Genomic DNA, 115,343 nt, shown 5'->3' with positions numbered 1-115,343 from the left:
TTAGAAGCCAGTATCTGATATTGTGTTTCATTCACTAAGGTATGGCGCAGCTCTTTGATAAAGCTGTCTTTGAGCTCTGCACCTTCAATATTTAGCAAGATATCACTAATCACATGCTCAAGAATGGCGTCTTGGGCAACACTATTAACCACTCGCTGAACATTTGGCTCATTAAAACGGATGATGTCAAAACTGTAATGAATATAACCTTGCGCGGTATAACTGACATCATCACCTGCCTTGATAACAAAATTCAGCAGCGTCTCATTATCAGCACTGTCATGAGCGTTGTTCGCACTTTCAAATTCAAAATCAATAATATTTTCATATAACAATGCTTGTAGCAATTGCTTGATCACTCGTTGCTCAGCGCGTGCCATAATTTTAGAATCGACAGGCACTTGCCACGGTTTAGTCGCATAAGTTATATTTGCACTATTATTATTTTTGGTAGAGTTTGCTAGATTATTGGACATAGATATAAGCTTCCTGTCTGAAAATTGGATCAAATAAAAGTATGAATTTAGATACGTTTAAAGCGAATAATAATTATTTACGTTAATAAGTTAAAGTAAACCCCTATACGGGGTATTTATTTATGGGGATCGTGGTAATTTGCACGCTGAAGGAATCGTGAATAATAAAATCACCGCGATGACCACCAGTATTTCTTGGATCGCGCTTGCCATGCCGTCACTACTACCTGCTGCTAATAACTGCGCACTTCGACTGCCTATATAAAGGGTGGACAGCGTGATAAATATGGTAGAGATGATGCGGCGACTGATGTTATTAAGTGCGGCTCCCTCAGTGACTGCGTCTTTGGGTAAGCTGCTAAACCCAACGGTCGTGGTTGGCAGGTATGCTAGACCCACTCCGACACCGCGCATACTCATAATTAGCATTAATAGCCAAAGTGTGGGCTGATACAAGCACCATGCCAGCATCAAGGTAGACAGCGCACTAATCGCAATTCCTACGATGCCAATCCCTCTGGCACCTTGCTTATCTACCATCTTGCCAGCGTAATGCGTGGTGATACTGGCCACGAGGGTCGCGACCATTAGGACAACCCCTGTCCATAAAGCACTCTCGCCCATCACGTCTTGTATCAACACGGGTAATAACAAGAGACACAGCATCAAACCGACTGTTTGGCTAATGCTAATGATATTACTGTGCAAATAGGTCTTATTATTGAACAAGCGCACGTTCAATAACGGATAACGCTGACGCCGCTCGTATGCCCACCAAGCCATCGCGGACAGTAAAAATCCGACAGATAATAAACCCAACGTGGCTATCTTTAATAAGCCCTCACTGCTGAATAATCCACTAGTAAAATCTATTTTCAGCGTGCTCAGCCAAACCATCATAGCCATCAGCCAAATGAGCAAACTGACAAACCCGATGGTATCGAAAGGGCTCTTTTTTTCATATGAGCGCATGTCAGGTATTAACCACCACACCATCGCCATGACCGCCATACTAAGTGGTAACGTAATGGCAAACAGTGTCCACCACGCAAACTGCTCAACCAAGTAAGCACCGACCAAAGGGCCAAACGCTAATGACATCATAATAACAATGCCCCATAGCGCCATTACTCTACCGTGCTGCTTCTGCGGATAAATCTGATACAGCATACCAATAGACAGTGGGATAATCAGACCGCCACTCAGTCCTTGTATGGCTCTGGCAATGATGACAAAGCTCATACTAGACGCCAGCATGCCAATGACTGAGCCCAGCATAAATCCAAAAATTGCCGCCAAATAAACATGCTTAAAAGGAAACTTTTTGTTTAAGTAGCCACTCAGCATCAGCCCTACACTCATGGCCAAGACATAAGCATTTAGTACCCAGCCGCCCATCACAATGTCGACATCAAACACCGACATAAAAACAGGAATTGCTGGATTGAGCGCACTATTACTAAAACTCACCACCGTACCGCCGAGTAATAGTGTCAGTAATACCCGCTGTACCTGTTTGTCACTCAAGCCATTACTACTCTTAGAAGCTTCGTTTATAGGCGACTCATTGGTAAATGCCCTATTTATAGGAGCGTTGCTCATTAAGCAGTGGCACCATAGAAATTCAGATAACCTCTAGATTCGAGAAATTCATCGCGATTGCAAAAATATAATGAGGCGGTTTTTTCTGGCATCTCAATCAGACGTTGTACGCGATAAGCGAAGCTATCAGCAATCCATTGATACACTTCAACCTTACTATCCGGCTCGACCACGATTTTTTTGGCTTCAGTATGCTCAAATATAAACTTGCTGATCATCATGCCTGTTGGCTTTAGATAGCCCTTACCAACCACCGCTGGATCGCCAAGCAAAATATGCCAGCCCATGTCCGTCTCTTTGGCTTTGTAATAATGAGATAACCGGTCACGAGCTGTCTCATAAATCTCTGTATAACCAATCGGCTTATCATCACAAATTATAAGGTAGAGACGCTGATGATCATCGGCCAGCATTTTTTCAAAATGGGTTTTTAGCTGCGGCATTGGAAGATGGAGCTGCCACTGATCGACCACATGCTCGGCATGCATCCATTTATACAGCAATGGCATATCATCTGGGTATCTGACAGGTCGCAATGCAAACGTCTTTTGATAAGCTTCAATACTAAAAGTGTCAGGTAGGTTTTGGGTAATGGTCGGCATGACTTGCTCCTAATTATTATTTTTTTAGATGATTAATATTCTCTAATATCGTTTCTGTTAAATATGAGTCTTATAAAGCACTACGCGCCAAAATTTTGAAATACTTTTAAGGCATCGGTATCGTAAGTCTGCTCACCTGTTAGCTGATTGACGATACACCCTGCTCGATAGGCACCCAGCCCCAAGTCTGGTGCGCCAACGCCATGGGTGTGCACCTCTTGGTTTTGTACAAAAATCTTGCCATCAGTCGCGTTATATTTTTGATGTGTCAGTACATATTTCAGCACATAGTCTCGATCAATGATTGGCTGCTCAAACTCATCATGTGCGATGCTAGGCAGTATCGTGTTTAAACACTCAGGCAGACCGTAACGATAGCCTGTACCAGCAATCACACAGTCATATTCAGCAGTAAACGATTGATTCTGTTCACGCTGTCTACCTACCAGTTTTATAGTGTCTGTCGGCTCTGGCACTTCTAGCATTGTTGTCAGTGTCGCTTCAATTACTTCACAGTTAGACAGCAACGTCGAATGCAGATCTTGATTGGTAATACTGCGCTCATAGAGACGATGATATATACCCTTTATGGTCTCAAAGCCCATACCTTTATAGAGCAGATCTTGCTTGGCAGTGACTTGCGGTTTGGTTGCTGAGTCTAAATGATAAAAGTAATCTGTATAAGCTGGGCTAAAATGCTCCAAGCCTAATGGTGAGTATTCCATTGGAAAGAAGCCTGCCGAGCGAGTCATCCAATCTAACTGAAACTTAGGATCGTCATCAGTACTATCATCGCCATCAAACTGCTGATCAAACAGCGTTCGATACACCTCTGCTGAGGACTGCCCAGATCCCAATACCAACACTTTAGTCAGCTTGTTGTCTGTCTTGGTGCTATTCAGATCAAGGCTACTAGCATTGAGGCTATCCAAGTCAAAATTGTCTGCAAAATGGGCGGTATGCATACAGCGGTTAGGCGCTTGTTTGGCAATGTCTTGCAGCGATGGTGGTAGCGTGGCCTGTGTGCCCGTTCCTATAACTAAATTTTTAGCATGATAGGTGTTTTGCATGCCCTGCTCACAGACGGTCACCACAAATCCATCATTATTGTCGTCAAACGCCACGTCTATCACTGCCGCATCAAAATTCAGACTATCCAGCTGCTCTGCTACCCATTGGCAATAATGATTGTATTCTTTACGATAAATTTTAAACTCTTCTAAAAAGTAAAACTTGAGCAATCGGTGCTGAGTATGCAAATAATTCAAAAAGGAATACGGACTGGTTGGGTCTATCATCGTCACCAAGTCTGCCATAAAGGGCACTTGTAGTGTGGTGTTTGGCAATATCATACCTTTATGCCAGTTAAACTCAGCTTTTTGCTCAAAAAACTTGGCGGTTACGTCGGTCTTTGTCAGTAATGCCGCCAAACTTAAGTTAAACGGCCCTACGCCAATTCCAATAATATCTAACACGGTCGCCCCTTAGTGATCTGGTGGTCACGTTAATTCTGGTGCTAGGGTGTGTCCTCACTTTAAAAATGGTGATAAAAATGAGATAAATCGCAGTCAAACAAGGAAAATAGCGCAGATAATATCGAGATATTAGTCAGCTATTTGACGCCATTTGGCAAGATTTAGCCATTTTTAACCCATTTAGATAACTATCGATTGAATTGAGGACATGCCCTAATTCTTGTTGAACCCTAACTTCTATCGTGTGCTTATCTTTGCTGCCTCAATATGATGTGCTACGTCATCATAGGGTTTGGGATATCGACATAAATAGACTGGGTCTCAACAGGTGCGGTCAGCTCATCGAGTGCATAGAGTCTGGTGAGTAGATTGCCCTTGAACGGCAATGTAGGGCTACGCAACAACAAGTCAAATAACGAACGATGCGGGTATTGCTGCTCTAGCGCCATTAGACAGGCTTTAAACGTCGTGATTAATGCTTCCTCACTCACAAGCTGGGTACGAGCAATAGCAGTGATAAGACCAAATATACTGTTACCAACTAAATAATAAGCAAATCTTGAGTCGGCAAAGTCTTCTGGAATGACGCACTCTCCTTCGCTAATCAGCTCGGGATAAGCGTCAATGAGCGGCGTGGCATACTCTGCAATATAACCAAACCCTTGATTGTCTCTGGCCCAAAACTTAGTAGGATAGCCGTCTTTTAGCTCGATCAGACTGTTTTGCTGATGTACCTCAAAACCAATACCATGCTGATAATACATATGAATAAGCGGTATAAAACCAACTTGTAAATAAGTGTCAAACCATTGGACAGCCACCTGTTCTAAAGGTTCATCTGTCCGTTTATGGATAGACTTAAACAGTGTCTCTAAACGATTGGTGAGACGGGTTGGATGGTCTTGGCTTAAGCTGGCAAGATTGGTGACTTGCGTATCCTCTGTAAAAGGGTTGTCACGTAAGATACAAATAGTCTCATCAATGATTTTTCCGTCGACACGTAAGGCAATCCAAGCAGGATCATTCAATACCGCAATTGTAGGGTACTCGGTTTTGAGCTGAGTACCATAGTCGCTACGCCAGATTCGGCAGGCATGCATACCGCGTTTGCATTCTTTGGGCAGGTTAATCCGCACAGAATTGGTAATCGCTACAGACAACGACAGTTTAAACATCCAAGGCGCATCAAAGGCCGCTAGCGTGCGTACTGATGTCGTTGGGTGCAGATACCAACCGAGCTCGCCCAAGTCGAACAATTGACCTTGTTCTAGCAGCTTTTGATACCACGGCTGCTGCTGCAAAAACCTTGCTTGCCAAGGGTGCAGTGGCAACAGCTTATAGTCTGGATGCTCATCGACAAGTTGCTGTTGATAGCCACTCATATCAGCTTGTAGCTTTGATTTGAGCGCTGTGGTAATACTCTCGCCATCTACGAATTCTTCTGTAATGCAGCTGGGGTGCACTAGCCAATAATGCAGCTGGGTTTTGCTACTGGTCTCGGGCGCATACTTCGCCCATTCGGCACCATAAAAACCAGCACGGCCTTTAGGTGTAGGGTGCATAGCATGACCGTAAATAAGGTTTTGTTCGGTCTGAATAAAGTCTTGCTGATAGTCAACGATGTCATCAATCTCATCATTGCGATGCTCTAAAATAATCTGTAGCCCCTCATAACTCTCAATCCAGCGCTTTAATACGCCATTGGCATCTAGCGTCGCTTTGTCTTTATAACGATGTACAATGTCTTCAATAATCAAAGACGCCAGGCTCATAGCAGAGGACTTTATCCATCGGCTGTTTTGCAAAGGGTCGTCCAGTTGCGTGTCTAGTTTCGAGTCTGATCGTATGCTTACCTGCTTATTCAATATAAGCGGCGTGCCCGCCAAACGATGCTGACCCAATTGGCTCACTCTATCGACAGGTACGACCATTACCGTGTTCGAAGGTAATAGCATTAGCACTAATAGAGGCTTGTTTTGTGAGGCCTGCTTCTGTATATCATCCTGCTGCTCTACGGCAATAATATCGCCGTGCCCAGTCTCAAAACAGTAAGCATTGATTAGATTTTGTAGTGTAAGTCGATCAAGCGTTTTATGCTGCATCATGTTATTTCTTCCCATCAACGTTCAGGTTGTCAGAATTAAGTCGGTTAAGACCAGCAATAGCCATCTGCTCAATGATGTCTGCAATATCATTGATTTGGGTATTGGGATTTAGAATGGTGAATTTAAGGCAAAGGCGCTGCTCAAACTGGGTGGTGGCCACATTGGCAATATTATTGATCAATAACGCTTGTGCAATGTGGCGATTGAGCTGTGCGAGTTGGTCATCAGATAGCTCGGTATCTTTAGGTATAAAGTAAAACAAAACACTGCTGATAATAGGCTCATGTACCAGTACAAAATTTTCATTTGCATCAATCAGCTGTGCCGCCTGATTGGCGGTATCCAGACAGCTATCAATCAAGGCTGCATAGTCATCCGTTCCCAGTAAGTCCAGCGCCATCCACAGTTTCAATGCATCGAAACGGCGTGTGGTCTGTAAAGAGTACGTGACCAAGTTTGGGATATTGTCTTGTTCGTCATCAGCAGAGTTTAGATACTCACTATGATGGCGAATGCTCTCGAAATTTCGATTGTCTCGTAAGAGAAAAGCACCGCAGCTGATCGGTAAGAAGAAATGTTTGTGAAAGTCCAAGGTGATAGAGTCAGCTTGATTCAGCCCCTTAATCAAGTGTCGATAGCGCTGTGATAGTAGCAATGCCCCGCCCCATGCTGCATCGACATGTAGCCATATGTTTTCATCACGGCAAATTTTGCCAATAGCAGTTAGAGGGTCAATCGCACCTAAGTCGGTGGTGCCAGCCGTTGCAATGATAGCCATCACATTGCAAGCGCCTAGCTTATCTATCTGATGTTGTAAGTCAGATATCAGCATGGCACCTGATGCATCAGTCGCTACTTTGATGACGGATTTCTGACCCAAACCCAATAGTGCCGCGTTTTTTTCAATAGAAAAGTGCGCCTGGTCTGAGCACAAAATTTTGCCAACAGACTGACCCACCAGGCCGTCCTTTTGCACATCAACGCCCTTAGCCTTATAGAATTGATTGCGTGCCAGCAGTAAACCCATCAGATTACTTTGCGTACCACCACTGGTAAAGACACCACCAGCGTTACTGCCTGTTTGGGTATCAATAGTATTGTCGAACCCACAACGTTCACATAACCAATGAATGAGATCTTTTTCGATATAGGTCGCGGCTGGGCTTTGATTCCACGAGTCCATACTTTGGTTAGTAGCCGCGATAATCATCTCAGCAATCTGACCGATGACCAGTGTGGGCGGATGCAAATGAGCTAAGCAATTCGCATTGGCCGTCGACACACAACTGGGCAAAAACTTACTTTGAATATCAGCGAGTATCGTGTCGATGTCTCGGCCTTGCTCACGGATGCTAAAGGCATTGGTCGCTTGCACTTGTTGCGGTGTGCCGCCCAAATACACGTTATTGTCGTCTAGCCACTGTTTTATGACAGCGCTGGTTTTTTGCATATGCGTGACATATTGCTCACTGGTTTGCTGGTTTAATAAATGCAAAATATCCTCACTTGTTTATTCTACGATGGTATAAATCGCAAATAAGTGACTTATTATTAGAGTCGTTATTAGAGTTGTTATCAGATTTTTTTATAAACGTGTGAATCATACTAAGGCGCTGGCAAGACTATTGATTGTCTTCTAGCGCCATATCAAGCCTTTGCAAGACTTGCTGCAGCTCATCTTTGGTTATATTGAGGGGCGGCAATAATCGCAGTACTGTGCCACCGCGCCCGCCCTTTTCAATCACCAATCCATGTTTGAAACACGCTTGTTGGATTTTGGCAGCCACCTCACTGTCTGCTGGATAGCTACCGTCATTTTGCTTAGGTAGGCTGGGATTGATAATTTCTATACCAATCATGAGACCACGTCCTCTGACTTGGCCCATTTGTGGATAGCGCTGTTGGCGTATTTTTAGCTGCGCCATAAACCACGTGCCTATTTCTAAAACATAGTCAGCAACGTTGTTGTCTTTTAAGTAATTGAGGGTAGCAAGGCCAGTCGCCATCGCCAATTGATTGCCTCTAAATGTGCCAGAATGATTGCCTGCCTGCCATACATCGTATTGTTTTTTGATACCCAATACCGCAAGTGGCAGCCCACCACCGATTGCTTTTGACATCACAATCATGTCGGGATCGATATCCGCATATTGATAAGCGAACCAACGTCCTGTACGGCAGAATCCTGTTTGCACTTCATCGATAATCAGCATAATGCCAAGCTCTTTTGTCACTCGGCGCACATGCTTCAGCCACTCTATCGGCGCAGGGTTAACGCCGCCTTCCCCTTGTATAACTTCTAAAATGACCGCTGCTGGTTTCACCACACCGCTCTCTACATCTTTTAAGAAGTTTTCAAAGTAGCTCATATGGGCATGGATGCTTTGCTCAAAAGGCAAGCCAAATGCGCAGCGATACATATTGGGATAAGGCAAGAACTGTACCGAGCCCATCAGTCCTTCGATGCCTTGTTTAGGTGCCAAGTTTCCTGTCACCGCCAGCGCGCCATGCGTCATGCCATGATAGCCACCGCTAAAGCTGACAACACCTGAACGACCAGTGACTTGCTTGGCCAGTTTAATAGCCGCTTCTACCGCATCAGCGCCTGTCGGCCCGCAAAACTGCAAGCAATACTCATCGCTATTGGTCGCGAGTAGCTTGTACATGAACTCGCTAAATTTGTCTTTTAACGGAGTGGTAATATCCAATGTATGCATCGGTAGGTTGCTGTCCAATAGCGCTTTGATGCTTTCTATGACTACGGGATGATTGTGTCCAAGTGCCAGCGTGCCAGCACCTGATAGGCAGTCGATATACTCATTACCTTCCACATCAGTAATCCACGCCCCTTTGGCTGATTGAATCGCAAAAGGTAGCTTACGTGGATAACTACGAACCTTTGATTCAAATTGTTCTTGACGATTTAAGTAGCATTCGTTATCACGTGATTCGTCTAATAAGATCGTGTCCATAGCTTCAGCCTTGTTATTGTCAGTAGTCTTGGATAAACATTCGAAAGTAAGGTTTGACGCTTACTTCTTAAAATAACGCTCATTATATTGAATGATAATGTAAATGATAATCATTATTATTAATGAGGCGTAGTATCTACTACCAATAACTGACTGTCAACCCAGTTTGCGAATTTTCTGTTGATAAAAATGACAAAGATAGCAGCTAGTGTGAATCTAAGAACGACAAATCAAGAGCTATTAATTAGGAACAATGCAGGCTACTACAAACTGTCGACTAATCAATGACACACAGCTCCCAAGTACAGATAGTTCTAGACTATCTGTGTTCACTTTTATCGTTAGTTAAGAACTATCTAAAAACAGCGGCTATCTACTGGCCGAGGCTGGCACCTTACGAATGAGCCATAAGAAATATCCACCACCGATAATGGCAGCAATCGTACCAGCAGGCAGCTCGTAAGGAAAAATAACATAACGGCCAATCCAATCCGCTATCACCATTACCCCTGCCCCTAAAAGTGCAGCTAGTGGCAATTGCCGTTCAAGCTTCACAGCTCCCAGTGAAGTAGCCAAATGTGGCACCATCAAACCAATAAAGCTCAACGGGCCAACGGCAAGCGTGCTAGCCGTACTAAGCGCTGCTACTAATGCCAATAATGACAAAGTCACTGGCGTAACTGCCACACCTAGATTACGCGCCACACCTGTACCTAGTCCAAGAACGCGCAAAGGCTTAATCAGCAGTAGGCTGAGCACAAATAAGATAGCAGCGATGCCAATGAGATACCATACCGTACTGGGCTGGGCGCTATAAGTTGTCCCTGACAGCCAGCTGAGCATCGCTTCTAGACGCGGATCTCCTGAGAGCTTGACCATATGCATCACCCCATCCATCATGGCGGCAATGCCTATGCCTACCAGTAATAAATAACCTGAGCTGACCCTGCGTGCTAGCCAAATAATCAATAGCAGCACAGCCATCGCACCTGACAATCCTGAGATTAATAGCGTCCCTGCTCCAGCGGATAGCCCTAAACTTGGTAATAATAAAAACCCTAAAATGACCCCAAGTGCGGCACCCGAACTGACACCCAATACCTCAGGACTGGCCATGGGGTTACGCGTTAAAGTTTGCAGTAGCACGCCTGCAACTGCCAACATCAAGCCTGTGGCCGCAGCGCTCAAACTACGAGGCAAGCGGTACTGCTGCGTGAGCGCCCAATCTGTACTAAGCCCCCAACCATTGATATCTTGTACAAAAAGACAAGCCAGCAGGATAAGGGCGAGCACCCCAACACCCCATCGCCAAAATGCAATGGATGTATGCTTACCCGCAAGCATAGGCGTCACTGTCTCTATCCGCTCGCGACGCTGACGCAAAATCAGCCAAATAATCAACGGTGCACCCAAGATACCTGTCATGGCACCAGCTGGAATCTGCATATCAAGTATCGGCTCAAGCAGTAACGCGACATTGCTAGTCAACAACAACAGCAGCGCCCCCAACCCAAAAGCAGTAGCCAAACGCTTACCAATAGCAGAGATGCCCAGCGCATTGACCAAACTTGCTGCACCAAGACCAATAAAACCAATCAAGCCAACTTCACTAATCACTAAAGCGGTCACAACGGCTACCACCAATACAACCAGTGCATGAATCCCATTAATAGGTACACCCAGACGTTTTGCCTGCGTGTCATCTAGACTCATAAGCGTTAATGGTTTTAGTAATGGCAGACATACGACCGCCATCAAAATGGCAGTGATGACTAGCGTGATACTGGTATGCCAGCTGCTTTGTACCAAAAATCCAGCCGCCCATGACAGCATGCCATTACTACGCTCAGCAAAAAACAGCACCAGTACATTGGCCACTGCGGCCAGCAAAATATTGACTACCAAACCGGCCAGTATCAAAATCAATGGATTAAATCGACTGGGTGCTGATAAGGCAAAGACCAGACCCATACTGATGATAGCCCCCACAAAGGCCACATAAATACCGCCATAAATAGCCAAGCTTGGCAAAAACAACGTGACGATAAGCATGGCCAACTGTGCACCCACGCCCACCCCTAGCGTCGTATCGGATGCTAAGGGGTTTTTTACCAATTGTTGTAGCAAAATACTGACCACACCTAATAGCCCGCCAGCCAACAACGCCACTACGCTGGTCGCCACGATATGTAGCTGTATCGCCATATTGGCAATATCCAATTGCGAGCTTGGTATAAGCAAATCACTCAGTGGGCGCGTCCACTGTTGATCTAGCAGCGCCCAACTACTCCATAACGACAAAGCCGCTAATCCGATTAGCATGGCCCATAGTCGCCAAGACATACTGGCAAACAAAGAAGTCTGGGAATTGGGTTGATTGGGTGGCTGACTCAGTGGTGATGACTGTTTTGATGACGTCAATGAAGATGGCAACGATAATGGTTTTGGAGTCGTTACGGTTTCAGAAGCTGATGTCATCGTATGAGCACTATCGGTGTTGTTATTGATATGATTGTTGTGAGTATTTATATTGGCGCTCATAGTAGATCCCCGCCTTTTAATGAAACGTCTGACAAGTTATTTGCTAGGCTGACCAATGACGACATACCGCCATAAATCCATACTGGAGGTAGCTCACCCACACAGCGGGTATTGCCATAACCTAAACGCTGCCAAATAAGGCTGTCATCAATTTCAGCTCTAGTGATTGGACTGAGTGGGTCAATAATTAATAAACAAGTCTCATCATCTAATTGCGCCAAATCTCCCATCCGTATCGGCACAAATCCCCAATTATTGCCTTTGCCCAATACCACAAGCTCTCTACCCATCTGCTCTAACGCAGGTTGAAATAAGCTGTTTGCCACATACATACGCATGTTATTAGCATCCGCAAACTGCACCACCGCAAACTTTTTGACTCTTGGATAACGCTGCTGCAATTGCTGACTGGCCAGCTGTATGTCTTTCTGACTTTGTACAATATAGTCTTCAGCCATCTTTGGGTTATCGATCAGCATGCCAAGCTTCCGCGTTGGTTCGGTATAGTCCGCCCACGTTGCCGTCTCTCCTTTTGCCGCTGACATCACAGACTCAGCAGGGACATCACCGTATAAATTACGCGCATGCTCATAAAAGTAATTGTCTATCACCATATCAACAGGCAATTGGGCGATTAGCTCAGCATTGGGCTGATAGCGGATGCCCAAATCTACGGTTGATGAGGGCAATTTAGGGCTTCCAACCCACCTATCCCAAACCCTTATATCACCTGTCGCAATTGGTGCATGCCCCATCGCTGTCAAAGTCGCCGCATTGCCCCAGTCAGGAGAGGCGATATTCATCCTATCGCTATCACTTTTTTCTGCTGCTGAGGTAATGCTTGATGGTAATTCATCGAGCTGATCGGTACTGTTTTGTGTGGACGTCTGGTTATTACAGGCCGTCAATATTAAGCACAATGAGAGCGCGAACCATTTCAGTGTTGTCATTACTGATACTGACGTAACTAGTGGACGTTTCGATAATTTATCTGTATAAAAAACGGGAGGCATAGAAGCGTATCTTTGTAGGCGAATTAAAAAGAAGGAGCAAAAACCAGACGTTAAGCGACTGCGACAGGCTGTCCAGTAATGGGGTGACTGAGCAGCTGCATATCGACATTAAAGATATTGCGTAGCACGGTAGGTTGCATGGTACTGGCGATATCGCCGTTGTGACATACCTGACCATTTTTCAGTGCTATGATTCGATCGGCATACTGCGCGGCCAAATTGATATCATGGATAATAATCACCACGCTCAAGCCTTGTTCATCCACCAAACGACGAATAAGCTGAATGACCTCAATTTGATAATGCATATCAAGCGCAGCAAGTGGTTCATCGAGCAACAAATACCGCGTATCTTGTGCCAGACACATGGCGAGCCAAGCACGAGCGCGCTCACCACCTGATAGCGTGGCAGTAATTCGATCAGCAAACGCTTCGGTTTGAGTCAATTTTAATGCTTGCGCGACTTTATCTTTATCTATTTGAGTTGGCTTTTGTAGCCATTTTTGATGTGGATAGCGCCCTAGCATGACCAGCTCGCGCACCGTAAATCCAGCCGCTTCTGGCAATTGCTGCGGTAGATATGCCATTTGCCGCGCCAACTCCTTGCTGCCGTAGTCATTGATGCTGCGCTCGTCTAATGTGACATCACCACTACTACTTGCCATCTCGCCTGCCAATGCTTTAATCAAAGTTGATTTGCCAGAGCCATTATGCCCAACCAGAGCCACCAGTTGATTGGTATCAATCTCACAAGTCACGTTGTCTAATAGAGTATTTCCTTGACGGCTGATAGTCAGCTGGTTTGCACGTAGCATATAAGCACTCATTGTTGATAAAAGTAATATGTCATAAGAATTATGGTGTATCGATCATTGGTTATAGACCAATTTTTGGAGACCAAACCACAATAAGAATTGATTTTACTCGTAAATGATAACAAAAACAATTATCATTAACTAAAAACTCATTCACTTTAATTTCAACGCTTCGTTGATTGCGAGTATTTATATGACTAACCAGCTTTTAGCTACTACAGAAAACACCAACAACCAAAACAGCCAATACACCTCATTAAATGACCATGAAATAGCAAGTGTGGTCGCTCATATTAATGAAGAGCACCTCGACGAACTACTTGGATTCTTGAGTGTGTTTACCTCATTATCTACCGCCGAATTGGATCTGGTCGACGCACAGATAACCGATATTTACGCTGAAGGCATTACAATACAAACTCGTCAAAAAAACTCAAAGTATCAACCGACTAACGCTAAAGACAACCTACTCCATGACCAGATTTTTTTTATTAATTTTGCCACGCCTATCTCGCAGCTTGATGATTTACAAGCCCAATATATTTTGTTGAAACAAAGAGCAGATAAAAAACTGGGCAAAAAAACCATCAAACTGACCAAGCAAGTATTTGATGTGCAAAACAGTTATAACGTCAGCAAAAACATGCTGCGTCTTGAATTGAGCATGCCGTCATTAAGTGATTCTAAAGGCGAAAAAAACTCGACGTCAGTACCTATCAACGAAGCAGGTTACGCGTACTTGTTTGATTTAGAGCACAATGTAACAACGAATGCATTGATGACTGACAGCATTGATGGCAATGAAGCTGATGACAATGCGGTTAATGACAGTGAAAAAAATAACGTATGCCCTACTCGTCCTCACTGCTATTACACTTTAAGAAAAGCATGGCAAGCTGATGATGAGATAAGAGTTTGGGTCGATGTTTTTTTGCATGGGGATACGCCGGGCGGCAACTGGGCAGCAGCACTAAAAACAGGCGAGACCGTTGTCACAAAACGAGAGTTTCCAGAAAAGGTAGAGCACTTGCGAGATGGTCAAGCGGTATTGATTGTTGATGAAACATCGATGCCAACGGCAGCACGACTGCTGGAGTTATGGAGCAACCCTAAGCCACCATTAATCATTTGTGTGACGCAAGATGCAGGCGATCAAAGTTATTTTGATACGGTAAAAATGCGCAGCAGCCTTGATAGCACTGGTAATGACAACAGTAGCATTAGCATTGATAATAAAATTGATTGCGACACTGAAACCCACGGCAATGACCACTTTACCGTATTGCCTATAGTAACCAATCAACCAAACTCAGGATCAGATTTAGCAACGCTGATTGACAGTACACTAGGTGATTATTTAACTGACAATCCTCTACAGATTGATAAAGTTTGGGGCGCACTAGAAGCGAATACTACCAAAGCACTGCGCCCATTGTTGAGAGAGCGACTAGAACTCAGTCGTACCGATGTTGTGGTAAAAGTATATTGGCGTCACGATTAGTTTGCATAAATGACGTTATGTCTCTGACAATACCGGAGCGCTTTATTTTGATAGAAGGGGTCATAATAACTTTGTGCTATTACTCTGTGCTTTGCACCATCAAAAAGTGTTTCAGATTAGAGAGTCACTTATTAGAAAAGCATTTATTAGAGAGTCATTTAGTGGTCTTTTAAATATCTCTTGTTCCCACTGAGCTATTTAAATCTAACGCATTGAATTTGATGCCGTCCAAATTTGCACAGAACAGTACTATGACCCTGATTAAGTGATTCTGTGCAAGTACAGGAGCATGCGTTTTTACCTAAAGGCCCTCAAATCCTCTTTTATCGAATGCAAACCTTGATAGGCTTCTCCATATTTATGGTGCTCACCACTCACTAATCGCCCGCACGCCAATTGAGATATAGCTTAGTCACTCTATCTCCACTATACTAGATTCATCCCCAAGTGAACCTTGGGGATAATTAAGACTTAAGTTACTAGAATAAATGTATTTATTCAGATATCTGACGATAATTAGTGTCCACACCAGTGTCCAATGATCTTTGTAATTTATACATAGCAGGACTTTCAGTAGTCATCATTGTTTTAGAAACTATACTCTCAAGCTATCTACAAATATTTTGGACACATTCCACCTGCAACATTTACGGATATACATAATGGCTGTCAATACTATAAACGATATTAATAAACTTGAATGCCGAGATAAAGATTATTCAATCAGTATTTCAGGCACTTCTGGTCTAAGTGTTCGTATTTACCCAAATGGCAAAAAAGAATATTACCTTCGTTATTCGCATCCACATATCGACGGCAAACGACCTAGAATGATGCTTGGTAAGGTTGATGATATTAGCTTGTATGAGGTTAAGCATAAAGCCGAGTCCATACTCAATCTAGTCTCAAAAGGCTCTGACCCCAAGGCCATACAGCAACAAGAACAAGTTAATAAGTATGCTCATCTAAAAAACGCCACGTTTGCTGAGGTTGCACAGGCTTGGAGAGACCACAAGATAGGGAGTCGTCATCATAGTAAGGCTAAAAAGCCCTCGTTTAGTGAGTCGACCCTCAAGTTTTGGGATTTGTGTCTAGGATATATGTGTCGTGAGATTGGCGACCTAAAAATGAATGATATCACTAGCGAGATTATTTTGGGTGTATGCGAGGCCATTCAAAACAATGAAAACCAAGCCACCTTTGTTGGTGCAAGTACCCGACTTTATACTGAAAAAGTATTTTCGTTCGCAGTAGCGCGAGGATTATGTGACAAAAATGTGGCGATGGACACGCGCGGCGAGCTTGCCCCAGCCAATTCAGGCAATCATTTACCAGCCATTACTAAGCCTGATAAGTTTGCAATATTGTTACGAGACATGGGTTCATTCAAAGGCGCAAGTGCCATTACGATAGAGGCAATGAATCTGCTGCCTTATGTGTTTGTGCGTAGTATCGATTTGCGATCTATGCGCTGGCAGGATATAGACTGGGACAATAAGCTATGGGCGTTCTCCCCTACCAAGGGCGAAGGTCGTGAGGACATGGTGTCGCACTTAGTTGTACCATTAGCGACACAAGTAATTGCACGTCTAAAAAACATACGGTCAATCACAGGTCATAAAGAGTACGTATTTGCATCGATGCGCGCCTCAAGCAATTCATATATTAGCAAAGCAACCCTAGTACAGATATTTCATCGGCTTGGATATAAAGATGTGCAATGCGCTCATGGGTTTCGGGCATCAGCCAAAACCTTACTGATGGAGCAACCCGAACTGCGCTATTCGGACATTGTGACAGAGTTGCAGCTGGGCCATAGAATCAAAGACACGCATGGCGGTGCTTATAACCGGCTTGATGAGATCGATACCAGAGTGCAAATGATGCAGGATTGGGCCAATTATATAGATGGGCTGCGGAATCATAAATCAAGTATAAACTTTAGCAAAACATGACAGAACGTATCTGTACGACCTATATGCACACTTAAAAAGCATTGAATAATCTCGATAATCACCGCATCCTCCTCAATACCTTACTAACGAATTTTTATGGCAAACTGACCACCAAAAAATGGGCGACGATAACTAAGTGTTCGGCTGATACCGTATTAAAAGACATTAATGACTTGGTAGAAAAAGGCATGTTAAAAAAATCTGATGCCTCAGGACGTAGTACGAGTTATGAAGTCATGTTGTGAATTCAGGATTTTAATAAACAATTTTCTAAGGACGCTTCACAATTTGAGAAACGTTCAATTAGGGAGGGTCTAGAGTATCAAGGCTCGTGCCATCACTCAAGAAGGCGACAATCTTCATTCAATGGTGGCCAAGTGAATTCTTTATCATCACAGTGCAGTAAGATAGTATCGTTAGTGATTCCATTTATTGTGCCATTTAATCCCTGTAGGCGTATTTTCAAAGAAGTCAGACTACAGTGGGCATTTTGGTAGCTCTCCGCCTCTAGGCTAGCTAACGTTTGCTCTACATACTTATTGATACCATCAATCATCTCGTTGGCATCTTCTTGCCATTCAAAATTGTAATCTGCATCAAGAGAATCTAGATCTTCAATTTTTTTTAGATTAATTAAGACATCCATGAGTTTGCGTAGATTATTAAAGTCTAGGCTCGATATTGTTGTCTGCTTTTTAATGTTTTGCATCGAGAAAACTCCTACGTCTATTAGAATTTTTTAAGTGGTTCCATTATACCAGTCTGTTTTGAGTAGTCTGTTAATAGGTTTGAAAACTGAAGCAGCTGGTTCCCTAGGTGTATACTCGAAAAAACTATTGTATTATTTTTTATCAGACAGGAGAAGACACTTAGAATAAACACTCATATGAAAGCTAAAATAGCTCTTCAAATTACCTATAAATTTAACCCATATACATGAAAAATGCATAAAAACCTCCAGCAGTTTGAAGTATGCCTAAGTGCTCATAAGGACCGTCTATATAAGTGATGTACTGCTTCGCAGTAGAAAAATCTATTTCAATGGACTTTAAATCTTTTATAAAGTAATCAGAGCGCTGCATAGAGACATTAGACACTCTTTTCGAAAAGTCGATATCAACTTCCTGTACAATATTTATCGACGATAAGTACTCATTTACGTCTTCTTCAAAAGTATCTTCATGATAAAAATTATTTACAATCCACTCCTTTAAACATGATAGAAAAAAATCATCGATATCAAGACTAGTGCTACGATATATACAATTTATAAGGGATTCACCATAATTCTCTTCAAGCCGAATAACTGGCAATGCTGCATTGATTTTTTTAAAATTTTCATAATTAAGGTTATGCTTATTCATTGAAGTTACTCCCTATTTAGGTTGTTTATCAAAATAATTATTTGGAATGAACACTGCTGTCAATTCCATAGGAATTAACTTTGGATATCTTAGGCATGTAGCTTGATAAAATCATCCTGTGCAGTGGATTCTATAATTGTTGAGAACATAGCCGACGGTTCGATGCCTGTATAGCGCACCGAACCAGTGAAAGCGCCTGATTAGTTCGCCATAGGTATACATTAGTATGACCAACCTCTTACGGCGTCCAATCGTATCTAAACAGGAAATTACTCTAGGTATGGAATATAGTTATCAAACTCCCAATGAAAATATTTTGATAAGTTAGTCGACTGTTCATCTGAATTTTTATTAGAAGTGTTCTCTTCTACTAAAGTTTTAACGAAATTAAGTAAACTATACTTATCAAATACCTTTGTTACGAATACACCCTTTTCTCTAAAATAAATAGCACTCTGCTCGATAACTGTTCTATCAGAATTTTCTCTATAATCATTTACTAAATTGAAATAGTATATGTCACTCCCAATTTCATTACCTAATAGTAGATTAACTGTTAAGTTGAAATAATCGTCACCTTGTAGTTCAAAATTATCAAAATCTTGATGATCTTCAAACGATATATGTTGTACTGTGAGCATTTCTTAATCCCTCACTTTAAATGGCCGTTTACGATAAGAATCTTTTATTCAGATGAAGTAGAAAACACATAAAATAGTATTAGAACTAGTGACAAAGGCTACGGTTCGATGCCTATATAGCGCACTAATCACGAGTAGAGTATATATGGTAAGTACACCATGAAGTACACCGCGACTATTTCATCGAGTTAAAACGTTGATATTGTTAGCATACAACCTAAGATTCAAGTCCTCACTAGGGTACCGCCCTTGTTTCCATGAGATAAGTTATCGGCAATACCCTTCTTTGTTATCTACCACTCCTCTCATTTTAACCTTCCTCACCCTTACTTCATAATCACAACACGGTTCAGTAGTAATTTTTTGAAAGTATTATAGAAATACGCTTGACCTTACCATGATGTCAACCTATATGCTATCACTATAGATTTGAAAATAAGATTAAAAATATAGTTAAAAACGACAGAGGTTGTTATGAAAACAAAAAATACTAAAGCCCCTACTTATCATGAAGTGCTGAGCATTGAAGGCATGAGTTGCGCCTCTTGTGTTGGGCGTATCGAAAAACAGTTAAAAAACATTGAGCACGTTGAAAACGCCGAGGTAAATCTTGCTACTGAACAGGCGACTGTTTACTCATCTCAGCCTTTAGATGTCGCCCAATTAAACAAAGCAGTAGAGCGCGCAGGCTATAAGGTGACTGAAACCAAGCCTATCGAGCTATCTATAGAAGGCATGAGCTGTGCTTCGTGTGTTGGGCGAGTAGAAAAATCCTTGGCCAAAGTCGCTGGCGTGCAACAAGCTACGGTAAACCTTGCGACTGAACGCGCTTGGATTAAAGGCGATGCGCAAATACAGACTAATGACTTAATTGAGGCCGTCAAAAAAGCGGGCTACGAGGCCAAACTGGTAGAACAAGACCAAAGTGATCGACAAGATAAAAAAGCCTCGGAGCAAAATCAGCTTAAACGAGATTTAGGGCTTTCTGCGCTGTTGTCACTGCCCGTATTCATTCTAGCAATGGGCTCGCATATGATTCCAGCCTTTCATATGTGGGTGGTGAATAACCTCGGCACTCAGCAAAGTTGGTTGATACAGTTTGTTTTGACCACATTGGTACTACTCTTTCCAGGCCGACGCTTTTATCAAAAAGGCGTGCCAGCCTTATTGCGTTTTTCGCCAGATATGAATTCGCTAGTGGCGATTGGTACCGTCGCAGCATATGGCTTTTCTCTAATAGCGACCTTTATCCCGCAAGCGTTACCTGAAGGCACGGTGCACGTCTATTACGAAGCCGCTGCCATGATTGTGAGCTTGATATTATTAGGACGCTATTTTGAAGCAAAGGCTAAAGGACGTACTTCTCAAGCCATTCAGCATTTAGTGGGCATGCAGGCAAAGACCGCCCGTGTACACCAAGATGGCAAAGTCATTGAAGTCCCTGTAGAAAACGTCACCGCACAAATGATGGTTGAGATTCGTCCAGGCGAGCGTGTGCCTATCGATGGCGAAGTCGTTGACGGTCACAGTTATATTGATGAATCTATGATTACTGGTGAACCTGTCCCTGTGAAAAAACAAGCAGGCGATCAAGTGGTCGGCGGTACTATCAATCAAAACGGTACCGTGAATATTCGAGCAACGGCCATTGGTGAAGATTCTGTATTAGCGCAAATTATCCGTATGGTAGAACAAGCCCAAGGCTCTAAATTACCAATTCAAGCATTGGTGGATAAAGTCACCATGTGGTTTGTACCAGCGGTGATGTTTTTATCAGCATTGACCTTTATAGTTTGGTTGATTTTTGGCCCTGACCCTGCCTTAACCTTTGGTTTAATCAATGCGGTTGCCGTGCTCATTGTGGCCTGCCCTTGTGCAATGGGATTGGCTACCCCGACCTCTATTATGGTCGGTACGGGTCGCGGTGCAGAATTGGGTGTGCTATTCCGTAAAGGCGAAGCGCTACAAATGCTTCAAGACGTGAGCGTGGTTGCCGTTGATAAAACAGGCACATTGACTGAAGGCAAACCTACGTTAACGGATTTCCAAGTCCAACAAGGATTTGAGAAAGAACAAGTCTTACGTGTGGTGGCATCGGTTGAAGCAAAATCTGAGCATCCCATTGCCTTAGCCATTGTACAAGCCGCAGAAGAACAGAGTATTCAACTGCTCCCTATCACTGACTTTGAGGCGATGACAGGTTTGGGCATTCAAGCAAACGTGGCAGGACAAGTGATTCACATTGGGGCGGATCGTTATATGCAACAATTGGGGCTTGATGTTGCGCCTTTTGAACAAGATGCGCTACGTTTGGGTCAAGAAGGTAAAACCCCACTCTATGTATCGATTGACCAGCAGTTGGCCGCTATCATCGCCGTTGCCGATCCTATTAAAGAGACGACTCATGCCGCCATCGCCGCACTACATCAGTTAGGCTTAAAAGTGGCCATGATTACAGGTGATAATCGCCATACTGCCCAAGCGATTGCCGCAAAATTAAATATTGATCAGGTAGTAGCAGAAGTATTACCCGAAGGCAAGGTAGATGCAATACGCCAGTTGCAAGAACAATATGGCCGAGTGGCATTTGTTGGTGACGGTATCAACGATGCCCCTGCATTGGCCCAATCCGATGTTGGCTTAGCGATTGGTACAGGCACAGACGTGGCGATTGAGGCGGCTGAAGTGGTGCTAATGTCAGGTAGTCTGCAAGGTGTGCCTACCGCGATTGCCTTGAGTAAAGCAACTATCAGTAATATCAGACAAAATCTGGCTTGGGCATTTATTTATAATGTTGCTTTGATTCCGATTGCCGCAGGTGTCTTGTATCCCGCATTTGGTATCCTGATCTCACCTATTTTTGCGGCAGGCGCTATGGCACTCTCTTCTGTTTTCGTATTGGGTAATGCGTTACGCCTCAAGTACTTTAGAGTATAGTCAGCGAACTACTAAACCGCTACAGAGTGAATGTAGAATCGTAAAGGTTATCCATATAGGGTTTAGACATTAATGTTTAAACCCTTTTTAGGCTAGGATGATAAATATGAATATTGGTCAAGCATCAAAACAATCAGGTATCTCTACCAAAATGATTCGCTACTATGAGCAGATTGGCTTGCTAGAAACAGTAAATCGCTCGAACTCAGGTTATCGCTTGTATTCTAAAGACGATATCGACGACTTATGCTTTTTGAGACATTCTCGTGACTTAGGATTCTCATCCAAGCAAATGAAAGAGTTACTGTATCTGCGCAAAAATGCCAATCGTCAGAGTGCAGATGTGAAGCAACTGACACAAGAGCATATTGAAACGTTAAACCAAAAAATCACTCAATTGCAAGAAATGGTTAATTCGCTACAGAATTCTTTTGATCATTGTGCAGGTGATGATAATGCAGATTGCGCTATCTTAGAGGATCTTGGGCAAGCTAAATGAAGCGGATGCTAGCACTAGTGATCGCTTTCAAGCGCTCTTTCACCTCAGACTGGCCAATATGATGCATAAAATCAGTAGCATCAATCCCTGCTTTAGACAGAACGTCGGCGATAACTTCTTGTGATTGCATATTCAGTTTTTCCGCCCATATACCATTGAATACCGCTGTTAGAAGCGCCGCGCATCAGCTGCATTGTATTTAACGGAAAAAAAGATTAAAGCAAAACGGCACGTTATACATTTAGAAAGTTTCTAACCATGGGCGTAGATCAAGCTCGTGTGTCCAGCAATCTTTTGGTTGACAATGCAATTGCCAATATTGCTCAGCGATGTGCTCTGGATTTAATATACCGTCTTGATCTTTTAAGGCATAGCGCTCAGGAAAGTTGTCACGGATAAAGGCGGTATCAATCACACCATCAATAATAGTATGTGCCACGTGTATGCCTGTTGGTCCTAACTCTCGAGCCATGCTTTGCGCCAAAGCCCGTAACGCAAATTTAGCGCTAGCAAAAGCAGAAAAACCTTTAGCACCTCGCACAGAAGCCGTCGCACCAGTGAATATAATGGTTCCTTTTTCACGCGGAATCATGACTTTCGCCGCCTCTCTACCTGTCAAAAACCCAGATAACGCTCCCATTTCCCACACTTTTCTATAAACTCTTTCTGTGGTCTCTAAGAGGGAGAAATGCACGTTTCCACCTATGTTAAATACCACCACTTCAATCGGTCCAATGTCTTTTTCAATATGAGCAAACAGCTCAACCATCTCTTGCTCGACACGCGCATCACAACCAAATGGTTTGACGACTCCCCCAGCCGCTTCAATATCACTGACTAAAGCGCTCAGTTTTTCGACACTCCTTCTGGTCACGCATAAGGTAAAACCCTCTTTCGCGAAACGTCTTGCAACAGCGCTGCCAGTGGCATCGCCTGCGCCAATGACAACTGCAACGGGTGCTCTATACATATCTATTTCCTTATACGTTTATCATAGGTTCATTATCGATTTTTATTTTCTCAACTAAAAAGTCCACAGCAGCTTTTACTTTTGGGACTAAGTAGCGCTGTTTTTGGTACAACAAATACACCGCCATATCAGCATGTTGGGTAATCGTTAATCTATGCTCAAAGTTTAGTTCTATCAGTTGTCCTGACTCAAGATATGACGCTAATGCCCATTGAGTTGACATCAAAACACCGTCACCATCACAAGCTTTTTTTGCCAGCCACGGCCCGTTATTTGAAATCGCTACCGCAGGCCCTGAGACATCATGCCACTGATCATCCACATGACATAGCCAAGGCGTTGGCCCTGTTGGTGCTTTAAAATAAAGGCCTTTATGATCTTTTAATTCCATCACATGGATAGGTATACCGTATTTTTCCAGATAACTAGGGGACGCAACCGGAATAAAGCCATTGTCCATGAGTCTTATTGCGAGCACGCGCTCATTGGGCGCGTAGCCACCGCGAATCGCAATATCGACATCATCACGCCCAAGCGTTGACAGCTCATCACTTAAACTGACATCCAATATAATCTGAGGGTATAGCGCACTGAACTCATCTAGTAACGGTAGCAGTATTTTTTCACCAAAACCCACCATCGAGCTAATGCGTAGCCGTCCCATAGGTGTCGTCTGGTAGCTTCTCACCGTTTCTTTGCTTTGTTCTAATTGGTTCAATATCTGCTGCACGTCGTTGTAATAGACTTGTCCCACTTCGGTCAGCTTAACGATGCGGGTCGAACGCTTTAATAATGTCGCGCCCAAACTCTTTTCTAAATCAGAAACACGTCTCGACAATGATGATGGCGGCACATTAAAGGCACTTGCCGCTTTGGTAAAACTACCCATTTCGACGACTTTACTAAAATACCGTATTGCACGTAGTTGATCCAACCTATTTCTCCATTCAATAAATATTTGAGTATTTTCGCTCTACTATTGTCTTAATAACAATAGTGATTCACGTTTTCCCTTATATATAACCATATTAAAACCAGTAATAATGTGTTTAACTTAAAAATTACAACTTTTATATCAACAATGGAAAATGGACTTATGATTACTTTGCATGGTTTTGCTGCGAGCAACTATTACAATATCGTGAAACACACCCTTTTATTCAAAGAACTGTCATTCCAAGAAAACCTTGTCTACGGTAGTAGTGACGAGTTAATGAAAGTCAGCCCAGTTGGCAAAGTACCTGCCATCACAACCCCTGACGGCTTTGATTTGTCAGAGTCGAGCGTTATTTGTGATTTTCTAGAAGAAACTTACCCAGAAAAGCCGTTATATCCTAAAAATTCGGCAGAACGCGCAACTGTGCGTCAAATTATGAAGATATCAGAGCTTTATTTTGAGCTGCCAAGCCGCAGGCTAATCCCTTATGTTTTTTCAGGCACTGATGCCCCTGATGCCATCAAGGATGAGGTCCGTCAAGTAATAAGCCGCGGTATTATTGCCTTGAATCGCTTGTGTCAATTCTCGCCTTGGATTGCAGGTGACGAATTCACGATGGCTGACATCTATGTTTATTATGTGAATACTATTGTCAGCGCATTTGCCTCTACCCAACTTAACTGGGATGTGCTGGCAGAAATCCCAGGTATGAAAGAGTGGAATGCTGCTGTGAAAGAGTCTGATACTGCCAAACAAGTAGAAGAAGGTCGTCTAGCAAACATGCCAGAGTTTATGCAGCATGTGACAGCCCAAATTAAAGCCGCAAACGCTGGCTAGTTTGATATTAAAAAGTACTTAACTACAGAACAACCTTTGTATTCAATAACCAAAAAATAGGGCCAATACAATACCGTCATTGGTTCAATAACTATAACGATTTGCAGGAGCAAACCCTATGACTGATAAAAACATCCAACTGACTTCAACCATCAGCGAAGACAACAAATTGACATTGGCATTACAAGAGATTGATATGCCGCAGCCTGGTGCTGATGAAGTCGTTGTGCGCATTGAAGCGGCACCATTGAACCCATCTGATTTGGGGGTTATGTTCAGCGCCGCCAATATGGCAACCGCTGTACAATCAGGCACCGACCAAAACCCAGTCATCACAGCTGATGTCCCCGCCCAGTTTATGCCATCGCTAAAAACACGTGTGGGTAAAGCCACGCCTGTGGGCAATGAAGGCGCAGGGACTGTGGTCGCAGCGGGCTCATCAGATGCCGCACAAGCATTGATGGGTAAGACGGTAGCTGTGATTGGCGGTGGGACTTATCGTCAATACCACTGTGTCAATGTACAAAGCTGCCTAGAACTAAAAGAAGGCACCACGGCTAAAGAAGGCGCGTCTTCTTTTGTGAACCCGCTTACTGCGTTGGCGATGGTTGAAACCATGCGTGCTGAAGGGCATAAAGCCATCATTCATGCAGCGGCAGCCTCTAGCCTTGGTCAAATGTTAAACCGTATTTGTATGGCTGATGGCATTGATTTGATCAATATTGTACGTAGAGATGAGCAAGAAACGCTATTGCGTGATATGGGCGCAAAATATGTGGTCAACTCAAGCAGTGATAATTTCATTGCTGATTTAACGGCAGCGATTATCGAAACAGGTGCCACTATCTCGTTTGACCCTATCGGTGGCGGTCAGTTAAGCAGCGATATTCTTAACTGTATGGAAACTGCTATCACTCGTGATGTAGAAGAATACAGCGTTTATGGGTCTGATACTTTCAAACAAGCTTATATTTATGGCGCACTAAACCGCGGCCCTATTACATTGAACCGTAACTTTGGTTTTGCTTGGGGTGTTAATGGATTCTTATTGTTCAATGCGCTAGGCAAACTGGGCACCAAGACAGTCATGTCGATGCGCAAACGTGTTGCAGAAGAAATCACCACGACATTTGCCAGCAGCTATACGCATGAAGTGTCATTGGCAGAGGCATTAAAACTACAATCAATCGCCGCTTACGGTAAACAAGCGACCGGTGAGAAGTACTTAATCACGCCTCAAGCTTAATTGTTGTTTAAAAAGTAATTTAGAAACAAAAAAGCAGATATCGATTATGATATCTGCTTTTTGTTTAGAAAAGATATGATATTATTTAAATATAAGTAATTATAGCTTGATAAGTGATACTTCTGTTTGTTGTAGATTAATCTCTGATTTCATAAAAAGTCTCATTACGCTTCTCTCAAAAAAAGCTCAGTTCCTTTTTTGATAGGCAGATTCAATGCAATCCCTACCTCTCCGATAGTTGCTTCATCTACATTACTTCCATTAATTTGAATTGAATTTATAAATAGTTTTGATAACTTTCCATCTTTTTTACCTATTAACGTCGAACCTATTTTTATAGTACATGTATCCGTTAAATTTATAATTGCTACTTTACCATTATTAAATACTTCATTTGAGATTCCAATCGATATCGTGTTACTTGGCTCTAACGTAATTAAACCGAAATTGAACAAACTGTATCTAACCTCTTCTTTCGTTATAATTCCATCTTCAATTAGAAAATATGCTTTGTACAAGTTATAGGTGGTTATGAGTCCCCTCTTGTCGAGCTTGGCATCATTAATTTGGTTTTCAGTGAAGGGTGGATTTTTTCTATTTTTCGGAGCTAGGTATCTTTGATGGTTGACTATGTATAAGCCAAATACATCGAACCTTCCACGTTGCTCCGCCCTTCGGTATTTTATTTTACTGATTTGCGAGCAAGCTTTATCGGTTGAAGTTCCACCAATACCTTTAATTTCAATGACAAGAAGGCCTTCATCCGTTTCAATCTGAAGATCCTCCTCAAATAAGTCTATTACCTTTTCATCCATATCTACTACAGAATCAAAACCAAGCCAAACCATATATTTTTCAATCGATTTAACTAAATCATCACCAGTTTGATAAATCAACTCATGTAAAAAACTATATTGATCTCTTGTTTTTTCAATATTTTGTTCAATATTCTGAAGGTTTTTTTTATATTCAATACCTAGCTCAAGTTTCTGTTTCAATAATGCGCCTTCATTTGGCAGTAAATACTCTCCGTTATGCAACCAGCCAAACTCACCATGGTATGGGAAAATATCAGGCATAATTTCAGGAAGGTATATTTTAAAAATCTCACTGATAAACTGACTCTTCTCTTGTATATCAGGAAAAACTAAAATAAAACAGTCACCAACCCAGTGAGCATAGCTTATGATTTCTTCACGATCATTAAATAACAGTGGTATAAACTCTTCGATTTTTTGACTCTTACCGTCTTTCCATTCAGTAGGATGGTAGAAAACACTACTGTACTCAATACCATCTATATACTTTTCTAATATTGGAGATATTTTATTACCTTTTACAATAATAGACTTATTTCCGTTTCTTTCCGATCTAGAGGCAATCGAGCTATAAAAATATAAATTAGAATAAGAACGTTTATCTTTTACTGCATAACCATGTGATGTTATTTCGACAAATTCGTAGTCCACTGTATTTTCTTGCCCACAAAAGGCAATGACGATCGATTTCTTCTTTATTATTTCTTCGATTTCATTAGATATAAAATTTATAGCGATTGGTCTTGGATCAAAAACTTGTTCAGGAAAGCAGCTAAGAAAAGCATAGGCTTTAGATCCTTTGCTATTTTCTAGACTGTGATCATCAGCGGAGAAATCTTCAATTATATTTCCTGTCATATCTAACATGACGATATCAAACTCATGCAAATTTTTTGGAGAGTTATAATTTAGCTTCATTAGCTTTTCAGTAGCGTGTTGCTGATTGTTCACTCTGATGCTAGATCCAAAACTTCCCTTAACACAATTAAACTTCAACCGTTTAAGCTCTTGATGTACATCGTCCTCAAAATCAAATAAGCAGATCATAGGATGCTGATGAATTTCGGGTTGTTCATCGAAATTATCTATAGGCTGTAATTCTTTTTGTGTTGTCTTTCCTAACATAGAATGTTTAATCCCGATTGATATGGTTGAGGTATAATATCTCACTTTATGCTATTTAGTTATTTATACCTCTTCAAAAAACAGCTTATATCACATTCTCCAATCATTCCACCAAAATACTATTCTATAAACAATTGATTATAATTTTTATTCTCATCACAAATAGATTAAATAGAAAATGCTGAAATCAGCGCCCTACTACATCAATACCTTGCGATAGATTATCCCTTTGTTATTTAAATAAAAAATAACCTTGTAGATAATAGAGAGATTTTACATGCAACAGATTAAAAAATCGCCCGCTATAACGGCCAAAAGCGCGTATTGCCCTTGTTAAGACTAAGACTTGCCAGCCTAACTAATCATTGGTTTCGCGATATAACGTACTTTGCGACTCTTGCCTAAAATCTTCATAAGAAATCGCGGCTTCGTTGTCCAAGCCATCGGTAGTTGCTTCTAATGTCTGCTCTGTCTCTTTATCCGCTGCGACACTTGATAGCGCATCAGTTTGATTGGGATTGGTCGCTGCTGATGGTTCAGCGTCAGTCACTGGTGGATTATTCGAGAGGGTTGTCGCCTTAGCTGCCTTAGCCTGAATCTTAGGTTGAGTGTCGCTACTGGCATTGGTCTCAATATTGCTCGCCACCTCTTTAGAGGCGTCAGACACTGTACCTTCTGTCGAAGGAGATAAGATGCCACTGGCATTAATGGTTAACACAATAATAGCGGCCAATAATGTCCCGATAGCAATGCCAATGATGAGAGGCTTTTTATTACTGGCGAGCTTACTCTGCGGCTTTATTGCTGCGTTGTTAACAGGTTCTGCCGTGTTTTCAACGACTGTATTTTCAGCAACTTTACTTCCAACCACTTGGTCATCATTATGAGCTGGGTGAAAAACATCAGTATCAGTATCGTCACTGGTATGCTCAACATGATGGCTGTCTAGTTCAAGGTCTGAATTTTCATCTAAATCATAGCTATCTGGATAGTCTTTATTTGATGATTGAGGCGTATCTGCTAGTGGCTCATCGTTGCCAAATATTTCCTCTTCATTAATAAAGTCAAAGCTGACATCTGTAGTTGTCGTATCTGATACATCAATGTCTATCCCCTCATTATCCTCTGAGGTGGCAAAAAACTGCAATTCTTCTGAGCTTAAAGACTCATAATTAGGAGATTGTCGTATATTCTCCCATGGCGTTAATTGGTCAGACTTGCCCTCGTCCTGATTGTTATCCTCTGTACCGTCAACACGACTGATAAAGCGTTCATAGATATTATTTTTGACAAGCTTACGCGATTTTTTATTAACAAGTTTGGTCAATTCCTCGTCAAAATCAGTACCGATGTCTTTTTTTTCATCGTTCATAGAATAACACCAAGCCAGTTTATTCTACTGGCGTTAAATGACTGCTAAAATGAAATTGTAATTTTTCTTGCGCAAGTGTAACAATGTTACCAACCCTCAATATAGTTGCTCACCTCATTATCTTCAAGCATAATTTATTCGATATCACTAATATTTATACGTAGCCTCTCAAACAGTAAGGTGAATACGTATGAAAAACCGATCTCTATAGAGACACCCTATATCATAACAGGCGCAATAATATGGATTTAAAACATCTCAATGCGTTTATTGCTGTTGCAGATTTGCGTAGCTTTAGCGCAGCAGCGACTAAAACTGGATTGTCACAGCCAAGTCTGAGTCGCCTGCTCAAACAGCTTGAGACCGATATGGGCGTGGTACTCATTGATCGCTACCATAGACCACTCCATCTGACTGAGGCGGGTGCGTTTTTTTACGATAAAATCAGTACCATACTGACAGAGATCGATACCGTTACCAGTATGACGCAACGCTTATCAGCACCAAGTAGCGTCTTAAACATCGGTTTTGTGCCGTCAGTGCTGTATGGACTACTGCCTGAAATAATTGCAACGCTCAAACAATCCAATCCTGATATCGAGGTCAATTTAAAGGACATTAGCTCTTATCAGCAAATGGATGCCCTAAAGAGTGGTGAAATTGACATTGGTTTTGGTCGTTTTGCTCATCAGGATGCATGGATTCAACAGATACTATTGCGTCATGAGCGTTATGTGGTGGCGCTTCCTAAAGCCCATCCGTTGGCTCATGTGCGTGAGCAGCGTTTGATTGATTTGGCAAACAACCGCTTGATTCTATATCATCAAACGCATCTGCCAGTCTTGACGACGACAGCCAGCACATTAACAGCTGATATGGGAAGTAGCGCGGAAAACACCAATAGTGAGCAGCCACCGCTGAATGAGCCCATCACCGAACCTTTGCTACATCTGTTTGCACAATATGGCATCTCGCCATTTATGACCACCACAGTGAGCGACTTGCAAGTCGCACTTGGTTTGGTGGCTGCGGGCGAAGGTATTACCCTAGTGCCTGCCAGCCTACAAACGGTACGCACGGAACAAATCAGCTATCAACGTTTGGTTCATGAAAACGTCACCTCGCCTATTTTTCTGCACACCCTCAAAGATTTTGTGCATCCAAAAATACCTGATTTGCTCGTCGCCATTTATCATGTCTATGAGCAGCGCGGCATCACTTACCGGCAGCAAAAATTTGTGTCAGAGCCTTAAATTATCAGCTATCGAATGAATATTGTGTTATAAAGAACCGCCAAAAAATAATCAATCCGAATGCTTGATATTATGGGTTGATTATGCTAACTAAAAAGAATGGCAATGCAAACAAATAGTAATAATGACTAGGGTGTGTCCTCATTTTAAAAATGGTGATAAAAATGAGGTAAATTGTAGTTAAACAAGGAAAATAGTGCAGATAATATCGAGATATTACCTAGCTATTTGACGATGTTTGGCAAGATTTAACCATTTTTAGCCCATTTAGAGTCCTATCGATTGAATTGAGGGCATGCCCTAGAATAATCGTTCTCCTGAGTAGCATTGGTGTGCTAAAGTCGATACAAGATGAATCGTTTTATATTTAAGCAAGTGATATACCGATTCTCTAATGATCATTGGCAAGCTGACACAGGAAAGTGATAATTTGCCGTTTTAACCATTTCGAGGTATTTATGACCACACAACGTATGAACAACCCTGATAGCGCTACTGCCCAGGAAGGCTTTAGTTGGCGCATCTTTGGTCCTGGCATTCTGATGGCAACGGCTGCCATTGGTGGCTCGCATTTAATTTCATCAACGCAAGCGGGTGCTATCTATGGCTGGCAGCTGGCAATCATGATTATTTTGGCCAATGTCTTCAAGTATCCGTTCTTTCGTTTCGCGACAGATTATGTCTATGACACGGGCGAGAGTTTAATCGCTGGCTATGCCAAACGCTCAAAAGCCTATCTGTGGATTTACTTTATCTTATCCATTTTATCAGCCGTCATCAGTACTGGCGCAGTCTCTTTGATCGCCGCAGTGATATTGGGATTTATGCTCCCCGCCTCCCTCGGGTTATCGACGATGGCGTTGTCGTTAATCATCGTTGCCGTTTCTTGGTTCTTTTTGATAGCAGGACATTATAAGTTGCTCGATGGCCTGACCAAGTGGATTATGATTGCGCTGACGACGGCGACCGTCGCTGCCGTGATCATTGCTGCTGGCAAGCCGACAGTGATGACCGTTGACTTTGTTGCTGCCTCTCCTTGGAATTTGGCGACCTTGGGTTTCATCGTCGCGCTAATGGGCTGGATGCCAGCGCCGCTCGAATTTGCCGCCATTACCTCTATGTGGACGTCTGCTAAAGTCAAAGCCGACCATACAACCAAGCGTCAAGGGTTACTGGACTTTAATGTTGGTTATTCAATTTCTGCTATTTTGGCGTTGTTCTTTTTATCGCTTGGTGTTTTTGTGCAATATGGCTCGGGTCAAGAGATTGAGCTGGTCGGCGGTGCGTATATCAATCAGCTGATTAACATGTATACCGCCACTATTGGTGAATGGTCGAGATTACTGGTCGCCTTCGTCGCCTTTATGTGTATGTTTGGCACCACGATTACCTGTGCGGATGGCTACGGTCGCGCCAATGCAGAGTGCTGGCGTTTGATTAAAGGCGAAAGTGAAATCACCAAAAAACAAATTGCTTTTTGGACGACCTATGCCATCGGTGGTGGCTTGGTTATTATCACTTTCTTTACTGGACAATTAGGCTCTATGCTCAAATTTGCCATGATCTCCGCTTTTGTCTCCGCGCCTATCTTTGGTTGGTTAAACTACTCGTTGGTTCGTAGTCATCAAAAACTATCGGCAGGCATGAATGCGCTATCAGTTGCAGGCTTAATCTTCTTAGGCGGCTTTGCGCTACTATTCCTAGCTAATTTGGCGGGTCTGTTTGGTTAAATAAACACTGACAACCTAACGCGTCTAGTCGTATGTCATAAAAGCCCTAATAGCTGAGTTGTTAGGGCTTTTTTAATGGCTACTGATAAATATATAAGGTGGTAATACCTCCAATAATTGTAACTAAATGTAAAAAATTAATGATAAGAATTTTGATTGCTTGAGAAAAATGAATAGTTAGCCAAGCAGATCGTTATAAAATACATAATGCTATTCACCTTATGAATATTATTAAAAATACTACATTTACTTATTAAAATAAATAAATAATAATTCAATTCATAGCCTTTGCAGGGGTGATTAATTGGGTATAATCAACAACAACGATAACACTATCCCTCCACGTAAGGACTACGACATGACCTCACCATCGGCTGGCGCGCGCTTCCGCAGTGCAATGAAACAAAAAAATGATAACAATCAACCACTACAGATCGCTGGCGCGATTAACGCCTATACAGCAATGATGGCGACGCAGGTCGGTCATCAGGCTTTATATCTCTCTGGGGCTGGCGTGGCCAATGCCTCATTCGGCTTACCTGATTTGGGTATGACTAGCCTTGATAATGTCTTAGAAGATGCCCGCCGTATTACGGATGCGGTTGATACGCCGCTGCTTGTCGATATTGATACTGGCTTTGGTGGCGCATTCAATATCGCCCAAACCATCAGAAAAATGGAAAAAGCAGGCGTGGCAGCGGTACATATCGAAGATCAAGTCGCTCAAAAGCGCTGCGGTCATCGCCCAAATAAAGAAATCGTTAGCATCTCAGAAATGGTTGACCGCTTAAAAGCCGCTCTTGATGCCAGAACGGATAAGGACTTTGTCATCATGGCTCGTACTGATGCCTTATCTGTTGAAGGGCTTGATGCAGCCGTTGAGCGCGCCGTTGCCTTTCAAGAAGCGGGCGCGGACATGATCTTTGCTGAAGCCTTAACCGATATCGAGATGTATCGTAAGTTTACTGATGTGCTTGATATCCCAGTACTAGCGAACATGACAGAGTTCGGTCAGACGGATCTATATACTACGGAGCAATTATATGCTGTCGGTGTTGATATGGTGCTGTATCCGCTATCAGCTTTTCGCGCGATGAACAAAGCGGCATTAAACGTTTATCAGCATCTATTGAATGATGGCACCCAAGACAAAGTTGTGGATACCATGCAAACCCGCATGGAGCTGTATGATTTCTTGAATTATCATGAATTTGAGCAAACGCTAGATAACTTGTTCGCTGATAATAAGTAGTTAGCACCTGACAACTAGTTAGCACCTGGCAACGCCGTAGAGATAAATCACCTTTGGGTGTTTTTATCTCTATGAAATTCGTCTTTATTTAATTTTAGGTTATTTATGTCATTTTTTAATTCTAATTCTGTTGTAAAAGCTTCAATACTTAGCAGCACGCTTGCCGCTTTGTTATTCACAACAGGCTGTGATAAAACACCAGAAACCGCTGATGACACGACCAGTAATGCAAGTGACGTTGCTGTTGCCGATACGTCTGCTGCACAGCCAGCCAGTCAAGATGATCTTGTGATGACGACAATTACGTTAGATACCGTCAACAGTCTGTTGTTCGCCCCGATTATCACTAGCGGTGCGCTCAGTGCAGAGCAAGTAAGCTGCCTTGAATCGCGTGACAAAGACTTGGGCAAAGCCGAAGTCGATAGCTTCTATAAAAGTCAGTTCACTGATGCTGAGTTAAAAGAGTTGGATAATTTTTATACCTCAGAGGTAGGGGAAAAGTTGATTGCTTTTGGCAATGAGCAATTGCGCGTCATGAATGGTGAAGAAGTTGCAACGCCAATGGCTGACCCTACCCCAGAAGAAATGACTGAAATCCAAACCTTTATGGAATCACCGCTTGGCGTCAAGTACATGAAAATTAACAATGCAGAAGGCGCAGGCAGCGCGATGGAAGTATTGAATGTGCCTATTGAAGCTGAGTTTGAGCGTTGCAATGTCGATTTAGATGATACACAACCTGAACAGCCTACGTAGCTGTCAGTCAGCGATATAGTAAGTCATAAATTAACGGTAAGAAATACTCCCTTTTCAATTCAAAAAAGCTACCCACAAAAGGAATTTAATCATGGCAGCACAGAATCCATCAACAAAAGTATTGTCAGGCGCAGGACTACGCGGTCAAGTCGCTGGCAAGACCGCTTTATCTACCGTTGGCAAATCAGGCTCAGGCTTGACGTATCGCGGTTACGATGTGTCAGAATTGGCAGACAAATGCATCTTTGAAGAAGTCGCCTATCTATTGCTTTATGGCAACCTGCCAACCCAAAGTGAGCTTGATGCGTATCAAACCAAGTTAAAAGGTCTACGTGGTCTATCACAGCCGCTAAAAGACGTGCTTGAGCGTATCCCAGCCGACGCGCATCCAATGGATGTCTTGCGTACTGGCTGCTCTATGCTCGGTAACCTTGAGACTGAAATGAGTTTCGACGAAGAAAACGACCAAGCTGATCGTATGCTTGCTGTTTTCCCATCCATCATTAACTATTGGTATCGCTTCACACATGACAACGTACGTATCGAAACCGAGACCGATGATGAAACCATCGGTGGACATTTCTTACATCTACTAAAAGGTGAGAAACCAAACGAGCTACATACCAAAGTAATGAACGTTTCGCTTATTTTATACGCTGAGCATGAGTTTAACGCTTCAACCTTTACTGCGCGCGTCTGTGCCTCTACCCTATCTGATATCCATTCTTGTATTACTGGTGCAATTGGCACTTTACGTGGTCCTTTACATGGCGGTGCCAACGAAGCCGCAATGGATATGATTGAAGGCTTTAGCTCACCTGATGAAGCCGAAGAAGAGATGATGGGAATGCTGGCTCGTAAAGATAAAATCATGGGCTTTGGTCATGCCATCTATAGTGAGTCAGATCCACGCAATGTCGTGATTAAAGGTTGGGCGGAAAAACTGGCTGCTGACGTTGGTGATGAGGTGCTGTACCCCGTATCAGTACGCTGTGAGGAGGTGATGTGGCGCGAGAAGAAGCTGTTCTGTAATGCGGACTTTTTCCATGCGTCTGCCTATCATTTCATGGGTATTCCAACCAAACTATTCACACCTATCTTTGTTTGTTCACGCTTGACAGGCTGGGCATCTCATGTATTTGAGCAGCGTGCGAATAACCGTATTATTCGCCCAAGTGCCGAATATACTGGTGAAGAGTTGCGTTCTGTACCAGATATGAGTGCGCGTTAGATTACAAATATAAAAAGTTAAAGACTTTTTGTTATTTTGCCAAGGCGAGCGGTTTTCCTTATTTAATATTGCTCGTCTTGGTTATTTTTTGGAAAAAATTATGGAAAATAATAAAAATAAGTGCTGGGCTGCATGTTTTGGTGACTGTGAAGGTGAACTTACAGCTGAACATTTGATTTCAAAATCTCTATTTCCTGATGGAATAGTTTTTGTAGAAGGATTTGATTGGTGTAAAAATCTCAAAAAAGTTGGAATCAACTCACTTACTCGTAAGATTTTATGTAAAAAGCATAACAATGATTTTTCAGTTTTAGATTCAGAAGCAAAATATGCAATTAATTGCTTTGGAAAAGGAAAAACAGAAAGACCAATCAACGGGATATTATTTGAGCGATGGTTATTAAAAACTGCGATAAATTTAAGTATTGATTGTGAATTTCATATTGGAATGGGGTTTTCTGATTCGGTAAAAGGATATCCATCCCCTTATGCTGTTGCACTTACCTTAGGCAAAGAACCTTTTGCGCACAAAATGGGAATGTATTTTTTGGTAAATAAAGAAAGTATTCCTAACGATGCAGCTGAACAATTGATAATGCCAATGACTATGAATGACGAAATTGGATTATTTCTTTTTGGACTACGAGGTGCAAACATTCTATTGAGTTTGGTTCCATCTAATGAAGTTCCAAGGTTATCAGATATAGGTCTTTACGAAAGCTTACCAGTACATAGTAAGGATGAGAAACCTATTTACAGACCTAAAAGTTTTACTAATATGAATATTGAGAGTGGACTCATTAATTCTGTAGAATTTTCTTATTCTTACCTTTATTTTCCTTGCAAATTTATACCGTTTTTTTAGCAAAGCCTGCCAGCACTACTAATGACAACATTAGCGATAACAACGGCATAGCAATGATTTTGCTAAAAAAATTTCAACCTAAATTAACCAGCCAACCGCCAAAGGTGACTTATGGACAACGCCCTAGTACAACCCATGAATGAGCAATTCAAAAAGCCACTACCCGATACTGATCTTTATTACTTTGATACCCGTGAAGCCGTTGAGAATATCGAAGTGGGCGCATATGACAAACTACCGTACTCATCCAAAGTACTGTGTGAAAACTTGGTTCGTCGTTGCCCACCTGAAGACTTAACTGCCGCATTGACCCAGCATATTCAGGGTAAGCAAGACCTTGATTTTCCTTGGTATCCGGCTCGCGTCGTCTGTCATGATATCTTGGGTCAGACCGCTTTTGTTGATTTGGCAGGCTTGCGTGATGCCATCGCTGAGCAAGGCGGTGACCCATCGAAAGTTAATCCTATCGTTCCTACTCAGCTCATCGTTGATCATTCACTTGCTGTTGAACATGCAGGCTTTGAAGAAGACGCCTTTGAGAAAAACCGTGCTATCGAAGAACGCCGTAACGATGACCGTTTTCACTTTATCAACTGGTGTGAATATGCCTTTGATAACGTCAACGTCGTACCGCCTGGTAACGGCATCATGCATCAAATTAACCTTGAAAAAATGTCGCCAGTGGTACAAGTCGTAAAAGGCAAAGACGGTCGTGAAGTGGCCTTTGCTGACACGCTTGTTGGTACGGATAGCCATACGCCTATGGTTGATGCCTTAGGTGTGATCTCAATCGGTGTTGGCGGTCTAGAAGCCGAGAGCGTCATGCTGGGGAATCCATCATATATGCGCCTGCCTGATTTTGTTGGCGTAAAATTAACTGGCAAACTGCAAAAAGGCGTTACTGGTACTGATTTAGTCCTCGCCATGGCTGAGTTCCTACGCAACGAAGGCGTGGTCTCTACTTATATTGAATTTTTCGGTGATGGCGCACGCCAGCTAACCGTTGGTGATCGCGCCTCTATCTCTAATATGACCCCTGAATATGGCGCGACCGCAGCGATGTTCTATATCGATGAGCAAACCATCGATTATCTGCGTCTAACGGGTCGTAGTGAAGCGCAAATCAAACTAGTCGAGCAGTATGCTAAGCAAACTGGCCTATGGGCTGATGGCATGGAAAACGCCGAATACGCGCGCGTCCTTGAGTTTGACTTGTCAGCAGTCGTACGTAATCTGGCTGGCCCTTCGCGTCCACATGCACGGGTATCGACCACGGATTTGGTTGCCAAAGGCATTGCTCATGGCGCTGACGAAAAACTACCTGAACCAAAAGACGGTCTGATGCCAGATGGCGCGGTTATCATTGCTGCCATTACCAGCTGTACCAACACCTCTAACCCTCGCAATATGGTTGCCGCAGGCCTCGTCGCCCGTAATGCCAATGCAAAAGGCTTATTACGTAAGCCTTGGGTAAAATCATCGTTAGCGCCCGGCTCTAAAACCGTCAAGATGTACTTAGAAGAAGCTGGTCTCATGTCTGAGATGCAGCAAATAGGCTTTGATGTGGTTGGCTTTGCTTGTACCACCTGTAATGGTATGAGTGGCGCGCTTGATCCTGATATCGAAAAAGAAATCATCGATAACGATCTATTCACCACCGCAGTTTTATCAGGCAATCGTAACTTTGATGGTCGTATCCATCCTTATGCCAAGCAAGCCTTCTTAGCATCACCACCACTGGTTATCGCTTATGCTATCGCGGGTAATATTCGCTTTGATATTGAAAAAGACTCATTAGGCCAAGACCAAAACGGCAATGAGGTTTACCTAAAAGACATCTGGTTCGACGATGATGAAGTGGATGCTATAGTGGCAGAAGCTGTGAAGCCTGAACAGTTCAATGCTGTCTATATCCCGATGTTTGATGAGGCCAAAAAAGACACTGGCAAGGCTTTAAGCCCATTATACAACTGGCGCGAGATGACCACTTATATCCGCCGTCCGCCGTATTGGGAAGGCAAAATGGCAGCGATGAACAAATTAAAAGGTATGCGTCCGTTGGCAGTATTGGGCGACAATATCACGACCGACCATATGTCACCATCGAATGCTATTTTGGGTGATTCAGCTGCTGGTGAATATCTTGATACCATGGGTCTGCCTGCTGAAGACTATAACTCTTATGCGACCCATCGCGGCGATCATTTAACCGCCCAGCGTGCCACCTTTGCCAATCCTAAGCTATTGAACGAGATGGTACTCGACGACAGCGGTGAAGTCATCCAAGGCTCACTGGCGCGCGTCGAGCCAGAAGGTCAAGTCATGCGTATGTGGGAAGCGATTGAAACCTATATGAACCGAGAGCAGCCGCTCATCATCATCGCAGGTGATGGCTATGGTCAAGGCTCAAGCCGTGACTGGGCTGCCAAAGGCGTGCGTCTCGCTGGCGTAGAAGCCGTCGTTGCTGAGGACTTTGAGCGTATTCATCGTCAAAACTTAGTTGGCATGGGCGCGCTACCTCTACAGTTCGAAGAAGGCACCAATCGTCATACGCTAAATATTAGTGGTTCAGAAACCTTTGATGTCACGGGCGAAGTCTCTGCTGGCGGGCTGATGACACTAGTTATTCATCGTACTGATGGCAGCACTACTGAGACACCTATTATCTGCCGTTTAGATACGGCTGATGAAGTCAAAATGTATAATGCTGGCGGTATGCTACAGCGCTTTGCTAAAGAGTTTATCGAGGGTACGCTAGATATTGTTTAAGAGTCTCTTGTAGGTTTTTAGAATGATAAATAGAAAAGTATAGAAGTCGCCGATGTTGTATAACCTTATATGACGTCGGTTTTCTCGTTGATAGTAATGGATATTTATATGATACTTGATAGAGGTTATTACTAAGAGAAATTCTATGAAACGTATCAGCTTTTCTAAAGCTAACAAAGACTTTGAAACTGTCTTAGATACTGTAAATTATAATGATGGCCCGATCATTATAGGTCGTCACAATGATAATGATGCAGTTGTGATGTCGCTTGCTCATTATAACGCCTTGATGGAAACCGTCTATTTATTAAAATCTCCTGCCAATGCGGCGCAGTTAGCGAAATCTATTACCCAATATAGAGCTGGTAAGGTCGTTACGCGTGAGCTAATTGATATGGCAGAAGGCAGTGATAAAAGTGATGGTCGCAGCGATGACAATGAACATACGAATGACGACATTGAGAATATTTGAACTCAAAGGCTTTAATCAGTCCAAAGAATATAATAATAAGTGAGCAACTAGCATGGACAGAGGCTGCTTGGAAAGACTATCTATACTGACAAATCTGAACCCCTAAAAGAAAATTTATCGGGATTTTGGTCAAGATGTATCGATTGCACGTATTTAACGATTATTGCTTATCGGTATTATTACTAAATTATTTATACTAATTCTTACTATTTTTAAATTTAATTATTGCTAATAAAGTATATGAGAAAAGCGCTATGAAAAATGAATATCTAATAACATTTGATATTAAACAAGAAGTTTGTTCAGACATAAGTGACTTTAAAAAATTATTACAACTAATAAAAGGCATTAAAATAGTTAACGATAATAAATTATCGTATAACGATATTAAATTCGATTATACAATTACAAGCGGCAATCTTCCTGATAACTCAGTATATTACAACTTATGTTTAGAAAAAAAATATGAAGACGAAAACCTCCACATAGAAGAATATGATAAATTATTAAAGAATATTAGAAAGATATGTAGCACATGTAGCGGTAGACAAGTGATAGTTTTATATGATGGAGTTGGAGAATTTTATTGCAAAAATGCATACCCAATAATATTTAATATAGAAAATATTATGAGGAAGTTAATTTCTAAATTTATGGCAATAAGTATAGGATATGATTGGAGTAAATCAACAACACCTTCAAGTGTCAAAGAGTCTATAAGAAGTAAAAATAACAACAACGATCAAAATATATTACTAGAAGTAGACTTTATACAGTTATCTAAATTTTTGTTCACTGACTATACTCAGAAAGACCCAAAAAAATATATTGAATCTTTAAAAAAAGAGTCGGACGATCATATTATTCGAAAAATTGATTTAGAAAATTTTATACCATATAATAATTGGGAAAAGTATTTTGAAAATAGAGTTGATGTTAGTTCAGAGTATATAGAAACAAGATGGGAAAGACTTTATGATTTAAGAAATAAAATTGCACACTGTAGAGGTATAAACAAGTCTGAGTTTGAAGAACTTAAATCCAAGAGTGATGAAATAATAAAAGCTATAGAAGAAGCCCTAAATAGTATTGATAATTTGGAACTAGATGATGAAGAAAGAGATCAGCTAGCTGAGAACCTAACAGGCTCTGCAAATGAAGAGTCTTTCGAGTTTTTAAGTAGATATAACATACTATCAGACATAGTAAAGGGTAAATGCGAAAACATATCAGAAGAAAATGATGTGTATAGAAAACATGAAACAAATAAAAGCAATATCAGAATGCAGGCTGATTTTCTTTCAAAGCATAAGAATATCATAACTATGGAAGAGAGAGAGTGTATATACGAAATACATAGCTTTAGAAATATGTTAGTACATAGATCTGGGTTGATGGCAATAGACAAAGAAATTTTAAAAGATCATTTGAATAAGTTAGATGATCTAATTTATAGCTTGAAAAAATACGATTAAAAATATTTAGTCAATTTTCTTATTACTGAGATACTTCTACCATGCCACACTCTTTGATTAATATCCCACAAATATCCATCCCTGCCACCTATATGCGTGGCGGAACCTCAAAAGGCACTTTCTTTAAACTAACTGATTTACCCGAACGCTGCCAAGTCGCTGGCGAGTCACGTGATAAGTTTCTGCTACGTGTCATCGGCAGCCCAGATCCTTACGGCAAGCAAATCGATGGCTTAGGCAATGGTAGCTCTAGTACGTCAAAAACGGTTATCTTGTCGCCAGCGGATGATACTAACCATGATGTAAATTATCTGTTCGGACAAGTCAATATCGCTAAGCCTATGATTGACTGGGCGGGTAACTGTGGCAACTTAACCGCGGCCGTTGGTGCCTGTGCCATTAATATGGGTCTAGTTGATGCTGACAAGATTACTAACAGCATCGATGAATATGCAGATAGCGGTATTTGTGAAGTACGCATTTGGCAAGAAAATATTGGAAAAACAATTATTGCCCATGTCCCAGTCTATAAAGATGCAAATGACAAAGTACAGGTTCAAGAGACGGGCGATTTTGAATTAGACGGTGTAACCTTTCCAGCGGCTGAAGTCAAAATTGAGTTTATCGATCCTGTAGATGCCACCAGCGATATGTTCCCTACTGGCAACTTGGTCGATGACTTCGATGTAACTGGCTGCGGTCTAGGTGCTGATAGTGTCAAAGCCACCTTTATTAGCGCAGGTATCCCAACCATCTTTATGAAAGCGAAAGATTTGGGCTTTACCGGTACTGAATTGCAAGGTGATATCAACAGTGACGGTGAGCTACTTGCCAAGCTGGAGAAAATCCGTGCCACAGGCGGCGTGGCAATGGGATTGTTTAAAGATGTGAGCGAGGCGCAGACCAGCCAACACATTCCTAAAGTCGCTTGGGTGGGCGCAGCACAAAGTTATACGGCCTCTAGTGGTAAATCGGTCGATGCAAGCGATATTGATTTAGTCGTACGTGCCATGAGTATGGGGCAATTGCATCATGCCATGATGGGTACAGCAGCAGTTGCTATTGCTGCCGCGGCAACCACACAAGGCACGCTCGTCAATCAAGCGGCAGCTGGTGAAGGTCAATCTGAAAAGCAGCTTAATGAAGTGCGTTTTGGTCATCCATCAGGTACATTGCTTGTCGGCGGAAAAACTGAACTGGTTGATGGACGCTGGCAAGCCAAAAAGGTATCGATGAGTCGTTCGGCGCGGCGTATTATGGTTGGTGAGGTCTTTGTGCCAGCGGATGCTTTTTAAGCGTTAACTCTCGTCTCACCATATATCATTAACATCCCACCTATAGTAACTAAGGCTAAACCAGCGATTTTATAGATATCTATCGCTTTAACCTCTAAGCCAAACAATCCAGTTTGGCTTAGTATCAGGGCAAAATACATTTGCCCAAGAAACACCCAAAGCAGTGTATTACCTGCGCCTATCTTTGGCGCGGCAATAAACATGAATAAGATATAAAAACTGCCCAAAAATCCCGGCAACCACATCCACCACGTCGCGTTTTCGATCATTGGCGGCTTGATACCTCCACTCATTATATACGACAGCACTAAAGAAGCTAATGCACCTCCTAAGTATAAATAAAAGGTAGATTGTATTTGAGAGGCTTGTGTACTTTCTCGAAAAGCATTGACGATGGCCAGTTGCAGCGGAACAATAGCACCACCTAAAAGGCTGATTAAGACGTAAGGAAGGATTTTCAAACGGTATCCACCAAAATGAAATAAAAAATCTCTCTATATAATACTAAACTTTATTTCAAAAATTTAATATAAATACGATTTAGTTAAATATTAATACCTATGAGTTAAGCGTTCATGCCAAATTCTCCCCAACCGAGCCGCGTGTCACTAGATAAGCCACTAGACAAGAAACCTCCGATCAAGAAAACTGAACGGAGGGCATTGCTGTGGGATATTTTAAAAAAACTGGCAGTATTTGCCGCGCCTTACAAAACCTTAATTATTGCCACTTTAATATTAACAGTGCTTGGCTCGTTTACCGCTCAGGTCAACGCTTTTGTACTGCGTTATACCGTCGATACCTTGACCGAAATTGCCACGCTTGCTGATCCATGGCAGGCTGGTCTTCGGATGCTAGGGATTATTAGTGCGGTGCTTTTGACCAAAGAGATACTGTCGATATTTATCTCTTTTGGTCAGCGCTTTTTTGGCGAAAAAATTCGTATTAACTTGTCTCGCGACTTGTCCCAAAAAATCATTGAGCGCATTCTTACTTATCGCATGGCGTTTTATACCAGTAGCGAAAACGACAGCGGCAAATTGCAAACGCGTATTGATTATGGGGTCAGTAGCTTAACCAGTTTAGTGCAAAACTTCTTTATCGATATGCTGCCGCTGTTTGCCAGTGCGATCGTCTCACTCATTATCATGTTTTCGACCAATTTTTGGATAGGCTTAGTCGGTCTTATTATCATTCCCATTTACTTTTTCATCAGTCAAAAACAAGCGCGGCGTCTGCAAGGCTTCCGTCGGCAGATGCGTGGCTATAGAGAAGCTAAGAGTGGTTTAGTTATCTCGCTGATTAACTCTATCAGCGTAGTGAAATCCTTTGTCCGCGAATCTATTGAGGCGGAGAAGCATTTAACCATTCAAAAAGAGATGACAGATAATCAGCTGCGTATTCGCAGTATCGGTTTTATTTATGATGCGATAAAGACCTTTATCGAGCAGATTGGTGTGGTGGTTATCATTCTTCTCACGGCTTATTTTGTGTTACAAGGTGAGATGACGATTGGCATGATTTTGTTTCATGTCATGCTGTTCCAAAACGTCGCGGCCCCTATCCGTCAATTGCATCGCATCTATGATCAGATTAATAATGCCCTGACCTATGCCGAAGGTTTTTTTGAGATATTAGAAGATGACGAGCAAGTTGAAAATATCACTGGTAGAATTAGTAAAGATTTAAAAGGTCACATTGAGCTAAAGAACGTTGATTTTACCTATCCTAATGGTACACAAGCACTAAAAGATGTCAGCTTTACTATCAAGCCAAATCGTATCACTGCACTGGTGGGCTTAAGTGGTGCTGGCAAGAGTACGATTATTAGCTTATTGGTAAAATTTTACGCGCCGGATGCTGGCATGATATGCTTAGACGGGCATAATTTAGCCGACTGCGATACGCATGAATTGCGTCAAAATATCGGTCTGGTACTACAAAGCAATCATATTTTTTCCGGTACGATTAGCGAAAATATCCGTTATGGTGATATGAATGCGACTGATGAAGATATTATCATCGCAGCAAAAAAAGCCTCCATCCATGAGCAAATCATTAATTTATCTAAAGGTTATGAGAGCACCGCAAAATCTCTATCAGGCGGTCAACAGCAGCGTATCGCCTTGGCAAGGATGTTTTTAAAAGACCCGCCAATTGTGTTTTTGGATGAGCCAACCGCCAGCCTCGATGCGATTGCCAGCCAACAAGTGAAGAAAAGCCTAGATCTCATCAAAAAAGATCGCACTGTGATTATGGTCTCACACAATATTGCCCAAATCATCGATGCTGATGACTTGGTCGTGATAGAAGATGGTTGCGTGGTTGAAACCGGTACGCATGAAGCACTTTATGCCCAGCGTGGCAAATACTTTGAAATCTTTAGCGCTATGTCGGATAGCCTAAACTTAGATAAGATCAGCCAGACCCTAAACGGTTAGGAATGGTTAATACCTGCCTAAATCGTTATAATGCCCATTATTTTACCGCCTATTGCCAGAAGCTAGCCCACTATGACTTGTGAATTTTCTATAAAAACCTTTGACGAGCTGACCGCAGTTGATCTTTATCATATTTTAAAAGCGCGCTCGCAGGTCTTCGTTGTCGAACAAAACTGTGCGTATCAAGATATGGATGAGGTAGACTTTGATTGTCTGCACTTAGTTGCGCATAAAAATGAAACGCTAATTGGCTATTGCCGCATCATTCCACCTGAATTCAATAAGCTGAAGTCAAATCTATCAGTCGCCGACCCTGCGGTTAAGACCAATCATACGTCTATGCCTGCCATCGGTAGAGTGCTGGTATTATCAGAGCATAGAGGGGACGGCCTAGCACGGCAGATGATGAATCAAGCCATTGCGCACTGCCGCAAAAAGTATGGTAAGAAGCGCCCGATCATACTCTCTGCACAGGCTTACTTACTCAGCTTTTATGAGTCTTTGGGTTTTGTGCCTGAAGGCGAGCATTATCTTGAGGACAATATCGAGCATGTGAAAATGGTGCTATACGTTGCTAAGAAAAACAAAGTCAAAAAAGAGAGCACGGATACCGCGACAACGACGACCAAAATTTTGGGATTTTTGCTGTTTATTATGGCCGCTTTGTTTATTTTAGGTCTGCTGTATTTAATGATTTAAACGGCTGCTAACGTCTTAATTCTTAACATAATTCAATTTGGTTGTTCCATATTGAGTATGCTACTTTTAAATGATGACTGCTTTAAAAGGATAACCAAGATAATTGGTTAAAGAAGTAGCACACTCAAGGAAAAGGAGACGACCATGTCAAATAGCAACTCAGATACAACCAATCCGGATATAAGTAGTGCGACAGTAGAAAGCAACGTCCGTCCAGAATATGACGATGAAATTCAAAAAATCGCCGACTATGTTTTAAATTACTCTATCGATAAAGACTCCGAAAACAGTGATGACGCTTGGAGTACTGCCCGTTACTGTTTGATGGATACACTGGGCTGCGGTTTACTGGCGCTACGTTTCCCTGAATGCACTAAGCACTTGGGCCCCGATTGCCCCGATCAAATCACCCCAAATGGCGCGCGTGTGCCCGGCACGAATTATCGCCTCGACCCTATCAAAGCCGCCTTTGACATAGGCTGCATCGTACGCTGGCTAGACTATAACGATACGTGGCTGGCGGCTGAATGGGGACATCCGTCAGACAATCTCGGTGGTATTTTGGCAGTCGCAGATTATATTAGTCAGCAAAACGTCAGCCAAGGTCGCGCACCGCTCACCATGAGAGACGTGCTCGAATCGATGATTATGGCGCATGAAATCCAAGGTGTATTGGCGCTAGACAATTCCTTTAACCGCGTTGGTCTTGATCACGTATTCTTAGTAAAATTGGCCTCAACTGCGGTCGTCGCCAAGCTCTATAACCTACCGCGCGAGCGTATCATGGCGGCTATCTCACAAGCCCTCGTCGATGGACAAGCACTACGCACCTATCGTCATGCGCCCAATGCAGGGAGCCGCAAGTCTTGGGCCGCAGGTGACGCGACCAGCCGTGCCGTACGCTTGGTAGATATCACCAAACGCGGTGAGATGGGTATCCCCGGCGCACTAACCGCACCGCAGTGGGGATTCTATGATGTGTTGTTTAGCCACACCAATAAAGACTTAGCCACCAAGCCTGAAGGCGAGCGTTGCTTTACCTTCCAGCGTGATTTTGGCAGCTATGTCATGGAAAACATCTTATTTAAAATAAGCTTCCCCGCTGAGTTTCATGCGCAGACGGCATGCGAGGCGGCGGTTATTTTGTACCCACGTATCGAAGACAGAATTGATGACATCGAAAAAATCGTTTTGACGACCCATGATTCAGCGATTCGGATCATATCCAAACAAGGTGAGCTTGCCAATCCTGCTGACAGGGATCATTGCTTGCAATACATGGTGGCTGTGCCATTGCTCACAGGAGATCTGATGGCAGAGAACTATGAAGACGATTATCATGAGCAGCATCATATATTGATTGATGAGTTGCGCCGCAAGATGGTGGTAGAGGAAGATCCGCGGTATTCAAAAGACTATCATGACCCAAGCAAACGTTCGATTGCCAATGCCATTCAAGTGTTCTTTAAAGATGGCACGAGTACCGATAAGGTCGCTGTAGAATACCCTATCGGTCATAAGCGTCGCCGTGAAGAAGGTTTGCCTGTATTAGAAGCCAAGTTTCGAGCCAGTCTGGCGACACGTTTTATCGACAGTCGCTGCGAGGCTATTTTTGCGTTATGCAGCGATCAAAAACGCTTGGAGCAGACACCCGTGCATGAGTTTATGGACTTGTTTATGGCGAACTAAGCATTTTCTCACCTAGAGATTTACGCTTAATTTATCCTTGTCTTATCAATAAAATAGGGCGTGTCGTTAGTATGATGATAATGACACCCCCTATTTTTTTCTATTGAATTGAATCAATTTTAATATTCAATCGTTTGGTGCTACCAAGGTATAGATTCCCCTGCCCAATCAACAAAGCTGCCAGATTGCGCAGCCGTCATGCGGCTTAGCACTTCTAATAAGCATTCTGCACTATAGGCTGGCGAGAATAATTGCCCATCAGCCACATTGCCTTGAAAAGGCGCTGACAATTGGGTATTGACGGTTCCGGGTTGCATGACGACCACGCACACATCTTTTAGCGACCGTGACCATTCGATACTCAGATTTTTCATGCCCATATTGAGCGCCGCCTTGCTCATTCTATAGCTATACCAACCGCCCAACTGATTATCGCTGATACTACCGACTCGTGCAGAAATGGTGGCAAAAACGGCAGGATTGTCATTACTACGCTCAGATTTGGCCAATAAAGGTTTAAAGTGCTTAGCAATAAGCAGACCGGCCAAGGCATTGACCTGCATATTTATTAAGAAAAAATCCGTCTCAATCTGCCGTAGTGATTTTTCGGGTTGCTGCGTCGCAGTATGTAGGAGTCCTGCACAATTGATAAGCCAATCAATATGGCTGGTATGCTGGCCAATGACATCCGCCGCTTGTTTGATACTCTGTTCGTCACAGATGTCCATGGGCACCCAATAGAGATTGTCCGCTGCAAAATTAGGAACGCTCTTATGGTAAGTGGCAAAGACGCTCAGGTTGTCTCCATCATTATTGTTGGCCATACTCTCTACCAATTGCTCCACCATGGCTTTGCCAATGCCACCCGTACCGCCGATGATTAGATAAGTTTTGGTACTCATAACGATTCCTTTTTTTGTGTTTCTAAAATGAGGACATGCCTAGTGTATGGCTTATCTTTATGGTTATGACTATCCTGTCTATCATTCATTCTGGCTGATTTTTATCACCTTTACCATGACAAAAATGCTTAATAATGGCTCATTTAGTTAGCATTGGTTTATGACGCTGCAAAATAACAGCAGTAATCGTCATTATATATACGCTACAATAATCAAAAATTGTCTTCTAAATGAACGCCTTTATACGGATATTATCACCTTATGCTCTCACCACAAGATCAATTGACTGAGCTGGTACGCACGCTTGAGACGCAGCAGCATGTCTTTGCCACTGACCCGCTACTCATCACGGAAAAGCTGCAAAATGAGGATGGAAAACCCGTCCAAAAACTGCACCGCCGCGCCTCACGTATCGATAGTAACGGCGCGCTGGCACGAGTATTAGGCAAGATTGATGGGCGCATAAAAGGCATCATGGTAGTCATGAGTGTGGTCTGGTGCATCTCAGGGTTTTTAGGATTATTTACCTTACTACAAGCCAATGTCGTTAATTTCTTTTATGTCTTGGTCTGTTTGCTTGGGTTTCATACGCTTATGCTGGCTGGTTGGCTAATCATGACCTTGCTTAACCAAGGTCGTCAGTCGCCCAGCTGGTTTGCGAGTTTTGTTAGCCCCAGTTATCTCATTCGTGGTAAGGATGATGTCACCCAAGCGGCGGTTGACTTGTACGAGCGTCAATTACAGCATAGCGGCATGCGCTGGTATTTGGGTCGTTTTAGTCATCAATTATGGCTTGCCACCTTAACCGGTATGCTCTTTGCGATTATATTCTTATTGATTGTGCGCCAGTATAGCTTTAGTTGGGAGTCGACGCTGCTATCCGATCAGGCACTGATTACCCTCACCCAAGTGCTTGGCTGGCTGCCCAGTATGGTCGGATTTGGTGTACCTGACAATGCCGCTATCGTGCAGAGTCGACTGGTGACTGATGCCATGCCATTGTCTGTCGCGCGGCAATGGGCAAGCTTGTTAATTGGTAGTTTGCTGATGTATGGTATCGTGCCACGGGCGATAGCGTGGGCGTTTTGTGCTTTCATGTTCCGTCGTAAAAAAATGCGTTTGGATATCAACTTGCCTTATTATCAAAAAATCCTAAATTTTTGGCAGCGTCATGTGGTTGATGCCGACGATTTTACGGAGGTAGCGGCGCCTATCGCTCCAAAGGCAACTGTCAGCGCTGGCAAGAAGCTGGTTGCGCTACTGGAATATCCGTCAGAGCAAGATAACTGGTGGCAAAAAGGTCTGGATGCCAATACTGATGATAATAGTGAGATAGAGAATTTTGGCATCGTTGATGACCGCGATGATATGGATCGATTAACCGTGTATCTAAAGACCCATCCAGTACAAGTCTTGCTCGGTATTCATAGCAAAGCCCTGCCTGATCGTGGCACGCTACGCAAGCTCGATCAAATTGCGGCTCATGCTAAAGACGGGCTGATTGTGCAGCTACTTAATAATGACTATGACATTACTGACGCCTTGCAACAAGATGTGCGATATCAACAATGGCAAACGGCTCTATCAGCACGAAAGATTGGCTTGGTAAGTACTAGTACTTATACTGCTTAATAAAAAATGATAATAACTTTTTAAAATTTTCGCCAGACTCTAATAAATATGATACGGGATCAGATGATGGATAATGATAAAACGAAGAAGGAGCCTGTCGGTCTCTTCGCCGACAAGGCTTTAAAAGATGAGCCTATCAACGTAGAAAATTCAACGACAGCACGTACTCAACTTATTAATATTAATAAAACCAGTGCTAGCCATACAGCCGACGTCGCCACTTCCATCGATACCAGTTCTAATTCTAATTATGAAGCAGAAGATTCAACAACTCGCGAGAGTAAGAAAACCACGATAGCCAGCGGTGAGGCATTAAAATTGGCGGTGGTTGGTCATACCAATACTGGTAAGACCTCTATTTTGCGTACCCTATTACGTGACGTGTATTTTGGGGAAGTCAAAAACGAAGCCGCGACGACACGTCATGTCGAACGCGCCCAACTGACCGATAGTCAGACCGGCGAAGTATTGGTGGCGTTATATGACACCCCAGGTTTAGAGGACGCATCGGGATTGATGGATTGGTTGGAGGAAAATACCGCCAGTCGTCGCGATGGTATTGAACGTCTACAGCAATTTTTGGCAGCTGATATCGCTCAAGGTGGTGATGCATTAAGTAGCAATGAGGACTATAGCCAAGAAGCCAAAGTTATCCGCCAATTGCTGGCAAGTGATATGGCAGTTTATGTCGTCGATGCGCGTGAGCCAGTATTGGGTAAATACAAGGATGAGTTGACCATTTTATCGTGGGCAGCGATACCTGTTATGCCGGTGTTCAATTTTACTGACAGCCAAAATGCCAATATTGATGAGTGGCAGACCATGCTGGCAAGACGCAATCTGCACATTTCTACCCGCTTCGATTCAGTCGCTTTTGAGTTCGAAGATGAAATGCACTTGTGGCAAAATCTTGCGACCATGCTCACCCATTCAGAAATGCTTGAACAGCTCATGCGTAGACGTACAGAAGACTGGGCACAGCTATACGATGAAGCTAACATTATCATTGCGGATTTTTTATTGAACGTTGCCGCTTTCGTGCGCGAGATTAGTGATGATGACGACCCGATGCCGGTATTGCAGCAAATGCAAGAAGCCGTTAGGCAAAGTGAGCGCGCGATGCAGCATAATCTGCTTAATTTATATAAATTTTATGATAATGCAGTGGCAGCAACGCCGCTTGAATTACAAGCGTATCAGCAAGATCCGTTTGACCCTGAATTGCTCAAAAGCTATGGCATTCGCACCACATCGGGCGCGGCAGCTGGTGCACTGCTCGGATTGGGTATTGATGCGGCAGCATTGGGCACGACGTTAGGCTTGGGTGCCGCAATAGGTGGTATTGCAGGTGGGTTACTATCAAACACCAGCAGTATTGCCGATAGGATTACTGGGGTAAAACGCTTATACATTGACCCTGCTACCCTAACCTTGCTCGCCACTCGTGCGATAGATTTACTCACTGCCCTACGCCATCGTGGTCACGCTGCGACTGATGCCACGCAGCTATTATACAAAAGTAATAAAGACAGTAACGATCTGTCTGGAGAAGACAATAACGTGACACCATGGCCAACGAATAAGCTACCAAGCGAGCTAAAAAAAGCACGGGGCAAACCGCAATGGTCATCGCTCAGCAGCGGTAAAGCAGAGCTTGCCCAAAGTTTACGGTTGGACATGGCATGGTCACTTTCAGGAAAGCTACAATCACATAAGCGTGAGTCATAAATTGCTAGCGAACTATCTATGTACTCTATGCATTTAACAGCGCACTCAATGCTTCAGTGCCGCGTACGTCAGTTTGCTGCAGATAAATTGGATATAGCGGATAATCAGTAAAAATCTTGTCAATATCTTGCATCAATTGCTGCTGCCGATCTGCACGGCGTTGCCAGAAATCATCTGACTGCGTGGGAGCTATCAGCTGATTGATGACTATCGCTGCCGGCGTGAGTTTGCTGTCTTCTAACTGTTCGATAGCACGTCTGGTCTCAGCCAATGGCAAGACGTCAGCGGTCATAACCAATACGATCGCCGTTTGGGTACGGTCATGTAGCAGTGCTCCCGCCTGACTAAACAACTCTTTACGTTTCTCCAGCACCGATACTGCTTGCTCCCAGCGATCAGATTTCTTTGCGGCAAACGGATTAGCAACATCATTTTTGAGGCTGTCTATTTGATCGCCCTTTTGATTGTGACTGTCCAAATGGGTCGCCACCGAGCGCAGTTTAGCCTGTCGTCGCTGTTGTGCAAGCAATCCATCTGTCCATGCGCTCATCATCTCTGGTAATACCAGCAATCGTAAGGTATGACCTGTCGGCGCGGTATCAAATATTATATGATCATAACCAGCATCTGCAGCGGCTACCAAATGCTGACACATTGATTCGAGCATGGCGGCTTCTTGCGCACCGGGTGCTGATTTTGATAGTCGCAAATGCTCACGAATTTTGGGCATCATATCTGGATTGGCATAGGATTTAATCGTGCGTTCAACTTGAGAAAAATGCTCATCGACGATAACATCGGGATTCAGTTCAATGGCATCGAGATAAGGTGATATCGTGGTTTTTTCGTTCTTTAGACGCGTATTGAGTACATCGCCCAAGCTATGTGCTGGATCAGTTGAAACAATCAGTGTTTTTTGCTGCTGGCTTGCATAGTAGCTCGCTAGTGCAGCAGCAGTGGTGGTTTTCCCCACGCCGCCCTTCCCACCGATAAATATAATCGGTTGTGTCTTTAAATGCTCTACCAATCCATGTAAAGGGTGTAATGCCATATTTTTATCTCGTTATTCAATCAATACTTATTTTTTATAATCAACAAATTCTTAGCAGCAACCAACATGGTCAAATGGACATCTATCCATCCCCATACGCGTGTGCCATTCGTGGAAATTTTCTAAAAACAATGGCTGTAGCTCTAGTGTATAAAAGCTGGCTGGGTTATCAATGCCCAAGCTCTCAGCAAACATAAGCAACATAAAAAAATCTTCTTCATCACGAGCAGCGCGCGCCATCGTCTGTCGATAAGGCGCATGGTAAAACTCATTCAATCCAGCCACAAACCGTTGCCACCATGGTTGAGTATTTTCTAGCTCATTTGGTGTGTTTTCGTCGTCCATAATGACCTCTTATTTTATTTAATACTTATAATCCATCATGCCTATCCGATACAAAAAACGCCAGCAATTGCTGCTAGCGTTTTTTGTTAGATAGACATTCAATATGATTTAGCGTTTAAGCGTCGCCGCTTTTACCTTTGTGTATCGACCACTCTTTACGCAATACCGATAGACTCTCAAATGTCACTAAAATCGTGGCCACCAAGATAATGATGTCCATAATGATAAGTAGCCAATTGCCATCAGTAAAGAAAGTTTTGAGCTGAATCAGCAGTGCAAATACGGTCATAACTAGTAAAAATGATAATGGTGCTAAGGTATACCAGACTGGTTTGCCTTTACGTAACAAGATAACAGTGACAATCATGAGTGTTAGTGCCGCCATTAACTGGTTAGTCGTACCAAATAGTGGCCAGATAATCATACCACCAGCACCATCGATACCACCGGCACCAAATGCCAATAGCAAGCAGCTTCCGACAGCCAATAGTGTTGCGACGACACTTTTATTCAGTACAGGCAACTTGTAAATCTCACCAACTTCTTGGAAGATATAACGTTGCAAACGTACGCCAGTATCCATTGTAGTACCTGCGAATAGTGCAGCCATTACCGTCAGCATCGTCTGTGATAGCACCATATCGATGCCGACGCCCGCATTCAAGATGGTCGCACCGCCATCGATAAAGGCACCAATAGAGCCGTCACCAAATTTTTGGTAAACTGCTTGCCAATCACCAAGAGTAGCAAAACCTGCCGTAGCAGCCAAAATTGCACCCAGTGCCAGCATACCTTCGCCCAGTGCGCCAAAGTAACCAACGAAACGGACGTCTTCTTCTTTATCAATCTGCTTAGAAGTCGTACCTGTCGCGACCAAACCATGGAACCCTGATATCGCACCACAAGCAATTGTGACAAACAATAGCGGCATCAGTGAAGGCGTGCCAATTGGTAATGCAGTATTAATAGCTGGCGCGACAATGTTTGGCGTAGCAATAAAAATAGCAGCATACAGCAGAATCAAACCGACAAATAGCTGCAGGCCATTGATATAATCGCGTGGTTGCAACAGCATCCAGACAGGTAATAATGAGGCGACCGCCGCATAACCAAATAAAATAAGAATCCAGACAGCGTTATCAGGTAAACCCATGACGGTTTCAGGTAACACAATAGGGAACATAGGGCCAAGATAGATCAGCCCATATAGAGCACTTACTCCGATAATTGATACCCAGACCAAATTCATCTTGTAGCGATAAATACACTGTCCAATGATAAAGGCAACCACTAAGGCACCCCAGACTGGTAACACAGCAGATGGGGTTTTGATCATCATATTAGCAATAGCAACACCAAATACAGCATTCACCATTAGTAACAATAAGAAAATAACGACCATCATCAAGCTACGGACACGTGTGCCCATAACATTACCAGCGATAGAGCCAATCGACTGACCTCTATTGCGCATACTCGCCCAAATGGCCGACATATCATGCACACCAGCCATAAAAATAGTGCCCAATACCACCCAAATGATGGCAGGCACCCAGCCCCAAATCACAGCAATAGCAGGTCCGATAATCGGTGCAGCCCCTGCTACTGACGTAAAATGATGCCCCCACAATACATACTTATTGGTAGGCACATAATCTACCCCATCTTTCATTGTATGTGCAGGCGTTGGACGACTGTTGTCCAATGCTAAAATTTTGGTGGCGATAAATTTTGAGTAAAACACGTAGCCGCAGAGCATAGCAGCCACAGCGAATACCAGTACAATAGCACTATTCATCTTATCTCTCCCTAGACAAGTATCGGTAGCCTTATAAGTTCAAGCTTTTTGAATTAAAATATGAAAAATATGCTAAATTAGTATGCGATGATTGACTCAGCTCACCTATCGTTTAGGTAAATCCTAGCAATTTGTAAAACTATTGCCAATCAACAAAGTCATGCAAAAGTCATGTATTTTATAACTAGGGCATTTCACTAATTCGCATCTCGTGTGATGAGCCTGAGATTAAAGACTTTGTTTAAATAATAACCGATTTGACGATAAATGTAATGCTAGTAAGACATAAAAAACAACAAATAAAGGAAGTATCATGGAACATTATTTTGGATTCGTACCTTCAGATAAATTAAAAGCATTAATCATTGAGGCCGAGCAAGTCATTGCTTCAAATGAGCAAGTGGATTATTACCCGTATCGCGATGCGCTCACGCATCAGACGGCTCGCGACCTTACAGATAACTTATTGGTTGGCTTGGTAGATATTATTCCTAATCCCGAGCGTCAAGCCTCTATGCGAAAAATTGTTGTAACGATTGAGCGTGCGACCGATACCCTACTCAATATTTTATTGGGTAAAGAGAACAATGAAGAAGTGCTTCCTAGCTTTCATTTCTTAAGGGATCGTGCCACATTTATCGACAATGAAGGTGTCAAGCGTATAGGTTTCAAATTGTCAGACTCAGATGCAAAAACCATCGATGAAGGTTTTGCCGCTATTACACCTGAGCATGTGGATAGAGCGAAGTTCAAAACAGCACTCGAAACTGTGAATGAAGAGACGCTTACCCACTTTGTCAGTCGCTTTGCTGAAACGCTGAAGCTTGGCATGATTAAACGTAAGTCTGTGCCAGTTGCCAAAGCCGCCATTGATAAAGGAATGAGTATGGCGTTGAACAAGTTATTGCCGGACCTACCTGATACATCACTGAATCGTTTGGCCAATTATTACCGTCCATTCATTGTAAAAAAGCCATCATAATAAAATTTATATTCTTATTAAAAAGGTAGTGTTGGGCAAATTTGCTAAAATTTGCTAAAATAGGTGGCACTTTTATCCAAGGCGCAACTCATGACCCAAATTAGTAATCAAGAAATTGAAAAAACCCTACGCAACTCAGAGTGCCTTATCAGCAGTATCGAAGTAGCCGCTGCTTATGAGCGCCTTGCAGCGCAGCTCAACCTACATTATGTGGGTTTAAACCCAATCGTTATGGTCGTTATGAACGGTGGTCTTATCCCAGCCGGTCAACTGCTTACTCACCTTACTTTCTATCATCGCATGCATTATATCCATGCCTCACGCTATCGTGATAACGAAGGTACCAGTGAGCTTGATTGGAAATTTAAGCCTGATGTTAGCATCGAAGGCGAACACGTTTTATTGATTGATGATATTTTTGACGAAGGCATCACTCTAAAAGCCATCGTTGAAGAACTGGGTAAAGAAAAGCCATTGTCTATCGAGTCTTGCGTCCTACTCAATAAGCAACACGATCGTAAAGTTGCCGGTTTTGACGTTGATTTTGTGGGTATTGATGTTGCAGACCGTTATGTTTATGGTTGTGGTATGGACTTTCATGGCTACTTGCGCCATCTGCCTGGTATCTATGCAATCAAAGAAGGCAAAATTTAAGTCTTATACTTTAAATGCTTAAAAATATTTGAGTTATAAAAAAGCATCCAAATTGGATGCTTTTTTATTGCTTAGATTTTATGACTTATACAATGCTCGTATTTTTTCTGTAGGTAGTATGCCTGTATCAGTAACCGTGAAGAAATAATCGAGTTGCCAATTCTGAGTCTTTAAAGCCGTATTACTGGTTGGCTTATCCCAGCTAGGATAGACCCTTATGCCCATCTTACCTTTTGTAGAATGAGACTGAAGGATATTATGCTTAAGCAAGACATGCTTCGGAAAAACAAACTGACCAAATGTATGATTGTCTTTAAATGTCGTGATTACTAACAAGTCTGGTGACTGATCATATTGGAAAGGTTGATTAATGCCTGTGGTGTCCTTTTCCCAAAAGGTAACGAACTGCCCTATTTTGGTAGTTGTTTGCTTAGCCACTCTACCTCTAGCTGTTTTAATAGCCGACCGAGAGGATAAGGTAAATAATCCTGCTGCGTATTCAGAGTTTTGTACCTCCTGTTTAATCGAGGATACAATGAATTGGTGAGGCTCATAAATGATTTCATTGATATGATCTAGCACACTATCAAAGGTATGCAACTTTAGCCCTCCTTTTATATATCTTGTACTTTCATATCCTGTAATACTTATCTATTAAAGCTTAGAAAACTGTAATGCCAAGCCCGTATGGCGCTCAGTTGGTGTTTTGACAGCGCGTTCGAAAGCTTGCTTGGTACTATAAATGGTCACTTGTTTCTTAGCACGAGTCACTGCTGTATAGATAAGCTCTTTACTCAGTAATCTTTCATGACTATTATCAAAAGTAATCGCTACATGATCAAACTCAGACCCCTGCGACTTATGAATAGTCATGGCATATGCGGTGGCGATGACTTCTTCATTCAGTAAATTGACCGCAATTCCCTGTGTTTTATTCTCAAAAAACACTTCTAGTCGGGTTCTATCATCGCTGGTCTGCAAACAAAAACCAATATCACCATTAAATAGCCCAAGCTCATAGTTGTTTTGTAAAACCATAACAGGTCGACCATGGAACCATGTGTTTTGACCCAATAGTAGCTTTAGCTCAGCAAGATGCCACTGGGTAAGGTAGTTATTAATATAATGATCGCCCCACTCACCATTATGACCAGCGCTTAAGACTCTAAATTGGTTAAATATTTTCATTAATAACGTAATAGTACCTTCAACTGAATTTGGCACGGATTTTTCCATTGGATTTTCCAGTAAATTTTGAATTTTATTTATGTATGGATTGTAATTATGGGTAATTTTTAATAATAAATTTTTATTGCTTAGGCTATTTTCTTTTTTATCATTTAATATAGACTCCGTTTGCAGCGTATTGACATATTGAAAGCTCAACGCTTCATCTTGTCTTAACAACTTCCAAATGGCTTGTGTATCTACCTCTACTTTATTAATTTGAGAGGCAAGCTTTCCTATTCCCGACTCTGCGCTAAATCGCCGGCTTTCGGTTAGTTCTGCATGAATGGCTTGTAGTCGTGGAATACGACAGAGATCAGCCAATACAGCCCCTGCATCTACTGCTGCTAACTGGTTCGCATCGCCCAATAATATCAGCCTTGCACCTGGTTTTACCGCACTCACAAGATAATTGGCCAACTCGACCCCGAGCATCGATGCTTCATCAACGATGATAATATCTTCACCTAATGGATTATCAGCATTGTAACGAGGTCTACCTGTCCGCCCAATGCCTAACAAGCGATGAATGGTTTTTGCCTCTTGCAACTGTAGTTCTACATTTGCCGCATCTAAAGCCGCTTGTAAAGACTCCTGCATTCTTTGAGCAGCCTTACCAGTAGGTGCTGCCAATGCCAAACTGGCACTGTCCGTACTGAACCGAATATGCTCAGCCCCATCCCCCCCACTCTTTGTCGCTTGCTGCAGCGCAATGACCAATTGAGCCACGGTATATGTTTTACCTGTGCCTGGACCACCAGTAATAATACTAAACGCATTATTATTCGCGACATTGATTGCTTTCACTTGGTGCTTATGAAGGTTTTCAGGCATTGCTATCTGCAAAGGGCTTACCTGCTGATTTAAGATATTGTTGATATTTTTTGCTAAATTAAACTCTGCCTGCCAAGCACGGTGTAACCAAAAGGTGGCCGATATTTTTGTCTCATTGTCTTTTTCGACTCTTTGCATTTGGTACATGATAGGTTTATTTTTACTTAGGCTATTTTGCTTATTATTACTATCAGTATTCGCATCAACATTAGCAAATAAAGTATTCTCATGAATTGACTGAACGAAAGCAACTGAGTCACTATTTTTCAAACGCTGATATAACGTAGCTATTGCATCAAACCGTTTGACCAGCATCTCTTTTTCATAGTTGCTAAGTGCTAGCTGCGCCCATAGCTGAGCTCGTTTACTAAACAAAGCATCTAATGAGCCAAATAATGACAGCTCAATTGAAGAGTCATCTTCTGATGGCGCGTTTATTTTAGCGTCCATTAATGCGAGTATTGGCGTTGCCATCATCTCTAGTAAGTTCTGCTGCCACGCATATAGTGCGACCAACTCACCATTAATTTGACCTTGTAGCGGCGTATCATGCTCCGCTGCCTCAATGGTCAATACAGTATGGCCCTCTTCCAAATGAGTGGCCAACATAACGAATAAAGCCGTAAATAAGTCATTGTTTTCCGACTTATTGATTCTTTTGCTCTCATCATTCGTCTTTGCATCTACCGCGTCATATGCTACATGGGTTTGCTGACGGCGTAGCAAAATATAATCACTGAGACTACTTGCCCAGCTCTCTTGTAAGCTGATGGCTGACTTGTTCTTATTGTTATTATTACTCATCGTGTGCTTGTCTCTTTTTGGTCTGATTAAATGTTATAACAATATTTGCCCATTTAATTGTCATATTAAGTTTATTAATCTGGCGTGCCAAATAGTGCATCTAAACCTTTGATAAAGTCGATGGGAATATCCCAAGTGACCAATCCATAGCAGCCATGATTTTTTATACTGCTACTAGGCGTATCAGCACCTTGTGATACAGTAGTAGATGCTTGAGCATTTGGGTCATATACACCTCTCAAAAACACGTACTCTACAGCGCCTAAGTACTTATCTTCGTTACCCGTATAATCACTGATTCTCATGGCAAGGAACCGATGTAAAGCCACTTGATAAATCGCTGCTTGTAGCCAATACCCTGCTTTGGACATTGCTTGCTTTAGCGTACTTTCATTATAATCGCTTAGGCTATTTCCTAAAAAGTTGCTCTTATAATCGACCACATAATACTTGCCAGCATGCTCATATACTAAGTCAATCTCACCACGCAAATAACGATATAGATGTGCTTTGTTTTGTGGCACTAAAATGACGTGCTTATCTGTCTCATCAGGTAAATACTGTTGGAAAAGCTTACTAATATCCTGTGCTCTAAACCTTTCTGACAGCCCCATGTTGAACTCTAACTCAGCAAATCGCTTACCTTTATTAAGAGTAATCAAAGGTTGATTAGAAGATAATAATGGCGCATGTAACACTTCTTCAATCCAATTGATTAACGCTTCATGCTTCGTTGTATCTATTGAATCGAAATCAATGACACCGTTGATTCCTTTCTTCCTTCCTTGTGATCTGCGGCTCTGTTGTTCAGCACTACTATATATGAGCGGCAACTGATAGCTACTAATCGCTCTATCAATCACCTGAGACCACTGCGATTTATTATTGAAATCAATTTTTTCAAATATTTCATGCAAAAACGTACCGGCATTGGCGCCTTTGACAAAAGTAAAACGAATATCATCCTCTGACTTGAGACTGAGTTCACTGTTTTGTTCTCTAAATTCATCGTTATTAAGTAAAGAGATATCCGAAACTGTAGACTCTGTCATATCAATGTCTATCGCATCATCAATACGCTCATCCACTATCGCCATTGCTTGTGTAGATTCATCTAGCTGACGTGCTAAGGCGGTAAAGCTGGTCTTAGCCCAACCATAAAAATAATTGGTTTTCATCACCTCTGCAAAGGGCGCGTACTCAATAGATTCTGTTGTAGGCTTATGAGTATTTGATTTGGTGGCGACCAGTTGAACATTATCATTTACGCCTGCTGAGTTAGCATCATTGCTTGCGTAATTATTGTCATAAAACTCATTAACTTTATGACCTCTAAGCATACCTACAATGCCTTTGAGCCTGTCAGGTAGCTCGAACTTTGCTTCTGGCGATTCAAACCAATAAAACACTGGCTTTAGCTCAAACCCTGTCTTGTTACTCGGATCTCGCAGCACAACATAAAGCTGCTCACTGGCTCGAGTAAATGCCACATAACCAAGCCGTCTTATCTCATCAAAACCCTCCTGTGTCTCGATATCGGTATAGTAACCCTCATCCGTGGCAGAGCCTTGCAGTGGTGAGAAGCGGCGCTGATTTCCTGTTGATTGACTGTCTAGCGACTGCTGTACTTCTATCGACTGCCGCACTAGCGCTGAAGGCGCTTGTTGCGCGTTGTATAGATACAGCCCATAGTCTTCCTTATTGCCAGACTTCCTGCTGGCATCACCCATTCCCAATACATAGACAATAGGGAACTCAAGTCCTTTTGACTTATGAATGGTCATCAGTTGCACGCCAGATTCTGTCGGTAGCGGATATTGCTTAGCCCAATCACTGCTGGGTGCTGCATCTATATGCTGCCTGAACCACGCCAGTAGCTCATGCTCACCCATACCGAGGCCGTACTGCGCCAAGATATCCATCACATGACGCAAGTCCATGATATGACGGTCACCTTCTGGATGAGCAGCTAAGGCCTGCCATACGCCTTGCGGCTGCACGGGACTTTTATCTAATAAATAATGTAGCGCCGATAATATGCCAAAGTGCTGCCAACGCTGTGCACCTTCTTTTAGATAGGTAATAAAGTCTTGATAGCTTTTTTTAGTATCAGTAGCTTCATTAGCTGAGAAGTCTTTCGAATTAGAATGGTTTGCATGGAAGCTTGTTGTACTACTGCCCTCAGTAATGCCTGACTCATGGTCTGTCATCATGGCTTTGATGTTTTTAATACTCAGTCCATATAGATGACTGGTCAACACCCGATTAATCATGTCATGACGATATGGGTACAGCATGGCACTCAGTAGCGCCGCCACATCTTCTGCCATAATAGTCTCAAAGATACTGACGTCACTGGTGGTCAAGGTCGGCACATTAAGTTTTACCAGCTCATCTTCGACCCTTTTCAGATCTTTTTTGGCACGTGCCAGCACCCCAATATCACTCGGCTGAATCGGCTTACCTTTAAGTGTCTGACCACTATTAAGCAAAGTGGCTATATGGCGAGCTGTTATTTCATGCTCATCGTAATCAAACTCTTTGTCCTTGTCATAAGGCAGGTGTAATAAGCTCACTGGCTGAGCAGAAAGCACCTCTGTCACCAGTACATCATCCAGCCTATCTGACGCATTAAACCAAGACAGCTCATATTCCGGTTTTGCTGCTTTGATATGTTGGTAGTGAATACCAGCACCTAGCTGCGACAGTTTATTCTCAGTAGTTGTTGCATTCGCCATACCAAACCAACAGTTCAATGCGTTAATCACACCGGCATTTGAACGGCGATTGATATCAAGCGTCCAAAGGGCGCTTTTATCAAACTGAGCTTTCATGTAGTTGTAGTTGGCTACATCGCCACCACGAAACCCATAAATAGCCTGTTTGGGATCACCAACCAATAGCAGAAACTCATGATTGGCTTTCTTAGTGGTTGACTGCTTGTCATTGTCCGACTGTTTACGCTTATTCTTTGGCAAATAAATGCTTTCAATCATAATGGCTTGCTCGCCATTGATATCTTGCGACTCGTCAATCAATGCCACAGGATAGTGATGACGAATATAACGCGCCAGCTTGTCTCCTTGGCGACCAGTTAGCGCTTGGTTTAAGCGTACCATTTGTAGACTAAAAGTCGTCTCGCCACGCTCTTCCAAAATAACTGGCAGTCTATTACGCACAGCCAGCACAATATGACGGTTAAGATTGGCTAATACCAACAAAATATGCTGATTTAAACTATCAAGCATGTCTAAGATAGCCATTAACTTACTAATGGTCTCTAACTCAAAAAGCGTCTGATGCTCTTTTTCTTTATTCTTATTAAAGTGCTTAATTTTGCCATCTTCATCGGGATATCTAGAATCCTGCAATGATGTCAGAATCTTATTCTCGCTTTCATTTAAATAGCTATTAAATGTCAGCTGATACTGCGATATCTTTTGATGCACCTCGATAATGGCATCAAACTGTTTAAATAAGTTAGAACGTCCATTGAAGCCTTGAGACTTTCTATAATCAGGATTTAAATAAGGCTGGATATCGGCTAAATCTAACTGAGAAAACTCATTGATTAGCTTCTCGTATGCATCAAAGTCAAAGCTTTTCTCAATCCTTATATCATCAATCGGCGCAGAGATAAAATTAAGCGAGCGAGTCACATATTTCTTATGATCGCCTACTGCAGACAGCTTACCTTGCTGATCCATTAGCGCGTAAAGTTTAGGCTGCTCATAGTATAAGCGGCTCTGAAACTGACGCAGCTCATCATGAACAATGCTATCGGTAACTTGTTCAATACTGCTGTCTTCAATAATGCCCATGCCCTGCTGGTGACCAGTCTCGCTACTGTACTCCGTCAACCATTTTTGCGCCAAGCTATCGAGCGTACCTACAAATAGCTTATCCAAGGTGGTTAGTACCAATGCGGTACGTCTGATAGCTTCAGCCATTGGGTAACTGTATACGTGATCTAGCAAATAACCGACGAGATGCAGGTTGATAGGATCTTGCATAATGCCATCTAAGCGCACATATTTGGCCTGATTAACCAACCAATCTTCACGGTCTTTCGTTGCTTGTTGACGTTTCTCAGCCGCCACTTGCTTATCAGCAGCAAGGTCTTGATTTAAATCATCAATGCCTGTTTCAACGTTTGCATCTACATCTGAATTACTGCCTACTTGTGCGTCTTTATTACTCTCAGGCATGACTTGTAGTATGTTTGGATAGAGACTCTCTTTATTGCTAGTATCAGCACTTAGGCTATTGACCCATTGTAATAGCTGATAAAAATCTACCAAACGATCGTGGATACGCTGACGCATTTCGGCAGCGGCAGCTCGAGTAAAAGTCGTAGCAATGATTTGCTCTGGCGCACGTCGCGCTTCGATCAGTAGGCGCAGTACAATACCAGTCAGCGTCCAAGTCTTACCCGTGCCCGCTGAGGCTTCAATCAGGTGTTTACCCGTCAGATCAACATCAACTGCCGGTATGACATCATTTTTACGTTCAGGCACAGCAGATAAAGTCAGCTCATCTGAATATTCATCAAATAAATTCGGTTGTGTAGACGAGTCAATGGTATTAGCTGGTTCGATGAAGTCTGTCATATGGGCGCATACTTTTAATTATTATTTATTAGGGCGTATCTTCAATTCACTCGATAGTTATCTAAATGGGCTAAAAACAGCTAAATTTTGCCAAACATCGTCAAACAGCTGGTTAATATCCCGATATTATCTGCACTACTTTCCTCGTTTGACGGCAATTTATCTCATTTTTATCACCATTTTTGAAATGAAGACACGCCCTAGAACAAGATAGCAAAAATTAATTAGGGGCTGCTCTAGATAATGGGCTAACCATCTAAGTTAGTTAACGCATTAAACATCGGCTCATACAGTGGCTGCGCTAATGTAGTCAGAGCTGCTGACAAAGCCTTAAACGCATCTTGGTCACGCAGTACATATTGCCAAATTGCATGCTGCGAACAAGTATCATATACCGTATCTGAATTGTAGTTAGGTCTTAACCAGTCTGAGAAGTCGGCACGTTTTGGCCAATAGCTATTACCGGCACCTTCTTCAGGCTTTAGATACTTATCAAGGTAATTAAGTGCATATTCTGGCAGTAACGTAATAGGTACTTGACCCGTTAACTTACCAAAAATAGCCCATTTTATCAGCTCAATTACTGCGTCTTCATACACGATCGGGCTTAGTTTAAATGCGATTACATCTTTATAGTTACTAACTTGCGAGCTGGGCTTATTAAAGCGCCAAATACTCACGCCATCATTTAATACCACTTGCTCGGCAGTGGTACGTCTGGCCACTTGCCAATACAAATGTGACAACCAAAACTTAAGTAAATGCCTAGGGCTGGCAGAATTGGGCAATATGTTTAACCATTGCTTAGGCGATTGCTGAGCATAAGGCACGCCTGCCTGAATATGAGAGTGACTGTTATGCGCATCTGTCGGCACTGATATTGGTGCTAATATTGGTACTGAGCCCTTTATCTTAATAACTTTCGGCAGCAGCTTAAGCAGTGTCTCTATATCCTCTATATCCTCTATATCCTCTATATCCTCTATATCCTCTATATCCTCTATATCCTCTATATCCTCTATATCCTCTATATCCTCTATATCCTCTATATCCTCTATATTCGTCTGATTGCTTGACTCATTATCCATGCTACTCAGTATATTTTTTAGCTCTATCTGAACAGGGTGCTCGGCGGTTGGTGTCAGTAGCTGTAATACTGTAGCGCTATCTGCTCCACTCTCGTTGAGAATACTGCTCTCATCAAAGCCATTAGCAATTAATTGTTCTTTGAACTCCAAGCATTGTTGTTGCAGTTTCTTTTGTTGATTGGGTAGCGTGGTCTGGCGAGCGACACCAGCAGGCATAATTTTTTGATACATCAGAATTGGAGTGGTACTTTCAGCCTTTATATGACCGCTATCTGCCTCAGTCTTATCAGCGACCAACTGCTTGATCAAATGGTCTTTGATTTTATAGGTAGTCAAACTGTCTAAAAATAATGGCTCTTGATGCGACAGAGCTTCTTCACCTTGTACCACATGCACTTTTTGAGACCGTAAGAACGCTTTGGCAGGATGGCGCACTTGGTAAGCCAATACCCCTTCAATGTCTATCTCTCCAATATTAAATACGCTATCAGATAAAGCTTGGATGAGCGCCTCTGTCATGCTACTAACATTGCTAGTATCAACAACTGTATCTAGCGCTAGCATATCAGCCAATGTAGACAAGGTTTGATTGTCTACTTGACCTAGCTGACCCAAGCCTTGACCTAGCACCTGAGCAATTGACTCATATTGTGCTTTTGTGGGTAAGCCAACCAGTTGCATCTGCTCACTCGCCACTCGCCCTTTCAATGTATCAAACACCGCTTGCCAAAGCGGCGCAGGCGGAAACTGTTTTTTCTGAGCCAGTTTGGTTTTGCGCATGGCTGTATTTAATAGAGCATCCAATTCATCAATCATATCAACAGGACTTGAATCCTGGGCATTGATATTAACGTTGGCATTGGCATTAGCATTGTCATCAATATCAGGAGACACTTGCTCAAAAATATCAGCGCCTTCAATTTCTGTCTCAAACAGACTCTCATGAAAAGGCAGTGCAGGATGCTCAGTTACTAGCCACTGCTTAATCAATTTAGGCAAATAGCGTTTGAGACTCTCGGTGTTGGGGTCAATATCCTTAGGTAATGTCTCAAGCGAGTTCACCTGCCATTGCACCTCACCTTGCAAGAATTGCAATAGCTCACTCACTGGATTGGCGGGCAGATGCTCATGCGTGTCCGTCAAGCTTTGACCATTGTAAAACATCCAGCAAGCACTGCGCGCGCACAGTAGCGCATCCAAAAATGCGCCGTTGTCATCATCTTCACTGACTCTGTCACCGCGGCGAGCATTGGTCGCTTTCATCAAATCATAGCGGTTATCACGATCACGCCCAGGAAACTCAGAGAGATTCATATTGAGCATAACCACCAACTCAAATGGCACATTTCTTAGTGCACCGAATCGACCAAAGGTAATTACTCCCGTTGGCTCAGCACTGACCTGCTGACTTTCAAGCTCGTTTTCGATACTGTCTAGCATAAAGCTCAGCTTGAGCGGCAATTGCTCCACACCTGCCAGCCTCTGTTCTACTTCTCTGTTGTCGATATCACCACTAGCGTACTGCCTATAGTGACGATTGGCTCGCAGACTGGACTTAAAACCATTCATTGCGTTGTAAATGGCGCGCATAGTACGCGTTTGGTCCACATCGCCAAAGTAGCGATGGATAACTTGTGTTTCAATCTGATCGAGCCAATCTTCCGCTTTCATTTTTTGTGTATGGTCATCGCGACGTGCAACCAAACCAGTATAAATGCGGCAAAGCGCTTCAACAATCAGCGCATCATTTAGGCTCACTTGTGGTAGCGGCAAAGTCATTTCTGGCAACGCAGTGCTTGGCCATTCATCCTCATCTAAAGGATACAAGCAATCGCTCAACTCAGCCTCTGGCATGACCAGACCTAGGGTCAATCTGTCTAACGCTTGCGCAAAGCTAAAGCGATAGTCATAGTCATTACTATCCAAAGTTTGCTTAAGATGCAGCTCGTCAAAACCGCGAATAAAGCCTGCCTCTACCAACAAATCACAGCCACGGCTCATTTGTTCATGAGTCAGTCCAAAGCTTTCAAATAAAGGTGGTAACATGAGCCAGTCTAAGACTTCAGCTGCTTCAAAACGAGCGCTATGACTACCCAATAGTTTGTAAAAACCGATAATGGCTTCCCATAACTGGCGAATATCAGCATCAACAACACCAGTCACTTTAGCAGGCAAGGTCAAACCATCCTGACCTTTACCGTTGACAAAGATAGAACCAATTAGTGCATGATGACGTTCAACATCGGGTAGCAGCACAACAATGTCAGAGATATGACGTTTCTTTTCACCTAGTTTGATAGGTTCGTTCAACCAACGGCCAATCATAATACGCAACACTTCAAGCTGACGCTGCAAACTATGACACGAATGAATGCTTAGGCTATTATCTTGCGAAGAAATTGCCCAAAAACGGTCTTTTTCAAAGCGCTTATTCTCTAACGCTTCATCTTCATACCAAGCCGTTTCTGGCTTCTCTTCATCAAAGTTTGGCTCTATTTGTTGACTTACCGCTTGCGAGACTGTAGCAGCCGTTGCTTGCTGGGTCGATTGCTCATCAAGCATCAACACATCGTTCTGTAAACGCCTTAACAAACTTGGACTATTTTGAGTACTACTAGCATCATCAATATACTCAGCAGCAACCTCATCATTGAAACCACTATCAAAATTATCTTGCCATTCAACCAGTGCATCGTCGTACTGCTCATTACCAGACAAGTTAGCAAGCATTGCAAAAGCATCACGCGATTGCTTCCCTAGACGCGACAACAAACTGTGACCGTAATCACGCAAAAACACACTCTCAGGATTAATAATCTGCTGACGCTGTAACCATGATTTATCGACGATATCCGCCCAAAATAGCTTTGATGGATTATAATGTAATAGCGTGATATTCATGTATTGCGACAGGCGCTGTAGAAAGTCTAGCTCGGTCTGTGGCAGTTGCTGGATGGTAAAGATACGCAGTATGGTTGGCAACTGGTCACGCTCATTCGCCTTGTTATCTTTTAAGGCCGACCAGAACGCACGCTCCAGTGCCACGCGGTGTAGATGAACATCGGCGAACAAATGCGACCATAAAAAACGTTGGGCAACTTCCAACTCAACATAATGCTCGACCAACCACTCAGGCGTGCCGCGCGCATATTTATCAAAGCGCAGTGACAGTGCATCTTTATCCGCTATCAACTCATCCACATTCAGCGGTTTATTATGTGACCATAGCGCCAGCCAATCCTCACGATGGGTCAAGTAGCGGTTAAACACCCTTGCCAAATCGCTTGCCAACTGCCAAATACGGGCATCTTGTTGCGCCTTATCCTGTCGCACATTGTCCTGCTGAGCATCTGCCTGCGGTTCATCAATCAAAGACGCCAGTAATGGATGAACCGGATGCTTCTCATCTTTAACAATCGACTCTTGATAGTAAGTCAAATACCCAAACAATCGCCATTGCATTACTGTCGGTGACAACACCGCCACTTCGGGCACGTTTAGAGTTTCCGCTTCAGGATTTTGCGCTAATAAAGAAGCGTTATGGCGGGTTAATACATCTTGCATCAGCGTCCATTGATACTGACCCCAGAACTTAGTACGCACCAATGTACTAATGCCAGCGCGACTGGCAATAGTCTTATCCAACCAATCGCCCAATACCATTGAGGGTACAATGACAATAAAAGGCTCAAAAACAGGCTGATCCTTGGACTGGTATTGTACAAGCAGTTGATCAACAAGGTTTTCGGTACGGTGCGACTGAATAATAGTGAACATAGACAATAATCTGATTGGAATAAGGGTGAGATACTAAGATTGATAAAAAAGGTTTAACTTATAGATGGGATGTCTGTATCCAATTTCAAAAACGCTATAAAACGTCCAGACAAAACAAAAATCAATACTCATCAATCCATGTTTGATGGTCGTTACTGTTATGCATTTCTGCTAGCATGAGGGCCATAAACAAAAACAACCATAGTAGCAAATTCTACATATCCATTGATGACGTTGACATGCCGAATTCGCTATCAGTGTGCCATTGATGGTTATCGTTTACTAGTGTAGAGCCGACATTATAATAAGCTTGCGACACTTAGTGTCGTTTTATACTATCATTCATATTTATTATGAAATAATTTCATTGCGGTTTTTAAATTGGCCTTTACAACCTGTATATAAATAACACTTTCTATTGACGAGATTACTTAATATTATGCCATTGCGTCCCATTGATGCCATTTTTGTCCATCCAAAACAACGCTTATACGTCGTGTATTATCGCGGTGAGTTGTGGCAATTGCCACGTATGAAAATCGATGACAGATCATGGCAGAACAGACGACCCTATAAGGATGATAGTAGCTCACTTTATCTGAGTATTCATCAAGCTATCAGCGATCCTCTACTTGCGCAGAAATTGAGAACGCTAGATCTGCCTGTGGCGGTACGTGGTAGCACATTGCCACGTTTTGAAGCATGGTGGGAGGCACATGGGTTTAAATGGTTAAAAGACAGACTATTAACAGGTGAATCACCATTAGCAGCGCATACTGAGACAGGCGCTATCAGCAATGGCGAAACTGACTCTACTGCACCGCTAAACAGCAAGTCACCCTCAGTCAATAACAAGAGCACTGGACAGCAGAGCCGTGTACAAAATAGCAATACCAAAAAAGCACGCAAACAAGATGATAACTTGCAAGCAACGGATGTGTTTGCTGATATGCTGGCAGACTTGGTAGAAGAGGTCTTGTATAAATAGCTTTATATTTAGCAGAAAATCACTCACTATATGCCATTTGAAGATTTAATTAAATCCACTAAAACAAGAACGATAATATATGAAAGACTACAAGCTGCTATTGGCTGGCCTGCTTTTGCTGCTGCTGATTATACTTATCGCTGTCTTTACTTGGCTGTGGAGTAGCAATCGTAAAAACATAGACCCGCTGCCCATTATGGCAAGCGAGAATGAGCCAATGGCTGGGGCAACGGAAGACGATGCTAAAACTACCACCGATAGCACTTTGTATTTGCAAGTAGAGGACAGTTTGCAAACCCCACTAGACCATGTTATCGCTCGCTTTAAAACCCGCTATCCGCATGTGCAGGTGTTGGCAAGCTATGTACCTTCGAGAGCGCTTTTGACTTTGCCAGAGGGCGATACTAATGGCACGTCTGTTATCAACAATACCGATATAATTATTGCTGATGATGGCTTGTCAGCCGAGCGACTGTCACCCTTACAAACCCAGATCGACGTCGAGCAAGGTAAGCACAACCAGCGCAAAGCTAAGACTGATAGTACCGCTAAAGATAACTCTGATAGTGTGAAAGCAAATAAAATTGCAGTAACGGATAATACTGAAGCACGTCGCCTGAATTCTTTCAGCTATGCGTTAAAAGACGAGCATGCGCTTGATGGCGTTATTTTGACACACAACCCTACAGCGATCGGCTTTCGTAACTTTTTACTTTCGAGTGTAGGGCAAGACATATTGAAGAAATATGATTATGAAAACATCAGTGGCTACAAAAACAGCGTAAATGACTTGTTCAAACCAACATCACGGGCAAAAAAAGCAACAGGCAACAACCCAGTAGATGTCTCTGATGCCCTGAGCAACAGCGAATAAATTTAAATTGTCTCTATTTGTCTTTTCTTCATTGCTTTTGTACAGGCTTTTTTTTACAATAGCACTCCATAATGCGCCTATAGCTCAACAGGATAGAGCAGTTGCCTCCTAAGCGATCGATCCGAGTTCGAGTCTTGGTGGGCGCACCACATGAATATTATCAGAAGCAATCAAAAGACCCCATAGCCTATACGCTGTGGGGTCTTTTGATTGCTTAATATATCACATCACAACTTTATATAACTTACGATACCTTTGCATAACAGGGTTAAATTATCACAATACCGTTTTTCGAACTCAAAAGGTGACACCTAACCAATCGTACTATGCAGTCGTTTTTTATTGAACCAACCTACCCACTCAAGAGTTGCCAGTTCAGCATCATTAACCCCATTCCAGCTCTCTTTTAAATAATGCATCACCTCAGACTTATAAAGCCCGTCGACCGTTTCAGCCAATGCATTGTCATATGAATCGCCAGTCGTGCCGACAGAAGCGATAATTCCAGAGTCAGTCATACTAGAAGTGTAGCGGATGGATAGTCGCCTGCTACCTCTATCAACATGCGAACGGCGCGTTCTTTAATCTCAGGAGTGTAGGTTTGTCTCTTCATTGTCGTATTCTCTCAGAATGTTAAGTCTCCGACAATTTCGGGGCGGTTCACATAGTATGTCGCAGTCGTCATCTGCTAACTGGTGCCTCATGGCATGTGCTAAGCGCGACTAAATCAATCAGGCATAAAAAAAGCCGCCTTATTACCAAGATGACTTATTAATATTTTAGGGGCTTTCATCGCTTACACAAACATTAATGTTTCGGCTGTATATGTATAGTAGACGAAAAGCTTTTATTTTTAACCACTACACCTTTGGGTGCTAATGGCTCAAAGTCTTGATTAAATATCGCCCCATCTTCTGCAGGGATAATATACTGAGCTATGTAATTGGTGCCTCTGTCATCTTGAATATCAGCAAACGAGGCATAGTATTTGTTGTATTTTCCGGCATCTACAAGCTTACTTTCAACTGGCTTTATAAATTTACCATGAATCAACTCAAAAGGATTAGTAGAACCGTGCTCGCGCGCTATAAACCAATATTTTTTATATGACTCTAAATTAAGGCTTGAAATATCTACCTCAGCCAAATCGATCCAGTTAGCGCATTGCTGCTCAAACATTTTCGAACGTAAATCCTCTCCTTCAAGCCAAGCAATAGCCATGTTTGTAGCACGCTTGATTAAATGCTCTTCAATCATTGCATTACTACCGCCATCGCTAAAATCGATCATTTCTTTAGCAAACTCTAGTGAAAGCTTTTCAACATCCGCCCGATCAAATCTTTTTATCATTTATTTTTATTCCTAAGATTATTTATCGAAACACCCTAAATTTGGTTGGAATCCGCCACGCTACGAAATATATCATCAACTGTTGTCAAGGGTCAAGCAGTAACAATCTTTTGAAAATATTAGTAATGTTCGGGCCTCAAAAATCATCTAAAGGTAGGTCTATGTTGGTTACTTTCTAGCATCACTACCAATAAATAGATTGTCCTTATTTAATATAAGAATCTTTTGAGTTGGTTTTAGTTTAATATTTTTCGTAGTATTATATTAGATAGTGAATGATATTCATGTTTTTGTAAAATGAGGTGGGAGTCAAAGCTTTTGATTTCAAGGCACTTAGAATCTCAAAATCCATTAAAAATATAAAAGCAATTCATCATTCTCAAAACAAAAAAAGCCTTTCAAGCTTTATACTTCATAGCTTGAAAGGCTTTTTCGCTCGCATGTTTTTATCTAGGTAAGGATCTCAATATGGGGTTTGAAAAACTACAGCGTAGTTGCAACTAGATTTGATAAGCTTAAGCAGAGTTATGAAAATACGGTCGCTCTCGCTTGTGAGAAATTATGGTAAATAACTTTAGGTAGAAGGATAGTCATGACAAATATAAGAAACTTATTTAATGATAATTAAGCTGCGTATCACTCTTTGAGCCGGTAGTGAGAAGTCAATTGCTTTTTAACAGATGATATACGCTATATGGCGTATGCAATCATAGCCAAATAGTAAATCCGGCCATGATTGAATAATTCACTGAAATCTACATAGCTTTGAGACTATGTGCCTTAAAAATTGATTTAGGAATGTAAAATGATACTACCCAGTTCGGCTGATCAACGATTTCACTGATTTTTAGCTGTCCGGCTACGCTGCACAGGGCATAAGCTAACTCTTCGTCCATACCAGCTTTTTTATTCAGCCGATCAATCATGAAGCGAACGGCATTTTTCGCACCTTCCATAAGGTCTGGGCCCACTCCTGTGGTAACAATATACCCCTCATTATGGTTATCGCTGGCAACAGCGGGCATATCAAACATGGGGGCAGGAATACTATCGCCCTTATGCAATCTTATTGTCGCTGTAGCTGCCATCCGCGTTTCAACCGCAGTGCCACATACCTCTCCATCTCCCTGACATGCATGTGTATCACCAATGCTAAGAAGGCCGCCTGGCACCTGAACTGGTAAGTAGAGCTTAGACCCTTTTACTAGATCGCGAATATCTAGATTTCCGCCACATATGCGCGGAGGAACAATGGAGTGCGCACCAGGCTCAGCAGGTGCTAATCCGATAGTCCCTGCAAATGGTCGGAAAGGAATAACGACATCATCATGAAAATATACTGACTCATTATCATACTCTGAAATTTTCAACCATGGCTTTGTAAACTCTTCAGACAGCAAACCAAAACCAGGTATTATTCCTGTCCATCCCCAGCCACCAGGTTCGAAATCTAAAAGCTCAATTTCGATAACGTCACCTGGTTCAGAATCTTCAATAAATAGTGGGCCACAGACAGGATTTAGAGCATCCATAGGCAATCGAGTAAGAATCTCAGCCTTACTGTCACGAGTAATCAACCCTCCGCTAGCATCGAGAATATCGAATCGTCGGGTATCACCGGAACTTATAGTTTCAACAGGCTTAAGATCATGATCAAAACAATGATGAACATCATGAATCGTCTTGAATTTCATATTAAATCTCCATATTGACTTGGCGGCCACGCATTTTTGCCAAATAATAAATGCCAACGCCTATTGCAGCCCAGATGGCACCAATAATAATAGTATAGCTTTCAAAGCCACTCCATATGTATCCCACAACAGCCATGCCAAGCAACGGGCTCAAAATATGTAGAAAGAAGTTATAAGACTTTTTCTTAAGCACAAAGTAATAGATGGTACTAATATTTAGGATCAAGAAGGCTGTTAAAGCACCAATAGTGACAATAGATGTCAGCAGAGCAAGATGAGACATAAAAGCAATCGCAACCACAATAGATATCACGCTTACCAACAGCGTGCTGACATATGGTGTCTTGTAGCGGGAATGCACACGAGAAAGTGCCGATGGCAACAGGCGATCACGTCCCATACTGTAAAGAATACGCGCTGTTGCGATCTGCGCGACTAGTGAGTCCGCGATACCCCAAGCAATCGCTGTCGTTGCTGCTGTCAGCACTCCCAACCATTCGCCACCAGCGATACGAGCCGTTTCATAAAATGCAGTATCAAGGTTGTTGAACTGTTCTGGATCAGGTTGTATCAAGGCCGCAATCCACGTTTGAGCAATAAATAAGCCACCAATAATAAACAGCACTAGGAAAATCGCTTTACTTACGGCCTTACCACCCCCCTTAGCTTCTTCAGCTAAGGTAGAAATACCATCAAAACCAAGGAAACTTAGTACAGCAATAGGTACTGCAGAAATAATTAATCCCATTGAAAAGTTGTCTACATCGTAAACAGGAGCTATCGAGAACATAGCTCCGTTGACATTATTGCTAATGGCAACAACCCCTACTACCAGAAATATTGCAAGAACGATAAGTTCAGCGATTAACATCCAACGATTGAACAATGCAGTGAAGCTGATGCCACGAATATTGACGTAAGTATTAAAGATAACGAAAGCGATGATCAAGAATACTGGTGAAATCGAAGGGAAAATGTCGTGAATAGCAAGTGCGCCTACCACATAAAGCAATGCAGGTATAAGAACATAATCCAATAGCATGATCCAACCAGCGACAAAACCGACAAAACTGTTAGTTCCTTTAGAAACATACGAATACACAGAACCTGCTACAGGAAACTCTTTAGCCATCTGTGAGTAACTCACAGCAGTAAATAGCATACCTACCAGCCCTATTATATAAGCAGTCACAATCGTACCACCACTGGCGCTCATTACATGCCCGAAGATGCCGAAGGGTGCAATAGGAACGATAAAGATAAGACCGTAGATCACAAGATCTCTTAGCTCTAGTGTTCGTGAAAGCTCCTGCTTGTAGCCAAGACTTTCAAGAGTATTCTCACTCATTGATAAATTCCTTTTATTTGTAAATTCCTTTTTTAGTATTTTAAAATGCTTTTTATTTCTTCGATCAGCAAAGTAATGCTGACTTTTCCTTTAAAATAAGTAAACGCCTCTAAGTCTATGTAGGCTTTTTGGTACATTACTAATTAATTAAGTAGATATTATATTTTCTATAGACTGTTGTTCTATATTATTTTCTTCCATATCTTTTATTGAAGTTTTGTATAGAAATTTACTGGAAGCTCATACAACAACTTGCCCACTCGTAGTAGCTTGATAGCTTCACGTCTAATGTATGACATATTCGAGTAATACTAAGAAAGCGCCTGTTATCTTTGATAAAGGCGTGCTTCGCGAGCTGCTCTTTGTAGAGTTGAATTAACCCTTCTAAGTTGCATATCACTCAAAAGGATTAGTTTATGAAGACCTGCTATAGCTTCGCTCTGACTCAAGAGGATGTCTTATTAAGACGATTGTCATTCGCGAAGCTAAAATCACAGTATAACTTTTGATATTTCTCATTATTAGACATCAAATAGGTATTTAGACTGTAGGATTATTCGTAGCTTTATCACTAAAATCATTATTAGCATTTGGCTTAATATAACGCGGCATTTTTTGTCCAGTTTCTTTAGCAACAGTATGTAGCATCTGTTCAATCCAACCAGCATCCATAATAAACATAAGCGAGCCATCCTCATTGAAGTTCACATTAGCACCTTCAACCATGATGAACCCCTCTGCACCTTCATCACTTCTGAGTGTATGTGTTGACCCTGCTGGTTCAAATAAATAGCTCCCAGCTGTTTGCACATCATCTGGATACTCCAAATACATCCAAGATCCTGCTGTGGTATAAAAATGTACTATCCCCGTATGAAAATGCTCTGGCAGTTGAGTATTGGGTTCAAAACGGGCGTAAATAACCCATACCCCTGTTTCAGAGTTCAAATAAAAGGGCGTGATATGAACGCCTGGCAAGGCATTTTTTATCTCGCCTTCCTTTTTCATATTTAGCGTCAATAGATAGTCTTGAGGGGTGCCGATAGACATAATGCAATTCCTTTTGCGATATACGGGTTAATAGTCGAAGTCAGCATCAGTGTCCTTCAGATGCTGCTAGTTGTGAGCAAGTTAAGTCATGACTGCACCTGATCTCTTGCAGATACTCTATTAGTATATTCGCCTAAAACTTGCTGCCAACCACTCAAAAGAATGGTTTTTTATAAACACAATACTGAGTACAACCATCCTTTTATTATCAATATTTATGCTAATTTTAATCAATATGACTAGGGCATGTCTGATAGTAGACCCTGACAGAGATATTTCATAACTGTTTAACCTGCTTCATGGTCATATATCAGCAAAGTAAGTTTATTAGTTTATCTAGCTACTTAAATTATAGGTGTTTAATAAAAGGAATATTTCGTATGGATACGAAAGCATCAGATACATTTTCAAAAGATTTATTTGCTCATAAAGTTGTCGTTGTGACCGGAGCAACCTCAGGAATTGGACAAGCCGTTGCCATTGCCTTTGCACAAAAAGGCGCTAAAGTTTGGGCATTAGGATTAAATAGTAAGGAGGCACAGTATCCACAGCAATTGGATATTGAGTCAGTGGAATTAGATGTCACTGATGAAGATAAAGTCGCCAATTTTTTCAAAAATTTAAATCAGCTTGATGTGCTTTTTAATGGCGCGGGTATTGGCTCAACAACAGAACACGAATTACCTATGTTTAAAAAGGTTGTTGATATTAATTTAACGGCAGTTTTTCATATCAGTGAATGCGCGGCGCCACTATTGGCAAAATCATCTGGTGGTTCTATTATTAACGTCTCATCCATGTATTCTATATTTGGGTCACAACTCACGCCTGCTTACGCATCATCCAAGGGCGCAATCGATCAACTGACTAAATCTCATGCTATCTACCTTGCAAAAGATAACATTCGCGTGAATGCTGTAGCACCCGGCTGGATTGACACCCCGATGATTCAACAGTTAAAAGTATTAGACGGTTTTACCGATGGTATTATGGCAAGAACGCCTCTGGCAAGGTTTGGTAACCCAATAGAAGTGGCTAACGTGGTTTTATTTTTAGCTTCTGATGCAGCCAGTTGGATTACTGGTACCATCGTCAACGTCGATGGTGGCTATTCTATTGTTTAATATGTGAATGCTCTAAAAATAGGTCATGACCTGTTACGACTTGGCCTATTTTAAAATATACTGTTGATGTGCTTGCGCAACGGCTTGTGTTCGGGAGCGTACTTGTAATTTATGATAAATATTACGTAAATGCCATTTTACGGTGTGAATAGACAAAAAAATCTTATCGGCTATCTGTCCATCACTCAAACCCCTTTCAACCAATAATAATATTTCAATTTCGCGCTCTGATAAAACTATCATACTATTAAGATCACTCTGATTATTACTAGATAGCTGCATAGCACTTTCTATTTGAGATTGCTTATCTTTCAATGAAAAACTACCTTCTCCATAAAAATCACGACCCTCTATTTCTAGTATAGATACTATATATTTTTGGATATCAGACGATACGGCAACCTCATTTCCCTGATACTGACAAAGCTTACTCAACAGCACCAAAATTAGCGGATGCTCATCGAGTATGATTCGATGTGTTTGTGTTGATTTAAATTGTTCCAGTGCATCTAATAAGCTCTTATAAGACAGTATAGGTTGATCCAACACGTGATAGGCCATTGCCAACAATAACCTTATGCGGGCATTACGTATCACAAAGGGTAGATCAGCTTTTAGAAGTTGATTCAGCTCCACCACTACTTGCGCTACTTGCTGACTATTACCCGAAAATATCGCCTTACGATATGGTAACAGATCCAGTCCAGTCAATAATTCAGTCAACGTCAAACCACTAAGCTCACCCTCCTCTCTTTTTGATCGCTTTTTTATTTGATAATCAAGCCGATCGTTCTTATCTTCGTATTTTCCTGTCACCATTACTGGCATTATTTTCTTCAAATCTTGCTCGTCAACCCATCGTTGTATATCACTGGTTAGCCGAGGGAGCGACCATTCATCCGCTTTGCTATTGGCTTTTGAGAGATCTTGATCACTAATCTCCATCCCTGCTAAACATGCCAGCTTCAATTCTGTCAAAAAACCCAACGTAATCATATCTGTGATAACCATGTTTTCACCTTGGTCGAAATCTCTAAGTGCTTGTCTGGCATCTTCAATACGATTGCACTCATAATAAAAGCTCGCTTTTAAACTGCTTGCCACACTCAGCATCATATCGCGATTACTATCATTGGTCCCTAATTGAGCATAATCTGGACTGATACCAATGCGCTGAAATTTCTTGGTGGCTGATGATATATCGCCTAATAGCCTGTCACAAGTTGCATCAATACTATCTATATAAGTTAAGCCGTACGGATTATCATCCTTGATATAAAGGGTTCTTGATTGAAAAATTAGTGAATGAGCATGTCTGATGTTGCCATTATTAAGTTGATATAAAGCACAGATGGCCAATAACGGTGCTCTAAAAAAATACGCCTCTAGCGACAGTTGTTGAAGACCTATTTGCGCCAACTGATAAGATTTGGGTAAGTCATCAGCAATAAAAGCAGTCATTGCTGACAGTCCTAACTGCTTATCTTTATGGCTAATAAAAGTTTGGTTGTCATTATCTAACAAATAAAGCTCTTCTTGCTCAAGCACTTTTATATAGCGGGCTGCTTTATAATGTTGACGAGATAGAATCAAACCCCAAATTAAATCATATAGTAAGGCTGGATGTTGACACAGCTGACTATCAGTTAAAGACTCAGTCAGCTCTAACAAACTATAAAGCCGCCCCTCTAGTATCAAATCATGACTGACTGCTGTTAAAGCTGACAAAATCAGTGTGTTATCACCGATTAACTGTGCATGGTAGATCACCTCCAAAAACATACTATTTGTTTGATACCATTCTGCTGCTTTAGAATGAGTGGCAAAATACTTTTCTGGTGCTTGATTTTGTAGCCTTGTTTGCAGAAACTGTCTCATTAATTGGTGTATGCGAAACCACTGATACTGATCATCTATCGCTTGAATAAAAAGCCCTTGTTGACTTAAATTTTTCAGCAAGACCTGCGCATCAGTTGCACCAGTTAATGCGTGACACAAGCTGGCATTTATTTTTCTCAATACGCTAATGTTTAACAAAAGATTTTGGACATGCGCATCACATTGTAAAAATACCTGCTCCGCTAAGAAATCAGCTATTTGCCGCTGTGCACCGCTCATTTGATGTACGAGTTGGTATAAATCTTTTTCATTCGTACAGCATAAATTAATGAGCTGTATACCTGTTAGCCAACCCTCCGTTTTATCAATAAGCATTGATACCAATTCGTTATCAATCAAAGTTAAGGGGCTAGCAGCATCTACTGTCGCCTCTGATAATGACTGATTGGCTGCCATGTAGGGTGTAAGCGTGGTATTTTGTATCAAATTACTGTGTAGGTACTGCTGTAGTATATGCGTATCAAGTGCTGACAAACGCAACTCATGTGCTCTAATAATGTGGACCAATCCTTGTAGTTCACCTTTTGCAAGTGGCCAGTTTGGAAGCGCACGTGAGGCAATAACTAAATGGTAATTACTGGGTAAAAATAGGTATAGCCACCAGATAATATTCAAGCTATCAGGATTGGTTAATACCTCTAGCTCATCAATAAATAATGTATGGGAAGTTGTCGTATTAAGCTGAGACAGTAAATGATGAATATGACTCTTTGTTACTCTGTCTTCTACTAATAATTGTGCATCAGATTTCTGAGTCAATATTGTCCACAGGTATTGGTACAGACGTATAGGGTCGTTGTCATCGTTATCTAGAGTTAGCCAACCAACCGTCAGATGACGTATCTCTAGCTGTTCGCTCTGCTGTACCATAACAGTAGTTTTGCCATACCCTGCAGCGGCTTGTATCAAAACCAACCGATGAGTATTATCTCCAAATAACTGATGCAGTAGTTTGGGGCGCTCAAGCAGCCTGACTTGTTGCAGTTGTAGTCGTTCGATCTTTGTTTTTAAAATCAGCATCCTTGCCTCATTTTTTTAATAATTGGTTGCCAAATAGCTAGTAGCTCTAATGACTATGCACCACAATAGCAAGAAATACATTAACCTTAGGCTATAACATGTATCACGTATTATGCATCATGCCATCTAGCTATCATGACTCGTTGAATCGTAACATTGGTGAGTAGAAAACACACTGTAATCAAAGTGAATGAATGGTAAATCAACTTATATTGAAATCAAACAGCGCTATAATGTTAAGTATCTCTACGCATATCTGAGAGCTAAGAATTATCGTATTAGTAAAATATCTAGCAACCGATACGCTCACAATTCATCGCTTTCAATGCCTCAGAAATTCTGATAAAAGTATTAAAGTTAAAAGATTAAGGTAAATATTACGCTCTGCTTATTATAAGATTCATAAAGATCAATAGTGTTTACACAAGGAAAAAGATCATGCCAGATATTAACGTGAATGGAACTACCCTGTTTTATAACGATGAAGGTCCTAAAGACGCTCCGGTTTTGGTACTAAGTCACTCGCTGTTTTTTGATCATAAAATGTTCACGCATCAAATAGAATATCTATCTAAAACCATTCGAGTAGTGAGCTATGATGATCGGGATCAAGGGCAAAATGCCCGTTCAGAATTGAAAAGCGTCGATATGGATACTCATACCAACGATGCTATAGCATTAATTGAGGAACTCGACCTAGGACCTTGCTTTTTTGCTGGCAACTCTATGGGCGGGTTTATTGCGCTACGTTTAGCCGCTCGCCGCCCAGATTTGCTAAAAGGTTGTATTGTACTTGGATCTAGCGGTGAGCTTGAATACAAACTGGTCGATTTTTCGCCTTTGGTTGAAGGCCTAGGCGCGCAAGGTACTGAACCATTTATCGATACGCTTATGTATATCATGTTTGGCTATGACTATTTAGCAGACGCCACTCGAGCAAGTGAGCGTGAATACTGGCGTGATCATATGCTAAAACTAGGACCTGATATCGCGCGCAGTGCTAATGGCGTTATTCATCGCACTGGCATATTAGATGAGCTTAAAGGGTGCAAAGTACCTACGCTAGTATTGGCAGGCGAACAGGATCATGCGTATGAAGTACCTCTGTCAGAAAATATTACTAAAACAGTATTAGATGGCCAAATGTTTGTGATTCCGAAGGCCGGTCATTCGGTAGCACTTGAACAACCGGAAATCGTTAATAGATATATTGCAGATTTTATTTCAGCACATTCATAATGCGGACTTCATAGCAAATAGCTTGAGATTTTAGTGTTTTACTCACTTAATGGAATTTAATAAAGCATGTTTATTCATGTCATTAGTGAATTTATCTATGTGCTTGACACTTCCAACAGCTCAATGATTAGAGCAACTGCATGAACGATAATGGCTTACGTGACGGTAAAGGTAGTACGTACTTTGCTAGTCACTCCTCATTATAATCAAGCTCAATATACTTAATGATATCTTTGATGGCTATAGTACTAACTATCTCTATCAAAATAAAAAATCAGCTCTTGGCTGGGTCGTCTATTCTTAATTTCCATATTGAGTGCACAACAGACTAAATCTGCTGTCACATGCTTATTGATGGCATAGCCAACTAGCTCTTTAGTGTCGTTATCACATGGGATATTAAAAACCATCGAATGAATGGTATGGCTGGCAGGGTAGTTTTGAAATAATTGGCTTTTGCAGAATTAACTTATATGCATATATTTAAAAATTATTCGGTGTGACTACCTATAATATTACGGGTCTATAAATAGTATTTATAAATATACGAACCACTAACCAAGATATGAACATACTATATTGATGATCTATCTAAGCCTATTTATATAAGGCTTACACCACAAATTGCTAATAATAAGGTTTATCAGGTGTCTTTGTGGAAATCGGGGTTTGCAGCCTGACTCAAGTAAATCTGCCTCCGAAAAATTCGGAACGGTTCAATTCTCAGGATTAGTAAATTTCAAGCTTAAGATGTGACTTTTTCAGGAGGTCTAATGGTTACAGCTTATCTCAAATTAGGTAATATTGTCTTTACAGAGTTTCGATTAAAAAGAAATATCAAACTCTATAATTTCTTCGATAAATCTAGCTTCAATAGGTGATAAAGCACGGTGTTTATGCCAAAAGAGACGAATAGGGATATCAGCAATACCTTCGCTTGGCGGCAAACGTCTAAGCTTAGACTCTAAGTGCGTTGCGGCAATGAACTGATCAGGTAGCGCACCGATGCCATAGCCGGTATAAATCAGGCGAACCGCTTCATCTAAATTGTTGGTATAAGCACTGATACGGCCAGTAATATTATGGCTTTCTTTAAACACCGTAATTGGTGAAAGCACATCACCAATATCTTCACTACTAAAAGCTATAAAATCCTCTTTTAATAAGCTATCAAAACTCAAATCAGGTACTGAAAATAGCGGATGATGGTAGCCGCAATATAGGTAATACCGCTGAGTAAACAATAACTGCTGATTAAGATTTTCCGGGATGTGTCGAGCTAAGCAGATACCAACAGCAGGTGTCTTTTGTTTGAGGTTATTTAAAATATCCATACTTGATTTCACTGTCAAATCTAAAGTAATATTTGGATATTTTTTTTTGAAATAAACTAAAAAATCATTGTATTTTGGATTGTGGAGTCGACTGGCGACTAGTAATTTAATTTCGCCTTCTAGTAGATGCGAATTGCTACCTTTCATGGCTTCAATAGAGGTTATTTCTGTAAAAATCGTTTGTGCAACTTGAAGGCAATAATGACCAATTGGAGTGAGCTCTAACGGTTTGGTATTGCGAATAAGTAGCTGACTTTCGAGCTGCTCTTCAAGCTTTTTAAGGTTTTGACTGACTGCTGACTGGGTAATGTTTAGGCGATTAGCAGCTGCGCTAATGCTTCCCTCCTCATATATAGCTATTAACACATGAAGCAATGTCCAATTCAAGCTATCGGCTAATTTCTGTTGCAGCATAGTAGTTTCAGCACTTGTATTATAAATATATTGATAACAACTCAACATGAAAGGACTACCAAAAATAAGGAGGACTTAGTCTTTTTGATACATATTCAGCCTCTGAATTTTTAGCTCCCCTTTCATCATTGTTCTCAGCTCATAATACAATATAGCTAAGGATAACGGGGCACTATAAATGCTTATTTATTGTATGGCTTGTCATAACACCTTCTTGTCATGACAAGCTAATTAATACCTAAGGTGTTAGCTCATCAGGGTCTGTAATCACATGCAGCAATACTGTCTTGCGCTCTTTTGTGACGATTCTCAGCGCATTGGTCACACTGGTTGCGATGTCCTTGTTATTAGCGACTCGTATACCATGGGCACCAAAAGCATTGGCCAGTGCAGCAAAGTCAGGGTTTTGTAGCTGCGTACCAGACACTCGATCGGGATAATGGGCTTCTTGGTGTTGACGTATAGTACCAAATTGCTGATTGTCCATCAAAACAATTAAGACAGGGGCATCATAACGAATGGACGTTGACAATTCTGCTTCATTCATCATAAATTCGCCATCACCCGTGACCACTATCGATAAACGCTCAGGCGATTCTAATGCAGCTGCAATACCCGCTGGCAAGCTGTAACCCATCGCACCATTTCTAGTACTCAGCTGACTTGGGAAGGTGTTTGTGGGCAAATAACGCTGCGCCCATAAACAGTGATTGCCAGCACCAAAACTGTAGACAGCATCGGTAGGTAACTGCTCAGTCAACGCTTTGATAACTTGGGTCATACTGGCGTATGTCTGATCAGTATTTGTTTGCTCAATATTATTCGTTGCTACGGGTGTTTCTGGAAAAGCACAATCTTTTCTCTGTTGCTTATGACAATAATTAAACCAAGTATCACGTGAATCTGAGCTTGCCAGCGATGCTTGGCTAATCGCTTTGATAAAGCTAATAGGGCTAGCGACGATATGCTCAGTAACTGCACCACTATGACCACGCAAACTGGTATCTAAATTAACAATATAATTAGGTTTATCAAAGGACTGGCGCAATTTATACCCATCACTAGCAACGTCCCCTAATACAGTACCTATTGTTAGCACGACATCAGCTGTTTCGATTAATGCGGCACAATCATCCGAGCGTCCATAACCCAAATAACCAGCATGCGCAGGAGAATCAAAAGCCACTCTATCTGAAGCGCGCCAATCATGGATGACAGGAATGTGATTGTCCTCTGCAAACTGGGTTAACTGTTTAGAAGCTTCGGTCGTCCAATTTTGTCCCCCTGCAAAAATCAGTGGCTTTTCAGCAGTAGATAACGCATTTAATATTATATCAAGCTTGTCATTAGATATAGCACCTTCAGCAACAGGAATCACTGGATGCAATTGTCCGTGGAATTCCTGTTGGATGATGTCTTCAGGTAGTCCCACAACGACAGGACCTGGTCGTCCTTCTAAAGCAGCATGAAAAGCTTTGGCTACAATCTCTGATGCTCTTGAAACTTCATCCAATATCAGTACACGTTTACACTGACTAGAGAACCATTGATTGGGATCAAACTCTTGGAACGATTCTCGGTTTCTGTCTGCAACAGGGATAAGTCCAACGAATAATATGAGCGGCACACCATCTTGCCATGCAGTATGAATACCAGTATAAGCCTGTGCCGCGCCCGGTCCACGGGTAACCATAGCAATACCAGGCTGACCCGTAAATTTGCCATGAGCATCTGCCATGTAAGTACAGGCTGCCTCATGACGACACACCACTGTGTCAATATCAGCATTATACAACCCATCTAATACCGACAGATAACTTTCACCTGGAACGACATAGGTGCGACTGACACCGTGTAATTGCAAACTGTCTACGATTGCTTGACCACCATGGATAATGTTGCTCATTGTTAGTCCCTTAATTTTTCATTTTAATAAAAGTCTTTATTTCTTATAAGTGTCAAAACAACTTATTCAGCAGCAATGACCGTCACTTCTACTAATAGGTCAGGATGCGCCAATACTGATTCACCACAGGCTCGAGCAGGTGGTTGAGTATCTGCAAACCACTCATCCCACACATCATTCATCGCTGCAAAATCCTCCATATTTTTTAGCCAAACGGTGGCTGATAGAATTTTGGATTTATTACTACCTACTTCTTCTAATAGCTCTTGGACTTTATTTAGACATGTCAACGTTTGAGTAGCCACATCTTCATCAATACCTCCAACTTGACCTGACAAATAAATGGTCTGATTGTGAATGACAATTTGGCTCATACGTTGGTTACTATGAAGTTTTCGCATGTTGATTAATCCTTGTATGTTAGAAATAACGAAATTTAAGATTATCTCGTTAAAATAATATTATTAAGCGTTAGAAAATCGTTGAGCATTAAAAGGTTCAATATCCACTACTGTAGGTTTGTTGTGTAATAATTCTTCTATAATACGTCCAGTGATAGGTCCCAAGGTAAAGCCTTGATGACCATGTCCAAAGGCAAACCATAAATTACTATGTTTACCGGCGGCACCGATGACTGGCTTCATGTCAGGCATGCATGGTCGTGAGCCTGCCCACGCCTCTGTTTCCACTTTTTGATTTAATGGTAAAATATTTTTAGCGAAAGCCAATACAGCGTTCAACTGATCAAAGTTCTTTGGTGCATCGATGGTAGTCATTTCAGCGCCAGTTGTGACGCGAATACCTTGCTGCATCGGCCCCATGACAAAGCCTTTATCCATATCTACCAGACTGTGATTGACCGTGTTCTGTGGCGTCGTCTCAAAATGCTGATGATAGCCACGCATAGGAAATAAAGGTAAGTCATATCCCAAAGGTTTTATCAACTGGTTAGACCAAGGGCCTGCTGCAATAACCAGATCATCACTATAAAAAGTATCAAGATCAGTTATCACTTGCCAGCCATCGCCTTCAGGTCGTATTTCTTTGACCGTGCACTCACCTATTGCCCCATCTTTTTCTTGAAAGCTCTTGGCATAGGCCTTTACCAAAGCTCCAGGGTTTGATACCTGCCAAGAGTTAGACCAATGAATAGCGCCGATAAAATCATCGAAATTACCATTGGGCTCTAATTCTTTTAATTGCGCAATAGATAGAACTTTGTGCTCAATACCTTGTTGTAGTACATTTTCAGCACCTACAATTGCTGCTTTGAGTTTGTTTTCGTCTCGATGCATTTCAATCCAACCATCACGCCTGATCAAATCTTCAGCACCCGCGGCCGTAATCATCTCTTGATGTTCGCTCGTGCAATGCTCAATCAGAGTCTGCCACTCTTTTTCTATTTGCTGAACAGAAGAAGGTGCAGAGAACTGCCAGTACTTCAATAATGCCTGATGGTAACGGAAGACAGCAGACCAACGGTAGCGTATATCAGTATTTTGATTCGGTAATACTCTTATTAATTCTGCAAGATGCCTTGGAAAAGGATGCACATGAATAGCTTCTCTCTGAATCAATCCCGCATTACCATATGATGTTTCTGAACCCGGTGGCTTTTTATCTAATAATAAAACCTGAGAGTTATGACTTTGCAGATGCCAAGCAATAGATGTCCCTACCATGCCAGCACCAATAACAATCACTTCATATCGCATACTATATCCTTTTATTTCTGCTTTGCCTTTTGTTATAGCTTTGGTCGTTCAGCCATAAATATTTGACCTTTGAAAGTCTTATATAGCGCACAGAGCAGTACATACATACCGAGAATACCTAAAGCGGGATATAAGGTGCCGACCAATGTACTGAACGGAAAGAGTGAAGCCAGTAGAGATAGCACCACGACGACTATAGTCAAAATACGAAACTTTGATGTTTCTGTATCAGAATCAAAGAAGCGAATAACGAAACCATAAAGGTTGGATACCGCTGTCGTAAATACTGCAACAACGAGCACTACACTAAATAATAATCCTGTCATTGGACTAATACCACGTGCTATCTCTAAAAATGGAAGCTCATAACTCATGACGTTTTCAAGATTCGATAAGAGCGCCATAATAATGAATAGTAAGCAAATACCCAATGTCATACCACCGATGACACCGGCCATTCTGACTGTTTTTAGATTTGGCTCTTTATTACCAATTGAGGCAAAAGTAGATACGCCTGGAATGACATTGTATGAGACATAAACGATCGCTGACGTCCACCAAAAAGACGTGGCTGTGTCGGGCTGAAGCGTTTGAATAGTGGCATCAACAGTGGCTAATTGGTCAGAGTAATTAGTGAAGGTAATGACAGAGATGACAACCACGGCCAAAATCATTAACGGGGAAATAATCCCTAACGCTCTAACAGAAGATGTAAAACCAAATATGACGGTTGACAAGGTCATTATAGCAATCAGTATCTTGCCAGCAACGGACGGTAAACCCCAGTATTGTTCGATAGCCGCACCACCACCCGAAAACATAATACTAATGACGCCGAACATAAAAAACAAAAGAATATAATCGGCAAAAAAACCTATTTTTTTGCCACATAAGTAGTTAAGAACCACACGGTGGCTATTGGTTTTAAGCTGATGACCCAACTCCATAAACACCGTACCGTACCATGCCAGCATGATCATCGTAATCACAGCACCCAGCATACCGATAAAACCGTAACCTGCAAAGAATTGCAGCACCTCTTGCCCACTTGCGTATCCAGCACCAATGACAGCCCCAACATACACACCGGCATAACTGATCGCCTTAATAATTGAAACACTCATATGAAACATCCCTGTTGTTGTGAGTTAATCGAGTAATGACCCTAATAAATCCTTTAAACGGTTAGCGACTAAACATTTATTTTTCATCAATCATTATTGTTTTCTGACATGAACCCAGATAAGAAAGATTGCAGATTTTCATTGAGCTTTTCTATGCAATATCCTCCTTCGACCAGCACAATAAGAGGCTTATTTAACGCCTTAAGTTTCTGTGCCAAAGTTTTAAAGCCTTCCGTACTAACGTGACATTTGGCTTGTGGATCGTCTTTATAGACATCAAACCCTAAGACATGAACAATGACATCTGGATCAAATAATTTTAAGGTTTCTATTGAGCGATCTACATAATGAAAGAATCCCCTTTCATCAGTATCATGAGGCATTGGAAAATTGAGGTTATAGCCATAACCTTCTCCTGCACCTCTCTCGTGCTCATGACCGGCGACTACCGGATAAAAATTGATAGGGCTACCGTGAACAGAGGTGTATAGCACATCTTTGCGGTCGTAGAATATCTCTTGGATACCCTGACCATGGTGCATATCTGTATCGATAATGGCAATTTTTTGAAATTTTTGACGGAGATGCTGTGCAATGATTGCAGCATTATTTAAATAGCAAAAGCCGCCTGCCGCATTCTTACGAGCATGATGGCCTGCAGGTCTGGTTAGACATATTTGAATATTATTTTGATTGTCTTCATCGTTCAATAAATTTTCAGCAGCGTTGAGTGCTGTTTGAGCTGACCAATAAATAGAGGTCCATGAGTATTTGCCAATTGGTGCGCTACCATCGGCTTGATATTTGGCCGCTTTTGCTAAGATGCCAAGACCTGGGTTATTATTCTGAACATAAATCGTCGTCTGAACTTCCTCGCCCATCTCTTCATCTATTGCCATCCATTCATCATAAGCATGCTTTAAGAAATCAACATAATCTAAATCATGAATAGCCAAAATTGGCGCGATGCCAATATCTTTAGCAGTTGTTACTACTAAGTCTAAAGCTTCTGGTGCCTTTAATAGCTCAATCAATCGCTCAGGTTTTTCTTGAGGCTCGCGCATTTGTCCACGCGAAAAATAAGTCTTTGGATGATGAAGCTTTTGATTTTCATGACTATAGATTCTCATTCTGAACATTCCTTTGTTTCTAAAATACTTAAAAAATAATATTAAAAATTCTAATGTACTTACTAAGCTCTATATTTTTATATCTGATTGCCAATAGCCGTATATTATGATCCTTACTCATATTTCTCTAATATATGTTGTTGAAAAGTCTCCGTCAAACGTTATAAATTAATAGTATTTATAAGTAAATCTAATATCTTTTGGACTACTATATTAAGTTTGTTTATAAGCTATGTAATATATTTAATAAGTGTTTTGTACGCAGAAGATAAAACTGAAATACCTACCAGTTAGCAACAATACAAATGTTATTCAATTAGTAGAATAGAACGCGCCAATAAAAGCGTATAGGCATGATGATATTGTCATGCGCTTAATACTACTTTTGAAGAGATAAAGTAAATAATTGACAGCTTGAATTGGCTTACGAGGAAAGAGAATTGTTGATAGATTGGGGAATCATAATTACGCTACAACGTAATTCGTTACGTACAGCTCGTAAAGTACGCTGGTATCAAGGATAATTAAAAGTTATTTAAATCATATATCCGTATCGCGTGTTAGGTTTTAAACAATTAGGCCATCACAGTAGGATAAATAGCAGCATTAATTGTTAGTCAGAGTATCCAGTGATGAGATTGGGAAACACTATCCGTCCTAACGAATCTTGGGTCAGTGATATTACCTATACTTGGACAAATGAGCGCTGGTTGTATTTAGCAGGGGTTAAGAACTTATACACCAAAGAGCTGGTGGGCTTGCCATCGACAAGCGCATGACCGCTGATTTAGTCTGCCGTGCATTGAACATGGCAATTAAGAATAAAGAGTCAAGCCAAGGGTTGATTGTACATTCTGATAGAGGCAGTCAGTACTGTAGCCACGCGTGTCACAAGATCATCACGCAGCATATGCTTCGATAAAGCACCCATAGAAAGCTTCTGAGTTCATTAAAGAATGCGCTTGTGTATAACCAAGACTATAAAATAAGGTTTACAGCAATCAAAGAGATCACACTGACAGCATAGGTCAATAAAAATAGTCCACCATCCTCAAAACACAAAAAAAGCCTTTCAAGCTTTATACTTCATAGCTTGAAAGGCTTTTTCGCTCGCATGTTTTTATCTAAGTGAGCATTTTAATATTAGGATTTGCTTACAGTTTAGAGCCGCTCTCACTCTATGTTCAACATCGATTTCGCCACGGCTTCGGCCACTTTGATGCCATCAATCCCTGCTGATAATATGCCACCTGCGTAGCCAGCACCTTCGCCTGCAGGGAATAATCCTTTGGTGTTAATGCTTTGGAATTCTTTATTGCGTTTAATGCTGATTGGTGACGATGTTCTGGTTTCTACGCCAGTTAGTAAACCATCGTCAGATGAAAATCCTTTGATTTTTTTATTAAACGCTGGAATGGCTTCACGTATGGCATCCACGGCAAAGTCTGGCAGTGCTTTGCTTAAGTCGGTTAAAGTAATGCCCGGTGTGTAAGAGGGTTTTACATCGCCTAATTCTGAGTCTGGTTTTCCTTTTAAGAAATCGCCAATGGTTTGCGCTGGTGCACTGTAGTCTTTGCCGCCTAATTCAAACGCTAAGGTTTCTAGTTGTCTTTGTAAGTCGATACCAGCAAGAGGATGGTTTGGGTAATCTCGCTCTGGGTCAATGCCTACAACAATAGCACTATTGGCATTGCGCTCGTTCCTTGAATATTGGCTCATACCGTTAGTGACAACACGGCCTTCTTCTGATGCTGCGGCAACAACGGTTCCGCCTGGACACATACAGAAGCTATAAACAGAACGACCATTTTTACAATGATGAACCAGTTTGTAATCCGCAGCGCCAAGTATCTCGTTTCCAGCATTGTCACCAAAGCGTGCTTGGTCTATGGTTGACTGTTTATGTTCAATCCTAAAACCAATCGAGAAAGGCTTTGCTTCAACGTACACGCCTTTATCATGAATCATCTCAAAAGTGTCTCGGGCGCTATGACCAACAGCAAGAATAACATGGCTAGTTTTTAAGGTTTCACCACTATTAAGTGTCACGCCAGTTACTTTTGAGTCAGTGATATGCAAGTCGTCTACGCGAGTAGCAAAACGGACTTCACCACCGAGTTCTATGATCTCGGCACGCATTTTTTCTACCATGGTAACTAGCTTATAAGTACCTATGTGCGGTTTACTAACAAATAAAATTTCATCTGGTGCGCCAGCTTTTACAAATTCTGTCATGACTTTACGGCCATAATGATTGGGATCTTTCACTTGGCTATACAGTTTACCGTCAGAAAAAGTACCTGCTCCGCCTTCACCAAATTGTACGTTTGATTCTGTGTTTAATTTACGCTGACGCCAAAAGCCAAAGGTGTCTTTGGTGCGTTGTCTGACTTCATTACCGCGTTCAATGATAATAGGTTTAAAACCCATTTGAGCAAGGGTAAGTCCGGCTAACAAACCACAAGGTCCAAAACCAATAACAACAGGACGCTCAGTTAAATCTTTTGGCGCTTCACCTACATATTTGTAGCTGGTATCTGGTGTTGCTTTAACATGGTTGTCTGACTCAAATCGAACCAATAAATCATTGGTCAAATCCGAGTCGGTAAGTGTGATGTCTAGCGTATAAATTAATTGGATATTTCTTTTATTACGAGCATCATAACCACGTTTAAACATCACAAATGACGCCATTTGCTCAGCAGAAATTTTAAGTTTTGTCGTTATAGCAGTCGTTAGATCTTCAGGTGTATGATTTAATGGCAATTTAATTTCAGTTAAACGTATCATTGGTTACTCATAAACTAGTGTAGAAAACAGTCTCGCATTTTACTGGTACTGATACAAATAAGCGAATAAATATTTTACTTATGCGGGGTAAATTTGCGGATTTAGTTTGTAGTTTGAAAATAACCTCTGCCGTCAAATCCGTACAATCAAACTTGGGAGACTTTAGTCACATAACCTGACGATAATAATTAAACCACATCTGTCTTGGCAATAGATAACCCAAACCTTTTTAAGCCTAGTTCCTAGTCTCACTGCGAGCATAGCTCTTGTCTAACGTCGCTGCAAAGCAGTATTTTGCTATTCCACTTCTCATGATAATCAAGCTCACAATAGAACTCGTTATAAGGTATGGATAAGGAGTTTTAGCATGAGAAAGCGTACAGGTTGCAGAAGTGTCTACATACCTATTATATTTGAGGAATTAAGTGCTAATTTAAACGTTTTTAGATAATGTTGCTAATATTGGGTTTTATAAATAGTCCATATTCATCCATTGCTTGCTACCAGTAAGGCGAATGCTTTATTTCTTCAGCGAGAAAATCAATAAACCTTCTTTGTAATGGTGTCACCTGCTTTCGATTGGCATAAACCACATAAACACCCAAAGTTTTAGGTTTCCATTCAGGCAATAACTCAATAAGTTGGCCGGATGCAATCAAATATTTGACTGCGCCAGATGGCTGCAAGCTGATCCCGTGTCCACGTAGCGTGGCAGCAAGTAAAACCTCAGAGATATTGGCGCTGATATTGCCAGAGATAGGAACAGACTCCGGACCATTTGGCCCATCGAACACCCATGCAGACCGTCCAAAATACGCAAACGATAGACAGTTGTGATGTACAAGCGACTGTACATCTGTAGGTCTGCCACGTTTTTGTAAATACTCAGGTGCAGCGCATACGATAGAGTGGCACTCACCGATACGTCTGGCAACGACATTTGGCTCCAAGTCATTGGTGATACGAATCGCCAAGTCAATACGGGCATCAACTAAATTAACCGAGTCATCAGTGGTAAGAATATCAATCGCTGTCTGCGGCCAGTGAGATACAAAGCGACCAACCACATCCATCAAAAGGCTATCAATCAGCGAAAGGCTAGCAGTAATCCGCAACTGACCTTTTAGCTCCAAAGTATTTTGATTACGTATTTGATCCAATGAATCAGTCAATTCAAGTAACTGATACGCTACCTCAAGCGTCTGCTCACCAGGGGCAGTCAGGCTCAGACTTTTAGTCGTGCGATGTAATAAGCGTATATCCATCCAGCTCTCAAGCTCTGTCAGATAGCGCGTTACCTTAGCTCTAGACATATCTAAATTGTCCGCCGCACGGCTCAAGCTACCTTGCTCGACGATAGTAACAAACACCTGCAACGCGGTCAGCCTATCCATTTATCTATCCTCATTTGCGCGAAAACTGAAACAGTAAACGTCGAATTATAGCGTATTTAAACGAAATACAATCGAATAGAATAGCCACTAATAACGAATACCGCCATTAACGCGGTCTATTTACTCAAACAAAAATACAGGTGAATTATGAAAAAATTAATGACAGCTTCTATGGCGGCCAGTGTTCTACTGCTTGCAACCCAAACGAACGCAGCCGATCTACAACTACAAGAATATAAACCTGATAAAAATGCTATTTTCCCAGTGACTTCTGTGCTGGCAAGTGGCGAGAAAGATGCTATTTTGTTCGATGCGCAGTTTAGTGTCAAAGACGGTGAAGCATTGGTTGATATGATCAAAAAAAGCAATAAAGACCTAAAAATGATTTATATCACGGCAGGCGATCCAGATTACTACTTCGGTCTTCAGCTTTTAGTCAAAGCTTTTCCCAATGTTAAGGTAGTTTCTAGCCCTTCTATTGTTGGACACATTGAGGCGACTAAAGATGCAAAATTAGAGCATTGGGGCCCAATCCTTGGTAAACATGCACCTACCAAAATTACAGTACCTCAAACACTTGATCAGTCTACACTGACTTTAGAAGGCCACAAAATTGAAATCAAAGCGTTCGGAACCCCTCAAGCATACATGTGGGTACCAGAGTCAAAAACTGTGTTCGGCGGCGTGTCGGTAACATCAGGCATGCATGTGTGGACTGCTGATACCCAAACTAAAGAAGCTCGTAGCGCTTGGATGCAATCGTTAGAACAAATGAAGCAATTAAAGCCAAATGTCGTGATACCAGGTCACTATTCAGGCAACCTACTCAAAAAAGACTACGCTGTTGATTTTACCCTCAATTATCTAAAAACTTTTGAGCAAGCACTCGACGAGGCAAAAAGACAAGATTCTAAGCAATCAGAAAAAGTAACTTCTACCATGGAAGCAGCTTATCCAGCCTTGCCCGGAGGAAGTGATTTAGAGTTGAGCAGTCAAGTCAATACAGGTGAAATAGAGTGGTAAATATAGGACAACTATTAAGTAAAAAATACTCACATCTGGCTATGTCTATTAGTCAGATGTTAGTGTCAAGGTGCTGCCGTATGAATGCTTTGTCAAGAAGCATACGCCAGTACTTTTAATGATAAAAGAGAGCAACTTATGACAATACAATATCGTCGTGCTACGCCTGAAGACTTTTCAGCCATTGTCGACCTTTTTGTCGTCAATATGAATTTGAGTGTATTTACTACTGCCACAGATAAGCGGGTTCTAAAGCAACTGGCTACCCTATTTCTAGCTAAAGACTGTCATCATGCTACTTTTATACAAGTTGCAGAATATGGTGACATTATTTGCGGTGTGGTGATAGGGGTCACTAAATACGATCCATATAAAGCTTTATTATTCGATGATAAGCCTATTATTGATCAGATAGAAAGCAAGCTGCGCCTGTCTGAACAAGGACAACAGGTATTAAGTGATTTACAGAAAAAAGAATCGGCTGGCGCGAAACGAAAGAAAGTCGATTTTGATAACGAGCTGCAGTTTTTCTGTGTAGATCCAAATTATCGTCGCCACCGTATTGGTGCAACGTTGATTCAGGTATTTGAGACTTATCTCATGGCACAGGGCGTAACCACGTATGCACTGCACACAGACACTTTATGCACTTATCAGTACTACGACAATAATGGCTATCAACGTGTTGATCAGTATCCCAACCACCTAAACCCGCAAATAATGCACTATACCTATGTCAAACCTTTATCTTAACGAGTTTGTAAAAACGACAAATGGTTTTGACATCATAGATATACTAAGTTGGATGACTCGATCTCTTGTTACTTACCAAATATGATTTGCAGTAAAAAAGGTTGGTAACACCATATTATATGTAGCGTTACCAACCTTTTTTATTACTCTTTATCTTACTAAGGTGATTAGGTCCTGACTGGGATTTTATATAGGATCAACTAACACTCATAGTAATTTATCACCCCGCTTTGCACCTACTTCTCTATTCATAGTTTTGATTGAAAATCACCGATAGCTCATTTGCCGCCTCTTGCATAAGGGGTACATAGCTGAGCAGCTCCTCTAGACTTTTTCTCACGGTCGGCCCATGGGTAAACACCGTCGCAAATGCCTGTTGATCCCCATTAGGAATCATGACCGCACAGGCAACCATACCTGGAATAAACTCCTCATTATCTATGCCTACTCCCGTCTCACGCGTTGTAGTAATCGTTTGCATCAGTTGTTTTTTATCGGTCTGCGTTTTGGTCGTTAGTGCGTGTAACGACATTTTCTCAACGATGCGTGTACATTTCTCATCCGCTAGCTGCGATAACAATAATTTACCACTGGCACTGGCCCAAACAGGCACATGCGTGCCCGAAGGCAGAAATATTTGTAGCGGCCAATCCGACATAACGCGATCGATATAAACCACATCTAAGTCTTGTAAAATCGAAATACCTACCGTCTCCCCTATTTGCGCTGACAGCTCGTTCAGTATCGCTAGCCTTTCATTTTTAAAGTCACTGTTTTGCAATAAGTTCATGGCAAGCTTATAGGTGCGTTTTCCACAGGTTACCTTTCCTGGCAAATCTAACTGCACAAACCCAAGACCCTGCAGTTGATCCAATAGCCGATACATACTCGGCACAGGCACTTCTAATGTTTCTGCTAAATCGCTGACACTCATTGGCCGTTGCGAGCTGGCCAGTACCTCTACTATCTGCAAAACGCGCTCAACACTTGAGCCCTTCTTTTTAGTATTACTCATTGTTTGGTTTAAACCTCTGGCTGACTCGCAGCAAATAAATTTATTTATTATAACGATAAAATTTACGCTTTTGCGTCTTGCTATTACAAAAACATTCTGTTACCTTTCACATATCGATAAGATATTTATCGTTATGTGAATTTTATATCTAAGCGCTATACACTTTTGTGAATAGTCCGTACGACGATTGAGCTGCCTACTACGCTTATATCTGAAGTCATTAATTCAAGGATGAGTCACTATGTCACACAGTATCCTGCTCCCAAGAACGATGGAAATTGGACGCGATGCCTGCCAAAAGCTGCCAGCAATATTGGCCAGCTTAGGGGTAAAAAAACCCCTTATTATCACTGACGAGATGATGGTTAAACTCGGCTATGTCGATAACATTCAAACCATTTTGAAAGCAGCACAAATCAATGCCGATGTATTTTCAGATACGGTGCCAGAGCCTACTGAAAGCTCTATTGAGGCTGGCGTGTCTCAAGTACAAGCACAAGATTACGATGGTCTGATTGCCTTAGGTGGCGGAAGCCCTATCGATAGTGCAAAAGCCATTGCTATTCTAGGAAAATTTGGCGGCGTGATTCGCGATTATAAGTTTCCTCGTCAAGTGGACGAAGCAGGCTTGCCTATTATTGCCATACCGACGACGGCAGGCACAGGATCAGAAGTGACACGCTTTACCATCATTACCGATGAGGCTAATAATGAAAAGCTGTTGTGCGTGGGTATGGGGTTTATGCCTGTCGCAGCCATTATCGATTATAGCCTCACGCTCAGCGTACCGCCTCGTACTACCGCAGATACGGGTATCGATGCGATGACCCATGCTATCGAAGCGTATATCAGCCCTAAACGTAATGCCTATAGCGACCAACAGGCGCTCGCAGCCCTACGCCTCATTGGACCCAATATCCAAACGGCTTATCACGACGGCAAAGATGAAACCGCCCGTGAAGCGATGATGCTGGGCTCTACCTTGGCAGGTATTGCGTTCTGTAATTCTTCGGTTGCGCTGGTACATGGTATGAGTCGTCCGATTGGTGCTTTTTTTCATGTGCCGCATGGCCTATCGAACGCGATGCTATTGCCAACCATTACAGAATTCGGCATCTCTAGTGCGCCTGACCGTTATGCGGACTGCGCGCGTGCCTTAGGCATAGCGGATCATAGTGAGACAGATGATCAGGCCAACGTCAGCTTGGTCCATTATCTAAAAAGCTTAAATGATGAGCTTCATGTTCCCACATTGGCACAGTTTGGTGTCCAAAAAGCAGATTTTGATGCGCTCATAAACACAATGTGCGAGCAAGCATTCGCATCAGGTTCACCCAATAACAACCCTCGAATACCTACCCTAGAAGAAATGGTTCAACTCTATACCTTGCTATGGAATGACAACACTGTTGCTGAGAGTTCACTCAGTTAAAACAGCCATCATTTACGATTAACCCACTAATTATTCACACGTTTAAAGGAATTAAACTTATGCAAACGATCGGACATTTTATTAACGGCAGCTTGTCAAATAATGACAGCCAAACTCAAGATGTTTACAACCCATCAACCGGTGATGTGAGCAAAAAAGTCGCTTTGGGTGGTGAAAAAACAATCGGCGAAGCAGTCGCTGCGGCTAAAGCGGCTTTTCCGGCATGGAGCAAAACCTCGCCACTAAAACGCGCGCGCGTCATGTTCAAATTCAAAGAGTTGTTAGAGCAAAATGCGGATGAAATCTGCAGACTGGTTGGCGAAGAGCACGGGAAAATCGTACACGATGCGGCAGGCGAGCTACAGCGCGGTATTGAAAACGTCGAATATGCATGCGGCGCACCTGAGCTGCTCAAAGGCGAGCACAGCCGTAATGTGAGTACCGATATAGACTCTTGGAGTGAGTTTCATCCATTAGGCGTCGTCGCTGGTATCACACCATTCAACTTCCCTGTGATGGTGCCACTGTGGATGTTCCCGATGGCCATCGTGTGCGGTAATACCTTTGTATTAAAACCGTCTGAGCGTGACCCAAGTTCCACACTTTTCATCGCGCAGCTTTTACAGCAAGCGGGCCTACCAGATGGTGTCATCAACGTCGTAAATGGTGGCAAAGAAGCCGTTGATGCTATTTTGCATCATCCAGATGTTAAAGCCGTTAGCTTTGTGGGCTCAACCCCTATCGCTGAATACATCTATACCACAGCCGCTGCACAAGGCAAACGTTGCCAAGCATTAGGCGGTGCAAAAAACCACGCGATTGTCATGCCAGACGCAGACTTAGACAACGTTGTGACCTCATTATTGGGTGCGGCTTTTGGCTCATCAGGAGAGCGTTGTATGGCTCTGTCTGTTGCAGTTGCGGTCGGTGATGAAACGGCTGATAAGATGATTGCGGCTCTACAGCCTGCTATTAAAGAGCTAAAACTGGGTCTTCATTCAGATAAGAGCAACGACTTTGGCCCTGTCATTACAGCAGCGCACAAATCTAAGATTTTAGATTACATCAAAAGTGCTGCCGAGCAAGGTGCAGAGCTGGTCATCGATGGCTCTGATGCTGCACCAGAAGGCAATGAAAATGGATTTTTTGTAGGTCCTACTCTGATTGATCATGTCACCAAAGAGATGCACAGCTACGAGGCAGAAATTTTCGGTCCCGTGTTACAGGTTATGCGTGTGCAGACCATGGCCGAGGCAGTGCAACTCATAAACGATCACGAATATGGTAACGGCACCTGTATTTATACGAGAGATGGAGAAGCGGCGCGTTACTTTATTGATAACATTGAAGTCGGTATGGTTGGTGTCAATATTCCACTACCAGTACCTGTAGCGTCTCAAAGCTTTGGTGGCTGGAAGCGTTCATTATTTGGTGACTTGGCCATGTACGGACCAGATGGCGTGAGATTCTTCACTCGTCGTAAGACCATTACGCAGCGCTGGCCTAGTGCGGCATTGAGAGAAGAAAAACAGTTCTCTATGCCAACTTAATAGCACTGCCTTTTCAAGGCGCTAGCCTTTAAGAACACTACATTATAAAGTCCTTACTTTTTAAGCGCACTGCATGATCAGTGCGCTTAAAAGCAGTCGTTTGTATTCAAAAAATGCTGCTTGCTTCTGACTCTCTCCATTAGTGGACGACTGGCAAGTGCTCTGACTGAATTCTAATTTTTCATAGTCGTACCATAAAATTCTAAGGATAGATAACTATGCGAGAAACTTTTGAATTGCCATTACTGGGTGTCAAAGTCATCGATTTTGGTCAATATATTGCCGGTCCCGCTGTCGGTATGATGCTTGGTGACTTAGGCGCAACCGTGGTTCATATAGATCCGCCATCAGGCCCAAAGTGGCACAGTCCAGCCAATGCGGTATTGAATCGCAATAAATTGATGTTAACACTCGATCTTAAGACGGATGAAGGCTTGGCACAAGCTAGGCAATTAATTTTAGAAAGTGACATCGTTATCGAAGGCTTTCGCCCTGGAAAAATGGCAGAAATGGGATTAGATCTGGTCGCGCTACGAGAAGAGCGTCCGCAGCTGATCACGCTGTCAATCCCTGGATTTGCATCAAACGATGAAAATCGCCGTGAGTTACGTGCCTATGAAAGCATTGTGGCAGCGAGCTCGGGCGTGTTTACTGACATGGGTTTAAACCGTGTGCTCATGGGCATTAACCCATCGTTCTCACCCCTACCACTGCCCTCTGCTTATGGCGCAATGCTAGCAGGTTCTTCAGTTGTTTTTGCACTACAAGCACGCGAAAACACAGGACTTGGCGATGCCATTGAAGTTCCACTTGCTGCGGCTGTCATGGAAGGCCTTTGTTACAACTCAATCGATATCGAAAACTTACCTGAACGCTATTTGACCCAACGTGAAGTTGAGATTCAACGTCGCCGCGTTGAAGGTATTCCCATGAATATGGACTACGAATCGTTGCAAGAACTGCTAGATCCTTTTTACCGCAGTTACATGTGTAAAGATGGCCGTATGTTTTACGTGGTATGCCCTAGCCATAAACATCACGCCAAGCGTTGTTTGCAAGTATTGGGGCTATACGACGAATTACTTGAGGAAGGATTGACTGAGGAAGACGATACTTATTTGCCTTCTAGTCAGTGGACATCTGATACATCGCTTGGGGTTTATCCCATGCCAAAACATTGGGCAGATCGTATTGCCGAAAAAATGAAAGTGGCGTTTTTATTACGTACATCAAAAGAGTGGCAGAAGATTTTTGGAAAACGCGGCATACCTGGTGCACCGCAGCGTTGGCTACAAGAGTGGATTCATGATGATCATGCAGAAACAACAGGACTCATGATCGAAGTTGATGATCCCACTTATGGCAAGATGATTCAGCCAGGACCAATTGTGTGGTTAGAAGAATGTGGCGAGTTGATGTTACAACCAAAAGCACCGCTGCCTATCGACTTTGAAGGTGCATTGAAAAAATTAAAGGCAATCAAAACCAAGTTGCCTTCAATCAATAATGTTGATGAAAAAAGCGGTTGGTTAGACGGTATTAAAGTACTTGATCTTTGCAACGTCATTGCAGGCCCGCATTCGGCCTGTTATTTGGCGCGTTTTGGTGCAGAAGTTATCAAGCTTGATTCTGCTTCTCCATTATACGACAGCTGGAACACCGTCATTTATGGTATGTCTCAAATGGTCGGTAAACGCTCCATACTTGCTGATATTAGCAAGGGCACAGGACGAGAAGTGTTTGAGAAGTTGGTTCGTTCAGTTGACGTTATTGTTTGGAATGCAACAGACACCCAAATCAAAAAAATGGGCTTGGATACTGAAGGCTTAAAAGCCTTAAATCCTGACGCTATATTCTGTAAGCTTGATTGTTTTAGCGGTGTCCGTAAGGGTCCGAGTAGTGATTTCATAGGCTATGACGATGTGGTACAGGCGTCTACTGGCATCATGTTGCGTTGCGGCGGTGCTATGGATACTCCTGAAGAACATGCACACGTTGGTACTATTGATGTCATGTGCGGCTTTGGCGGCGCCATGAGTATTGGTGTGGCGCTCTATCAAAAATATCGTACAGGCCGCATTGGACGTGGCCGTACCTCATTGGTTGCCAATAGCGCCCTACTACAAATCCCTTATTGCTATGATTTTGAAAAACGCGGGTTATTCAATGAGCCCTCAGGTCGTGAAACCAATGGCCATGATGAATTGACGCGCTTTTACTATACCTCTTCAGGGAACTACTTGTTATTAAACGCGTATGAAGTCGATGTAAAAAACTTCGAAAACGTTGAAGACTTACAAGGTTTCAGTGAGCTGGATAAAAGTGAACGTGCCGCTTTCTTGTCTAATATTTTTCAAAAAGCGCCTGCTCATGACTGGGTAGAACGTCTGCAAGCTGCCGATATTGCGGCTGTCGTCTGTGCGGATATCAATGCATTACGTGCTGAATACAGCCGCATAGCAGATGGCACACCAGGTACTGACAATGGTAGTTATTCTTTTTCAATTTATGAAGATCATCCAAGTGGTCATACGGTGACACAGCTTGATCCTTATGCTATTCGTCCGTCGAACAGCATCGTGTATGCACTCTCTAGACCTGAAAAATTTGGACAATCCACCCGTCAGATCATGCTAGAACTTGGCTATAGCGAGGCAGACATTGACGCCAGTATTGCCAGTGGTGATTTGAGTGATAGTTGGAGTCAAGAGTTTTTACCAAGTTAAATAGGCAGTGTCATCAGTTGGAGTGCCCTGCTAACCATGATGCAAGTTGGTTTGTATCTGGCTGATGACACGCCCTGAATGATAGGGGTTAAGCTGCTCGAAGGACAGTGCAGCTTGATGCTCATTTGAGCAAAAGGAAAACCATCTAAAGGATTAGATATGAAAAACAGCAGCAGAAAACCTTTAACCAAATTGCCGATTAAAGTGGCGACAAAAGGTTTTTATGAGGGGTTTAATAAAGACGTTACGATTACCGCTAAAATCTTACTGGGTCTGCTCATTGTTTGGGCTGTCATCTTTCCTGATAATTCAACGACGATATTAGGGTCGATCAATACTTTCTTACTCAATCACTTTTCGACATGGTATATCTTATGTGTCGCCTTTTTCTTGATTTTAGCGTTGATTCTGGCCGTTGTGCCGCGCTATGGGAGGTTGATTTTAGGGGACACAGGGGATAAACCTGAGTTCTCCAACTTTTCATGGTTTTCAATGATTTTTGGCGCAGGTATCGGGGTTGGTATGTTGACTTTTGCGACCGCAGAGCCGATGTATCACTTTGCCAATAACCCTGAGGTCATTCAAGGGTTGGCAACAGCCTCTGGTGCCGACAATGTACGCTATGCCTATAAATGGGCCTTTCTACATTGGGGATTCAGCGCATGGATTTGTTATTCCTTAGTCGGATTATCGATGGCCTATTTTTCTTTTCGACGTAAATTACCGCTGACCATTCGTTCAGGTCTTGCACCATTATTCGGTCAAAAACTATCCGGTAAGCTCGGTAATACCATTGACATCGTTGCCGTTATTGCAACCATTTTGGGCGTGGCCCAAACATTAGGGTTTGGGGTTGAGCAATTCGTTTCTAGTATGTACCGTGTTGGTTTGGGCGAATGGTTAATGAATACCGATGGCACATCGTCAACGGCAGCCATTATCGTTGCACTGACCGTTATCGTTGGCATAGCAACCCTATCTGCGCTTTCTGGGCTTGGTAAAGGGGTGAAATGGCTATCTAACATCAACATGGGATTAAGTCTTATCCTGTTTGCCTTTTTCTTAATATTCGGTTCGACCTTCTTTGGTTTACAATCTTTCTTCTTGGGTGTGTTTGACTATGTCGTCGCACTTCCTCAATTGCTGTTTACGGTTTGGCAGCCAGATGGTACGGTGGTCGGTGACACGCTTGCCACATGGCAAAAAGACTGGTCTGTGTTTTATTGGGCATGGTGGATTGCTTTTGGTCCTTTTGTTGGTGTTTTCTTTGCTCGCATTTCACGTGGTCGTAGTATCCGTGCTTATCTATTCGGCACCGTCATCCTACCTGCTTTGATGTGTTTTATTTGGTTTTCAATGGTGGGCGGAACCGCGATTGACTTAACACTAGGTGGCACTGATGCCATCTCAAGCGTTGGCCAAGAATCTCAACTGCTTGCCATGCTTGATGTGATGCTGTCTCCCAATTTTTCTTGGGTAATGGCTATTTTAGTTCTGGTCTTACTATTGACCTACTTAGTCACTACTTTAGATTCGGCAATTCTAGTTATCAATACCATCAATTCAGGTGGTAACGAAGGTCCAAAAGGCCGCCCACATATTATCTTTTGGGGCGTAATACTGGCATTGGTTGTTGGGGTGCTGCTGATAAGCGGAGGATTGGGTGCGATTAAAACGGCGATGGTTATTGGTGCCTTACCCTTTAGTTTTGTGATGGTACTAATGGGAATATCGCTGGTCAAAGCCATTCTTTATGATACTAGTCCGGATAGGCTAGAGACGATAGATCCGGTCGACGAATCATAATTTAGCTATGTACACAAACGACACACAGCAAGAAGATACAGCAAGCGCAACGCTAAATGATAGAGTGCTCGATTAGCGTCCGCTAAAAGCCAATTGAGCACGCTTGGTGTGTTATGAGATTTATATTCAATAGTCTGTATTCTAATATCAAGTACCTGTCTAAAGTTACAGCCTTTAGGCAGGAACACTTAATCTAAACGGCAGTTACACAGAATCTGGGACAGTCCTTCTAAATCAAAAAAGCCATAAAAGTCATTACTTTTATGGCTTTACTGTTCTGTTGTATATTTTGAAGCTTAGACCTAGCTTTAAGTTAAATAAGCGCCTTTAAATCAGTCAGCTTATCTAAAATCGCATCAGGTGAATATTTCACTAGCTGCTGCTCGTTTTGTGCACCAGATAGCACACCTAAAACCAGCCCACACTCTGCATTTTGGCCTTCCTCAATATCGATACCACTATCCCCTGCTTTTAATACTTGCTGTGAATTCTCGATATTAAACTGCTTCATCGCAAGAGTAATCATATCCGGGTCTGGGCGGCCATTTTCTACGTCATCGGCTGTTACTAGTGCATCTACTTGATCTCCCACAGACCACCCTAAGATAGTCAAAATTTTATTAGCAGTCTTAGCATCATATCCTGTATTTAATACCACATGACGACCGCTCGCCTTTAACTGCTCAAACAACTCTGACATGCCTTCAAACTCAGATAAGGTATCCTTGCTATAGGCAGTTGCAAGACTGTCTCTAAAGGCTGCAAACGCAGTATCCGTTAACGACTCAATACAAGCATCAGATAAATCTAACCTGTTTAAAATATCGCGGATGGCATTGCGTTTTTCTTTCCCTGCACCATATGCTAAACATAACTCAAGACTCACTTGTTTATCTGACTTGCCAGCGCTATTCAGTGCTTCATTGATGGCATTACATACGGTTTTATAGACTAGGTTACCTTCATCTACTGTTGTGCCAGCCATATCAAACACACAGAGCCTAATATCAAAAAATTTATTTTTAATACTATTTAAACTATCACTATGTGAGCTGCTGCTTGTTACATTATTCTTTACTGTATTCATCACTTTGATTCCAATACCAATTCAATTAACTCTTCGCCAAATGCGAAACCTGTTGATGCCCCTGTACCACTGGTGACTGCACCGACCACCACGCCCTTTTCAGGTGATGTCTTAAATACCACGTCATCTGCACTTGGATATACACCCAACCAGTGCTGAGTAATATCTATCTCACTAATATCCATCACCTGCTTAAATTCATTAATGATTAGACCATCAATTCGAGTGTCTCTAAACGGTAGTTCTCTATCACTATAATCATGACTATCGCCAATGATTAGTGAGCCATCTTCAGACTGAACCACAATTAGGTGGACACCTGCTTGACGCTCTACACTTTGAATATCGTCAAGTAAGGTTTTTAGTACCGTAGCTTCAGGTAACTGAGCAAATCCATCATAACGGGCAAAGCTTAAATCTGACATGACAGCGGCATTTAATCTAAATGCTTTTTTGGGCACGACTCGCATCATATTTAGTGTGCACATCTTAGCTTTGGTCTTAGCGAGTACTTCTGGATATAAGCCAGTAAAGTCAGCTCCTGGGCAGACCACACAGTGCTCAGCGTTAAGGACACCGCGGCTGGTATGCACTTTTGGTAATTCCACCGAAGTCACGGTGGTATGATTATAAAAGTCCACACTCTGCGTCTCTTGTAACCAATGAGCCAGCTTAGCGATTGCAGTATTAGATTCTACTCTGAGCTCATGCGGGCTATATAACACCCCTTCTCCCTTGTTTAGATAAGGCGCGGCTTCATTAATTTCAGACTGTGGCAGTAGTCGGCACCCCTCACCCATTTCCGTCTTTAAAAAAGCTTGTGCAACATCTACCGCTTCAGGTCGCTGCATTAACATATGCAGACCGATATGCTCTACCTGAATACCTGCTTTTGGCGCAATTTCGGCCCAAACATTACGCGAGTGCATGGCGCGTTGCCAATGCTTACCTCGACGCTGACCACTAACGGTCACAAATCCAAAATTACGAACAGAAGCATCTTTGTTCTGAGATTGGCGTTCTACAACTGCAACACTCAGCCCTTTTTTAACGGCAGCGTAGGCGCTTGCCAGCCCAACGATGCCCCCACCTACGACAACGACATCGTATGTTTTATCAGAAAGTATTTTGCTCATTGTCATATCTGCTCTTCCCATACATCTTTATTAATTAGCCCTCTACTTGCTTAACCTATGAACTAATATAGCTAAGCATGAATGGGCATTATTTTGATTGAACGAAAATTACTCACCATGGAAAAAAGCACGGTGCTTATCTAACAGCTCGGCAGTTAATGGCTCTGGATAGGTCTTAGAATTATCAATCTGATTCTCAGCAGCTACTGTCTCACCGTCATACACAATATTTGGATAAATCTCTAATAAACCTGGGCGAGCTTTAGTGACAATTAATTCAGCCATTTTCATTGCTTTAGGATTGGTTTTCTCTCCTTTATCAATAACAGCAACCGATTCAGTCAATGTGTAATTACCTTCACTGGGATCCACAAAATCAATTGGTAGGCCTTTTGCTTTATTAGCGACTGCCTGATGACGTAGTCCGAAACCGATAGGCACCTCACCTGCCATTACCTTTTTAAGAGGACCAGAGCCAGATAGTTCTAAGTTAGGCCCTGCATTTTCACGAATAGCATTCATGATTTGTTGACCTTCAACATCGGTGCCATATTCAGCAGCAATATCTTGCACAAATAGCCAACCGGTTGACGAGCCATTTGGATCAACCATAGAAATTTGGTTTTTATAAATAGGATTGGCTAAGTCTTTGGCACTGGTAGGTACTGGAAGATTATTGGCTTTCATCTCTTTGGTGTTGAGTAAAACGGCGCCCGTAAAGCTAAGGATTGGTGCGTAATAATTAGGCGTTGCAATCTGCGGGTTTGCCGTAAACGCTAACGCTTTAAACATTGGGTTCTTTGCTTGAGCACTTTCGATATAAAATGAACTCATTGTCACCATATCAGCTTCAATATTTTTTCCTTCTGCTAATAGTCGTCCACCAAGCTCACCTGTTCCGAATGATTGAAATATGTACTGACCTTCAAAGCCTGCTTCATCAAGCACCTCTTGAATAACCTCGACTGCCTCTTCATCAGCATTACTATAAATAATCACCTCCTCGCCAGCTGTATCGTCCGAGCTTTGCGACCCACAACCTGCTACTAAAACTCCGCAAGTCAATCCCGTTATTATCGTTTTAAATAAATTCATTGTTTTCCCTGATTATTTGAGTGATTAAAGGTTAAATTAGTTTTCGTAACATCAACGCCTAGACTGTGTTGAAATATCTAAGCGACCGTCGTTACTGTGGGTTTTTTCACTTTTATTTTTGTTGTGCCATTGATGCTTCTGGTATAAAGGTATCGAACTACTGCGAAGAATATTAATGCCGTGATATTTGTGAGTAGCACCATCAGCGACAAGATAAAAATCTCATCAAAGCGGGCGAAGTGCTGTAATTCAACAATTTTTGTAGTCAGCACCATCGTCTTCGCACCTGAAATGAATATCACTGCACTGATACTGACCATCGCACTGATAAAAAAGTACGAGGCCACTTCGATAAGTGTAAATATTGAGTTGGGTACAACAATTCGGCGTAAAGACTGTAGCCATGAGTCTCCAAGTAAAGAAGCTGTGGTCTCCCAGCCTAAGTTCATTTTTGATAGTGCGTTTTTACTCATGAGATAAGGTGTCGAGAAGTAATGAATGATATTACTAATCACAATAATAAAGATGGTGTTCGATATCGATGAGCCTGAAAAAACCATCAGGTAAGCAATACCAATAACCATACCTGGCACTGTATTGGTCACTAAAGCTGAGCTTTCGATCGTCAGCTTTCCTATCTTGAATAACCCTGAGCGCTCGTATATCAACGCGGCAACATAGGTAATAATAGTTCCAAAAATAGCTGTTAGTGTGGCGACCATAAGTGAGTTCTTATACACTCGCATTAGGTTCGAGGACTCAATCACCTTAGTAAATGTGTCTGTACTAAACGCCATCTCGTAAGGCCATGTCTTAATCCATGGAATGATGAAGATCACAGCAAATACGAATAATAGTGAAATCAAAATGCCACTGGACAACACACCCAGAATCCTGTCTTTGACTTTAGAGGTGGGCAAGTCAAAATGCTCTACTGAGTCATATCTGACATTAAATCGAGCCACATACCAAAGCAGTAGAATGCTCAAAACAGACGGAATCAGCATAAACAAGGCAACCACAGAGCCCTTTTCAAACGAGGGAGATGCACCCAGTATTTGGGTATAAAGCTCAGTGGCGATGACCTTGTACTGACCACCAATAGAGGCTGGAATACCAAAATCAGTAAAGGCCAAAAAGAAGCATTGAATGATAGCGGCTGCAAACGTACCAATTAAAGGACGAATGACCGTCATATCTATCTGGCGTAAGCGTGAATCGCCCATCAGTTCTGATACGATTACGAACTTCTTATCCAAATACTGAAAGGTATTGTTAAGCAGTAAAAAGGCTATTGGCAAGGTATAGATGGTGTAGCCAAGCCACATACCATAGAAACCATATATGTCTTCAAACAACTGAAATCCAATTATCTTGGTGAGCAGACCTTGCTTACCAAAGGTATAAATAATGGCAAACCCATAAGTCACTGTTGGCAATAGCATAGGGAACAGTGACGCAAGCTTAATGGTTTGTTTAAAGCCCTTTGGCAAGTTAGTCCAGTGCACCGTATAGGCAAGGATAAATGCCAAAAAGGTGGCACTCATCGCACTAACAATGGCGACAAAAAAACTATTTAACATCACTTGTCTGAAGTCATTACTGCTGATGATATCGACATAGTGGCTTATACCTAATCCATCAGCCACATTAAATGACAGCATCAACATTTTGCCCAAAGGCACAAACATAAAGACGAGAAATAGCGCACCAATGAAAAGCCATGAAGCTTTCATTAGCGGTGAGTTATTAAGTTTCATAATGACCTACGTGCGAAATAAGTAAGTTTTGAGAGACCAGCGTTGGCCTAGTGCGATTAACCTTTGGAGGTATCTTTAATTGATTTAGCAGCTGTGCGCTGGATTATGGAATTGATATCTTCAGTGACTGAGCTGCCATCTAGCACAGGTCTCATTTGAGTGTATTTTTCTAAGGGATCAGTTGGCGCACTGTCCGCTTCAAATAGGCTCAAGATATTACGGCGTTTGATATTTAGCTGATTTAAGATAAAGCTCTTAACAAAATCATTGGCTGGGTTTTGGATGATTTCTGATGGTTTAGCATATTGAGCTACTTTGCCGTCTGATAACAACAAAATGCGATCAGAGAGTGTCATCGCTTCTTCAGGATCATGTGTCACAATCAAAGTGGTTAGCTCATAACGCTCTGCAATCTCACGAATACGTGCCTTAATGGTCTCTTTAATAACCCCGTCTAAGGCAGATAAAGGCTCATCTAATAATAAAATTTTAGGCTTCATCACTAAAGTACGCGCTAATGCAACACGCTGCTTTTGTCCCCCAGAGAGCTGGCTGATTCGCTTGCTCAAATGCGGCTTAATCTCTAAAAGGTCAACCAGCTCATCAACCTCCGCTTGTGTGCTGACGTTAGGTCTATTACGTAGCCCATATTCAATATTCTGCTTTACATTCAAGTTAGGAAACAAAGCATAGTCTTGGAATACAATATTGAAACCTCTGTGCTTCATAGGCACACGTGTGATGTCTTCATTATCATAGGCAAGCCGACCAGAACTAATATCGGTTAGACCTAAAATAATATGCAGCAACGTGGTTTTCCCACAGCCAGATGGGCCTAATATTGAAACAATCTCACCCTTATTCACTTTTAGGGAGATATCCTCAAAAATAACTTTGCCATCATACTTCTTAGTCACATTTCTTAGTTCTAACATAATTCAAGCCCAAACTTATATTTTGGTATTGGCAGTGAGTGATAGCTCAAGCAAATACATTTAGGTAAATTGTTCAATGCTTTAATCGTTTACATGTAACTAATATAGAAGATGAATATGACAGTTTGGCGTCAAATATAAGGTTAGCTTATACATTTAATCATTCAGTCTTATTTATCGTGTATAACTTCTCGTACTTCCCAGAGATAGACCTGACAATCTCTGAAACCGATACGAGAAACGGCGGTCATATGACGAAAAAACCTTACACTTATAATCAGCTAAACATCTTAAATTCTGTGCTTGAGGAAGGTAATTACACGCAGGCAGCTCGACGTTTGGGCGTGTCTCAATCTGCCATTAGCCAAGCACTATCTACGCTTGAAAACAATCTTGGATTTAAGCTATTTATTCAGCGTGGCAGGCATCTTGTGCCAACAGATTACTGCTTAGAGCTTGGGTCATTGACGAGTAAAATACGAGCAGTTGAAGATGATCTAGAGCAGCTGATTCAAAGAAGTAAAATCTTTGAATCAGCTATATTAAAGGTAGCTCTATGCAGCCCACTACCGGGCACTGAAATTATCAGGCAGTTTAGTAAGCGCTATCCCAAGCTACAGACTGAGATCTATTTTGGTAATTTTTATGAAACGTTCAGTAGAGTCGTTAACGGTCAAGTAGATGTTGGCATTCTTGCAAATGTGCCAAAAGATGACAGGTTACAGTTTAAGAAATGTGCTACCCAAAGGCTTGTTGCTTTATGCTCACCGAACCACCCTTTTGCATCAAGAGAGTCTATAAGCTTAACTGAACTGGCATCGGAAACCGTTATATTCCGCACGCACGGCTCTACCACTCAAAAACTCATAAATGAAGCACTAGCAAAAATTAATTTAGAGATAACCCCTACGTATATCGTAAACACCCAAGAAAGTGTTTACGATGCGGTTTACCAAAACTTAGGTGTAGGATTTGCATGGAGCGAAAGCACAATAAGAAAGGATGGTTTTGTGAAGGTGCCCATTGCGGAGCTACCTTCAGATTATGACGAGGTAGTTTTTTCACTCAAAAATGTAAACAATTTAGTGGTGACTGCTTTGATGAACTCTTTAGATACCTCTGGTTAGACTGTTTGAAAAAAGCATCCTAATGTTTTCAATATATACGCATCTTGCGAATTAGGTTTTTTGCATCAAATCCATTTATCATAACCGCTCTCTTGGGAACAATAAATGTGGTTGTAGAGAATGTGGTTGTAGAGAATGTGGTTGTAGAGTAAGTGTTTAGGGCGTGTCTTCATTTCAGAAATGGTGATAAAAATGAGATAAATTGCCGTCAAACAAGGAAAATAGCGCAGATAATATCGGGATATTAACCAGCTATTTGACGATGTTTGGCAAGATTTAGCCATTTTTATCCCATTTAGATGACTATCGAGTGAATTGAAGACACGCCCTAGTTTATTTGAATACCTGTCACGCTCGTTTTTATGTGCATGATTAATGATAAGCAATAAAGGATTAGTGATAAGGCTAAAAAAATAAAAGCCAGAGGTAAAAACAAGCTTTCTTGAAGCACGCCATCAGAAGCAATGCCACCATAAAATAAGCTTTCCATCAGCCCAGACATTCCAGCGAGGGCCAGCATAATTGAGCCACTAATAAATAATTTAGATGTCATGAAAGCTCCATAGGCTCATATTTAAGAGTAATAAGTCATTTTAAATTTAGAAGCATTCATCGAGTCATGAGTGCTTAGGCATGTATCGTATATGAAATAATACGCGGATTGGGCGCGCTCCTATTTTTTCATAAACTATTCATACTCGATCTTTAATAACATTAACCTTCATGGAAGTGCATTTAGCAGTCATCGACTATAAAAATTTGTGCGATCAAGCTGTAGACCCAAACTCAAATCGCTATCATGTGTTCTACCAAAAAATCCAAAAAAACGCGTGTTTTTGGTGAGACCATATCTCGCTTTAGATAAATAGCGTAAGTAGCACTAAGCTCTTCATAGGGACTAAAAATATGATCTGGCATGACTTGAACCAATGACCCGTTCGCCAATTCACTTTTAACAGCCCACAATGGGATTAGCGTCAGACCTGTATGATTCAATACCAGCTGCTTCTGACCATTCACTGAGTTCACTGAAACCTGACTATTAATCATCAACTTTTTACTATCTTCTGCTATCAAAAACCACTCTTTCCAACCGTTATAACCATATCGGATACATTGGTGATCAGCTAGATCGTCAATGCTATGAGGCGTACCATTATTTTTTAAATATTGGGGGCTTGCACACAGCAGAAAATCATTAAATACCAAGCGTCTGACAATCATGGTCGAATCAGATAGACGTCCACTTCGAATAGCCACGTCAATATTTTCTTCTATAAGATCTACAACCCGTTCTGTTAACTCAATTTTTATATCAATATCTGGATATAACGACATAAATTTCGGTATTAACGGTAATACCATACTTTCACCAAAACCGACTGTCATGCTGATTTTCAGCTTACCCTGTGGCGTTATTTGTAAATCATTAACGACTCTTTTGGCATTATCAAACTCTGACACAATTCGCTGAGAGTATTCATAATATTTGTGCCCCGCTTCAGTCAAACTGGTGTTTCTAGTCGTTTTATTCAGCAGACGTACCCCCAACTCCTTTTCAAGCACCGCTAACTGCCGTGAAATGGAAGACGGCTGTACATCAAAGATGCGGCTGGCTTCTGAAATGCTACCGGTTTCGACAACACTATTGAAGTATGCCAATCGATTTATTGAGCTCATTGCCACTCCTTTATTAAGTTGATAGGTATTCCATTTAACTGTAACCATGGCTTGCTCAAAAAGCAAAAGTAATTTGTTTACTGGGTAATGGTTTGCTGGATTAGCAACGTCTAAACTTATTGTCCTGAAACAAACAATAAGACCTTCACACCAGTAAAGGGTAATAACATGAAAGCGATGATCATTAAAGAAATCGGTACAACTGCAGTTTTTCAATTGGCAGAAAAACCAAAACCAACGGCAACACTAGGTCATATGGTTGTGGCAGTGAAAGCCACTAGTGTGAACCCTATTGATACCATGCTGCGCTCAGTCGAGCTGCCTTGGTCGGAGAATTTGCCAGAGATACTACACGGTGATGTAGCTGGTATTGTGAGCGAAATAGGTGCCGGCGTCACTGAATTTAGTGTTGGTGACGAAGTTTATGGTATGGCTGGTGGTCTCAACGGTATTGATGGTGCACTTGCTGAATTCATGTTGGTCGATGTGCGTTTAATGGCTGAAAAGCCTAAAACACTCAGCATGAAGCAAGCCGCAGCCCTGCCGTTGGTCGCACTCACTTCTTATGAGGCACTCGTACAAAAAATGAATGTCAAAGAAGGCGATAATGTCTTGATTCATGGTGCAACAGGGGGCGTTGGTCATATTGCCGTTCAGCTAGCAAAAGTACTTGGCGCGACAGTCACCGCTACCTACTATCCTGCTAATAGTGCATTAGCACAAACACTAGGCGCGGATCATCTAGTGGATTATACAACAGCAGAGATTGATGATTATGTGGCGACGTATACTGACGGCGTGGGTTTTGACAAAATTTTCGATACGGTGGCTGGTGATAATATTCAAAAATCTTTTCAAGCCGTTAGATTCAATGGCCATGTCGCCACTATTTTACCGATTGCTGATCCATTGCAAGTTGCTCTCAAAGCCTTATCCTTTCACGGTGTTTTGGTGCTCATTCCATTATTTCATGGCGTCAACCATGAATCGCACGGTCGTATCCTGACAATGATTGCAGAGCTGGTTGATAGTGGCAAAATCACGCCTATCATAGATGATAGTAACTACTCTATTTGGGAGGTAGCACGCGCGCATGACCATCTTGAATCAGGTAAAGCAGTGGGTAAGATTACGCTTACTATATAGTGGTAAGGTTACCGAATAGACACGGTCAAAGGCTTTGAACTCCTCTACCTTAGTGCCCTTACTTGAATCCCATCGAGAGCAAATGGGTACAAACCAATATTCCACGCCAAGAATGGATAATGGTTTTCTTAAATTGCTAAATGATGTGGGCTGTAATGAACTTATTATGAATTGCCCACATAACAACCTTCTGAAAGACTAAAAATTATGATGAGAAAAACGTTACTGCTAAGCATGCTGTTACTAAGTATGACTGCGTGCCAGAACACCAATACACAAGGCCTTGAGTCAACAACGGTTTTACAAAATGACCTACCGACGACAACCGCAACCGATAAGTATACTAACAATATAACGGGCGATTACATCACAGATGGCTATACAAAGCGTAACGAGGGTTACGACTGGTTTGCGATCAGCGTACGTGATGCTGGTCAAGATGCTATTAGTTTGTCTATTCGTTCTCACATAGACAAAAAGAAACCTACTTGTACATTAGACACCGTACTTCATAAAGCTCATGATGGACGGTATCAGTTTTGGGTAGATAATAACCCTGTTTATTTGCGCTTTAATGACAATAGCTTATCCATTGAAGGTGAAGAAGCCCATCTACAAAAAATAGCTTTTTATTGTAGCGGCGGTGCAACGCTTGGTGGCGTATATCAAAAATTAAGCGATACGCTGGATACTCGACAATTGGACAACTCGCAATACGCTACATCACTCAACTATGGTGATTTTTCTACTCAAGTGACCAGTACCTCTGACGGCAATGGTGGTTATGTCTTGCAGACTCAGCCCATGGGTGAAGACATTATCGAGCGACCAATTAGCGATCCTGTTGTTAGTGCTGATGTGGGTGATATGAATGGCGATGGATATCATGAAATTCTGGTATTCACCCAAAGTGTGGGTAGCGGTTCATATGGTGACGTGATTGCTTATTCGAGCAATAAAGGGCTGTCATGGAGTGAAGTCTCTTATCCAGAGCTGACTGATAAACTAAAACAAGGGTATATGGGCCACGATGCGTTTGCATTGGTTGAGAATGTATTAGTTAGACGTTTTCCACTCTACTTAGAAGACGATAACAATGCCAATCCACAAGGTAAAACACGCCAAATTCAGTATCGTATGATAGAGGGTGAGGCTTCTCGTCAGTTTGTGATTGATATGGTTAACGAATTTTAAGTATTCCTTAAAGGTTTACTGGGTCATAGAATGGCACAAGTGCTATATAAAAACTTTGAAATACAGTTAATTTTAGCATTAACTGTATTTACGACTGCCTGTACATAGGTGGACTTCACTCAAAATAGAACTGACCTATGTTACATATAGCGTGAGTAATATTTCTTACTTAGCATTTTACTTAAGCTATGTCATCGATCTTAGGGTTTTATCTACATATCAAAAATCTTACCACGGTTCATAATGTTATTGGGATCAAAGACTTTTTTGACCTCTCGTAAGTAATCAATCTCAGTCTCGCTGCGGCTGTAGTGTAAATAAGG

Annotated in this window: 85 protein-coding genes, 1 tRNA gene and 5 pseudogenes (1 of these 91 running past the window's edge); 40 read left to right on the top strand and 51 right to left on the bottom strand. The window is 42.0% G+C overall.

The window, feature by feature from the left end:
- From IOD06_RS00455 to IOD06_RS00410, 10 genes are all read right to left on the bottom strand, one after another.
- Positions 1-476, bottom strand: the 5' end (the start) of a protein-coding gene (locus IOD06_RS00455) for an IucA/IucC family siderophore biosynthesis protein (RefSeq protein ID WP_194618489.1). It extends 1,438 nt beyond the left edge of the window; only the first 476 of its 1,914 coding nucleotides appear in the window; the start codon lies at positions 474-476; the stop codon falls past the left edge of the window.
- Between the two features lie 120 nt (positions 477-596).
- On the bottom strand, positions 597-2,078 hold the full coding sequence (locus tag IOD06_RS00450; protein ID WP_194618487.1) for an MFS transporter: 1,482 nt from the start codon (positions 2,076-2,078) through the stop codon (positions 597-599).
- Complete coding sequence (locus IOD06_RS00445; protein WP_194618485.1) at positions 2,078-2,680, bottom strand: GNAT family N-acetyltransferase; 603 nt, start codon at positions 2,678-2,680, stop codon at positions 2,078-2,080. Before IOD06_RS00445 ends, IOD06_RS00450 begins: the two co-directional genes overlap by 1 nt.
- Before the next feature lie 80 nt (positions 2,681-2,760).
- On the bottom strand, positions 2,761-4,155 hold the full coding sequence (locus tag IOD06_RS00440; RefSeq protein WP_194618483.1) for a lysine N(6)-hydroxylase/L-ornithine N(5)-oxygenase family protein: 1,395 nt from the start codon (positions 4,153-4,155) through the stop codon (positions 2,761-2,763).
- A gap of 275 nt (positions 4,156-4,430) precedes the next feature.
- Positions 4,431-6,260 carry an IucA/IucC family siderophore biosynthesis protein gene (locus IOD06_RS00435; RefSeq protein WP_194618481.1) on the bottom strand — a complete coding sequence of 610 codons (1,830 nt, stop codon included), beginning with the start codon at positions 6,258-6,260 and terminating at the stop codon, positions 4,431-4,433.
- A gap of 1 nt (position 6,261) precedes the next feature.
- On the bottom strand, positions 6,262-7,755 hold the full coding sequence (locus IOD06_RS00430) for an aspartate aminotransferase family protein (RefSeq protein ID WP_194618479.1): 1,494 nt from the start codon (positions 7,753-7,755) through the stop codon (positions 6,262-6,264).
- Between the two features lie 127 nt (positions 7,756-7,882).
- Positions 7,883-9,232, bottom strand: a complete 1,350-nt coding sequence (locus tag IOD06_RS00425) for a diaminobutyrate--2-oxoglutarate transaminase family protein (RefSeq protein WP_194618477.1) — start codon at positions 9,230-9,232, stop codon at positions 7,883-7,885.
- Positions 9,233-9,601: 369 nt separating this feature from the next.
- Entirely contained in the window at positions 9,602-11,773 is a 2,172-nt protein-coding gene (gene fhuB, locus IOD06_RS00420; protein ID WP_194618475.1) for a Fe(3+)-hydroxamate ABC transporter permease FhuB, read from the bottom strand.
- The gene (locus tag IOD06_RS00415; protein WP_227669822.1) at positions 11,770-12,723 is read right to left on the bottom strand and encodes an ABC transporter substrate-binding protein; all 954 of its coding nucleotides are present in this window, start codon (positions 12,721-12,723) and stop codon (positions 11,770-11,772) included. Before IOD06_RS00415 ends, fhuB begins: the two co-directional genes overlap by 4 nt.
- 113 nt (positions 12,724-12,836) lie before the next feature.
- A complete protein-coding gene (locus IOD06_RS00410) occupies positions 12,837-13,601 on the bottom strand; it encodes an ABC transporter ATP-binding protein (protein WP_194618471.1) in 765 nt (254 codons plus the stop codon).
- 193 nt (positions 13,602-13,794) lie between these two features.
- On the opposite strand from IOD06_RS00410, the gene IOD06_RS00405 reads away from it, so the two are divergent.
- From IOD06_RS00405 to IOD06_RS00395, 3 genes are all read left to right on the top strand, one after another.
- On the top strand, positions 13,795-15,102 hold the full coding sequence (locus IOD06_RS00405) for an SIP domain-containing protein (RefSeq protein ID WP_194618469.1): 1,308 nt from the start codon (positions 13,795-13,797) through the stop codon (positions 15,100-15,102).
- A gap of 662 nt (positions 15,103-15,764) precedes the next feature.
- Entirely contained in the window at positions 15,765-17,057 is a 1,293-nt protein-coding gene (locus tag IOD06_RS00400; protein WP_194618468.1) for a site-specific integrase, read from the top strand.
- 41 nt (positions 17,058-17,098) lie between these two features.
- Positions 17,099-17,302, top strand: a complete 204-nt coding sequence (locus tag IOD06_RS00395) for a cell filamentation protein Fic (RefSeq protein WP_265087647.1) — start codon at positions 17,099-17,101, stop codon at positions 17,300-17,302.
- A 92-nt stretch (positions 17,303-17,394) separates the two neighbouring features.
- Here IOD06_RS00395 and IOD06_RS00390 read toward each other — a convergent pair whose 3' ends face one another.
- The 3 genes from IOD06_RS00390 to IOD06_RS00380 all read right to left on the bottom strand — a co-directional run bounded on the left by IOD06_RS00390 (position 17,395) and on the right by IOD06_RS00380 (position 19,062).
- The gene (locus IOD06_RS00390; protein WP_194618467.1) at positions 17,395-17,766 is read right to left on the bottom strand and encodes a hypothetical protein; all 372 of its coding nucleotides are present in this window, start codon (positions 17,764-17,766) and stop codon (positions 17,395-17,397) included.
- A gap of 214 nt (positions 17,767-17,980) precedes the next feature.
- Positions 17,981-18,421: a hypothetical protein gene (locus IOD06_RS00385; RefSeq protein WP_194618466.1), complete on the bottom strand. Its 441-nt coding sequence runs from the start codon at positions 18,419-18,421 to the stop codon at positions 17,981-17,983.
- Between the two features lie 269 nt (positions 18,422-18,690).
- Positions 18,691-19,062, bottom strand: a complete 372-nt coding sequence (locus IOD06_RS00380; RefSeq protein WP_194618465.1) for an Imm8 family immunity protein — start codon at positions 19,060-19,062, stop codon at positions 18,691-18,693.
- A 474-nt stretch (positions 19,063-19,536) separates the two neighbouring features.
- On the opposite strand from IOD06_RS00380, the gene IOD06_RS00375 reads away from it, so the two are divergent.
- Positions 19,537-21,999: a heavy metal translocating P-type ATPase gene (locus IOD06_RS00375; protein WP_194618464.1), complete on the top strand. Its 2,463-nt coding sequence runs from the start codon at positions 19,537-19,539 to the stop codon at positions 21,997-21,999.
- A 106-nt stretch (positions 22,000-22,105) separates the two neighbouring features.
- Entirely contained in the window at positions 22,106-22,498 is a 393-nt protein-coding gene (gene cueR / locus IOD06_RS00370; protein WP_194618463.1) for a Cu(I)-responsive transcriptional regulator, read from the top strand.
- Here the strand turns inward: cueR and IOD06_RS00365 are convergent.
- From IOD06_RS00365 to IOD06_RS00355, 3 genes and pseudogenes are all read right to left on the bottom strand, one after another.
- Positions 22,491-22,664 (bottom strand): annotated as a pseudogene (locus tag IOD06_RS00365) (DsbA family protein); the annotation flags it as partial. The gene cueR and the pseudogene IOD06_RS00365 overlap by 8 nt on opposite strands.
- Positions 22,665-22,739: 75 nt before the next feature.
- A complete protein-coding gene (locus IOD06_RS00360; protein ID WP_189582065.1) occupies positions 22,740-23,468 on the bottom strand; it encodes an SDR family oxidoreductase in 729 nt (242 codons plus the stop codon).
- Between the two features lie 10 nt (positions 23,469-23,478).
- Complete coding sequence (locus tag IOD06_RS00355) at positions 23,479-24,402, bottom strand: LysR family transcriptional regulator (RefSeq protein WP_194618462.1); 924 nt, start codon at positions 24,400-24,402, stop codon at positions 23,479-23,481.
- Between the two features lie 162 nt (positions 24,403-24,564).
- On the opposite strand from IOD06_RS00355, the gene IOD06_RS00350 reads away from it, so the two are divergent.
- Both IOD06_RS00350 and IOD06_RS00345 read left to right on the top strand, forming a co-directional pair.
- Positions 24,565-25,242: a glutathione S-transferase family protein gene (locus tag IOD06_RS00350; protein ID WP_194618461.1), complete on the top strand. Its 678-nt coding sequence runs from the start codon at positions 24,565-24,567 to the stop codon at positions 25,240-25,242.
- A 118-nt stretch (positions 25,243-25,360) separates the two neighbouring features.
- Complete coding sequence (locus tag IOD06_RS00345; protein WP_194618460.1) at positions 25,361-26,488, top strand: zinc-binding dehydrogenase; 1,128 nt, start codon at positions 25,361-25,363, stop codon at positions 26,486-26,488.
- Between the two features lie 164 nt (positions 26,489-26,652).
- Here IOD06_RS00345 and IOD06_RS00340 read toward each other — a convergent pair whose 3' ends face one another.
- Positions 26,653-28,431, bottom strand: a complete 1,779-nt coding sequence (locus IOD06_RS00340) for a hypothetical protein (RefSeq protein ID WP_194618459.1) — start codon at positions 28,429-28,431, stop codon at positions 26,653-26,655.
- Between the two features lie 358 nt (positions 28,432-28,789).
- Positions 28,790-29,803, bottom strand: a complete 1,014-nt coding sequence (locus IOD06_RS00335) for a hypothetical protein (protein WP_194618458.1) — start codon at positions 29,801-29,803, stop codon at positions 28,790-28,792.
- A 242-nt stretch (positions 29,804-30,045) separates the two neighbouring features.
- Here IOD06_RS00335 and IOD06_RS00330 point away from each other — a divergent pair, with 242 nt between their 5' ends.
- The 10 genes from IOD06_RS00330 to prpF all read left to right on the top strand — a co-directional run bounded on the left by IOD06_RS00330 (position 30,046) and on the right by prpF (position 42,901).
- Complete coding sequence (locus IOD06_RS00330) at positions 30,046-31,056, top strand: LysR family transcriptional regulator (protein WP_194618457.1); 1,011 nt, start codon at positions 30,046-30,048, stop codon at positions 31,054-31,056.
- A gap of 458 nt (positions 31,057-31,514) precedes the next feature.
- Entirely contained in the window at positions 31,515-32,786 is a 1,272-nt protein-coding gene (locus tag IOD06_RS00325; RefSeq protein WP_010200402.1) for an NRAMP family divalent metal transporter, read from the top strand.
- Between the two features lie 358 nt (positions 32,787-33,144).
- Positions 33,145-34,038 carry a methylisocitrate lyase gene (prpB, locus tag IOD06_RS00320; protein WP_010200405.1) on the top strand — a complete coding sequence of 298 codons (894 nt, stop codon included), beginning with the start codon at positions 33,145-33,147 and terminating at the stop codon, positions 34,036-34,038.
- Positions 34,039-34,143: 105 nt separating this feature from the next.
- On the top strand, positions 34,144-34,794 hold the full coding sequence (locus IOD06_RS00315; protein ID WP_194618456.1) for a DUF2059 domain-containing protein: 651 nt from the start codon (positions 34,144-34,146) through the stop codon (positions 34,792-34,794).
- A 91-nt stretch (positions 34,795-34,885) separates the two neighbouring features.
- Positions 34,886-36,025, top strand: a complete 1,140-nt coding sequence (gene prpC / locus IOD06_RS00310) for a 2-methylcitrate synthase (RefSeq protein WP_189582089.1) — start codon at positions 34,886-34,888, stop codon at positions 36,023-36,025.
- Positions 36,026-36,125: 100 nt separating this feature from the next.
- The gene (locus IOD06_RS00305) at positions 36,126-36,890 is read left to right on the top strand and encodes a hypothetical protein (RefSeq protein ID WP_194618455.1); all 765 of its coding nucleotides are present in this window, start codon (positions 36,126-36,128) and stop codon (positions 36,888-36,890) included.
- Between the two features lie 135 nt (positions 36,891-37,025).
- Positions 37,026-39,659, top strand: coding sequence for a Fe/S-dependent 2-methylisocitrate dehydratase AcnD (gene acnD, locus IOD06_RS00300; RefSeq protein WP_194619559.1), 2,634 nt, complete (start codon positions 37,026-37,028; stop codon positions 39,657-39,659).
- Positions 39,660-39,804: 145 nt separating this feature from the next.
- Positions 39,805-40,131: a type II toxin-antitoxin system Phd/YefM family antitoxin gene (locus tag IOD06_RS00295; protein WP_194618454.1), complete on the top strand. Its 327-nt coding sequence runs from the start codon at positions 39,805-39,807 to the stop codon at positions 40,129-40,131.
- A 254-nt stretch (positions 40,132-40,385) separates the two neighbouring features.
- Positions 40,386-41,606 carry a HEPN domain-containing protein gene (locus tag IOD06_RS00290; RefSeq protein ID WP_194618453.1) on the top strand — a complete coding sequence of 407 codons (1,221 nt, stop codon included), beginning with the start codon at positions 40,386-40,388 and terminating at the stop codon, positions 41,604-41,606.
- 41 nt (positions 41,607-41,647) lie between these two features.
- On the top strand, positions 41,648-42,901 hold the full coding sequence (gene prpF / locus IOD06_RS00285; RefSeq protein ID WP_194618452.1) for a 2-methylaconitate cis-trans isomerase PrpF: 1,254 nt from the start codon (positions 41,648-41,650) through the stop codon (positions 42,899-42,901).
- On the opposite strand, the gene IOD06_RS00280 is transcribed toward prpF, so the two are convergent.
- Positions 42,898-43,362 (bottom strand): DMT family transporter, encoded by a 465-nt coding sequence (locus IOD06_RS00280; RefSeq protein WP_189582101.1) that lies wholly within the window; start codon positions 43,360-43,362, stop codon positions 42,898-42,900. The two genes, prpF and IOD06_RS00280, sit on opposite strands and share 4 nt — an antisense overlap.
- Before the next feature lie 114 nt (positions 43,363-43,476).
- Between IOD06_RS00280 and IOD06_RS00275 the strand changes: the two genes are divergently transcribed.
- The 3 genes from IOD06_RS00275 to IOD06_RS00265 all read left to right on the top strand — a co-directional run bounded on the left by IOD06_RS00275 (position 43,477) and on the right by IOD06_RS00265 (position 47,730).
- Positions 43,477-45,342, top strand: coding sequence for an ABC transporter ATP-binding protein (locus IOD06_RS00275; protein WP_194618451.1), 1,866 nt, complete (start codon positions 43,477-43,479; stop codon positions 45,340-45,342).
- A gap of 72 nt (positions 45,343-45,414) precedes the next feature.
- Positions 45,415-46,041: a GNAT family N-acetyltransferase gene (locus IOD06_RS00270; protein ID WP_010200440.1), complete on the top strand. Its 627-nt coding sequence runs from the start codon at positions 45,415-45,417 to the stop codon at positions 46,039-46,041.
- A gap of 144 nt (positions 46,042-46,185) precedes the next feature.
- Positions 46,186-47,730, top strand: coding sequence for a bifunctional 2-methylcitrate dehydratase/aconitate hydratase (locus IOD06_RS00265; RefSeq protein WP_194618450.1), 1,545 nt, complete (start codon positions 46,186-46,188; stop codon positions 47,728-47,730).
- Positions 47,731-47,870: 140 nt separating this feature from the next.
- Here the strand turns inward: IOD06_RS00265 and IOD06_RS00260 are convergent, their stop codons facing one another.
- Positions 47,871-48,632: an SDR family oxidoreductase gene (locus IOD06_RS00260; protein WP_194618449.1), complete on the bottom strand. Its 762-nt coding sequence runs from the start codon at positions 48,630-48,632 to the stop codon at positions 47,871-47,873.
- A gap of 261 nt (positions 48,633-48,893) precedes the next feature.
- On the opposite strand from IOD06_RS00260, the gene IOD06_RS00255 reads away from it, so the two are divergent.
- Both IOD06_RS00255 and IOD06_RS00250 read left to right on the top strand, forming a co-directional pair.
- Positions 48,894-50,264 (top strand): DUF2868 domain-containing protein, encoded by a 1,371-nt coding sequence (locus IOD06_RS00255; protein ID WP_194618448.1) that lies wholly within the window; start codon positions 48,894-48,896, stop codon positions 50,262-50,264.
- Positions 50,265-50,330: 66 nt separating this feature from the next.
- Positions 50,331-51,992, top strand: coding sequence for a DUF3482 domain-containing protein (locus IOD06_RS00250; RefSeq protein WP_194618447.1), 1,662 nt, complete (start codon positions 50,331-50,333; stop codon positions 51,990-51,992).
- 25 nt (positions 51,993-52,017) lie between these two features.
- Here IOD06_RS00250 and IOD06_RS00245 read toward each other — a convergent pair whose 3' ends face one another.
- The 3 genes from IOD06_RS00245 to IOD06_RS00235 form a co-directional block, all read right to left on the bottom strand.
- Entirely contained in the window at positions 52,018-53,043 is a 1,026-nt protein-coding gene (locus IOD06_RS00245) for an ArsA family ATPase (RefSeq protein ID WP_194618446.1), read from the bottom strand.
- Between the two features lie 51 nt (positions 53,044-53,094).
- On the bottom strand, positions 53,095-53,388 hold the full coding sequence (locus IOD06_RS00240; RefSeq protein ID WP_189582123.1) for a cory-CC-star protein: 294 nt from the start codon (positions 53,386-53,388) through the stop codon (positions 53,095-53,097).
- A gap of 115 nt (positions 53,389-53,503) precedes the next feature.
- Complete coding sequence (locus tag IOD06_RS00235) at positions 53,504-55,186, bottom strand: carbon starvation protein A (protein ID WP_189582126.1); 1,683 nt, start codon at positions 55,184-55,186, stop codon at positions 53,504-53,506.
- Positions 55,187-55,499: 313 nt separating this feature from the next.
- Here IOD06_RS00235 and IOD06_RS00230 point away from each other — a divergent pair, with 313 nt between their 5' ends.
- Both IOD06_RS00230 and IOD06_RS00225 read left to right on the top strand, forming a co-directional pair.
- The gene (locus IOD06_RS00230) at positions 55,500-56,168 is read left to right on the top strand and encodes a hypothetical protein (protein WP_189582129.1); all 669 of its coding nucleotides are present in this window, start codon (positions 55,500-55,502) and stop codon (positions 56,166-56,168) included.
- 90 nt (positions 56,169-56,258) lie between these two features.
- A complete protein-coding gene (locus tag IOD06_RS00225) occupies positions 56,259-56,822 on the top strand; it encodes a hypoxanthine-guanine phosphoribosyltransferase (protein WP_194618445.1) in 564 nt (187 codons plus the stop codon).
- A gap of 78 nt (positions 56,823-56,900) precedes the next feature.
- Here IOD06_RS00225 and IOD06_RS00220 read toward each other — a convergent pair whose 3' ends face one another.
- The 4 genes from IOD06_RS00220 to IOD06_RS00205 form a co-directional block, all read right to left on the bottom strand.
- Complete coding sequence (locus IOD06_RS00220) at positions 56,901-57,422, bottom strand: MepB family protein (RefSeq protein ID WP_194618443.1); 522 nt, start codon at positions 57,420-57,422, stop codon at positions 56,901-56,903.
- 54 nt (positions 57,423-57,476) lie between these two features.
- Positions 57,477-59,687, bottom strand: a complete 2,211-nt coding sequence (gene recD, locus IOD06_RS00215; RefSeq protein WP_194618442.1) for an exodeoxyribonuclease V subunit alpha — start codon at positions 59,685-59,687, stop codon at positions 57,477-57,479.
- 74 nt (positions 59,688-59,761) lie between these two features.
- Positions 59,762-64,297: a UvrD-helicase domain-containing protein gene (locus IOD06_RS00210; protein ID WP_194618440.1), complete on the bottom strand. Its 4,536-nt coding sequence runs from the start codon at positions 64,295-64,297 to the stop codon at positions 59,762-59,764.
- Between the two features lie 248 nt (positions 64,298-64,545).
- Positions 64,546-69,162, bottom strand: coding sequence for an exodeoxyribonuclease V subunit gamma (locus tag IOD06_RS00205; RefSeq protein WP_194618438.1), 4,617 nt, complete (start codon positions 69,160-69,162; stop codon positions 64,546-64,548).
- Positions 69,163-69,601: 439 nt separating this feature from the next.
- Between IOD06_RS00205 and IOD06_RS00200 the strand changes: the two genes are divergently transcribed.
- From IOD06_RS00200 to IOD06_RS00190, 3 genes are all read left to right on the top strand, one after another.
- On the top strand, positions 69,602-70,150 hold the full coding sequence (locus IOD06_RS00200; RefSeq protein WP_194618436.1) for a hypothetical protein: 549 nt from the start codon (positions 69,602-69,604) through the stop codon (positions 70,148-70,150).
- 79 nt (positions 70,151-70,229) lie between these two features.
- Positions 70,230-71,024 carry a hypothetical protein gene (locus IOD06_RS00195; RefSeq protein ID WP_194618434.1) on the top strand — a complete coding sequence of 265 codons (795 nt, stop codon included), beginning with the start codon at positions 70,230-70,232 and terminating at the stop codon, positions 71,022-71,024.
- A gap of 73 nt (positions 71,025-71,097) precedes the next feature.
- Positions 71,098-71,173, top strand: a tRNA-Arg gene (locus IOD06_RS00190).
- Between the two features lie 165 nt (positions 71,174-71,338).
- Here IOD06_RS00190 and IOD06_RS00185 read toward each other — a convergent pair.
- Both IOD06_RS00185 and IOD06_RS00180 read right to left on the bottom strand, forming a co-directional pair.
- Positions 71,339-71,590: pseudogene (locus IOD06_RS00185) on the bottom strand (integrase core domain-containing protein); the annotation flags it as partial.
- A 241-nt stretch (positions 71,591-71,831) separates the two neighbouring features.
- Positions 71,832-72,374, bottom strand: a complete 543-nt coding sequence (locus IOD06_RS00180) for a hypothetical protein (RefSeq protein ID WP_194618430.1) — start codon at positions 72,372-72,374, stop codon at positions 71,832-71,834.
- 475 nt (positions 72,375-72,849) lie between these two features.
- On the opposite strand from IOD06_RS00180, the pseudogene IOD06_RS00175 reads away from it, so the two are divergent.
- Positions 72,850-72,942 (top strand): annotated as a pseudogene (locus tag IOD06_RS00175) (IS5/IS1182 family transposase); the annotation flags it as partial.
- A 187-nt stretch (positions 72,943-73,129) separates the two neighbouring features.
- Here IOD06_RS00175 and IOD06_RS00170 read toward each other — a convergent pair.
- From IOD06_RS00170 to IOD06_RS00160, 3 genes are all read right to left on the bottom strand, one after another.
- Positions 73,130-74,068, bottom strand: coding sequence for an acetamidase/formamidase family protein (locus IOD06_RS00170; RefSeq protein ID WP_194618429.1), 939 nt, complete (start codon positions 74,066-74,068; stop codon positions 73,130-73,132).
- A 1-nt stretch (position 74,069) separates the two neighbouring features.
- Positions 74,070-75,416, bottom strand: a complete 1,347-nt coding sequence (locus tag IOD06_RS00165) for an APC family permease (protein ID WP_194618427.1) — start codon at positions 75,414-75,416, stop codon at positions 74,070-74,072.
- Positions 75,417-75,956: 540 nt separating this feature from the next.
- Complete coding sequence (locus tag IOD06_RS00160; RefSeq protein WP_194618425.1) at positions 75,957-76,466, bottom strand: 2,4'-dihydroxyacetophenone dioxygenase family protein; 510 nt, start codon at positions 76,464-76,466, stop codon at positions 75,957-75,959.
- 380 nt (positions 76,467-76,846) lie between these two features.
- On the opposite strand from IOD06_RS00160, the gene IOD06_RS00155 reads away from it, so the two are divergent.
- A complete protein-coding gene (locus IOD06_RS00155) occupies positions 76,847-77,590 on the top strand; it encodes an SDR family NAD(P)-dependent oxidoreductase (RefSeq protein ID WP_194618423.1) in 744 nt (247 codons plus the stop codon).
- A 45-nt stretch (positions 77,591-77,635) separates the two neighbouring features.
- Here the strand turns inward: IOD06_RS00155 and IOD06_RS00150 are convergent, their stop codons facing one another.
- The gene (locus tag IOD06_RS00150; RefSeq protein ID WP_194618421.1) at positions 77,636-80,509 is read right to left on the bottom strand and encodes a LuxR C-terminal-related transcriptional regulator; all 2,874 of its coding nucleotides are present in this window, start codon (positions 80,507-80,509) and stop codon (positions 77,636-77,638) included.
- A 438-nt stretch (positions 80,510-80,947) separates the two neighbouring features.
- Between IOD06_RS00150 and IOD06_RS00145 the strand changes: the two genes are divergently transcribed.
- On the top strand, positions 80,948-81,748 hold the full coding sequence (locus IOD06_RS00145; protein WP_194618419.1) for an alpha/beta fold hydrolase: 801 nt from the start codon (positions 80,948-80,950) through the stop codon (positions 81,746-81,748).
- A gap of 251 nt (positions 81,749-81,999) precedes the next feature.
- Here IOD06_RS00145 and IOD06_RS00140 read toward each other — a convergent pair.
- The 7 genes and pseudogenes from IOD06_RS00140 to IOD06_RS00110 form a co-directional block, all read right to left on the bottom strand.
- Positions 82,000-82,128, bottom strand: a pseudogene (locus tag IOD06_RS00140) (IS3 family transposase); the annotation flags it as partial.
- A gap of 444 nt (positions 82,129-82,572) precedes the next feature.
- Positions 82,573-83,544: a LysR family transcriptional regulator gene (locus IOD06_RS00135; RefSeq protein ID WP_194618417.1), complete on the bottom strand. Its 972-nt coding sequence runs from the start codon at positions 83,542-83,544 to the stop codon at positions 82,573-82,575.
- Between the two features lie 190 nt (positions 83,545-83,734).
- Positions 83,735-85,402, bottom strand: coding sequence for a thiamine pyrophosphate-dependent enzyme (locus IOD06_RS00130; protein ID WP_194618415.1), 1,668 nt, complete (start codon positions 85,400-85,402; stop codon positions 83,735-83,737).
- Between the two features lie 62 nt (positions 85,403-85,464).
- On the bottom strand, positions 85,465-85,803 hold the full coding sequence (locus IOD06_RS00125; RefSeq protein ID WP_194618413.1) for a RidA family protein: 339 nt from the start codon (positions 85,801-85,803) through the stop codon (positions 85,465-85,467).
- A gap of 63 nt (positions 85,804-85,866) precedes the next feature.
- Positions 85,867-87,117, bottom strand: coding sequence for an FAD-binding oxidoreductase (locus IOD06_RS00120; RefSeq protein WP_194618411.1), 1,251 nt, complete (start codon positions 87,115-87,117; stop codon positions 85,867-85,869).
- A gap of 32 nt (positions 87,118-87,149) precedes the next feature.
- Positions 87,150-88,241, bottom strand: coding sequence for a beta-carotene 15,15'-monooxygenase (locus IOD06_RS00115; RefSeq protein ID WP_194618409.1), 1,092 nt, complete (start codon positions 88,239-88,241; stop codon positions 87,150-87,152).
- Positions 88,242-88,327: 86 nt separating this feature from the next.
- On the bottom strand, positions 88,328-89,371 hold the full coding sequence (locus tag IOD06_RS00110) for a histone deacetylase family protein (protein ID WP_194618408.1): 1,044 nt from the start codon (positions 89,369-89,371) through the stop codon (positions 88,328-88,330).
- 653 nt (positions 89,372-90,024) lie between these two features.
- Between IOD06_RS00110 and IOD06_RS00105 the strand changes: the two are divergent.
- Positions 90,025-90,383, top strand: a pseudogene (locus IOD06_RS00105) (DDE-type integrase/transposase/recombinase); the annotation flags it as partial.
- A 161-nt stretch (positions 90,384-90,544) separates the two neighbouring features.
- On the opposite strand, the gene IOD06_RS00100 reads toward IOD06_RS00105, so the two are convergent.
- Both IOD06_RS00100 and IOD06_RS00095 read right to left on the bottom strand, forming a co-directional pair.
- Positions 90,545-92,161 (bottom strand): NAD(P)/FAD-dependent oxidoreductase, encoded by a 1,617-nt coding sequence (locus IOD06_RS00100; RefSeq protein WP_194618406.1) that lies wholly within the window; start codon positions 92,159-92,161, stop codon positions 90,545-90,547.
- A gap of 500 nt (positions 92,162-92,661) precedes the next feature.
- Positions 92,662-93,555, bottom strand: coding sequence for a LysR family transcriptional regulator (locus IOD06_RS00095; protein ID WP_194618404.1), 894 nt, complete (start codon positions 93,553-93,555; stop codon positions 92,662-92,664).
- 147 nt (positions 93,556-93,702) lie between these two features.
- Between IOD06_RS00095 and IOD06_RS00090 the strand changes: the two genes are divergently transcribed.
- Positions 93,703-94,578: an MBL fold metallo-hydrolase gene (locus IOD06_RS00090; RefSeq protein WP_194618402.1), complete on the top strand. Its 876-nt coding sequence runs from the start codon at positions 93,703-93,705 to the stop codon at positions 94,576-94,578.
- Positions 94,579-94,716: 138 nt separating this feature from the next.
- Positions 94,717-95,331, top strand: coding sequence for a GNAT family N-acetyltransferase (locus IOD06_RS00085; protein ID WP_194618400.1), 615 nt, complete (start codon positions 94,717-94,719; stop codon positions 95,329-95,331).
- A 244-nt stretch (positions 95,332-95,575) separates the two neighbouring features.
- Here the strand turns inward: IOD06_RS00085 and IOD06_RS00080 are convergent, their stop codons facing one another.
- Entirely contained in the window at positions 95,576-96,346 is a 771-nt protein-coding gene (locus tag IOD06_RS00080) for an IclR family transcriptional regulator (RefSeq protein WP_194618398.1), read from the bottom strand.
- A gap of 241 nt (positions 96,347-96,587) precedes the next feature.
- Here IOD06_RS00080 and IOD06_RS00075 point away from each other — a divergent pair, with 241 nt between their 5' ends.
- From IOD06_RS00075 to IOD06_RS00060, 4 genes are all read left to right on the top strand, one after another.
- Positions 96,588-97,778 (top strand): iron-containing alcohol dehydrogenase, encoded by a 1,191-nt coding sequence (locus IOD06_RS00075; RefSeq protein WP_194618396.1) that lies wholly within the window; start codon positions 96,588-96,590, stop codon positions 97,776-97,778.
- A gap of 59 nt (positions 97,779-97,837) precedes the next feature.
- Entirely contained in the window at positions 97,838-99,328 is a 1,491-nt protein-coding gene (locus IOD06_RS00070) for a CoA-acylating methylmalonate-semialdehyde dehydrogenase (protein WP_194618394.1), read from the top strand.
- 218 nt (positions 99,329-99,546) lie between these two features.
- Positions 99,547-102,054 carry a CoA transferase gene (locus IOD06_RS00065; RefSeq protein WP_194618392.1) on the top strand — a complete coding sequence of 836 codons (2,508 nt, stop codon included), beginning with the start codon at positions 99,547-99,549 and terminating at the stop codon, positions 102,052-102,054.
- Positions 102,055-102,213: 159 nt separating this feature from the next.
- Entirely contained in the window at positions 102,214-103,860 is a 1,647-nt protein-coding gene (locus IOD06_RS00060; RefSeq protein WP_194618389.1) for a BCCT family transporter, read from the top strand.
- 313 nt (positions 103,861-104,173) lie between these two features.
- Here the strand turns inward: IOD06_RS00060 and IOD06_RS00055 are convergent, their stop codons facing one another.
- From IOD06_RS00055 to IOD06_RS00035, 5 genes are all read right to left on the bottom strand, one after another.
- On the bottom strand, positions 104,174-104,947 hold the full coding sequence (locus tag IOD06_RS00055; protein WP_194618388.1) for a phosphonatase-like hydrolase: 774 nt from the start codon (positions 104,945-104,947) through the stop codon (positions 104,174-104,176).
- Positions 104,947-106,089 (bottom strand): TIGR03364 family FAD-dependent oxidoreductase, encoded by a 1,143-nt coding sequence (locus IOD06_RS00050; RefSeq protein WP_194618385.1) that lies wholly within the window; start codon positions 106,087-106,089, stop codon positions 104,947-104,949. The genes IOD06_RS00055 and IOD06_RS00050 overlap by 1 nt, the downstream gene beginning before the upstream one ends.
- Before the next feature lie 102 nt (positions 106,090-106,191).
- A complete protein-coding gene (locus tag IOD06_RS00045) occupies positions 106,192-107,178 on the bottom strand; it encodes an ABC transporter substrate-binding protein (RefSeq protein WP_194618383.1) in 987 nt (328 codons plus the stop codon).
- Between the two features lie 77 nt (positions 107,179-107,255).
- Positions 107,256-108,938, bottom strand: coding sequence for an iron ABC transporter permease (locus tag IOD06_RS00040; RefSeq protein WP_194618381.1), 1,683 nt, complete (start codon positions 108,936-108,938; stop codon positions 107,256-107,258).
- A 56-nt stretch (positions 108,939-108,994) separates the two neighbouring features.
- Positions 108,995-109,873 carry an ABC transporter ATP-binding protein gene (locus tag IOD06_RS00035; RefSeq protein WP_194618379.1) on the bottom strand — a complete coding sequence of 293 codons (879 nt, stop codon included), beginning with the start codon at positions 109,871-109,873 and terminating at the stop codon, positions 108,995-108,997.
- 251 nt (positions 109,874-110,124) lie between these two features.
- Between IOD06_RS00035 and IOD06_RS00030 the strand changes: the two genes are divergently transcribed.
- Positions 110,125-111,000 carry a LysR family transcriptional regulator gene (locus tag IOD06_RS00030; protein ID WP_194618377.1) on the top strand — a complete coding sequence of 292 codons (876 nt, stop codon included), beginning with the start codon at positions 110,125-110,127 and terminating at the stop codon, positions 110,998-111,000.
- A gap of 328 nt (positions 111,001-111,328) precedes the next feature.
- Here the strand turns inward: IOD06_RS00030 and IOD06_RS00025 are convergent, their stop codons facing one another.
- Complete coding sequence (locus IOD06_RS00025) at positions 111,329-111,553, bottom strand: hypothetical protein (RefSeq protein WP_194618375.1); 225 nt, start codon at positions 111,551-111,553, stop codon at positions 111,329-111,331.
- Positions 111,554-111,786: 233 nt separating this feature from the next.
- A complete protein-coding gene (locus IOD06_RS00020; protein WP_194618373.1) occupies positions 111,787-112,680 on the bottom strand; it encodes a LysR family transcriptional regulator in 894 nt (297 codons plus the stop codon).
- Positions 112,681-112,848: 168 nt separating this feature from the next.
- Here IOD06_RS00020 and IOD06_RS00015 point away from each other — a divergent pair, with 168 nt between their 5' ends.
- Positions 112,849-113,826 carry a zinc-dependent alcohol dehydrogenase family protein gene (locus tag IOD06_RS00015; protein WP_194618371.1) on the top strand — a complete coding sequence of 326 codons (978 nt, stop codon included), beginning with the start codon at positions 112,849-112,851 and terminating at the stop codon, positions 113,824-113,826.
- 207 nt (positions 113,827-114,033) lie between these two features.
- A complete protein-coding gene (locus IOD06_RS00010) occupies positions 114,034-115,020 on the top strand; it encodes a hypothetical protein (protein ID WP_194618369.1) in 987 nt (328 codons plus the stop codon).
- Between the two features lie 212 nt (positions 115,021-115,232).
- Here IOD06_RS00010 and IOD06_RS00005 read toward each other — a convergent pair.
- On the bottom strand, positions 115,233-115,343 hold a 111-nt coding region (locus tag IOD06_RS00005; protein WP_194618367.1), incomplete at its 5' end, for an FAD-linked oxidase C-terminal domain-containing protein.

The sequence above is a fragment of the Psychrobacter sp. N25K4-3-2 genome, assembly GCF_015351755.1.
GTDB lineage: Bacteria > Pseudomonadota > Gammaproteobacteria > Pseudomonadales > Moraxellaceae > Psychrobacter > Psychrobacter glaciei.
Note: the sequence above shows the minus strand (reverse complement) of the source record. Positions and strands in the feature narration are given on the sequence as shown.

Coding starts and splice junctions, on each gene's coding strand:
- IOD06_RS00360 (WP_189582065.1), bottom strand. CDS start 23,468: ATGTATAGAGCACCCGTTGCAGTTGTCATTGGCGCAGGCGATGCCACT.
- IOD06_RS00400 (WP_194618468.1), top strand. CDS start 15,765: ATGGCTGTCAATACTATAAACGATATTAATAAACTTGAATGCCGAGAT.
- IOD06_RS00255 (WP_194618448.1), top strand. CDS start 48,894: ATGCTCTCACCACAAGATCAATTGACTGAGCTGGTACGCACGCTTGAG.
- IOD06_RS00020 (WP_194618373.1), bottom strand. CDS start 112,680: ATGAGCTCAATAAATCGATTGGCATACTTCAATAGTGTTGTCGAAACC.
- IOD06_RS00385 (WP_194618466.1), bottom strand. CDS start 18,421: ATGAATAAGCATAACCTTAATTATGAAAATTTTAAAAAAATCAATGCA.
- IOD06_RS00160 (WP_194618425.1), bottom strand. CDS start 76,466: ATGTCTATCGGCACCCCTCAAGACTATCTATTGACGCTAAATATGAAA.
- IOD06_RS00195 (WP_194618434.1), top strand. CDS start 70,230: ATGAAAGACTACAAGCTGCTATTGGCTGGCCTGCTTTTGCTGCTGCTG.
- IOD06_RS00040 (WP_194618381.1), bottom strand. CDS start 108,938: ATGAAACTTAATAACTCACCGCTAATGAAAGCTTCATGGCTTTTCATT.
- IOD06_RS00445 (WP_194618485.1), bottom strand. CDS start 2,680: ATGCCGACCATTACCCAAAACCTACCTGACACTTTTAGTATTGAAGCT.
- IOD06_RS00205 (WP_194618438.1), bottom strand. CDS start 69,162: ATGTTCACTATTATTCAGTCGCACCGTACCGAAAACCTTGTTGATCAA.
- IOD06_RS00200 (WP_194618436.1), top strand. CDS start 69,602: ATGCCATTGCGTCCCATTGATGCCATTTTTGTCCATCCAAAACAACGC.
- IOD06_RS00210 (WP_194618440.1), bottom strand. CDS start 64,297: ATGACAGACTTCATCGAACCAGCTAATACCATTGACTCGTCTACACAA.
- IOD06_RS00055 (WP_194618388.1), bottom strand. CDS start 104,947: ATGAATACAGTAAAGAATAATGTAACAAGCAGCAGCTCACATAGTGAT.
- IOD06_RS00110 (WP_194618408.1), bottom strand. CDS start 89,371: ATGAGAATCTATAGTCATGAAAATCAAAAGCTTCATCATCCAAAGACT.
- IOD06_RS00120 (WP_194618411.1), bottom strand. CDS start 87,117: ATGCGATATGAAGTGATTGTTATTGGTGCTGGCATGGTAGGGACATCT.
- IOD06_RS00155 (WP_194618423.1), top strand. CDS start 76,847: ATGGATACGAAAGCATCAGATACATTTTCAAAAGATTTATTTGCTCAT.
- IOD06_RS00230 (WP_189582129.1), top strand. CDS start 55,500: ATGGAACATTATTTTGGATTCGTACCTTCAGATAAATTAAAAGCATTA.
- IOD06_RS00150 (WP_194618421.1), bottom strand. CDS start 80,509: ATGCTGATTTTAAAAACAAAGATCGAACGACTACAACTGCAACAAGTC.
- IOD06_RS00025 (WP_194618375.1), bottom strand. CDS start 111,553: ATGACATCTAAATTATTTATTAGTGGCTCAATTATGCTGGCCCTCGCT.
- IOD06_RS00270 (WP_010200440.1), top strand. CDS start 45,415: ATGACTTGTGAATTTTCTATAAAAACCTTTGACGAGCTGACCGCAGTT.
- IOD06_RS00225 (WP_194618445.1), top strand. CDS start 56,259: ATGACCCAAATTAGTAATCAAGAAATTGAAAAAACCCTACGCAACTCA.
- IOD06_RS00245 (WP_194618446.1), bottom strand. CDS start 53,043: ATGGCATTACACCCTTTACATGGATTGGTAGAGCATTTAAAGACACAA.
- IOD06_RS00260 (WP_194618449.1), bottom strand. CDS start 48,632: ATGAGTACCAAAACTTATCTAATCATCGGCGGTACGGGTGGCATTGGC.
- IOD06_RS00240 (WP_189582123.1), bottom strand. CDS start 53,388: ATGGACGACGAAAACACACCAAATGAGCTAGAAAATACTCAACCATGG.
- IOD06_RS00295 (WP_194618454.1), top strand. CDS start 39,805: ATGAAACGTATCAGCTTTTCTAAAGCTAACAAAGACTTTGAAACTGTC.
- IOD06_RS00050 (WP_194618385.1), bottom strand. CDS start 106,089: ATGACAATGAGCAAAATACTTTCTGATAAAACATACGATGTCGTTGTC.
- IOD06_RS00380 (WP_194618465.1), bottom strand. CDS start 19,062: ATGCTCACAGTACAACATATATCGTTTGAAGATCATCAAGATTTTGAT.
- IOD06_RS00045 (WP_194618383.1), bottom strand. CDS start 107,178: ATGAATTTATTTAAAACGATAATAACGGGATTGACTTGCGGAGTTTTA.
- IOD06_RS00180 (WP_194618430.1), bottom strand. CDS start 72,374: ATGATAAAAAGATTTGATCGGGCGGATGTTGAAAAGCTTTCACTAGAG.
- IOD06_RS00060 (WP_194618389.1), top strand. CDS start 102,214: ATGAAAAACAGCAGCAGAAAACCTTTAACCAAATTGCCGATTAAAGTG.
- IOD06_RS00315 (WP_194618456.1), top strand. CDS start 34,144: ATGTCATTTTTTAATTCTAATTCTGTTGTAAAAGCTTCAATACTTAGC.
- prpF (WP_194618452.1), top strand. CDS start 41,648: ATGCCACACTCTTTGATTAATATCCCACAAATATCCATCCCTGCCACC.
- IOD06_RS00335 (WP_194618458.1), bottom strand. CDS start 29,803: ATGAACGATGAAAAAAAAGACATCGGTACTGATTTTGACGAGGAATTG.
- IOD06_RS00410 (WP_194618471.1), bottom strand. CDS start 13,601: ATGCTACGTGCAAACCAGCTGACTATCAGCCGTCAAGGAAATACTCTA.
- IOD06_RS00340 (WP_194618459.1), bottom strand. CDS start 28,431: ATGTTAGGAAAGACAACACAAAAAGAATTACAGCCTATAGATAATTTC.
- IOD06_RS00145 (WP_194618419.1), top strand. CDS start 80,948: ATGCCAGATATTAACGTGAATGGAACTACCCTGTTTTATAACGATGAA.
- IOD06_RS00325 (WP_010200402.1), top strand. CDS start 31,515: ATGACCACACAACGTATGAACAACCCTGATAGCGCTACTGCCCAGGAA.
- IOD06_RS00405 (WP_194618469.1), top strand. CDS start 13,795: ATGACTAACCAGCTTTTAGCTACTACAGAAAACACCAACAACCAAAAC.
- IOD06_RS00015 (WP_194618371.1), top strand. CDS start 112,849: ATGAAAGCGATGATCATTAAAGAAATCGGTACAACTGCAGTTTTTCAA.
- IOD06_RS00415 (WP_227669822.1), bottom strand. CDS start 12,723: ATGACAACACTGAAATGGTTCGCGCTCTCATTGTGCTTAATATTGACG.
- IOD06_RS00065 (WP_194618392.1), top strand. CDS start 99,547: ATGCGAGAAACTTTTGAATTGCCATTACTGGGTGTCAAAGTCATCGAT.
- IOD06_RS00080 (WP_194618398.1), bottom strand. CDS start 96,346: ATGAGTAATACTAAAAAGAAGGGCTCAAGTGTTGAGCGCGTTTTGCAG.
- cueR (WP_194618463.1), top strand. CDS start 22,106: ATGAATATTGGTCAAGCATCAAAACAATCAGGTATCTCTACCAAAATG.
- IOD06_RS00170 (WP_194618429.1), bottom strand. CDS start 74,068: ATGAAATTCAAGACGATTCATGATGTTCATCATTGTTTTGATCATGAT.
- IOD06_RS00375 (WP_194618464.1), top strand. CDS start 19,537: ATGAAAACAAAAAATACTAAAGCCCCTACTTATCATGAAGTGCTGAGC.
- recD (WP_194618442.1), bottom strand. CDS start 59,687: ATGAGTAATAATAACAATAAGAACAAGTCAGCCATCAGCTTACAAGAG.
- IOD06_RS00165 (WP_194618427.1), bottom strand. CDS start 75,416: ATGAGTGAGAATACTCTTGAAAGTCTTGGCTACAAGCAGGAGCTTTCA.
- IOD06_RS00450 (WP_194618487.1), bottom strand. CDS start 2,078: ATGAGCAACGCTCCTATAAATAGGGCATTTACCAATGAGTCGCCTATA.
- IOD06_RS00425 (WP_194618477.1), bottom strand. CDS start 9,232: ATGGACACGATCTTATTAGACGAATCACGTGATAACGAATGCTACTTA.
- IOD06_RS00090 (WP_194618402.1), top strand. CDS start 93,703: ATGAAAAAATTAATGACAGCTTCTATGGCGGCCAGTGTTCTACTGCTT.
- IOD06_RS00035 (WP_194618379.1), bottom strand. CDS start 109,873: ATGTTAGAACTAAGAAATGTGACTAAGAAGTATGATGGCAAAGTTATT.
- IOD06_RS00350 (WP_194618461.1), top strand. CDS start 24,565: ATGATTACTTTGCATGGTTTTGCTGCGAGCAACTATTACAATATCGTG.
- IOD06_RS00275 (WP_194618451.1), top strand. CDS start 43,477: ATGCCAAATTCTCCCCAACCGAGCCGCGTGTCACTAGATAAGCCACTA.
- IOD06_RS00305 (WP_194618455.1), top strand. CDS start 36,126: ATGGAAAATAATAAAAATAAGTGCTGGGCTGCATGTTTTGGTGACTGT.
- IOD06_RS00345 (WP_194618460.1), top strand. CDS start 25,361: ATGACTGATAAAAACATCCAACTGACTTCAACCATCAGCGAAGACAAC.
- IOD06_RS00250 (WP_194618447.1), top strand. CDS start 50,331: ATGGATAATGATAAAACGAAGAAGGAGCCTGTCGGTCTCTTCGCCGAC.
- IOD06_RS00330 (WP_194618457.1), top strand. CDS start 30,046: ATGGATTTAAAACATCTCAATGCGTTTATTGCTGTTGCAGATTTGCGT.
- prpC (WP_189582089.1), top strand. CDS start 34,886: ATGGCAGCACAGAATCCATCAACAAAAGTATTGTCAGGCGCAGGACTA.
- IOD06_RS00390 (WP_194618467.1), bottom strand. CDS start 17,766: ATGCAAAACATTAAAAAGCAGACAACAATATCGAGCCTAGACTTTAAT.
- IOD06_RS00100 (WP_194618406.1), bottom strand. CDS start 92,161: ATGATACGTTTAACTGAAATTAAATTGCCATTAAATCATACACCTGAA.
- IOD06_RS00235 (WP_189582126.1), bottom strand. CDS start 55,186: ATGAATAGTGCTATTGTACTGGTATTCGCTGTGGCTGCTATGCTCTGC.
- IOD06_RS00085 (WP_194618400.1), top strand. CDS start 94,717: ATGACAATACAATATCGTCGTGCTACGCCTGAAGACTTTTCAGCCATT.
- prpB (WP_010200405.1), top strand. CDS start 33,145: ATGACCTCACCATCGGCTGGCGCGCGCTTCCGCAGTGCAATGAAACAA.
- acnD (WP_194619559.1), top strand. CDS start 37,026: ATGAATGAGCAATTCAAAAAGCCACTACCCGATACTGATCTTTATTAC.
- IOD06_RS00095 (WP_194618404.1), bottom strand. CDS start 93,555: ATGGATAGGCTGACCGCGTTGCAGGTGTTTGTTACTATCGTCGAGCAA.
- IOD06_RS00115 (WP_194618409.1), bottom strand. CDS start 88,241: ATGAGTGTTTCAATTATTAAGGCGATCAGTTATGCCGGTGTGTATGTT.
- IOD06_RS00030 (WP_194618377.1), top strand. CDS start 110,125: ATGACGAAAAAACCTTACACTTATAATCAGCTAAACATCTTAAATTCT.
- IOD06_RS00075 (WP_194618396.1), top strand. CDS start 96,588: ATGTCACACAGTATCCTGCTCCCAAGAACGATGGAAATTGGACGCGAT.
- IOD06_RS00135 (WP_194618417.1), bottom strand. CDS start 83,544: ATGTTGAGTTGTTATCAATATATTTATAATACAAGTGCTGAAACTACT.
- IOD06_RS00070 (WP_194618394.1), top strand. CDS start 97,838: ATGCAAACGATCGGACATTTTATTAACGGCAGCTTGTCAAATAATGAC.
- fhuB (WP_194618475.1), bottom strand. CDS start 11,773: ATGAGCGCCAATATAAATACTCACAACAATCATATCAATAACAACACC.
- IOD06_RS00125 (WP_194618413.1), bottom strand. CDS start 85,803: ATGCGAAAACTTCATAGTAACCAACGTATGAGCCAAATTGTCATTCAC.
- IOD06_RS00290 (WP_194618453.1), top strand. CDS start 40,386: ATGAAAAATGAATATCTAATAACATTTGATATTAAACAAGAAGTTTGT.
- IOD06_RS00265 (WP_194618450.1), top strand. CDS start 46,186: ATGTCAAATAGCAACTCAGATACAACCAATCCGGATATAAGTAGTGCG.
- IOD06_RS00130 (WP_194618415.1), bottom strand. CDS start 85,402: ATGAGCAACATTATCCATGGTGGTCAAGCAATCGTAGACAGTTTGCAA.
- IOD06_RS00435 (WP_194618481.1), bottom strand. CDS start 6,260: ATGATGCAGCATAAAACGCTTGATCGACTTACACTACAAAATCTAATC.
- IOD06_RS00010 (WP_194618369.1), top strand. CDS start 114,034: ATGATGAGAAAAACGTTACTGCTAAGCATGCTGTTACTAAGTATGACT.